Here is a 110,839-nt window from a genome sequence, read left to right as displayed (position 1 = left end):
GGCCAGGGGCGCGGGCAGCTGCGCGGGATCGATCTCCGCCGGCTCGCGGAACACGGTGACGGCCAGCCACCCCGATGCTGCCTGGCCGGCGTCCGCCGGACGGGCGGCCGACGGGTCGACCGCCGACCGGACCTGGCGGACGACGCTCCCGCCGGCGCGGGCGGCCAGTGATGCCACGTTCCCGATCGCGTTGGTCATGCCCGGCCTCCCGCGCCGGCAGGCTGCGGGGCCCGCGCGAACTCCTGGACGATCCGTTCGCAGAACGCCGGGAGGTCGTCCGGCGACCGGCTCGTGGTGATGTTGCCGTCGGTGACGACCTCCTGGTCGACCACCTCGGCCCCGGCGTTGCGCAGGTCGGTGCGGATGCTCGGGAACGAGGTCAACCGCCGGCCGCGGGCGACGTCGGCCTCGACGAAGTTCCACGGGCCGTGGCAGATCGAGGCGACCGGCTTGCCCGACTCGACGAAGTCCCGCACGAACTTCACCGCAGGCGGCTGCATCCGCAGCTGGTCGGGGTTCACCGTGCCGCCGGGGAGCAGCAGCGCGTCGTACTCGTCCACCGACGCCGAGCCGACCAGCCGATCGACTCCGAAGGTGCCGGCGTCCTCCAGGTCGTTGTTCCGCGCCGCGATCTCCCCGTCGTGGATCGACAGCACGTCCGTGCGTGCCCCCGCATTCTCAAGCGCCTGCCGCGGCTGCTCGAGCTCCACCCGCTCGACTCCGTCGGCCGCGAGGATCGCCACCCGTCGTCCGTTCAGTTCGCCGGCCATGTCACGCCCCCGCCATCGCCGGGTGGAGGACGACCTTGGTCCAGCCCTCGTCCCGCTTGTCGAAGTGCTCGTAGGCCTCGGGCGCCCGGTCGAGGGGCAGCTCGTGGCTGACGATGAAGGACGGCTCGGCCTTGCCGCCGGCGATGAGGTCGCGCAGCTGCCGGTTGTACTTCTTGACCGGTGCCTGGCCGCTGCCGACGTGCTGGCCCTTGAACCAGAACATGCCGTAGTCGAAGGCCAGCTTGCCCTGCTTGGCGAGCTCGTCGGCCGCCCCGGGGTCCTGGGGCACGAAGACGCCGACGTTGCCGACCCTCCCGGTGAAGCGCACCGAGGCGACCAGCCGGTTCATCGTCAGGTTGGCCTGCTCCTGGCCGTCGGGCTCGTGCGCCTGGTAGCCCACGCACTCACAGCCGTTGTCGGCGCCCAGCCCCATCGTCTGGTCGAGGACGGCCTGCACGGGATCGACCTTCGAGTCGTCGATGGCGATCGCGCCGATCGACTCCGCCAGCCGCAGCCGGTCGGGGTGCCGGTCGACAACCATCACCTTGCCGGCACCGCGGATGGTGGCCGAGAGGGCGGCCATGAGCCCGACGGGGCCGGCGCCGTAGATGACCGTCTGGTCGCCCGGCTGCACGCCGGCCAGCTCGGTGGCGTGGTACCCCGTCGGGAAGATGTCGGCCAGCATCACGTAGTCGGTCTGGCGCTCCTCCGCGTCCTCCCCCAGCCTCAGGCAGTTGAAGTCACCCCAGGGCACGCGCAGCAGCTCGGCCTGACCGCCGCCGTACGGGCCCATGTCGGCGAAGCCGTACGCGGCGCCGGCCCACTCCTTCTTGGGCTGCGCGGTCAGGCAGTAGTTCGTGAGCTGCTGCTCGCAGTTCTTGCAGTGCCCGCAGGCGATGTTGAACGGCAGGACGACCCAGTCCCCCACCCGGATCTTGTCGACCCCGTCGCCGACCTCGACGACCTGGCCCAGGTTCTCGTGCCCGAACCAGCGTCCGGTCTCGAAGTCGGTCCGGCCCTCGTACATGTGCAGGTCGGAACCGCAGATGTTCGCCGAGGTGATCCGCACCAGCACGTCGGTCGGCCGCTCGATCCGCGCGTCCGGTACGTCCTTGACGCTGACCTGCCGCGGGCCCTCGTACACCACTGCCTTCACACTGCCTCCTCGTCCGCGTGCGTCCTCCGCCCGGGCTCGGGTCGGGACCCGATTGCACCCAGGGCAGTGGTCGGCCGGGTATCGGCAGACATGCCGATCCCGGCTGCCGCGGCTAGCGACGAGGAGCAGGCGAGACCAGGACGCCGGGATCGTCGACGGTCTCCACCAGGTGATCCACGAGGCGCCGGACGGCGGGGCGGGCCGGCCGGCGCCAGACCACCTCGAGGTCGAGGCACAACGGGGGCTCGAGCGGCCGGACGACGATGCCACCGACCTCCATGTGCTCGGCGACCCCCAGGATCCCGGGGGCGATCCCGGTGCCCGCGGCGACCGCCCGCACCATGGCCTCCGGGCTGTTGATGAGGTCGGGCTCGACGACGACCTGCCCCGGCCGCACCCCGCCCGGCAGCAGGTGGTCCACGGTCCGCTGCCAGATGCCGGCGAACGGCGACCACGGGAACATCACCGCGTTCTCCGACCCGAGCTCGGCGACCGGGACCCCGGCGCGTGCGGCGAGCGGGTGCCCCTCGGGCAGGACGATCCCGAACTCGACCGAGCCCAGCACGATCCCGTCGAGGTCGCGGTGCTCGGGCGGCCGGTTCCACACGACCGCGGCGTCGGCCCGCCCCTGCCGGACGGCCTCCACCGCGTCGTCCCCCGGGCTGGACGTGACGACGACCTCGACGCCGGTGATGGCCGCGCCGACGAGCCGCAGCGGGCCGTCGAGGACCCGCTCGGCCATGGTGCAGATCCGCAGGGCGACCTGCTCGCGACGGTCGGGCTCGGCGGATCGCACGTCCTGGCGGGCCCGTTCCACCTCGGCCAGGATCACCCGCGCCCGCTCGGCGAGGACGTGTCCCGCGGGCGTCAACTCGGCCCCGCGCGACGTGCGGTCGAAGAGGGTGACGCGCAGGTCCTGTTCCAGCGCACGGATCTGCTGGGACAGCGACGGAGCGGCGACGTGCAACCGGCGCGCGGCCGTGGCGAAGCGTCCCTCCTCGGCCACGGCGAGGAAGTACCTGAGGCGGCGCAGATCCACGCACCACGCTAGCCCCGGAGGCCGGCTCACGCGGGCGTTAGGCCTGGACTTCCATCCCTGTGGTTCTACGTCATGCCCCGCCGGGTGGAGCGGCCCGTCGTGCGGTATGAGTAGGTCGTCGGGATCTCCCCCTGCCGGTCGCAGCAGCCGATCCGGTCGTGGCAGCCGCAGACCCGCGACCGCTGGATCCCCCGGGGGGGGGCACATGAGTTCGCAGACGACCGGTGAACTGCTGCTGGCCGAGACCGCCGCCGCCGCCGGCCCGGCCGCCGACCGCGCGCACGCGATGCTGGAGGCACTCCGCCACGTCCTCCCCTTCGACGGCGCCTTCCTCGCGTTCGCCGACCCGCTGGGCCGCGGATACCACTCCGTGGCGACCCTCGACCTGGACGGCCCGGTCGTGCAGTTCCTCGCCGGACCCCAGGTGGCACGGGACATCGAGGCCACCGGCACCGATCGGGCGCGCCCGCCGCTGGGCCCCTCGGATCTCCCCTACCCGGTCGACGAGCTGCCGACGTGGGCCGAGTGCCTGCTCCCGTCCGGTCTGTACGAGGGCCTGGGCATGGGTCTGTTCGCGCCCGGAGGGCGGCACGTCGGGCACGTCGCCGTGCTCTCCGGGGACCGTCAGGTCCCCAGCGCGGCGGCACGTCGACGGCTCGCCGGGGTGGCGCCGGTGCTGGCGCGCGGCATCGACCCGATGCACTCGCTGATCACCGCGGCCCGGCTGGTCCGCCACGCCACGGCCGGCGTGGTGCTCTGCGCCGACGGCGGCTGCCAGGCGCTGCCCGGCATGCCGGACGACGCGCTGCTGGTCCCCCGGTCCGCCGTCCTGGCCACCGCGCGCGAGCGGATCGGGGACGGCGAGGTCTATTCGTCGTTCCTCTGGCCGCTGGGGGGTGCGCACGCGCCCGGAGGGCACGTGCGGGTCACCGTCCTCGGGGCGCCCGACGACGTGCCGCCCGCGCTGACCGGCCTGGTGCTGCTGTCGCCGGTGACCGACCTGCACGGGCTGACCCCGCGCGAGCTGGAGGTGCTCGGCCTCCTGGTCGAGGGGTGCTCCAACCAGGACATCGCCCGCACCCTCGTCGTCGCCCCGCGGACCGTCGCCGCCCACCTCGAGCACATCCTCGTGAAGCTGGAGGCACCGACGAGGACCCTGGCCGCGGTTCGTGCGGAGCGCGACGGTGTCTACGTCCCGCTCCCCTCCTGCCGGCGGCCCCGTCACACGTCCGGTGCCGCGACGGGCAGTCCCTAGCTCCGCGGGTGCCGGGCTCAGGTCCGCGGCGCGAGCTCGTACACCGGCCCCAGATCGGGAGGGTCGGTGTCCGGGACCTCGTGCAGGATCTTGGGCTCGGTATGCAGCAGGCGGTGGACGGCGGCCCGCGTCCGGTCGAGGTCCAGCCCCGCACGGCGGGCGACGTCCTGCAGGTGCGGTGCGCCGGTGGCGGTCTCCGCCTCGGCCACGGCCCGGTACACCGTGGCGTCGTCCCCTGACAGCTCCTCGACCCGCATGGTGGTCCTCCCGAACGGCGTCCTCCGGTGTCGTCCCGCGGCGTACCCACCCGACGGGCCGGCACCCGGATCGCACCGGCAGATGGGCAGATCTGCCGATGGCCGGCCCGGCCGGCCTGCCGCAGCGTGGGGGGCACGGACGCGATCGGAGGGGTCATGAGCGAACGAGGACTCGAGGAGACGGGGACCGGAGAGGCCGCCCGGCGCATCGGCCAGGCGCCGACGACGACGGACGTGACCGATCCCGAGCGGTCCTCCCGGAACACCGCCGCCGGCTCGGGCTCGGAACCGGGCGAGGGCCCCGTCCAGCCCGCCGCGGACGAGGGCGTGGACCCCTCGGCCAGCATCGAGCCGCACAACGAGGGGCTGGTCTGAGCGCGGACCGGCGACGACGCCGGCGCGGGCTCGCGCCCCCCGGGAGCGGCCGCGCAGCGCTACTGTCCCGCGCATGGCGACCCGGCGTGCGGTGCTGCTGATCGCCGACATCGGCGGCTACACCGAGTACATGCAGTTCCACCGCAGCATGCTCGGCCACGCGGAGGCGGCGACGCGGCGCCTGCTCGACAAGGTGGTCGGCGCGGCGCGCGGCTTCGAGCTGATCGAGATCGAGGGCGACGCCGCCTTCCTGTCCCGCGACGCCGAGGGGCTGGACGGCGCGGCGACACTGTCCGCCGTCACGCGGGCGGCCGTCGCGATGCACCGGGCCTTCCACGACCAGCGCCGGCTGATCGAGCTCAACATGTGCCCCTGCGGGAGCTGCACGAAGACCAGCGGCCTGAAGCTGAAGTTCGTCGCGCACGTCGGGGACGTCGCGACCCAGACGATCCGCCGCCGGAAGAAGCTCGTCGGCATGGACGTCATCTACGTGCACCGCATGCTCAAGAACCCGGTCACGGTGCCGGAGTACCTCCTGGTCACCGACGACCTGTTCCGCAACGGCGGGGCCGCCTCCGCCGAGCTGGCCATCCACGAGATCGCCCAGGACCTCGAGGGCATCGGACCCGTGCAGACCTTCTACGTCGACGTCGAGGACATCGCCGCACCGCTCGCCCCGGCCTCGGAGCCGTCGTTCCTCGTGCGCATCGGCGCGACCCTCGACATGGTCGGCCGGGGTCTCCCCCACGTGATCCCGCGCCGCCGCGCCCGGTCACTCGCCGCGGGCTGAGGACCCCTCGCGCAGGAGTGACGTGTCCAGTTCCCGCTCCGGCAGGACCTGGACGAAGTACTCGACGCCGAACATCTCCCGGAGGATCGACTCGGGGAACATCGCCGGGTCGATCGGGTACTGCGAGCGGTGCGCGGCCGTGGCGCGGATCTTCGCGCCGACGAAGTCGGTGACGTCGATGCAGGCGCTCACCCGGGCGTCGATCAGGTCGCCGGAGGCGAGGGCCCTGGTCAGCAGCGGTCCGGGTTCGTCCCGGTGCCGGTCGACGGTGATCGGCTCGGAGGCCAGGAACGTCAGGCTGGTGACGTCGTCCAGGGCGACGACGTGCGCGTTGCGCGGCCGGCCGGTGGCGATGCCCGCCTCGCCGATGAACTCCCCGGGCCCGGACCGGTCGACCACGCGCACCTGCCCGTCCTCGCCCTCCCGCCGGATCTCGACCTCGCCGGAGAGGAGGAAGTACATCGACGTCGCCTCCTCGCCCTGCTCGACGAGGTAGGAGCCGGCGGGGAACCACTCGACGCTGACGAAGTCGGCCGCGTACCCGAGCGCCGTCGTCTCGCGGGAGAACACCGACAGGGCGCGGACGAAGTCCTTGGTGCCCTTGAAGCGGGTGGTCAGCTCGACGACCCACCCGGCCAGCCGGTCCCGCAGCAGCATCCGGCTCCGCGGCAGGTGGCAGTGGAACAGCCGGACCGGCGAGGTCTCCCGCCGGGCGAAGCACGCCGCGGTCACCGCCGCGCCCACGGCCACGTGGTCGGGGTGGCTGGAGAAGCCGTCGGGCCCGAACGTGATGACCACGTCGGGGTCGAACTCGTCGAGCAGCTCCGCCGCCAGCTCGAACAGGACCCCCGGATCGATCCGGTGCAGGCCGCCGTCGGGGTGGTCGAGGCACCGCACCGTGGTGAGTCCGAGCTCCTTGCCGGCCGCGTCGAGCTCGCCCTCCCGGACGGCGCACAGCGTGGCGCGGGTGGCGACGGCGGCGTCGCGGATCTGGCCGGCGCCGCCCCGGGTCAGCGAGACCACGCTGACCTCCGCGCCGGCACTCGCGTACTTGGCGAGGGTGCCGCCGGCGCAGACCGTCTCGTCGTCGGGGTGCGCGAAGACGCCCAGCACGCGCGGGGGTCGCGCGTCGGGGGTGCCCGACACCGGGTCGTGCGCCAACCGGATCACCGTCGAATCTCCCGCTCGCTGGTGGGGCCAACGTACGGGGACCGGCCGTGCGTCCGGTACCTCCCGGCGCGTACGCCCGACCACGGCGCTGGTGGGGCGCCTGTCCGGCGTCCGCGCTGTTAGCGTGCGCGCCGTGCCCGGCTCCTACCGCGAGGCGTGGGCATCGGTGACCCGCAACCGCAACCTCCGGTTCGCGCAGCTGTCGTCCCTGTCGGCCTGGACGGGTGAGTTCCTCTTCCTCTCCGCGATGACGGTCTACGCCTTCGACCAGGACGGCGCGGCGGGCGTGGGCCTGGTCGGGTTCCTGCGGGTGCTGCCGGCCACGGTCGCGCTGCCCTGGCTGGGCGCCCTGGCCGACCGCGTCTCGCGCCGGCAGCTGCTGGTGGTCTCCTGCGCGCTGCGGGCGGCCACCGCCGCCGGAGCCGCGGCCGCGGTGGCCTCGCCGGCGGCGGTGTACGCGCTGCTGACCCTGTCCACGGTCTGCCACGCCGCCTACCGGCCGGTGCTGGCCGCCCTCTTCCCGACGCTGTGCACCACGCCGGAGGAGCTGGCCGGGGTCAACGCCGTCCGGGCCATCCTCGACGGAGTGGCCGCGCTCGTCGGTCCGCTGGCCGCGGCCGCGCTGCTCGCGGCGTACGACCCGGCGGTGGCCTTCGCCGCCGTGGCCGTGCTGGCCGCTGTCGCCGGCCTGCTCGCGGCCCGGCTGCGCTTCGAGTCGCCGCGCCCCGCCGCAGACCCCGAGCCGGCCGGCCGGCCGGGTGTGGTCGCCGACGTCGTCGACGGGCTGCGCGAGCTGCGCCGCCGTCCCCGGGCACTGGACGTGATCGTGCTCGGCGGCGCCCAGTGCCTCGTCCGCGGGGCACTGACCGTGCTCGCCGTGGTGGTCGCCGTGGAGGTCACCGACCTGGGCCGGCCCGGCGTCGGGGTCCTCTGGGCGGCGTTCGGGGTCGGCGGGTTCGTCGCGGCGATGGCCTCGATCGGCGCCGCCGGGAGCGCCCGTCTGGGCACCCTGTTCGGGGCCGGCATCGCGATGTGGGGGGTGCCGATCGTCCTCATCGGCCTGGCGACGGGCAGCCCGGTCGCGGTCGGTGCGTTCGCCGTCATCGGCGCCGCCAACGCGATCGTCGACGTCACCGGGTTCACGCTGCTGCAGCGGCTGGTCCCCGACCGGACGCTGGCGCGCGTCCTGGCCCTGACGGAGGCGGTGTTCTCGCTCGCCCTGGCGCTCGGGTCGCTCGTGATCCCCGCCGTCCTCTCCGGGCTCGGCGACACCGGCGCGCTCGTCGCCGTGGGCTGTGTCCTGCCGCTGGCGGTCGGGCTGCGCTGGACGGCGCTCCGGGCGATCGACGCCGACATCGCCGTCCGGAAGGACCGGATCGTGCTGCTGCGCCGGGTCGGCATGTTCCGCCTCCTGCCCGTCCCGGTCATCGAGGGCCTGGCGATGCGGCTGGGCCGGTCGAGCGTCGCGGCGGGCACCGACGTGTTCGCCCAGGGCGACCCGGGCGACCTGTTCTACGTCGTCGGGTCCGGTCGCGTAGCCGTGCTCGACGACGGGCGCGAGATCCGCCGGCTGGGGCCCGGCGACTCCTTCGGCGAGATCGCGCTGCTCCGCTCGGCGCCACGGACGGCGACCGTCCGTGCCGTCGAGGACACCGAGCTGGCCACCCTCGCCGGGCCCGACTTCGTCGCCGCCGTCACCGGCTTCGCGGCCACCTCCGCGACCGCCGAGCAGGTCGTCGGCGGCTATCTCACCGAGGACGGTCAGCGGCAGGCGGAACCGCCACCCGACGCGCCCGGCAGCCCGGACCTCAGGGGGCGATGACGAGCTCCGCGATCAGACCGGCGTCCAGCCGGAAGCGGTAGCGGAGGTCGACGACGCCGCCCGGGAAGTCCCCCTCCAGGCGGTTGGTGACGACCCACTGCCCGTCGTCGCAACGCCCGGCCGAGACGAGGGTCGTGGTGTACGTGAACTGCGCGCCGGCCGTCCACAGGAAGCGGCGGACCTCCTCGGTGCCCCGGTGGGTACTGCCGTCGTCCACGACGACGGCGGTGGGCGTGAAGGCGGCGAGCGCGGCGTCGGTGTCGTGCGCCTCGTGGGCGGCGAGATAGCCGCGGATCACCGCGGGGAGCTGGGCGGGGGTGATGGCGGTCGCTGCGGTCATGGCCCCACCGTGGCGCCTCCCGGCGCGGGAGGGTCAACCGGTGGACCCTCCCCCGGGGGGAGGGTGCATCGTGGCGGGGTGCTGGCCATCGGTGAGTTCTCCCGGCTGACGCACCTCAGCGTGCGCACGCTCCGCCGCTACCACGACGCCCGGCTGCTCGAGCCGGCGATCGTGGACGGCGCCACCGGCTACCGCTACTACAGCGCCGACCAGATCCCGGCCGCCCAGGTGATCCACCGGTTGCGCGAGCTCGACGTGCCGCTGTCCGACGTCCAGCGGATCCTGCGCTCCCCCGACCCCGGCACCCGGGCCGCGCTGGTGGCCGACCACCTGCAGCGGCTGGAATCCGAGCTGGACCGCACGCGGTCCGCGGTCGCGTCGCTGCGCCGGCTGCTGCAGCCTGAGCAGCCGCCGCTGGACGTCGAGCTGCGCGCCGTCCCGGCGGCGACGGTCGCCGCGATCGAGGACGACGTGGCCCTGGACGACGTCCTCGCCTGGTACGCCGGCGCCACGGCCGAGCTCGACGCCGTGGTGGGCGAGCCCACCGGCGTCCCCGGCGGCCTGTACGACAACGCGCTGTTCGAGAGCGGCTCCGGGCACGTCCTCGTGTACCGGCCCACCACCGATCCCCCGCGCAGCGGACGCGTGCACCCGGTGACCCTGCCGGCGGTCGAGCTGGTCGTCACGGCCCACGTCGGAGCGCACGACGACATCGGCGTCACCTACGGCCAGCTGGGCTCCTGGGTCGTCGCCAACGCGCTGGCGGTGGCCGGGCCGGTGCGCGAGACCTACCTGGTCGGCCCGCGCGACACGGCCGACCCGGGCGCCTGGCGGACCGAGATCGGCTGGCCGGTCTTCCGGGTGGCCCCGCCCTGACGACAGCAGCCGGTCCGGTGCCCGGCTGAAGGCCTCCCCAGGACGCGGAGGTGAGGCTAACCTAAGTCGGCCTAACGCCCCCGACCGGAAGACCGCCATGCCCGCGAGCACGACGCCCCAGACCCCGACCACCGCCGGGAGCCCCCGATGACCGCCACCACGGCACCGGTCCTGCCCGTCGTCGAGGTCGACCTCCCGCCGGAGGAGGCCGCCGAGCTCGCCGAGGGCCTGGACCACGTGGGCGACGAGCACGCCGACACCGTGCTCCTGGTCGCCCGGGCGCTGGGCGACCAGCCGGACGCGCGGTCGGTCGAGATCCTGGGCGTGAGCGCCGACGGTCTCCGGCTCGGCGTCTCGGCGGCCGACGGCTCCGTGTGGCCGGTGCAGGTCCCCTTCGCCTCGCCGGCGCGCACGTCCCTGGAGATCTACGGCGCGCTCATGGGGCTGGTCGCCGCGGCGCGTGGGGTGGTCGGCGACAGCGAGCCGCTCACCTCCATCGAGGCCGAGTTCCTCGAGGACCAGGGCATGACGACCGTCGCCGCGACGGTCTCCGCCCGCCGCCTGCTCGCCCCCGGTCTGCTCGAGGTCACCCTCGCGGGGCTCGCGCCGGTGCCGCTGCACGGCGGAGACGAGTACGTCGTCCTCATGCCCGATCCGCCGGACGAGGTGCTCCGCCCCGGTTTCAGCGTCTCCGACCTGGCCGGGGTACCCCTCGAGACCGCGCCCCGGGCCACGTACACGCTGCGCGCCCGTCGCCCCGCGGCCGGCGAGGCCGACGTGTGGCTCGTGCTGCACGGCGACGAGGGCGCGGTGAGCAGCCGCCTGGCCGCCGCCGAGCCGGGCGCGCCGGTGGCCGTGTGGGGCACCCGCCGCAGCTACGACCCGCCGGAGGGCACCCGGACCCAGCTGCTGGTGTGCGACGAGACGGCGCTGGGAGCCGTCGCCGCCGTCGTCGACGGCCTGGCCGACGGCGAGCGGGCGGTCGTCGTGGCCGAGACGGGCGGCGCCGGCATCCGGCCGGCGCTCCCGGAGCGGCCCGGTGTCGAGCTGCGCTGGGTGCACCGGTCCGGAGCGGCGCCGGGGACGACGTCGGCGCTGCTCGACGGCGTGCGGGCGGCACTGGCCGAGTGCCCGGTCCTCGCCGACCTCGACGGGCTGTTCGTGTTCGGCGCCGGGGAGGCCGCCCGCATGCGCGAGCTGCGCACCGCGCTGCGCCGGGAGACCGGCCTCGCCCGCGACCGTGTCCGGCTGACCGGCTACTGGAACGCCGCGCGCTGACGCCGTGGGCAGTCGGACCCCGGGCGCCACGCAGGCGCCCGGGGTCCGTTCGTGGAATGGGGATCAGGACCGGATGAACTCCAGCAGGTCGGCGTTGATCGTCTCCGCCTGCGTGGTCGGCATCCCGTGCGGGAAGCCCGCATAGGTCTTCAGCGTCCCGTTCGGCAGCAGCTCGGCCGAGAGCGGGCCGGAGTCGGCGTAGGGGACGACCTGGTCGTCGTCGCCGTGCATCACGAGCACGGGCACGGTGATCTTCTTCAGGTCCTCGGTGAAGTCGGTCTGGGAGAACGCGACGACACCGTCGTAGTGCGCCTTGGCGCTGCCGGTCATCCCCTGCCGCCACCAGTTCTGGATGATCGCCTCGACCGGCTCAACGCCCGGCCGGTTGAACCCGTAGAACGCCGTGGCGGGCAGCTCCCGGTAGAACGCCGACCGGTTGGTGGCCACCTGCTCCTGGATGCCGTCGAAGACGCTCTTGGGCAGTCCGCCGGGGTTGGCGTCGGTCTGCACCATGATCGGGGGCACCGCGCTGATGAGCACGGCCTTGGCGACCCGGTCCTGGCCGTGCCGGGCGATGTAGTGCGCGACCTCGCCGCCACCGGTCGAGTGGCCGACGTGGACCGCGTCGGAGAGGTCGAGGTGGCTGGTCAGCGCCGCCAGGTCGTCGGCGTAGTGGTCCATGTCGTGTCCGTCGCCGACCTGTGCGGAGCGGCCGTGCCCCCGCCGGTCGTGGGCGATGACCCGGTAGCCGTGCCCGAGGAAGAACAGCATCTGCGCGTCCCAGTCGTCGGACGACAGGGGCCATCCGTGGCTGAAGACGATCGGCTGCCCGGAACCCCAGTCCTTGTAGTAGATCTCGGTGCCGTCGCTGGTCGTGATGGTGCTCATGGTGGGCCTCCGGTGGATCGGACGTTCGTACGTGCAGGGATCTATCAGCGCGAGGTGACACGGAGGTGTCCGTCGCACGGCGGCCACCTGTAGGGGGCCGGCCGGCCGGGCGCAGGTGCGGTCGCCTGAGCTTCCGCTGACGTCGAGCGGCCCTGAATCACCCGCTCCGGAGGACCACTGCGTGCGGGGACCCGACGGAGTGTGAGCAGGCGCGGCGGGAGCTCGCCCGCCGTGCCCGAGCGACGAGGTGGGGGTCCCGTGGAGTCCACGACCAGGTCCGAGCACATCACCGAGGCCTACCTGTACGGCTTCCCGCTGGTGTTCAACCTGCGCCAGGTGACCCGCTACGTCACCGACGGGGTCGGTGCCAACCCGGCCGCGCCGTTCAACACCTTCAGCCACGCACGGACGCTGGCCGGCCCGGCCGACACCTTCGTGACGATCAACAACGACACGCTGTACTCGATGGCGCAGCTGGACCTCTCCGTCGGGCCCGTCGCCCTGCACGTGCCGGACACCGCCGGCCGCTACTACGTGCTGCAGTTCGTCGACGCCTGGACGAACAACTTCGCCTACGTCGGCCACCGCGCGACCGGGACGGCCGAGGGCGACTTCCTCCTCGTCCCGCCCGGCTGGTCGGGCACCGGGCCCGCCGGCGCCACCGTCATCCGCTTCCCGACCACGGTCGCCTCGATCGTCGGGCGCTGGGCGGTCTCCGGCGACGACGACCTCCCTGTGGTGCACGCGCTGCAGGACGCGGCCACCCTCACCCCGCTCGACGCCGCGGCGACGCCGGTGGGGCTCGCCGTCCCCGACCCCGCCGTGCCACCGGAGCTGGGATTCCTGGAGCAGTTCCGCGTGTGGTCGCAGCAGTTCCCGCCGGCTCCGCGGGACGTGGAGCTACAGGCCGGCCTCGCGGACCTGGGCACCACCGCGACCGGTCCGTCGCCCTACCCGGCGCTGCCCTCTCCGGAGCGGGCATCGCTCGCCGCGGGTCTCGCCGCCGGCGAGGCGGCGCTGCACCGGGCGCTCGTGTCCGGCTCCAGTCCGGAGGTCCACGGCTGGAAGCTCACGTTCCACGCCTTCGACTACAACCTCGACTTCTTCGAGGTCGGCGCGCTCGACGACGAGCGGTTCCAGATCGCCGACCCGCGGCTGCGCATCGTGGAACGGGCCGCCGCCGCCCTCGGCGGGCTGTGGGGCAACCACCCCTACGAGGCGGCCTACGTCATGACCTACGTCGACGACCGCGGCGAGCAGCTGACCGGCGAGCGCACGTACACCCTGCGGCTGCACCCGACCCCACCGGTCGGGGCCTTCTGGTCGCTGACGATGTACTCGGTCCCCGACTTCTTCCTCGTCGAGAACCCCATCCACCGCTACTCGATCGGCGACCGCACCCCCGGCGTCGTCCTCGACGACGACGGCGCCCTGACGATCGCGATCAGCTCCGAGCGGCCGGCGGGCGCGAAGGAGGCCGCCAACTGGCTGCCCAGTCCCGCCGGGGACTTCCGGCCGGTCCTGCGCATGTACGAGCCCGACGCCGCCGTCCTGGACGGGGGGTACGAGCTCGCCGCGATCACCCGCGCCTGATCCCGCCGAGCGCCGCGGTCGCCGAGCTGGCGAACAGCGGCCGAGGGCCGCTCACAGCAGGCCGCCCAGCCCCTTGCCCAGGAGCAGGACGCCGATGACCAGCAGCAGGGTGGCCATAACGGCGGCGCTGTGCGTGGTCAGCCAGCCGCGCAGGTGCTCCAGTGGTCCGGCCATCCGCGTGCGGGCCACCGCGTAGCCGACCACCGGGATCGCCACGGTGCTCGCGGCGAGGACGGTGAAGACCACGACCGACCAGACGTCCTGGCCGCCGGAGAGCCCGGCACCGCCGATCGTGGTCCCCGCGGCGACGCACATCAGCAGGTTCTTCGGGTTGACCGCCGACAGCAGGATCCCGAGCCCGAGGGCCTTGACGGCGGTGAACCGGTCGATCGCCGACATCCAGGAGGGCATCGCCGGCTCCTCCCCCGGGGCCGGCCGCCCGCGCCACTGGCCGACGGCGAGCACGAGGAGCAGCACGCCCAGGACGAGCTTGATCCAGGACACCGTCGTGGACGGCTCCGCGTCGCTGCCCTGGTCGAGGGTGCCGGCCAGCAGCAGGAAGACGGTCGTGGCGCCGGCGATGCCGAGCACCCAGCCGACGGCAAACCCGGCGCTGGTGCCGCCCGCCTTCGGCGCCAGCAGCATGAGGATGACCGCGATGATCGGAACGGGCGAGATCGCCACTCCGACCGCGAGCGGCAGGAGTTCGCCGACGACCTGTCCCATGGGTCCGACCCTCGCCTGCGGGCTCGTCGGCGGGCATCGCCCCCGACGGATGAGCCCCCGCCCCTCAGCCGGCGTCGCGGCGCAGCAGCCGCCGCCCGCCGGCGGCCAGGGCGGCGGCCGCCCAGCAGACCTGCAGTGCCAGCGCCCCGCCCGCGGACAGGGAGTCCGGCTCCCGGAGCAGGGTGCGCACCGCGCCCGTCCCCGGCAACCACTCGGCGAGGTCGGCCAGCCACCCCACGTTGAACGACTGCATGAGGAAGGGCAGCACCAGCTGCAGCAGGAAGACCGTCGCCAGGGCACCCGCCGTCGACCGCAGCAGCAGGCCCAGCCCGACGGCGAGCACGGACCCGGCGGCCAGGACGACGGCGATCCGCGCCAGACCGCCGGCCGCCTCGCCGAGGGTCAGCGTGAGGTCCGGGTCGATCCCGAGGGCGAGCAGGTCGGCGACCAGCGCCAGCAGCACCCCGGCGGCGACGGCGACCGCGGCCGGGACGGCGACCCGTGCGGCCAGCAGCACCCCGCGGCGGGGCGTCCACTGCAGCGTCGGCCCGATCGACCCGGTGGCGTACTCCGAGGTGACCGCCAGCAGCACCAGCACCAGCAGCCCGAACTGGCCGAGCAGCACGCCGTACTCGCCGGCGAACGTCGACGCGATCGGATCGGCCGCGGTCGCCGTCCCCTCGGCCTCGTCGGCCGCGGCGATGGCGCCCATCCCGACGATGGTCACGGTCGCGGCCAGCAGGCACCACCACGTCGTCCGCACCGTGCGCAGCCGCACCCACTCGGCGCCCGCAGCGCGCGCGAACACCGCCGCCGTGCCGGGCTCGGCCGGGCGCGGCGGGACCGTCGCGGCGGTCATCGGACGGCCTGCCCGGTCAGCGCGGCGGCCCCGTACTGGACGCTGTCGCCGGTGAGGCCCAGGTAGACCTCCTCCAGCGACGAGGTCTGCTCCGCCAGCCGGTGCACGGCGATCCCGAGCTCGAGCGCGACGTCGCCGACCGTCTCGGCCGGGGCACCCTCGACGAGCAGGTCGCCGTCGTCGGCCGGGTGCACGCGCAGGCCCCGTCGCAGCAGGGCACCGGCCAGGTCGTCGGGGGCCGTCGTCCGCACCCGCACCCGCCGGTTCGCGTGCCGCCCGCCCATCACCTCGGTGATCGGGGCGTCGGCGATCAGCCGGCCGCGGCCGATGATCACCAGGTGGTCGGCGGTCTGCTCCATCTCGCTCATGAGGTGGCTCGACAGCAGGACCGTGCGGCCCTCGTCGGCCAGCCGGCGGACCAGCGCGCGCACCCAGCGGACGCCGTCGAGGTCCAGGCCGTTCATGGGCTCGTCGAACAGCAGCACGGCCGGGTCGCCGAGCAGCGCGGCGGCGACGCCGAGCCGCTGGCGCATGCCGAGCGAGTAGCCCGCGACCCGGCGCTTCGCGGCCGGGCCGAGGCCGACCTGGTCGAGGACGTCGTCCACGTGCCGGGGCGGGAGGCCGGTCGCGCCGGCGGCCACCCGCAGGTGGTCGCGGCCGCTGCGGCCCGGGTGCACCGCCTGCGCGTCGAGCAGCGCGCCCGCCACCCGGAGCGGCTGGCCGAGCCGGGCGAACGGCCGGCCGGCGACCAGCGCCGTGCCCGCGGTCGGCCGGTCCAGGCCGAGCACCATGCGCATCGTGGTGGACTTGCCCGCGCCGTTCGGGCCGAGGAAGCCGGTCACCTTGCCCGGCTGCACGTCGAAGGTCAGGTCGTCGACGGCGCGGACCGTGCCGTACTGCTTGGTGAGCCCCCGCACCTCGATCATGCGGGGCTCCGGAACAGGGATGGGGTCATGGCAGCGAGCCTGTCCGGCGGCGGTGTACCGGCGGATCCCCCCGCGGCGCCGACCTCGCTCCCCCACGCGGGGGAGGCGCGAAGCGCACCCGCGGGGGAATCGCCCGGGCGCCCGGCCCGCCAGGATCGACCCGTGTCCACCTCGACGTTCCCCCGGTCCTCGGCCGAGCTCGCCGACGGGCTGCGCCGGGTGCTCCGGAGCGCCGCGGGTCCGGGCTGGCCCGGACGCCTGCTCTACGCCCTCGCCGGCCTGCCGCTCGGCGCGCTGAGCCTCGCGCTGTACTTCGCGCTGTTCGGTTCGGTCGTCGCCGTCATCTACGGAATCGGCCTGCTGCTGGTGATGCTCGTGCTCGCGACCATCCGCGGGTTCGCCGGGTTCGAACGGGAGCTCGCCCGCACCCTGCTGGGGATCGACATCCCTCCCGGCGAGCGGGTGCGGTCGCTCCCCGGCCGGCTGGTCAAGGTCCGCCGGCTGGTGGCCTCCAGCAGCACGTGGCGCGCCGTCGGCTGGCTCGGTGCGCGGGTGCTGCTGGGCGCGGCCACCCTCGCCGTCGTCTTCTTCGCCACGGTGCTGTGCATCGGGCTCCGCTTCGGCGTCCGCTGGGACGTGCTGAACACCCTTCCCGTGCTCGCGCTGATGGCACTCGTCGTCGTCATCGCGCTGCTGCTGCTCGACCTGGTCGTGCGGGTGGCCGCCGCGGCCGCGCCGCGCCTGCTCGGGCCGGGCGCCGAGCAGCAGATCGCCGCGCTGCAGCACAGCAGCCGCCGGCTGGCCGACCGCAACCGGCTCGCCCGCGACCTGCACGACACCATCGGGCACGCGCTCACCGCGAGCCTGCTGCAGGCCACGGCCGCCCGCCGCACCCTCAGCCCGGCCGACGACCGGCCGCTGCAGCCGGAGTTCGCCCGCCAGGCGCTCCAGCACATCGAGACCAACACCCGCGCCGCGCTGGCCGAGCTCGACCGGGTGCTCACCGTGCTCCGCGCCGAGGACGACGGCCGTGACCCCGCCCCGTTCGCCGCGCCCACCCTCGCCGACCTCGAGGACCTCCTCGCCGGCCTGCGCGACGGCGGTCTCCCGGTCGCGCTCGTCGTCGACGGCGAGGTCGACGACGTCCCGCCTGCCCTGCAGGAGCTCGCCTACCGGGTGGTGCAGGAGGGCACGACGAACGTGCTGCGGCACGCCGGCACCCCGCTGACGGTCGCCCAGGTGCTGCGCGACGACCGCGTGCTCGCCGTCCGCGTCACCAACGAGCGGGCCTCCCAGCTGGACAGCCGCCCCGGCCCCGGGGGCGGGCGCGGCCTGGCCGGGCTGCGTGAGCGCACCGCGGCGCTCGGCGGCTCGCTCGGCGCCGAGCCGACCCCGTCGGGCGGCTTCGAGCTGCTCGTCGTCCTCCCGCTGGCCGGTGCCGCGTGACCCTGCGGCTGGTCCTGGTCGACGACGACGTGCTGGTGCGCTCGGGGCTGCGGGTGATCCTGGAGAGCGAGCCCGACCTGACGGTGGTGGGTGAGGCCGGCACCGGCGGGGAGGCCCTGGAGGTGACCGGCCGGACCGATCCGGACGTCGTCCTCATGGACGTGCGGATGCCCGACATGGACGGCATCGCGGCCACCGCGGCGCTGGTCGCCCGGGACCCGCTGCGGCCCCGGGTGCTCGTGCTGACCACCTTCGAGGACGACGACTACCTGTTCCGCTCGCTGCAGGCCGGGGCGAGCGGGTTCGCGCTCAAGCGGTCGGACCCCGACGAGCTGGTCGACGCCATCCGCGTGGTCGCCCGGGGCACCTCACTGGTGCTGCCCGACCTCACCCGCCGGCTGATCGCCTCGCACGCGCCGTCGCGAGCCCGCGGGGCGGCGGCGCTGCCCGAGCTGACCGGCCGGGAGGCCGACGTGCTGCGCCTGGTCGCCGGCGGCCTGTCCAACGCCGAGATCGCCGCCGAGCTGGTCCTGGCCCGCGAGACCGTGAAGACCCACGTCAGCAGCGTGCTGCTCAAGCTGCGCGCCCGGGACCGCACGCAGGCGGTCATCGCCGCCTACGAGAGCGGCTTCATGACCGCCTGAGCACCTCGGCCGTCACCAGGCGCACACCCCGACGGCACCGACCGCACCGCGCAGGCCGACGCACCCCACGCAGCCGACGCACCCCACGCAGTCCACGCACGCGACGCAGGCCACGCACGCCCGGCAGCCGACGTTGCCCAGGCCGGCGAGGATCCCGGCGCTGCCGACGACGCCCGCGCTCAGCGCGACCCCGGCGCTGCCGACCACCCCGGCGCTCCCGGCCACGCCCGCGCTCAGCCCCACGGCGGCGCCCCCCACCGTGGCCGCACTGCCCACGACCGCCGCGCTGTGGCTGGTGGCGGAGCTGCCCACCACGGCTCCGCTGTGGGCGGTGCCCGCGCTGCCGACGACGGCCTCGCTCGCGACGGTCGCGACGTCGCCCTCCGGTGCCCGTGCACCCGCGGTCGCACGGGGCGGGACGCGTCGCTGGGACATGGCGGTACCTCCTGGGCCGGCGGATCCGGGACGGGCCGCGTGCCGGCCACCCTCGACGGTCGGTCCCGGCGGCGTCAACGGCCGGGCACGCCGACGGGCCCGACCGCATCCTGGAGGGCTCCCCGGCCGGAAGAGGGGGCATCAGGGACGCACGACCGGCCGCCGCACCGCCGGCGGCCCACACGCGCGAGGAGATCGCACCCATGAGCACGACGAACAACGACGCCGCGACCGGCGCCCGGGACATCAAGAGCCACTCGTCCACCAGCTTCGCCGACCTCGGCAAGGAGATGTGGGCCTACCTCACCGGCAAGGGCGCCGCCATCAACTACGAGTTCGTCGACATGACCGTCGAGGTGCCGCGCGAGACCGGCGCGGACGCCCCCCGCGCCGTGTGGAAGCTCAACGGCACGCTGCGCATCACGACCGCCGAGAACGCCAGCCGGGGATGACCGACCCGCGCGGCCCCCTGCACCTGTCCGGCGAGCTCTCGCTGGAGGTGGACGGGGCGGGCGTGCAGGTGCACGCCGACGGCGCGGACCTGCGGATCGTCGCCGACGACGTCGGCGCGTTCGTCGCCTCGGTCCGGGCGGCTGCGACCGCCCGGACCGGGGTGGCGCCGGGCCGGCGTGATCTCGGCGGGCTGGCCGAGACGCTGGCCGCGCACGGGATCACCGCGCACCTGGAGTCCCCCACCCGCCGGGTGGCGGTCGCGGGTGCCGGCGTGGACTCGGCCGCCGGGGCGGTGCTGCTGGGCACCCGGCGGGTGCGTCCGCGCGCCGCGGTCGTGGTGATCGCCGCCCGCCGCGGCCGTCCCCTGCTCGTGGCGGGGGCTGCCGTCGCCCTGCTCGGGACCGCGCTGCTCCGCCGCCGTCACGCCGGAAGACCGGCCGGCGGCTGACACGGGCAGTGTGCGTCCACGGACCGGTCCGGACCCGGAACGGGCAGTGAGCGCACATCGCCCGTGGTCCCTGCAGTCAGCTCGGGAGCACGCGCTCCGCGGCGAGGCGGTCGGCGAACAGCGGCGGCAGGTAGCGCAGCATCAGGGCCGACCAGACGACGTGCGTGATCATCGGGGCCTGGATGCCGCCGGTGATCCGGCGCTGCAGCGCGAAGAGCAGGCCCATCGGGACGCTGGCGAGCACCAGCGCCGGGTTCCGTGTCGCGACGGTCGCCAGCGCGTAGACCGAGGTCGACACGAGCACGGGTCGTTCGGCGCCCGCCGCCGCGTAGAGCGCGCCGCGGAAGAAGACCTCCTCCGCCATGCCGTTGGCCAGGGTGGTGGTGAGCACCAGCGGGGGCGACCCCTGGTCGGCGTAGCTCAGCACCGAACCGATCGCCCGCGCCAGCACCGGGATCCGCCGGGCCACGAGCGCCGCGGCGTAGAAGGCCCCGAAGATGGCGACCCCGGAGACGACCGGCGTGACCACCGGGCGGCGCAGCCGGTCCCCCTGGCCGAACATCCGGCCCAGGTGCAGCGGCCCGGAGGCCAGTCCCCCGGCCACCCAGGTGCCGGCGACCCCGAGGGTCAGCCCGTAGAACCGCGGGGAGCCGGGCGGGGTGGACAGCGACACCCCCAACAGCGAGGCGCCGGTCACCGCCACGGCGCCGGTGACCCGGCGGCGGCGCCGGAAGACCTCGTCGCTCTCCCAGTGGTCGCGCGGCACGCTGCGCAGCAGCGGCCCGGCGACCCGGACGACCGCGCCGCGCAATCTCGCACTCCGGGTCACCGCCGGGCTCCCCGGCTCAGCCAGCCACCGCGCCGCTGCCGGTCCTGGTCGCGGCGGTCCCGCGCCCGTTCCACCAGGGCGGTCATCACCATCTCGTCGTAGTCCATCGGCTCGAAGGGGACGACCGAGCGGATGGCGTCGTCGGTGACCACCACCTCGATGCTCATGGAGTCGATCAGCGAGCGGCCGGTGGTCACGTCGACGTCGGTGACCAGGGCCAGCCAGCGCGAGGACAGCTGCGGGGTCAGCAGCGGCACGGGGACGACGAACAGGTGCCGGTTCTGGATGTCGGCCACCCGGCTGAGCATCTGCAGGTAGGTGAGCACCTCCGGGCCGCCCACCTCGAAGACCCGGCCCTCGGCCTCCGGCGCGTCGAGGACGCCCACCAGGTAGCGGACGACGTCGGCGACGGCGATCGGCTGGGTCCGCGTGTGCACCCACCGGGGCGTGACCATGGCGGGCAGGTGCGCGACGAGCTGGCGGGTCATCTCCCACGACACCCCGCCGTGGCCGACCACGATCCCCGCCCGCAGCACCGTGACCGGCACCCCGGTCTCCCCCAGCAGCCGCTCGACCTCGCGGCGGCTGCGCAGGTGCCGGGAGAGCTGGTCGCCGTCACGCCCCAGGCCGCCGAGGTAGACGATCCGGCCCACCCCGGCCGCGGCGGCGGCCCGGGCGAAGGCGCGCGCCGCGTCGGCGTCCTTGCGCTCGAAGTCCTCGTCGCCCAGGGAGTGCACGAGGTAGTAGGCCGCCGCGCAGCCGGTGAGCGCCGACCGCAGCGAGTCCTCGTCGCCGACGTCGCCGGCGACGGGGGTGCCGGCCCCCTCGTAGCTCTCCGGCCGGCGGGTCATGGCCGCGACCTCGTGGCCGGCCTCCTCGAGGGCGGCGGCCAGCCGGCCGCCCACGAAACCCGATGCGCCGGTGACCAGGACCTTCATGCGACCAGCACTCTCACCGGCCCAGGGTGGCCCGGATCGGCCGCGGGCGCGAATCGCGGCCCGGCCGCGCCGGTCACCCGCGGGGGGTCAGGCCCTGCCGCAGCTCGTCCAGCGCCTGCGCGAGCCCCACCCGCGGCGTCCAGCCCCAGGTCCGCGCGCGGTCGGTCAGCAGCCGGCCGGTCCAGACAGGCTCGTCGGTCCACTCCGGGGCGACGCCCAGCGCGTCGGTCACCGTGCCGAGGTAGTCCCGCCACGTCGCGGGCTCCCCGGCGACGAGGACCGGGGTCGCGCGCCCGGGCACCGGGCCCCGCTCGGGGTCGTCCGCGGTCGCGACGGCACCGGTGGCGACGTCGGCGAGGAAGGCGGCCAGGTCCTCGACGTGCACCCAGGACCAGGTCTGCGCGGGGTTCCCCCGGCGGTCGCCGTCGCCGATCGCCCGCGGCCGCAGCGTGTTCCACACCGACGTCTCGCCAACGCCGATGATGGCCGGCGGCCGGACCAGCACGGTCGTCAGGCCGTCGACCCGCGCCAGTGCGTCGTCGGCGGCGTTCTTGGTGTCGGGGTAGGCGCCGCTGCCGTCGGGCAGCAGGGCGCCGTCCTCCGCGATGTCCCCGACGCCGGCCGAGCGGTCGTAGACCCCCGCCGTCGACACGTGCACGAGCCGGTCGACGCCGGCGTCGCGCGCGGCGCGGGCGAGGACCGTCGTACCCTCGGCGCCCACCCGGAGTTGCTCCTCGCGGGGCGAGCCCATCGGGTGGACCGTCGTGACCACCGCGTCGGCGCCCGCTGCCACCCGGCGGGCGAGCTCGGCGTCGGCGAAGTCGCCGACGACCTCGGTGACCCCGGGTAGCGCGGGCGCGCTGCCGACCCGGCGGACGACGGCGCGCACGGACGCCGACCGCTGCACCAGCGCCCGGCACACCGCGGCACCCACCAGTCCGTTCGCACCGGTCACGACGACGACGGGGGAGGTCGGGGCGGTCATGCCGTCCACCTTGCCCGCGGATCCCGGACGGCGCCCGGCGCGGGCCCCGGAGGAGTAGAACTCCGGCACGCCAGCACGCCGGCCCGGAGGGATCACCGTGGGAGACGTCGTCGGTGCGCTGCTCCCCCTCGCGGCGGTCGTCGCCGTCTCCCCGCTCCCGGTCCTCGCCGCCGTCCTCATGCTGCTCGCGGCGCGCGCGGCCCGCACGGGCCCCGGCTTCCTGGCCGGGTGGGTCGTCGGCATCGCCGGGGTGACCACCGCGGTCCTGCAGCTGTCGGGCCCGCGCCGCGACGGTGGGGGTCCCTCCGCCGCCGCGTGGGCCGCGCTCGTCGTCGGCGCGGCGCTCGTCCTGCTGGGCGTCCGGCGCTGGCGGTCCCGGCCGGGTCCGGGCGAGCCGGCCCCGGTCCCGCGGTGGGCGGCGGCGATCGACCGGTTCACCGCCGTGCGCGCCGGCGCGCTGGGCCTGGCGCTGGCCGCGCTCAACCCCAAGGCGCTCGTCGTCTGCGTCGCCGCCGGCGTGGCCATCGCCGACGGCGACCTCTCGGGCGCCCAGGCCACCTGGTCCGTCGTCGTCTTCACGGCGGTCGCGGCGAGCACGGTGGCGGTGCCGGTGCTGGCCTCCGCGGTCGGGGGCGACCGGGTGGCCGGGCCGCTCCGGGCCCTGCGCGGCTGGTTGACCGCCCACGACGCGGCGGTCACGGCGGGGCTGCTGGTCCTGGTCGGCGGGGTGCTGGTCGCTCAGGGGCTCCGCGGGCTGCGCTGACCGGCCGCCCCGCTCCTCCCGGTCGGATGATGCCCGCGCCGGCGAGGCCCGCCACGATCGCTCTCCAGGACACCGGGCCGAGGACCGGAGGAGCGCAGTCGTGCTGTTCTTCGGGCTGTCCACGTGGGTCCTGGCCCTGGTGCTCGCGGTCACGATGGCCGGCGCGACCGTGCTCGGCCTGGTCGTCGGGCGGATCCTGGCGAGGCGCTCGGACCAGCACCGGGAGCCGCTGGGCGTCCTGCAGGGCGCCCTCGTCGGCTTCATGGGCTTGATCCTGGCGTTCGCGCTGAGCCTGGCCGTGGGCCGCTACGAGAACCGGCGCGCCGACGTCGTCGACGAGGCGAACGCCATCGGCACGACGTACCTGCGCGCCCAGACCCTGTCCGAGCCGTTCCGCTCGCACTCGCTGGCCCTGCTGCGCGTCTACACCGACGTGAGCATCGGCATCGCCGACCACGTGCCCGGCAGCGACGCCCAGCGCGACGACGTGGACGAGAGCTCCGAGATCCAGCGCGGGCTGTGGAGCCTGGCCGCGCAGGCCCTCGACGCCGCCCCCACCGACTCCGCGCCCAGGCTGTACGTCGAGTCGGTCAACGACATGTTCGACGCGCAGACGAGGCGGGTGGCCGGCCTGGGCAACCGTGTGCCGTCCCCCGTCGTGCTGCTGCAGGTGGTCGCGGCGGCCGTGGCGCTCGCCGTCCTGGCGCTGCACCTGGGCACGTACGGCCGGGGCGTGGCGACGGTGCTGGTCGCCGCCGGGCTGGTGACGCTGCTGCTGGTCGTCTCCTTCGACCTGGACCGGCCGACGCGCGGGCTGATCCAGGTGCCCGACGCAGCCCTGTCCGCGGTGGCCGCCACCATGGCCGGGCCCCCCGCGGCCGAGGCACCCCGGCGGCCGTGAGCGGTGCGCCGCCGCCATCCCGGCGGGATGATGTCCCCGGACCGCCGTCGGCCCGAGGATCGCCGCGCGCTGCCGGAGTCAGGGGTCGTGGATGGACACGCAGGGACCACCCGCCGGTGCCGACGCTCCCCAGCCGGACCGGCAGCGGTTCGATCCCGCGCGCGCGCTGCGCACCGCGGAGTCGCGCGGGGAGACCCTCGACCAGGTCCTGGACCGCAACCTCAACGAGCTGCTGCAGGAACTCCGGGTGGCGTTCACCGGGGTCCAGATCATGTTCGCGTTCCTGCTGGGCCTGGCCTTCACGCAGCGTTTCACCGAGCTGGACGGCTTCGGCATCACCGTCTACACCGTCGCGCTGCTGACCACCGCGTCCGCGACGATGGTGCTGCTGGCCCCCGTGTCGTTCCACCGCATCGTCTTCCGTCGCGGGCAGAAGATCGCCCTGGTCGCGGTGGCCGACCGGATGCTCTCGGTGGGGATCGCCCTGCTCGTGCCGGCCATCAGCAGCGCCGTCCTGCTGATCCTGGACGTCGTCCTCGGGCGGTGGCAGGCCATCGTCGGCAGCACCGCCACGGCCCTGATCGGCGTGGTGACCTGGTACGTGCTGCCCCTCAGCATCCGCCGCTCGGGCCACGGGCGGCACCCGCGGTCCGGCCACCCCCGGGGCTGACGGCGCCGATCGTCCTCGGCGGGTGATGCCGCTCCCCTCCCCCGGCCCGACCCTGCACCCACGACATGCGGAGCTCCCCGGCTCGACCCGTCGCCGGCCCCCGCCTCACCTCGGCCGGGCCCGACGGGGTCGTCGACGACGCAGGGAGGGGTCCGTGGACGCATCGCTCATCGTGGTGGTGGTCGTCATCACCGCCTTGATCTTCGACTTCACGAACGGGTTCCACGACACGGCGAACGCGATGGCGACGTCCATCGCGACCGGCGCATTCCGGCCCCGGACCGCCGTGACCATCGCGGCGTGCCTCAACGTCGTCGGCGCCTTCCTGTCCGTCGAGGTGGCCCGCACCATCTCCGGCGGACTGGTGGACGAGGCCCTCATCAGCCCGGTCGTGATCTTCGCCGGCCTCGTCGGGGCGATCCTGTGGAACCTGGTGACCTGGTACCTCGGGCTGCCCTCGAGCTCCTCCCACGCCCTGTTCGGCGGCCTCATCGGGGCGACCTGGGTGGCCGGGGGTGCCGGGGCGATCGACTTCGACGCGGTGCTCAACAAGATCGTCCTGCCGGCCGTCCTCGCGCCCGTGCTCGCCGCGCTCATCGCGCTGACAGCGACGTACCTCGCCTACCGGGTGACCGCCCGGTCCGAGCCCGGCGAGGTCTCGCGCGGCTTCCGGCACGGTCAGCGGATCTCCTCCTCCATGCTCGCCCTCGCCCACGGCACCAACGACGCCCAGAAGACGATGGGCGTCATCACGCTGACCCTCATCACCGCGGGCACCCTCGCACCGGGGTCCGGCCCGCCGTTCTGGGTGGTGCTCACCGCCGGCCTGGCGATCGGACTGGGCACCTACATGGGCGGCTGGCGGATCATCCGGACCCTGGGCACGCGGGTCAGCGACCTCCACTCGACCCAGGGCTTCAGCGCGGAGACCACGAGCACCGCGGTCATCCTCGCCTCCAGCCACCTCGGGCTGCCGCTGTCGACCACGCAGGTGTGCACCGGCTCGATCTTCGGCGCGGGCGCCGGCCGCCGGCTGGCCTCGGTGCACTGGGGTGTCGCGGGGCGGATCGCCCTGGCCTGGGCCTTCACCCTGCCCTCGGCCGCCGTCGTCGGTGCCGCGGCGTCGTGGCTGGCCGCGACCGGGACCGGGGGCGTCGTCGTCGTGGCGGTCGGCGGGATCGCGCTGTCCGCCGGGATCTACGCCGCCTCCCGGCGCGACCAGGTCACCGCCGACAACGTCACCGACCTGCCCCAGCCCCCACCCGCCGACGTCCCGGCCGCTCCCGCCGGCAGCGACGTCGCGGCCTGACCGGAGAGGACGCCGCCATGCACGTGGACTGGGAGACCCTGGGCGCCATCGCCGTCGTCGCGGCCGCCGCCGCCGTGTCCGTCGTCCTGCTCGTGTCCCTCGCGCTCGTCGCGTCGTCGTCGCGGGCCGGGGACCCGGCGGCCGGGGGACGCACCCCCGGCGGTACGGCGGTCGCCGGGCTCTGCCTGCTCGCCGCGGCCCTGCTCGTCGGCTACGGCGTCCACCTGATCATCGCCTGAGTGCGCCCCCGGGCCGCCGCGTGGCGGAGGCCGCCCGCCGCCACGCGGTGGGGCTCATGCCGAACCTGCGCCGGAACCACCGGGAGAACGCGCTCGGCGCGGTGAAGCCGAGCTGCCGGCCGACGTCGGTCAGGGAGAGGCCGGCGTCGGCGAGGTATCGCTCGGCGTTCGTGGCCCGTACGTCGTCGACGATCGACGTGAAGCCCGCGCCGTCGCGCTCGAGCCGCCGGCGCAGCGTGCGCGGCGTCGTGCCCAGGGCGCGCGCGACCTGGCGCATCGAGGCGCGGCCGACCGGCAGGAGCGTCTCGACCAGCTCCCGGACCCGGTCCGGCAGCGCCCGGGCGGGGACCTCGGGGAGCACCCGCATCAACTGCGGGAGGTAGGGCCGCATCAGCGGATCGGCCAGCACGTTGACCGAGGCCAGGTCGCGGGAGCGGAACACCAGACCGGCGAACCCGCAGCCGAACCGGACCCCGGGCCCGAAGAGCCGCCGATGCGTGGCGAGCCGTTCCGGCGCCGGATGCGGGAAGCAGACCTGCTCGGCGTGCCAGCCGTTCCCCCGCAGGTCGCGGACGATCCCGTGGTAGGCCGCCACCGCGAGCTCGAGCGCCTGACGGGTCGGCGCCGGTGCCCCGAACCCCAGCGAGATGCGGAGGGTGGCAAGCCCGGCGGCCTCGGTCAGCTGCACGGACACGGCCTCGTTGTAGCTGCGCTCGTGCCGGATCAGCAGCTCCAGCGCGCTGCGCAGGTCCGGCTCCTCGCGCAGCACCACGCTCAGCGGCCCCAAAGTGGCCAGCCGCCGCCACTCCGACAGCCGGAGGCCGAGGTCCTCGGCGCCCGACGCCACCGCGGAGGTCTCGAGGAGGCGGGCCGCCGCTGCCGCGGGCACCCACCGGTCCGGTGCGTCGAGGTCCGCCGGGTCCAGCCCGGCCGCGGTCACCTGCCGCTCCGCGTCCAGGCCGAGCGAGCGGGCCAGCTGTGCGTAGCCGTCGAGGGCGGCGGAGCGGATGTACGGGATCAGCACCACCCCGGTCCCCATCGGGCAAGCGGACCGACCGCGGCGGTACAGCGGCCGAGCGCGACAGGTGGCACCGTCGCGGTCACCCCCGACACCTCGTACGGAGCCGCCTCGTTGTCCCCGCGCCGCATCTCCCCCGCTCCCGACGCCTGCCCGGGGTCCCGGTGAGCGCCAGCGACCGGGTCACCTGGACCGCCTGCCCGCGGTGCGGCGGGCGCGCCGCCGTGGGCTGGTCGCCGGAGGTCGCCGGGGAGGCCGTCGTCGAGTTCGACTGCACCGGCGGCTGCCCGGTGCCGCTGGACCTCGCCCGCGCGCACCTGCGGCGCCCTCCCGGACCGGCCGGGCCGCGCTGACCGCCGCGCCCGGCGGGGTCATCCGGTCCGGGTGATCGCCCGCCCGGCGGGGAGCTGCACGCCCGGGGCGACCGGCGCGACGGGCAGCGCGGTCAACGCCGCGGCGAGCATCCCGTGCAGTGCCGGATCGCGGCGTTCCAGGGGCAGCGCGCGCAGCAGCAGGGCCGCCGTCCCGAGGCGGTGCTGGGCCGGGCCGAGCCGGTACAGCGGGTCCGTCCACCGCGCGAGGGCGGCGCGCGACCCGGAGCGGGTCACCCGCTCGAGGCGGCGCCGGGCGCGCTCCCGGTAGCGGACCAGGACCGCCGGCTCGCCCGCCGACCCGCACGCCGCGGTGAGCGCGGCCAGCGCGACCGCGGCGCCCCCCACCGGCCCGGCCGGCGGGGCACCGGCCAGCGCGGGGGCGAGCCGGGCGAGGGCGGGGCGACCGGCATCGGTGCTCGCGTCGTTGACCAGACGGGCCACCATGGCCAGCGCCGGGTCGGTGCAGGGCGGTGAGTCACCGAACCGCTCCCCCGCCAGGACCGACACGTACTCCATGAGGCAGGCACCCGCCTCCGGGAACAGGTGCGCGCCGGCCCCCAGCCGGGGCAGGCCGTCGGGCACGTGCGCGACGTCCGGGCCCTCCCCCGTCCGGCCGGGACCTCCGCGAGCGGAACCGAGCTGCGCCATGGCGTTCTCCCCTCTCCGGCCGCCGACGGTAGGGCCGCCGCGCTCCGGCCGGCACCACCCGCAGCGCATGACCTCAGCCCAGGTGCAGCGGCGCCGCGCCGTCGAGCACGTGCTCCACCCAGACCTGCACCGCCGGCTCCATCCGCAGCGCCGGGATCTCGGCGGGCGCCACCCAGGCCACCTCGCAGGTCTCCCGGTGGTCGGCCCGGAGGAAGCCGCCGACCACCCGGGCCCGGTAGACGAGCACGAACTGCTGCCGGACCTCACCGGTCGAGGCGGAGACGACGTGCCCCGGATCGGTGAAGACCCCCGCGAGGCCGGTGACGACCACCTGCAGGCCGGACTCCTCGGCCACCTCGCGGACGGCGGTCTGCAGCGCCGCCTCCCCGACGTCGACCCGGCCCCCTGGCAGCTCCCAGGCGCCGCTGTCGCAACGCCGCACCAGCAGCAGCCGCCCGTCGCCGCTGTGCACCGCGACGAACACCGACGGGACGACGGCGCCGGCGACCGGGGCCGCCGGGTCGTGGAAGTACACCTGCCGCAGAGCTGCCGCGCGGTTGGTCGTCATCACCGTGCCACCTGGTCTCGGGGACTCGGGTGGTCACGGTCCGCCCGCCGGCGGCTGCGGCCATCATCCGGACCGGGTGATCGGCGTCAGCCGAGGTCGGCGACCCCCTCGACGACGAGCCACACGCCGACCAGCGAGGAGATCGCGGCCAGCAGTGCCGCCTGGTGCGCCCGGCCCCAGGCGAGGGGCGCCTCCAGGCGGTCGGGCCGGGGTGCGGTCCCGGTCAGGCAGATGCCGAGGGCGACGATGGCCGGCGAGAACCAGACGAGGTTGTAGACGACCACCTGCAGGACGGCTCCGCCGGCGCCGGCGCCGGTCGCCGTGATCGCGCTCAGCCCGGCCAGGTAGAAGACGCCGGGGAGGTGGGTCAGCACGCCGGCGGTCGCGGCACCCAGCGGTGTCAGGCGGTGGGTCCGCGTGGCCCGCCGTGGCCGGTCCGTCCGGGGCTCGCCCACCCAGCCGAGGGCGCACGCGAGCCCGAGCACCAGCGCCACGGCACCGAGGGCCAGCAGCAGCACCGGGCGCCCGGCGGACACGTCCCGGGGCGACAGCACCCCGCTGACGAAGAGCACCACGCCGGCGCCGACGGTGAGACTGAGCGCCATGCCGGCGGCCAGGTAGCAGGCCAGCAACCGGCGGGGCCGGGCGCCGACCAGCATCGCCCAGACGGCGGCGGCGGTCGTCGGCCGGACGATGCTCACCGCAGCGAGGAGCAGCGCCTGCGTGCTCACGGCGCGGCCGGTGGTCTCGCCGCGGACGTCATGGCGGCATCCTCGGCACGGGGCGGCTCCGGGCGGTCATCCCACGGGGGTGAGGTGGCTGGGGGCCCGGCGCTCCACCGTCCGAGGGTCAGGACCCAGGACCGGAGGCGACCATGCTCGACGACGCAACGGCATCCACGCACAGGGATGCCGATCGCCGGCAGCTCCTGCGCTCGATCGGCACCCCCAACTCGATGCTCGACGAGTTCGACTTCTGGGACGGCCGCTACGAGGGTCGGCGGCTCTTCTCCGAACTGTTGGGCACGTTCCTCCTCGTCCTGGTCGCCGTCGGCGGCGGCCAGGTGAACGCCCGGTTCGGCGGCAGCGCCGTCCCCTACGGCGCCCAGGTCGTCTCCCCCGCGCTCATGGTCGCGGCGGTCATCCTGTTCATGGGCGCGGTCTCCGGGGCGCACCTGAACCCGGCCGTCAGCATCGCGTTCGCGCTGCGGGGGGACTTCCCGTGGAAGCGCGTCCCCGCCTACGTCGTCGCCCAGTTCGTCGGGGCCGTGCTGGCCACGCTGCTGCTGCGGGCCCTCATCGGGGAGCAGGGCGACGCGGGGCTCACCCTCCCCGGCGCCGGCATCTCGACCACCACGGCCCTGCTGTGGGAGGTGGTGCTCACGGCCGGCCTGGTGAGCACCATCCTCGGGGTGTCGTCCGGCGCCCAGCAGCTCGGCCCGATCGCCGCGATCGGCGTCGGCAGCTACATCGCCCTCGCCGGCCTGTGGGGTTCGCCGGTCAGCGGGGCCTCGATGAACCCGGCGCGCTCGCTGGGCCCGGCCCTCGCCCTCGGCGACTGGACGTCCTGGTGGGCCTACCTCCTGGGCCCGGTGCTCGGCGGCATGATCGCCGTCGGCTTCGCCTTCGTGCTCCGCGGCACCGGGGGCGGGCGCAGCGGCCGGGACGCCGCGCAGGGGACGCTGGGCGAGAGGTGGCAGCCCGGCCGGATCGACGGCGGGCCGGCACCGACCGCACCGGCCGCGCCGGCCGCGCCGCCCGCCCCGTCGGACCCGGCCTCCGCTCACGGGCCGGCGTCAGACGGCCGCTGAGCCGGCAGCGGCTCCGTCCGTGGCGGCTCCGTCCGTGGCGGGCGGAGCAGGGGCGGACGGAGCAGGGGCGGACGGAGCCGGGGCGGCGACCGCCCGGCGGGCCCGCCGCCCGGCGCGCGGGGGCTTCGGCTCCCGCGCCAGGCTGCCGGCCAGTGCGGTGGCCCAGCCCGCGGACGGGTCGACGTCGACGAGCAGCGCCTTGGCCAGCAGGGTCAGGGGGATCGCCAGCAGGGCGCCCAGCGGCCCGAGCAGCCAGGCCCAGAAGACCAGCGCGACGAACGTCGTCGTCATCGCCAGGCCGACCGAGTCGCCCACGAAGCGCGGCTGGATCAGGGTCTGGATGACGAAGTTCAGGACGCTGTAGACCGCGATCACCAGCAGCATCTGCCCCACGCCGGAGGTCAGCAGCGCCAGCAGCGCGGGTGGGATGACGCCGATGACGAAGCCGATGTTCGGGACGTAGTTGGTGACGAAGGCCAGCAGCGCCCACAGCAGCGGCAGCGGGACGCCGATGATCGCCAGCGCGGCGCCGTCGAGGACGGCCACGATGAGTCCGAAGACCGTCGTGACGATCAGGTAGCTGCGAGTCCCCTGGGCGAACGAGCGCAGGGCATCGGCGAGCTGGGGGCGGTCGGTGGCCACGGCGGCCAGGCGCCGGTCGATGCCGCCTGCCTCGACGCTGAGGAAGAGCATCAGGCAGAGCAGGAAGACCAGGCCGACGACCAGCCCCGAGAGGTCGGACAGGATCGCCGCGGCGAGGGTCACGATCCGCGCCGGGTCGATGTCGCCGACGGCGTCCTGCAGCTGGCTCGACGACACGCCCAGCCCCTCGAGGCTGGAGGACAGCGAGGCCTTGAGGTCGTCCCCACGGTCGGCGTACTGCGGGATCAGTGCGGCGAGGCGCGCGACGGAGACGACGAAGACCAGCGCGAGGACCACGAGGACACCGGTCACGAGGACCACGAGGACCAGCGTGGTCGCCCAGGCCGGCCACCCCCGCCGGAGCAGCCACGTCTGCACCGGCTTGAGCGCGATCACGATGATGAGCGCGAGGAAGATGGGCCCGACCAGCCAGGCCACCGAGCGGATCCCGGCGAGGACCAGCACGGCCGCTCCCGCGCCGAGCAGGATGATCATCGACCGCGGGAGCGCCGAGCGGCGCGCCTCCGCCGGCCCGGCGCCGGGAGCCGGCCCGGCGCCGGGAGCGGGACCGGGGTCCGTGGGCGGAACCGCCGTTCCGTGGGTCGAACCGTCCACCCGAGGGGTCGTCATGCCGGGACCGTAGGAGCGCGGGACCACCGCCCGGCTCACCCGCCCGTGGTGGTCGCGCGGAGCTCCGGACCCGCCTCGCGAAGGCTCGACCAGGGCCCTTGTGCCCTTTGTCGCTGCTCCGGGACCCGGAAGGGTTGGGAGCTCGGGGCCCGAGAAGAGGGCGGTGGCGGCCGGTGTGGCGGTCGAAGACGACGGTGCCGCGGCTCCCGCACGACCACGTGCCGCGCCCGGCGCTGCTGGACGCCCTGGACCGCGGCGAGGGTCGCGCCCTCACGCTGGTCTCCGCCCCTCCCGGCTACGGCAAGACCCTGGTGCTCGCGGAGTGGGTCCACCGCGGGGGCCCCGCCTGCGCGTGGGTGACCCTGGACGAGCACGACGACGACCCGCGGCACTTCTGGACCTCGGTGCTGGCCGCGCTCTCCACCTGCCCCGCGGTCCCCGCCACCGGCCGGGTGAACGGGCTCGTCGTCCCCCGGACCAGCGTCGGCGTGGACTTCGTGCTGGAACTGCTCGACGCGCTCGCCGACCTCGACGGGCCCGTCCGCCTCGTCCTCGACGACGCCCACCACCTGCGCAGCCCCGAGGTCGTGCACGGCCTGCACCTCCTGCTGCGCCACCGGCCCGCCGGGCTCCGGCTGGTCCTGGCCAGCCGGCTGGACCCGGCGCTGCCGGTTGCCCGGCTGCGGATGGAGCAGCAGCTCTGCGAGGTGCGCAGCGCCCAGCTGGGCTTCTCCCTGGACGAGACGGCCACGCTCGCCCGGGCCTGCGGGCTGCGGCTCACCTGCGCCCAGACCGCGGTGCTGCACGACCGGACGGACGGGTGGGTCGCCGGCATCCGGCTCGCGGCCATGCCGCTGCGGGACGCCCCCGATCCCGACCGCTTCCTCGCCGACCTCTCCGGGGACGACCGCCCCGTGGCCGACTACCTCGCCGGAGAGGTGCTGGCCCACCTGTCCGCCGCCGAGCTCGACCTGCTCCGGCGCACGAGCGTCTCCGACCGGCTGCCCGGGGCGCTGGCCGCCGAGCTGTCGGGCCGGCCGGACGCCGCCGACGTGCTCGGCGCGCTGGAGCGCACGACGGGGCTGGTGGTCTCCACCGGCGAGCACCGCACCGAGTTCCGCGTCCAGGAGCTCACCCGCAGCTACCTCGCCGCCGACCTCTCCCGGCAGGGACCCGGCCTCGCCGACGAACTGCACGGACGGGCCGCCTCCTGGTGGGCCGGGCAGGGGCAGCCGCTCCTGGCGCTGCGGCACGCGGCCGAGGCCGCCGACCCCGCGCTCATGGCGGCGCTGCTGCGTCGCTGGGCGCCCACGCTCGTGGCGCGCGGCGACCACGCCGAGCTCGCCGGAGCGGTCGCCACCCTGGACGGCACCGGTGCGGCCGATGCCTGGCTGCCGGTGGTCTCGGCGCAGCTCGCCGTCGCCGCCGGGGACGTACGGACCGCCCGCGAGCACCTGCGGCGGGCGGCGCAGGTGGCCGCCGAGCACCCCGACGACGCCGACCTCGCCTCGTTCCGGGCCACGACGGAGTGGCTCGCCGGCTGGACCGGGGACCTGTCCCTGCCGGCGACCCCGGTCACCGACCCCGCCCTGGCAGCACTGGTGAGCGCCGGACGCGGCGCGGCGCGGATCCTCTCGAGGGCTCCGTCCGCGGTGGTGCTCGGCGACCTCGAGAGCGCGCTCGCCGTCGCACGCGACCAGCACCTCGGGTTCCTCGAGGTCCAGAGCCTCACCCTCATCGGTACCGCGGCCTGGGTGGCCGGGGACTCCGGGCGGGCCGCCGGGGCAGCGGCGGCAGCGGTCTCCGCGGCCGCCGCCCACGGCTGGCAGGAGTCCTGGTGGACGGGCACCGCGTACTCCGCACTGGCCGCGGCCTGCCTGCTGCGCGCCGCGCCGCAGCACGCCCTGCGCGCGGCCGACGAGGGGCTCCGGATCGACACGGTGCACACCGATCCCGGGATCCGCTTCTCGCTGCGGTGCTCCCGCGGCGGCGCGCTGTTCGACCTGGGCCGCCGGACCGCGGGGCTGGCCGAGCTCCAGGAGGCCCGGGCCGAGGTCGGGCGCACCCGGCTCGCCCTCCCGCAGGTGGCCGCGGGAGCGCTGCTCGAGCACCGGGCGGCGCTCCTGCTGGGCTCCGCCGCTGCCGCGGCGACGTCGGCCGGCCGGCTCGACGCCGAGGGGGCCGGGACGGCGGAGCACGCCCTCACGAGGGCCTGGACGATGGCGGCGGCCGGCTCGGCCGGACCGGCCCGGGCGGCCGTGGCCCCGGTGCTGGACGGCAGCCTCCTCCAGATCCTGCCGACCACGGTCGTGGAGGCGTGGCTGGTAGAGGTCTGGGGCGCCCTGCGGTCCGGCGACCGGCCGACGGCGCGGCGCGGCCTGCAGACCGCTCTCGCGCACGCCGAGCCGCTGGACCTGCTGCGCCCGTTCGCCCTCGCCGGGCAGGGCGTCCGCGCGCTGCTGGTCGACCAGCTCGGCGGTTCCCGGGACCCGGCCGCCTTCGCCTTCCGCTGCCTGTCGGCGCGCCAGCGGGTGCTCCGGGCACCGGGACCGGGTCTCAGCGACCGCGAGCTCGACGTCCTCACCCATCTGGTCGGTCTCGGCAACCTCGGCGAGATCGCCGAGGACATGGCGGTGTCGGTCAACACGATCAAGAGCCACGTGCGGGCGATCTACGGCAAACTCGGGGTGAACACCCGGCGGACCGCCGTGCTCACCGCGCTGGAGCAGGGCCTGCTGTCCTGATCCCTGTGACAACCTGGGCCGAACCCGTCGGCCCGGGCACCTCCGGCCGGCGGATGCCACGTCGGCCACGGGGGACGACCGCCGAGGAGCTCGGATGGGCGGCCCTGCCGCTGCGCCACGGGTACCGGCCGGGAAGACGGCGGTCCCGGAACTACCCGGCGAGTTCACCCCCCGCCGGGCGCTGCGCACGCTATTGGAGGCCGCCTCGGCCGACCAGGTGATCGTGGTCAGCGCCCCGGCAGGCTCCGGCAAGACGCTGCTGCTCGCCGACTGGGTGCGCGAGAGCGACTGGCTCCCGACGGCGTGGGTCTCGCTGGACTCCGACGACGACGATCCCCGCCGGTTGTGGTCGGCCGTCGTGGGTGCCCTGCTCACGCTCCCCCCGGCCGCCGCGGACCCGGCTCTGCTGCGGCTGGCCGGCCGCCTGCCCGGCGCTGCCCCCTCCGACGTCGTGGAGGACCTCGCCGACGCACTCGACGACCTGGCGTCCCCGGTGCGGCTGGTCCTCGACGACGTGCACGAGCTCACCGACCCCGGAGTGCTGGGCGACCTCGCGCGACTGGTGCGCCGCGATCCGTCCGGCGTCTCGCTGGTCGTCGCCGGCCGCACCGACCCGCCGATCTCGGTGCCCCGGCTGCGGCTGGAGGGGCGGCTGTTCGAGGTCCGGGCCGACGCCCTGCGCTTCAGCCGGGACGACGCCGCGGCCCTGCTCGCCGCCTCGGGGCTGGACCTGACCCCGCGGCAGGTGGCCGTGCTGCACGCGCGGACCGACGGCTGGGCGGCCGGACTGCGCCTGGCCGCGCTGGTCCTCTCCCGGACCGACGACGTCGACGCCTTCCTCGCCTCCTTCTCCGGCGACGAGCGCACCGTCGCCGACTACCTCACCGGGGAGATCCTCGACGGCCTGGACCCGGGGACCGGGCGCTTCCTGCGCGCCGTCAGCGTGTGCACGCCGATGCCGGCGGCGCTGGCCGCGGAGCTCACCGGCGAGACCGCGGCGGAGTCGCTGCTGGACGAGGTGCACGCCTCCACCGGACTGGTGGAGAGGACCGCCCGCGGCGACCACCGCATCCACCCGCTGCTGCGCTCGTACCTGGTCGCCGACCTCACCCGGCAGGACCCCCGGCGCGCCCGCGAGCTGCACGCGACCGCGGCCCGGTGGTGGTCGGCCCGGGGCGAACCGGTGCACGCGCTGCGGCACGCCGAGAAGTCCGGGGACCGGGACCTCGTCGCGGAGCTGCTCCGCCGCTCCGGGATCACCCTCCTGCTCGCCGGCGATCTGGGCCCGCTGCGCCGCGCCCTGGCCGCGGTCGGTCCGGACGCCCGCGCGGGCGACCCGTGGCTCGCGCTCACCGCCGCGATCACCCACCTCGACGAGCGCGCCCTCGCACCCGCGGCGGCCGAGCTCGCCGACGCCCGCCGCTCCTGGCCCGATGCCCCCGGGCCGGCCCTGGAGACCCTGCGGGTGAGCGCGGAGCTCCTCGGCGGCGCCCTGGGCCTCCCCGGCCCGTCCCTGCCGCGCCCGCGCAGCGCGGCCGAGGACGTCGATCCGGTCATGGCTGCCCTGTTCAGCCTGAGCCAGGGCGTCGCGGAGCTCAACGCCCCGGCCGGCGCCGACGTCGCACGCGCCGGGGTGCACCTGACCCGGGCCCGCGGCCTCGCCGCGGACCTGGGCCTGGGCTATCTGGAGGTGCAGAGCCTCTCGATGCTCGCCACCCTCGCCACGATGCGCGGCGACCTGCGCGGGATGGCCACCGCCGCCGCCGATGCCGTGGCCGCCGGCACCCGCGACGGCCGGCACCCCTCCGCCTGGACGGCCGGACCGGCCGGGCTGCTGGCCTACGCCGACCTGCTGCGCGGGGCTCCCGCGGCGGCCGCCGCGCGGGCCGAGGCCGCGCTCGACGCCTGGGAGTCGGCTCCGCCGGAGGCGACGTACACCCTGCACGGCGTGCACGGTGCCGCCGTCGCCGACCTGGGACGCCGGACGGAGGGCCTGGTCGAGCTGCGGACCGCCCGGGCCGCCCTCGGCGACGCGCCCGTCCCCCCGACGGTGCTCACCGGGCTGGCGGCGCTGGAGCACCGGGTGACGCTGCTGAACGGCAACCTGGCCGCCGCCGCGCAGGTGGCGGACTGGCTGGCCGGGCGGGTCGGCCCGACCGGGGAGACGTTGCTCCTCCGCGCCTGGGAGGAGGCCGCCGCCGGACGGTACGAGGCGGCCGCAGCCATCGTCGCACCGGTGCTCGAGCCCGGGGCGGTGACGCTCCTGCCCGGGACGACGGTGGAGGCGCACCTCCTCCGGGCAGAGGCCGACCTCCAGCGGGGCGAGCAGGCCGGCGGCCGGGCCGCGCTCGAGACGGCCCTCGCCGAGGCCGAGCCGCTGGACCTCGTCCGCCCGTTCGCACTCGCCGGGCCGCGTACGCGGGAGTTGCTGGCCGGCCAGACCGCCGCCGCCCGCAGGGGCTCGTTCGCCGCGCAGGTGGCCGCCGCCGGCGCGGCCGTCGTCCTGGAGACGCCCGCCCTGCTGAGCGAGCGCGAGCTGGCCGTCCTGGCCCTGCTGCCCTCGCTGCTGAACGCCCGCGAGATCGCCGACGAGTTCACGGTGTCGGTGAACACGGTGAAGAGCCACATCCGGTCCATCTACGCGAAGCTCGGGGTCTCCTCCCGCCGCGAGGCGGTCCGGGCCGCCGCCGACCGCGGCCTGCTGTCGTGACGGTTCACCTGGCCGGGGTGAGGGCGGCCGACGGGCCCTGCTGCGACGCTGGTCCCCACGACGGCGCCGGCCCCGGCGGCCGCGACGGAGGTCGGGATGCCGGATCGACGCTACGAGGTCCGTGTCGCCGGACGGCTGTCCGAGCGGGTGCGGGACGCCTTCACCGAGCTCGATGTGGCGGAGGTGACCGCGGAGACCGTCATCTCCGGTGTGGTCCACGAGGACGAGCAGCTGCACGCGCTGCTGGCGATGGTGCAGTCGCTGGGCCTGCACGTCGTGTCCGTCCAGCAGGTGGCTCCCTGACGTCCGGTGCCGGGCCCTGACCGCGCCCCCGGCGGTCGCGCCCGCGCCGGCCGCGGAACCGGTGCCGCGCTCCCCCGGCCTCCTGCCGGTCGAGCTCACCGAGGCCAAGCTGTTCCGGCCCGGTACCCGCCCCGGCGTCGTCCCGCGCCCGGAGCTGCTGGCCCGGCTCGCCGCCGCCCGGGACGCGCCGACGGTCTCGGTGGTCGCCCCCGCCGGCTACGGGAAGACGACCCTGCTGGCCCTCTGGGCCGCCGCCGACGACCGGCCCTTCGCCTGGCTGTCGCTGGACCGGCACGACGACGACCCGATCGTGCTGCTGACCCACCTCGCCGTCGCCCTGGACCGCGTGGTCCCCCTGCCGCCGGGGGTCTTCTCGGCCCTGCGGACGGCGGGGGTCTCCGTCCCGGCCACGGTCGCCCCCCGGCTCGGCGCGGCCCTGGCTCGGTCGCCCCGGCCGCTCGTCCTGGTTCTCGACGACGTGCACGTGCTCGGCGACGGTCCCTCGCTGGACGCGCTCGTGACGCTGGTGCGGCACCTGCGGGGCACCGTGCAGTTCGCCCTCGTCGGCCGCGGGATGCCCGTGCCGCTGGCCCGCGCACGGGCCGAGGGCCGGGTCGCCGAGATCGGCACCCGGGACCTCGCGTTCACCCAGCAGGGTGCCCGGAGCCTGCTCCGGGCAGCGGGAGCCGACCTCCCCGACCCCCGGGTCGCCGAGCTGACCCGCCGCACCGAGGGCTGGCCCGCGGGGCTCTACCTCGCCGCCCTCGCCGGCACCCGGGACGCCGGCGGCGGGGACGACCGCCTGGCCGCCGAGTACCTGCAGGCCGAGCTCCTGGCCCGGCTACCGGCCCCCGACGTCGACTTCCTGGTCCGGACGTCGGTGCTGGACCGGCTCAGCGGTCCGCTCTGCGACGCTGTGCTGGAGACCACCGGCTCCCGCGCGCGGCTGGCCCGGCTGCAGGCGGCCAACCTCTTCCTCGTCCCGCTCGACGGCGCCGGCGAGGAGTACCGCTACCACGCGCTCTTCCGCGGGCTGCTGCGGTCGCACCTCGATCCCGGCACCGCCCGGGAGCTGCTGCGCCGCGCGGCGGCCGCCTGCCAGGCCGCGGGCCGGCTCGAGGACGCGCTGCACCACGCGCAGGACGCTGGGGACGTCGACCGCATGGCGCAGCTGACCGTCGCGCTCAGCCAGCCCCTGTACGCGGCGGGCCGGTCGGCGACGGCGATGGGCTGGCTGGAGGAGCTCGGGCAGCGCGGTGCGGTCGAGCGGTACCCGGCGGTCGGCGCCATCGGTGCCTACCTGTGCGCCCTGACCGGCCGGCCGGCGGCGGCCGACCGCTGGCTGGACCTCGTCGACCGCCGGGTCGCGCGGGACCCGGCGTCGGTGGACGACGGTGCCGCGATGTGGCTGACCGTGGTCCGCGCGCTCATGTGCCGTTCCGGCATCGAGCAGATGCAGCAGGACGCCGAGGCCGCCTCCCTCCCGGGCGCCGGCTCCGCCGCCGACACCGAGTACCCGGTGCGGCTGTTCCTCGGCGGGGTGGCCCGGATGCTCGGGGGCGACGCCGACGGGGCGGAGGCGCGGTTCGCCGACGCCCTCGAGCTGATCGACGAGACCCGCCGGGCGCCGCTGTTCTGCAGCGTGCTCGCCCACCAGGCCCTGCTCCGGCTGGACCGCGGCGACTGGGCCGGCGCGGAGCCGCTCGTCGCCCGCGCCCTGGCGACGGCCCGGCTGCGGCACACCACGTCCCACGTCACGAACGCGCCGGTCGTCGCCCTGGCGGCCCGGATGGCGGTGCACCGGGGCGACGTCGCCACCGCCCGCGACCACCTCGCCGAGGCGCAGCGGTTGCGCCCGCTGCTCTCCCACGCCGTCCCCTGGGCCGCCGTGGAGGTCCTGCTGCAGATGGCCGAGGTGGCCATCGGGCTGGGCGACCCGCAGGGCGCCCGGCAGTTCGTCCGGGACGCCGAGTCCGTGCTCCGCCGCCGTCCCGGCCTGGGCGTGCTCGGCAGCCGCTCCGAGGAACTGCGTGACCGCCTGGCACGGCTGCCGGTCGCGGAGAGCGCGACGCTGACGGCGGCCGAGTTGCGGCTCCTCCCCCTCCTGCTGACCCACCTGACCCTGACCGGCATCGCCGGCCGGCTGTTCCTCTCCCCGCACACGGTGAAGTCCCAGCTGTCGGCGACCTACCGGAAGCTCGGCGTCCACTCCCGGAGCGAGGCCGTCAGCCGCGCGCGCGACCTCGGGCTGCTCGCCCCCTGACCGCAGAGCGGACATCACCCGATTCGTCCGATGCGGGAGCCGCCCCCGCCCGGCCAGGCTGCCGCCATGGACCTCGGCCCGGTGCACGACCGAGCGCTGCCCGGCGCAGACGGCGACCAGCTGAGGCGCACGCTCGCGTTCGCCGGCTCGTGGACCTCCGACGACGGCCAGGTGAGCATCGAGCACACCCGCGGCGCCACCGGCTACTCCGCGGCCCGCTTCACCGGCTGCTGCCGGATCTGCGCCCGCGCCGGGCTCACGCCCCGCGGTGGTGAGCCGCTCGCCGACCTCGTCGCTGCCGCGCGGTTCCTCGCGGCCCACCACCACGGTGAGGTCGACTGACGGCACCGTCGTCCCCGGTGCCCGATCGCCCGCCCGAGGTGATCCGGCCGCCCGGCCGCCGGCGGATCGTCCTCCCATGACGCAGAGCGAGAGCCCCGTCCGCCTCACCGCGCCCGACGGGACCCTGTCGTGCTGGCGGCCGGGACCGGCCCGGGAAGCCGTGCTCGCCTTCGTCTCCGCCGTCACCGGCCAGGACGGTTCGACGCCGGTGCCCACCGAGAAGCGGGTGGCCGTCTTCGACAACGACGGCACGCTGTGGTGCGAGAAGCCGATGCCCATCCAGCTGGACTTCATCCTCCGGCGACTGGTGCAGATGGCCGGCACCGACCCGGCGCTGCGCGACCGGCAGCCGTGGAAGGCCGCGGTCGAGCAGGACGTCGCGTGGCTGGGGCAGGTCATCACCGACCACTACGCCGGCGACGACCGCGGCGCGCAGGTCATGATGGCCGGCATCCTGGCGGCGTTCGACGGCATGGACGTCGAGGAGTTCCAGGACCGCGCCGACACCTTCCTGCGCACGGTGGCCCACCCCAGCCTCGGCCGCGGGTACCTCGGCTGCACGTACCGCCCGATGGTCGAGCTGCTCGACCTCCTCGCGGCCCACGGGTTCACCTCGTACATCGCCTCGGGCGGTGGCCGGGACTTCGTCCGGCCGGTCAGTGCCGAGCTGTACGGGATCCCGCCGGAGCGCGTGGTCGGCAGCACCCCGACGCTGGCCTACGTCCCGGGCGAGGGCGGCGGCACGATCACGCACACCCCCGCGCCCGACTACCTCGACGACGGCCCGCAGAAGCCGGTCCGGATCTGGAGCCGGGTGGGCCGCCGGCCGCTGCTCGCCGCCGGCAACAGCGACGGGGACGGCGCGATGCTCGACTTCGCCGAGCAGGCCGACGCGCCCTTCCTCCGGCTGCTGCTCCTGCACGACGACGGCGACCGCGAGTTCGCCTACACCGCCGGCTCGGAGAAGGCCCTCGAGCGCGCCGACCAGCAGGGCTGGACGGTGGTCAGCATGAAGGACGACTGGACGACGGTCTTCTGACGCCCTGCCGGTCCTGCCGCCCGCCTGAGGGTCAGCGGCGGACGGACGGGACGCGGTGGGCGGACACGACGACGAGCCCGAGCGTCCGGCACTGCGCCAGGATCCCCAGCATGTGCGACTCGTCGATCACCTCGCCGCGGAGGGTGGCGCCGGCGCCGTCCTCCTGGATGCGCATGTCGCAGAACGCCTCGCGCGCCTGATCGGTGAGCCGGCCGTCCACCCGGAACTCGAACGGCACCGTCGTCATCGCCTGCCCCTCATCCGTCGCTCTGCGGCCGCGCCGCCGTGGGCCACTTCAGTTCGATCTCCACCTCGACCTCGTCCCCGTCGACCTCGATCTCGGCCTCGAGTCGGAGCTGCTCGGGGACGTCCAGTTCGACGGTGCTGTCGGCCAGCCCGATCGTGACCCGTCCCTTGCCGCGGAGCTGCTGGGCGAGGTCCGCGAGGAACTGGGCGGCCTCCTGGCGGCTCATGCCGGCCTTGCGCTCGATCTTGACACCGGACACGGAGTCCTCCGTTCTCGTGGGGATGGGCGCCGGTGTCACTCGCGGGAGAGCATCGCCGCGGCCTCGCGCTCCATGTCGACGTACGGGGTGCCGGAGACGTCGATGGCCACCTTGTGCACCGTGCCGCCGGTGAACGACCAGGGCGCCTCGCCCGGGTAGTCCTCCGTGACCGCCTCCCCGCTGTCCCGGCCGACCGTGAGGCCCTCCCCGGCCAGGGAGAACATGCCCGGCTGGGTGCGGATCTCGCCCTCGCCGACCTTGTGGTCGCCGTGGAAGAGCGACAGCGTGCCGCGGGCGCTGCCGGGGGGCTCCTCACCGGTCTTGGTGAAGCTCGCCGAGAGGATCAGGTTCTCGCCCCGCGGCAGGTCCTCGGTGCCGTCGACCCGCTGCTCCATCACGCCGGCGTAGTTGTTCACGTAGTGCAGCCGCCCGTCCTTCACGTAGAGGGCGTGCCCGCCGAACCGGCTGCCGTGCGCGAACAGCACCCCCTGAGCGCCGCCGTCGGCGAGGTCGACCAGCGCCCCGATGCTGAAGTCCCGGTTGCGGACGTTCACCGCCACGTGTTCCGGGATCTCGGCCGCGCCCGGGTGGTAGACGTACCGGTCACGGGGCGGGATGAGCTGCGGCCTCGGCGTCAGGATGATCTCCAGCGCGGAGCGGTCGTCGAGCGGGAAGGCGTTGTTGGTACCCGCCTCGTAGAACCACAGGCCGATCAGCTCGGCCAGCTTCTCGGGCTCCTGCTGCGCGAGGTCGTGCAGCTCCGACCGGTCCACCTCGACGTGGTACAGCTCCCACACGTCGGACTGGTAGTCGCCCCAGCCGCCCAGCGCCGGGTGCGTGGTGACCGCCTTCCACCCGTCGTGCCAGATCCCGCGGGTGCCCAGCATCGAGTAGAACTGCGTCCGCTTGGTGGTCGCGGCGTCGGCCGAGCCGAAGCTCGAGGACATGCTCACGCCCTGGACCGGGATTTGCGTGACGCCCCGCACCTCGTGCGGCTCCGCGATCCCCAGCGACTCGAGCACCGTCGGGACGAGGTCGATGGCGTGGTGGTACTGGTGCCGGACCTCGCCGCGGGCGGGGAGGCCGGCCGGCCACGAGACGATGCACGGATCGGCGGTGCCCCCGTTGAACGAGTAGCGCTTCCACATCTTGAACGGGGTGTTGAAGGCCATGGCCCAGCCGGTCGGGTAGTGGTTGTACGTCTGCGGCCCGCCGAGCTCGTCGAGCATGGCGAGGTTCGCGGCCAGGTCGTCGGGGATGCCGTTGAAGAACTTGTTCTCGTTGACCGACCCCTCCGGGCCACCCTCGCCGCTGGCCCCGTTGTCGGAGACGACGAACACGAGCGTGTTCTCCAGCTGGTCGATGGACTCCAGGTAGTCGAGCAACCGCCCGATCTGGTCGTCGGCGTGGGAGAGGAAGCCGGCGTAGACCTCGGCCATCCGGGCGAACAGCCGCCGCTCGTCGGCCGACAGGCTGTCCCACGGCTTCGTGTAGTCCAGCGGCGGGAAGGGCTTGCCGTCCGGACCCGTGCGCGTCTCCGGCGTCCCGATCGGGTTGATCGGCGGCAGCTCCGTGTCGGCCGGCACGATGCCCAGCTCCTTCTGGCGGCCCAGGATCTGCTCGCGCGCCGCCTCGTAGCCCATGTCGAAGCGGCCCCGGTAGCGGTCGGCCCACTCGCGCGGGACGTGGTGCGGGGCGTGCGCGGCACCGAGCGCGTAGTAGAGGAACACCGGCCGCTCGGGGGCGATGGTCTTGACGTCGTCGATGAACTGGATGGCCTTGTCGGTGAGGTCCACGCTCAGGTGGTAGCCCTCGGCCGGGGTGCCCGGCGGCTCGACCGGGTGGTTGTCGTGGACCAGGTCGGGATACCACTGGTTGGTCTCCGCGCCGAGGAAGCCGTAAAAACGCTCGAACCCCCGGCCGACCGGCCAGTTCCGCTTCGAGGCGGCGAGGTTCATCTCGTCCTGGGCGCAGAGGTGCCACTTGCCCACCATCGCCGTGCTGACGCCCCGCTCGACCAGCACCTCGGCGATCGTGGCGCACTCCGGCGGCACGTGTCCGTTGCCGTTCGGGAAGCCGGTGGCCGCCTCGGTGATGCAGGCCATGCCGTTCGTCGTGTGGTTGCGCCCGGTCAGCAGGCACGAGCGCGTCGGCGAGCACAGCGCGGTGGTGTGCCACTGCGTGTAGCGCAGGCCCTGGGCGGCGATCCGGTCGATGTTCGGGGTGTCGATGAGCCCGCCGTAGCAGCCCAGCGCACCGAATCCCACGTCGTCGAGCACCACGTAGACGACGTTGGGCGTCCCGGGTGGGGCGACCGGCTGCGCGAACGGCGCCCAGTCCGGCGTCGAGTCGCGGATGTCGAGGTCGACCACACCACGGAACGGTTCGGACATGTCGGCTCCTCAGCTCGGGCGGGTTGTCCCGAGCGTCGGACGGCGCGGCGGCCCCGGCCTCACCTCGACGGGATGAACCCGGTCGGCGGTCATCCGGAACGGGGGGCGCGCGGCGGCTCCGCGGGTGGTGCCCTGGCCATGCCGCTGCCCGCCCGACCACCGGAGACCGACATGGCGTTGACCGAGTACCCCGCCGGAACACCGTTCCCCGGCGTGATCGGCCGGACCACCGACGAGTCCAGCCCCGCCTGGCCGCGGCCCGCCCGGCCGGTACCCGGCTCCCCCAACGTCCTGATCGTCGTCCTCGACGACACCGGGTTCGGCCAGCTGGGCTGCTACGGCAGCCCGATCGCCACCCCCCACATCGACGCGCTCGCCGGGAACGGGCTGCGCTACAGCAACATGCACACGACCGCCCTGTGCTCGCCGAGCCGGTCGTGCATCGTCACCGGGCGCAACCACCACAGCAACGGCATGGCCGCCATCACCGAGCTGGCGTCGGGCTTCCCCGGGTACAACGGCGTGATCCCGTTCGAGAACGGGATGCTCTCGGAGATGCTCCTCGAGCAGGGCTACAACACCTACATGGTCGGCAAGTGGCACCTGACCCCGAGCAACCACGAGACCGCCGCCGGCCCGTACGACCGCTGGCCGCTGGCGCGGGGCTTCCAGCGCTTCTACGGCTTCCTCGGGGGCGACACCAGCCAGTGGTATCCGGAGCTGGTCCACGACAACCACCAGGTGGAGCCGCCGGCCACGCCGGAGGAGGGCTACCACCTGAGCGAGGACCTGGTGGACAGGTCGATGCAGTTCATCGCCGACGCCAAGCAGGTCGATCCGGACAAGCCCTTCTACCTGCACCTGTGCTTCGGGGCTGCGCACGCGCCGCACCACGTCGCCAAGGAGTGGGCCGACCGCTACGCCGGGCAGTTCGACGACGGCTGGGACGCCTACCGGGAGCGGGTCTTCGCCGCCCAGAAGGAGATGGGGATCGTCCCTGCGGACACCGTGCTCTCCCGGCACGACCCGGACGTCCCCGACTGGGACGGCCTGCCCGAGCCGTCGCGCCGGCTGTTCAGCCGCTTCATGGAGGTGTTCGCCGGCTTCCTGAGCCACACCGACGCGCAGATCGGGCGGCTCGTGGACTTCCTCCGGGAGCGCGGCGACCTGGAGAACACCGTCGTCATGGTCGTGTCGGACAACGGCGCCAGCGCCGAGGGCGGGCCGACCGGCACGACCAACGAGGCGCAGTTCTTCAACAACGCCCAGGAGCCCCTGGAGGACAGCCTCGCGCGGATCGACGAGATCGGCGGCCCCACGACCTTCAACCACTACCCCTGGGGCTGGACCTGGGCCGGCAACACGCCGTTCCGGCGGTGGAAGCGGGAGACCTACCGCGGCGGCGCGTCCGATCCCTTCATCGTCAGCTGGCCGGCCGGCATCGCGGCCCGGGGTGAGGTGCGCTCGCAGTACGCCCACATCATCGACATGGTGCCCACCGTCCTCGACGTCCTGGGCATCGAGCCGCCGGCCACGATCCGGGGCGTGACGCAGTCACCCCTGCAGGGCGTGAGCTTCGCGAAGAGCTTCGACGACGCGGCCGCGCCGAGCGACCACCACACCCAGTACTTCGAGATGCTGGGCCACCGGGCGATCTACCACGACGGCTGGCGCGCGGTCTGCCCGTGGCCCGGGCCCTCGTTCGCCGAGGCCGGCATGGGCTTCGGGCAGCCGATCTCGGCCGAGCAGCTGTCCGAGCTCGACGCCCGCGGCTGGGAGCTCTACCACCTCGACGAGGACTTCGCCGAGAACCAGGACGTCGCCGAGGCCCACCGGGACAAGCTGATCGCCCTGATCGCCACCTGGTACGTCGAGGCCGGCCGGTACGGCGTCATGCCCGTCGACGGCAGCGGTCTCCAGCGGATCATCGCCGAGAAGCCGCAGGCGGCCGCCCCGCGAACCAGCTACAGCTACATCCCGGACACCCAGTCCGTCCCCTTCTTCGCCAGCCCGAAGGTGCTCAACCGGCCACACAGCATCACGGCGTCGGTCGACATCCCCGAGGGTGGCGCCGAGGGCGTGCTGCTCTCCCAGGGCGGTGCGCCCGGTGGCTACTCGTTCTTCCTGAAGGACGGCGCGCTGCACTACGTGCACAACTACGTCGGCCGGAGCCTGCACCGCGTCTCCTCACCCGACCCGGTCCCGGCCGGGACGCACGAACTCCGCTTCGAGTTCGAGCCCACGGGTGAGGCGGACCTGGCTGCCGGCCGGGGCGCCCCCGGGCGCCTGCAGCTCTACGTCGACGGGACCCTCGTCGCGGACGCCGAGGCGCCGGTGACGACACCGTTCATCGTCAACCCCGGGGCGCTCACCTGCGGCGCCAACCCGGGCTCCCCCGTGACGCCGGAGTACGCACCCCCGTTCCGGTTCACCGGCACGCTGCACGGCGTGACCGTCGACGTGTCCGGGGACCTCGTGCAGGACAGCGAGAGCGAGATCCGGCTGGCGATGGCCCGGCAGTGAGCCGGTCCCCCGGACGGCCGGTCAGCGGTCGTCCGGGGTGCCCCCTGCGGCGGACAACCGCCCGGCCAGCCAGGCGTCCAGCCCGGCCAGCAGGTCCGCGGCCAACCGGTCCAGCGACCACGACCGCCATCGGCGCTCCTCGAGCAACCGCACGAGGGGCGTGACGCGCGGGTCCCCGCGGTCGGCGGCCTCCACCGCGTGCGGCTGTCCGACCGCCGCCTCCGGCAGGCCCGCGACGAAGGTCAGCACCGCATGGCGGTCGGCGGCGCCGACCACCAGCCGCGCCAGCATCACCGCGGTGAGCCCGCGCCATCCGTAGGGCTCCACCGCGGCCGCGACCGCCGCGGCACGCTCGTCCTCCGGTCTCCCGGCCACGTCGCCATCCCCCTCGCCGGCGTCGTCGGCACGCTCGCGGGCTGGGCGTGACTCCCGGACGGGGGTACCCGAGGCGGCCCGCCGCATGCGCGGCGCCCGCCGCCGGCTACGGGACGAGGGGGACGTCGGCCGCCGGCCGCCCGGCGCCGGCGCGCAGGGCCCGCGCACGGAACCGGCGCGCCCACGGCTCGGGTGCCCGGTCGAGCTCGGCGGCGATGACGGACGACGCGACGACGATCACCGCGATCGCGAGCAGCCACCCCACCAGCGCGAGGGTCACCCCGAACAGCCCGTACCGGAGGCTGTAGCTCTCGAGCAGCCGCGGCATGTAGACGGTCGACACGACCCCGTACGCGCCGGTGCACACGGCCGTGAGGAGGCCGAGCGGGAGCAGCCGGCGCCACTCCAGCCGCCGGTCCAGGAGCAACCAGGGCACCGCCGTCCAGACCAGTGCGCTGGCGATCCCGGAGACGACGACCACCCCCAGGCCCGGCAGCGGGAGCGGCTGGACGAGGTCGCGCGCGAGGTAGAGGACGGCGATCCCGAGCACCAGGGCACCGAGCCCCGCGGCGGCGTGCAGCGTGTGCCCCACCCCCGGCCGCGGGGGCAGGCGCCAGGTCTGCTGGTACAGGTGCTGCATCCGCCGGGTCAGGGAGAGACCGGAGAAGAGCAGCAGCAGGACGCTGAACACGCCGGTCGCGCCGTCGCCGCTGTGCGCGAAGAGCTCCCGCATGGAAGCGGCCGTGTCGCCGGTCAGCCGGAACCGGCCGATGAGGGCGTCGGCGACGACGTCGCCCTGGTCCTCCGGGGCCAGCGCGGCGACCAGCAGCACGAGCGGCACCAGCGCGGTGAAGGCCTGCGAGGCGATGACCAGTGCCCGGTCGATGCCGCGCACCGCGAGGAAGTCCGTCACGCAGCGGCCCGCGAACGTCGTCTCCAGCCGGCGGACGACCGCCGCGATCCCCTGGCGTGTCAGCGTCCCTCCCCCTCCCGGTGCTCAGGGCCGACGGCTCACACGCCGGACTCCGCGGCGATCCGGCCCGAGGCGATGGCCTGGACCAGCGCCCGGTGGTCCCGCTCGTTCTGGTCGGCGTAGGCGGCGGCGAACGTGGCGATCGCCTCGTCGAAGGCTGACCCGCCGCCCAGGTAGGCGGCCAGGGCGATCCGGTCGCCGGACCGGGCGTGGGCGCGGGCGAGGGTCCAGCCGCAGATCTCGCCGTAGGCCAGCATGCCTTCCGGCCGCATCGTCTCGATGACGGCCGACCCCTTCCAGTCGCGCAACTGGCGGACGTAGAAGTCCCGCGTCGCCCCGTCGATGCCCGTCGCCCGCACGAAGCCCAGGAAGATGTCGCTGACGGCCTGCATCAGCCGCTGACCGACGACCACCCGCTGACCCGAGTTGTCGTACGCACTCGCGCCGGCGAACGCCTCGAGCACCGAGGGCCCGGCCTCCTTGGCCTGCAGGAAGAGCGGGTTCGCGCCGTCCTCCAGCAGCAGGATCATCCAGGAGCGCGTGCCCACGCTGCCGACGCCGACCACCTTCCGGGCGATGTCCACCATCCGGTACCGGTCGAGCAGCACCCGGCGCTCGGGCTCGAGCGTCTCCGCGTAGGCCGTGATGACGTGGCGGACCCCGTCCTCCAACGCCCTGGCCTCGGCCGGATCGGCCACCAGGTCCCGCAGCGGGACGACCAGCGGGGGCTCGGCGTTGAGCCGGGCTCCGCCGTCGGAGACCGCGGCGAACCGGGCGAGGGCGCCCATGTTGTCCCGCGTCTGGGCCTTGGCCACGGTCTTCTCGAGGACCTTGCGCTGCTTCGCCCGCAGCGAGGCCGCGGCGAGGGCCTGGATGCGGTCGACGTCCGCGTGCGCGTACCAGACCGTGAGGGCGTCGAGGTCAGCGAACTCCCGCATCGCCCGCCGATAGCCCGCGACCGTGGCGAGCACGATGCGGCGGCGGTCCTTGGCCGGGTAGCCGTTGGAGCGCGCCGCGATCTCCAGGCTGGTGGCCAGCCGCTTGACGTCCCACTCCCAGGGCCCGGGCGTGGTCTCGTCGAAGTCGTTGATGTCGAACACCAGGCGTCGCTCGGGCGAGGCGAACAGGCCGAAGTTGGCCAGGTGGGCGTCCCCGCAGGCCTGCACGACCAGCCCCGACCGGGGCGTGCCCGCCAGGTCGCTCGCCATGGGCAGCGCCGCCCCCCGGAAGAAGGCGAACGCCGAGGACGCCATCCGCCCGTACCGGATCGGCAGCAGCTCGGGGACCCGGGTGAGTCCCTGGCCCTCGAGCAGGCCGATCGGGTCCGGCCGGACCGGGCCCGCCGAGAAGTCGGCATGGCTCTCCCGGGGCACCTCGGCGCGGGCCGCGCGACCACGCGCCACGCGCTGCTCCCGCGTCGCGGGGACGGCCGGCGCGGCAGCCGGGACGGGGGTCGCGGCGCGGCGGCGCCGTGGAGCGGTGCTGGTCGTCATGGGATGTCCCTCGTCGGTGGCCGTTCCCCGTCTCGCCTGCGGACGTTCCACCGCTGGACGGCGGCCGGCATCCTCCGGCGGGGGTGACAGCGGGGCGTGCGAGCACCTCCTGGCGCGCTCATCCACACCGGGCGATCCCCCGACCGGTCCCGCGCCGCGACCGTGGACCCATGCGAGGTCCCAGCACCGGGTCGCCCGCGCGCCGGACGGTGGCCGGCTCGCTGCTGCGCTCCGCCGTCACGGCGGCGGTGCTCCTCGTCCTGTACTACGCGGCACCACTGGACCGGCCGCTCGACGGCCTCACCGGAGTGCTGTTCCTGGCGGCGCTGGCGCTGTTCGGCGTCGTCATGGCCGTCCAGCTGAGGGGCATCATGCGGTCGGCCACCCCGCGGCTGCAGGCCATCCGTGCGGTCGCCGTCGGCCTCCCGATGCTGTGGGTGGTGTTCGCGGCGACGTACTGGATCGTCGACGCCGAGCAGGTCGGGGCCTTCACCGAGCCGCTGGACCGCACCGACGGCCTCTACTTCACGATCACCGTCTTCTCGACGGTCGGTTTCGGTGACATCACGCCGGTGTCGGAGCTGGCGCGGGTGCTGGTCACGGTGCAGATGCTCGTCGGGCTCGTGGCCGTGGGCGTGCTGGCGAAGCTGGTCCTCGGCGCGGTGAAGGTGGCCGTCGCCCGGAAGGACGGCGAGCCGGTTCCGGCGGGGCTGGGCGAGGAGCTCCCGGACGCCCCGTGATCCGTGGGATCAGCCGTGCGCGGGCGGGCGCAGCCTCAGTCGCACCGCGCGTTCGACGAGGATGGGCAGGAAACGCTCGACGGTCGCCCCGGCGAACCGCGCCCGGGCCGCGCCCAGCTCCGTCAGCACGCGCCGCCGGGCCACCTCGTCCCCCCCGGCCTCGTCGAGCAGTCTCGCCTCGAGCCGGGCGAGCTGCTCCCCGACCGGTCGGTTCCCGGAGACCAGGGCCGCGCGAGGCGGGGTGTACGGGATGGCGCTCGACACCTCGACGGTCATGGTCGTCCTCCGGTTCCTCGGCCCCTTGGCCGGGCCCAGCCTCGCGGCCCGCCGGCCCGGCCACGTCATCCGGCCCGGGTGAGGCACGGCCCAGCCGGGCGGAGCAGGGTCGGGCCCCGACGGAGGAGGCGACCATGGTCCAGCAGAGTCCGCCGCCGGCGGGCCCGACCGGCCCGGCCGGGGGCCCCGGCCCCGCGCCGGCCACGAAGTCCGGCCTGAGCGCCGGGGTGGTGTCCACCCTCCTGGGCGGTGGCCTGCTCGTGGTGTTCATCGTGCAGAACCGCAACGACGTGCGGTTCGACTTCCTCTGGTGGGGCTTCACCTGGCCCCTCTGGCTCTACACCATCGTCACGGCGACGCTCGGGGCCGTGGTGTGGATCGGGCTCGGGATCCTGCGCCGGCACCGCCGCCGGGTGGCACGGCGGGCCGCGCGGCGGGACGAGTTCGACGACTGACCGTGCGCGCCGCCCTGGAGACGCATCTCCGCTCCGAGCAGGTGGCCCGGGTGGTCTACGGCTCCATCATCGGGCTGGCGCTGGTGGTGGTCGTCGAGTCCCGTCCCCCCTCCACCGGGGTGCTGATCGGCTGGTTCATCGGCACCGCCGTCGCCGTCGCGCTCGCCGAGGTCTACGCCGAGATCATCGGGATCGAGACCCGGGAGCGGCACCGCGTCACCCGTGCCCAGCTCCGGCACATGGGCGACGACGCCCTCGCGGTCGGGTTCGGCGTCGCCTTCCCCGACGTCTTCTTCCTCCTCGCGGCCCTGAGCGTCCTCGACCTCGACACGGCCTTCACGGTCGCCAAGTGGAGCGGGCTGGGCCTCATCGGCTTCTACAGCTACTGGGCGGCGCGCTTCGCCGGGTCCAGGGTGCTCCGCGCGCTGGTCCAGGCGTCGGTCATGGCGTTGGTGGGCGGCGGGCTGATCGCGCTCAAGGCCTTCCTGCACTAGCCGCCGGGGCGACGACCACACCGCCCGGATGAGGCGTGCACCGGCCCGGGCCCGCCAGCATCGCGGCATGACGCAGCACGCCGACGCCCTGCCCTCCGGTCTGCCCGTGGCGCACTGCTGCGGCGCGCCGAGGTCCCCGGGCGGCACGGACGCGGCAGCGACCGACGACAGCGGCCCGCTCGCGGCGGGAGCGGCGGCGCAGGAGCTGCTCCTCGACCTCCCCGGCGGCACGTTCCGGATGGGCTCGGACGAGGTGCGCTACGCCGCCGACGGCGAGGGACCGGTCCGGCCGGTCTCCGTCGACGGCTTCCGGATCGCCGCCCACACGGTGACCAACGCCGACTTCGACCGCTTCGTGACCGCCACCGGGTACACGACCACGGCCGAGCGCGAGCGCTGGTCGTTCGTCTTCGGCGGCCTGCTGCCCGACGACTTCCCCCCGACCCGCGCCGCCGCGGCCACCCCGTGGTGGCGGCAGGTGTACGGGGCGACCTGGCAGCACCCTGAGGGCCCGCGCTCGGACGTCGACGACCGGGGCGACCACCCGGTCGTGCACGTCTCGTGGGTGGACGCCCGGGCGTTCTGCCGCTGGGCCGGCGGCCGGCTGCCCGCGGAGGCCGAGTGGGAGTACGCCGCCCGCGGTGGCCTGGAGGGCATGCGCTTCCCGTGGGGCGACGAGCTGACCCCCGGCGGGGAGCACCGCATGAACGTGTTCCAGGGCGAGTTCCCCGCCCGCGACACAGGCGACGACGGGCACGTCGGCACGGCGCCGGTCGACGCCTTCGCGCCCAACGGGTTCGGCCTCTACAACACGACCGGCAACGTGTGGGAGTGGTGCGCCGACCGGTTCGCGACGGGGCGGGTGGAGCGGGTCATGCGCGGGGGCTCCTACCTCTGCCACGCGTCCTACTGCGAGCGCTACCGCTGCGCCGCCCGCTCCCCCAACACCCCCGACAGCAGCGCCGGCAACGTCGGTTTCCGCATGGCGGCCGACGCCGGGTGAGGGGGCGCCGGGTCATCCGGCGCAGGCGAGGTGGCCGGCCCGGTCCCTGCCTAGCGTCGGCCCCCCATGAGCTCCCCGAACACGGAGGTCAGACGTGCACCCCGCCCTCGGCGCCCCTCCCCCGCTCCGCTCCCGCGGGCTCCCCGGTGCGGGCCAGCAGGACGACGCCGACGCAGGCGACCACGGCCGCGGGCAGCCAGATCACGGCCCGGCCGGGTTCCAGGTGCTCCCCCAGCAGCAGCCGCGCCGCCGGGACGGCCGCCAGCGGGTCGAGCAGGATCAACGCCGGCAGCGACCAGGCCAGCGATCCGCGCGCGTAGGCCTGCTGGCCACCGATGATCGCGACGCCGGCCACGACCGCCGCCCCCCAGACGGTCACGCCGGCCAGGGCGTGCGCCCAGCCCTCCTCCTGCAGGCTGTGGATGCCGACGGAGATGAGCACGGCGCCGATGCCGGCCGCGATGCCGGCGGCGCTCCCGCAGGCCAGCGCCCCGCGCGGCCCGTGCCCCGCGAAGGTGGCGACCACGACCAGCAGGATCGAGACGCCGACCGCGAGCACGATCGCGAGGACGGCGGGCTCCGGCGGGTCGACGGCCCGGGCCGGCTTCGCGGCGAGCAGGAAGACCGCCAGGCCGCCGGTGGTCAGCGCCACCCCCAGCAGCTCCTTCCGCAGCGGCACCTGCCGGGTCCGGACGGCGCGCATGCCCAGGCCGAACACGAGGGTGACCGCCAGCGTCGGCTGCACCACCGCGACGGGCGCGACCGCCAGCGCGACCACCTGCGAGGCGGTCCCCAGCATCGTGGCGGCCTGGCCGATCATCCAGCGGCGCCGCCGCATCAGCCGGCGCAGGCTCAGCCCCCGGTCGGTGGTGCTGAGCTCGGCCGCCTCGTGCTGGAGCACCGCCCCCACGGCGAAGAGCACCGCCGCCAGCGTGGCGATGGCCATGCCGGCCAGCGGGTTCCCGCCCGGTGCGGCGGCGGCGGTCTCCATGTCTGAACAGCATGCCGGGAATCCGGCCTCCCGCACCCCCGGCGCACGGTTCCGGACCTCCGCCACGCCGTCCACGGTGGACGGCGCACGGGAGCCTGGACCGGGCGTCGGTGCACCTCCAGACTGAACCGCCCGCGCGACAGGAGACCGGCATGGATCTCGGCATCGACCTGGGCACCGCGAACACCGTGGTGAGCGACCCCCGCCGCGGCATAGTCTTCGACGAGCCGAGCGTCATGCTGCTGCCGCAGGGCGCGCGCCGGCCGAAGGTACTCGCCGTCGGCCGGGAGGCGGCCGACCTCCTGGGCCGGGCCCCGTCCCGGTTCCTGTCGGTCCGGCCGCTGCACGACGGCGTGGTCACCGACCTGGAGAGCGCCCGGCTCTACCTGAAGGCGGTCCTGCAGCGGGCCGGCCGGCGGTCGTGGAACCCGGCCCGCGCCGTCATCGGGGTGACCGCCGACTCCACGCCGCTGGAGAACCGCGCCCTGCTCGAGGCGGCCGAGGAGTCGGGCCTGCGGCCGGTGACGGCCCTCGACAACGCGGTCGCCGGAGCGGTGGGCTGCGGCCTGGACCCGCTGGAGCGGCGGGTGCACATGGTCGTCGACGTCGGCGGCGGGACGGCCGAGGCGGTCGCGTTCTGCTACGGCGGGGTGCTCGCCCAGCGGACCGCCAAGGTGGGCGGCGACCAGATGACGGTGGCGGTGGCCCGCTTCCTGCGCGAGCAGCACCAGCTGCACGTCGGGGAGATCGAGGCGGAGCGGGTCAAGATCGCCTCCGCGGGCGTGGACGACGGCCCGCTCGTCGTCCAGGGCCGCGACGGGGTGACCGGCCGGGCCCGGCTGGCGACGGTGCCGGCCGCCGACGTGGCGGCCGCCGTCCGCCCCGTGGTGACCGAGGTGCTCCGGACGCTCATCGCCTGCCTCGACGACCTCCCGCCGCAGGGGCTGGCCGACGTGCTGGCCGAGGGCGTCCTCGTCTTCGGCGGGGGGTCCCTGGTCGCCGGCTTCGCCCAGGAGCTGGAGCGCGAGCTCGGCCTCCCGGTGAAGCTCGCCGAGCAGCCCCTCACCTGCGTGGCCGAGGGCGCCGCCCGGGCGCTGCGCAACCGTCCGCTGCTCGCCGCCTACGGCCGCCACTGACCGTCAGGGCGCCTGCACCGGGCCGGTGCCGAGCACGGCCGCCGCGTTGGCCAGGTAGTAGCGCAGGCCGTCGGAGACGACGGCCGAGGCGCTGTTGGCGCCCGTCCCCGGCCCCTGCACCAGGGCCGTCATCACGATCTCGGGCGCCTCCATCGGCGCCACGGCCGACATCCAGTTGTCGTACTCGTCGTCGGGGAGGCTGCCGTCCTGCGCCGTCCCGGTCTTCGCGCCGACGGTCACCCCGAAGACCGCGGCCCGGCTCCCGGTGCCGCCGGCCACGACCTGGACCATGCCCTCGCGCACCGGTCCCAGGTCGGCGGGGAAGGGCAGCGGGGTCACCACCGGCGCGGGCAGCGCGGTGAAGGCGGCCGACGGGGTCCCGGCATCCGTGCCGACCGCCATCCCGAGGCGCGGCACGACCAGGGTGCCGGTGGACACGGCCGCGGTCCACAGCGCGTTCTGGATCGGCGTGACCTGCAGCTCCCCCTGACCGATCCCGAGGATGACGGTGGAGCCGCCGAACCACGTCCCGCCGTCGGCCTCGACCGAGGCCGGCGTGCCCAGGTAGCCGGCCGACTCGCCGGGCAGGTCGATGCCCGTGCGCCGGCCGACCCCGAGCTGGTGGGCCGTGTCGATCATCGCGTCCGGGCCGAGCGCGACCGCGAGCTTGTAGAAGTAGACGTCGTTGGAGGCGGCGATGGCGTCGACCATGTCCATCGGCCCCATCGGCCGCCAGTTGTGGAAGACGTGCCCGCCGTACAGGTACTCCGCACCCGTGGTCACGACGTCGTCGGCGCCCCAGACCGGGTGCGCCTGGTTGGCGGCGGCGACGACGAGCTTGAACGTCGACCCGGGGGGCACCGCCCCCTGCGTCACGTGCTCGAGCATCGGCGAACCGGGCGCCGTGGCCGCTGCCTGCAGGCCCGCGTTGTCGATCGGCGGCCCGTAGAGGTTGTTGTCGAACGACGGGTAGCTGGCGATGGCGAGGACCTGCCCGGTCCGGGGGTCCATGGCCACGGCCGCGCCGATCCGGTCGGCCGGGTGGGGCTGGGCCCGCACGGCGGCGGCCACGTCGGCGTCCAGCCGGCGCTGCAGGCCCATGTCCAGCGAGAGCCGCAGCGTCGCCCCCGGTACCGGGTCGCGGCGCTCCCCGAGGGTGACCGGCACCCCGCGCGGGTTCACGTAGAGGCACTGCCGCCCGTCGATCCCGCGCAGCACGGCGTCGTACTCCTGCTCCAGCCCGGCGCGGCCGACGACCGCCCCCGCCGGCAGGCCCGGCCAGCGCTCCTCGTCCTCGGGTGTGGCCACGCCCACGAAGCCCAGCACCGGGCCGAGCAGCGCCCCCTGCGGGTACACCCGCCGCGGCTGGGCGACGACGAACACCCCGGGGATGCCGGCCCCCCGGATTGCGTCCCCGACGGCCCGGGGCACGTCGGCCACCGGCAGCGACAGCGTGGTGTCCGCCGCGCCGTCGATCGGCGCGTGCAGCTCCGCGGGCGGCCGGCCGGCCAGCTCCGCGAGGCGGTCGACGTCGGCCGGCCGGGCGCGCAGCAGGGCGGGCACGACGAGCACCCGGTCCACCCCGAGCCCGGCGTCGGCGGCGTCCAGCGCGAGCAGTTCGTCGTGCCGGTCGGTGATCGCGCCACGCGCCGCGGCGAGCGGGAAGCACCGGGTCATCTGGTCGTCGCCCACCACCTGCAGCTCGGCGCCCTCGGTGGTCTGCAGCCGCCAGCCGTAGAGCCCGAAGGACAGCAGCAGCACCGACAGCGCGGCGGCCGCCAGCCGGACCAGCCGCGGCCGCGGGGCGCGCCGGCCGGCCGGCGTCCACAGCCGCCGGCGGGCGCCGTCACGGCGGACGGCGAGCACCACACCGAGCGCGGCCAGGTGCACGACGAGGGCCGTGCCGCCGTAGCTGACCAGCGGGAACGGGACCCCGGCCAGGGGCAGCAGCCCGAGGTTGGCGCCCACGGAGATGACCGTCTCGACGCCGAGCAGGATGGCCAGCCCGCCGGCGACCAGCGACCCGTGCGGCGTGCGCGAGGTCCGGCTGGCGAGCGCGAGCCGCCACACCAGGATGATCGCGGCCAGGACGACGCCGGCACCGGCGACCAGGCCCCACTGGCCGACCAGGCTGGCCAGCGCCAGGTCGGTGTCGCGTTCCGGGAGGTACTGCGAGCGCAGCAGCCGCAGCGGGTCGTCCTGGTTGCCGAAGAGCCCCGCGGAACCGAGCGCGATGTGCGCCTGGCGCACCGCCCAGCCCGAGCCGGTCGGGGACTCGTGCGCGCCGACGAGGAAGCTGCCCAGGCGCGACACCTGGTACGGCCGCAGCAGGCTGATCAGCAGAGGCGCCGTGACGACGGCGGCGGCGGCCAGCGGCGCGAGGAAGCGCATCGGCACGCGCCCGATCACGAGCATGCCCGCGGTGAGCACGATCAGCAGCATCGAGGTGCTCAGGTCCGGCTGCAGGAGGGTGAGCCCGATCGGGACGGCCGCCAGAACCAGGGCGAGGACGAACCGCCGCCAGGCCGGCCGTGCCGAGCCGAGGACGGCGGCCAGCACCAGCAGCAGCGAGAGCTTGGCCAGCTCCGAGGGCTGGAAGGTGACCGGGCCGACCGAGATCCAGCGGGTGGCCCCGTTCGCTGCCAGGCCGACGGCGAGGACCCCGGCGAGCAGGACGACGGCCACGCCGTAGGCGACCCAGGCCAGGACGCCGAGGAACCGCACCCGCACGCGCCAGAACACGGCCAGCGCCAGGATGCCGGCGGCGGCGATGGCCGCCTGCCGGACGGCCAGCTCCCGCTCCCCGATGAGGTACAGGTTGGCCAGACCGAGACCGACCAGCGCCAGCGCGGCGACGACGGCCAGCAGGTCGAAGGCGGCGCTGCGGCGGTCGCGGCGCTGCTGCCGGGTCGCGCGGGCGCGGACGACCGGACGCCGCGGCATGGGCGCGGAGCGGGTCCCCGTCATCTGCACTCCCTCCCGGCGGCGGTCATCCGCCGTCTCCGGACAGGCAGGTGCCGACCAGCACCGGCGGTGAGGCGGCGACCGCCGGGGGGCCCGTGACCGCGAAGACGGCGAGGGCGGGCAGCGCCGGCAGCGCGACGATCCCGACGACGGCGGCGCGGTCGGCGCCGGCCGGGACGGTGAGCGTGCCGCCGGGCGCCAGGGTCACGGCGCCGGTGCAGCGGTCGACCACCGACCAGGTCCAGGGGACCACCTGCTGCTCGGCGCCCGGAACCACGCGGATGAGGAGGCGGACGGTGCACGGCGCACCCGGCTCGCACGCGTCGAGCGCCCGCAGGTCGACCGCGGCGACGGCCCCCGCGGCAGGCGGGGCCGGGGCCGGGACGGGGGGCTCGGCCGGCTCCGGGTCGACGTCCCCCTCCTCCCCGCGTCCGGCGTCCAGGAGCAGGTCGATGTCGGCGGAGATGTCGTCGCGGAGGACCACGACCTCGGCGGCGACGATGCCGGCGAGCACCACGATCGACGCCAGCCAGGCGCCGATCCGCCGTCCGGTCCGGGCGGGTGTGCTCCCCGCCGGCTGGACCTGCGTCGCCGGGCGCGGCGCGGCCGGCCGGCCCGCGACTCCGGCACCCGGGGCGCTGCCGCCCCCCGGCACCCCCGCACCGGCCACCGCCGCCACCGCGCGGACCAGCGCGCCGAGCTCCCCCTGGACCGCCGGCCGGTCGACCGGGGCGGCCGCCGCCCGGACCGTCCGCGCGGCACCCGCGACCCCGGCGGCCGGCAGCTCCGCGACCGCCCGGGAGAGCGCGCCCAGGAGCCGGTCGCCCGCCGGGTCCGCGGCGGGGTCGGGGACGACCGAGGCCGCCAGCACGTCCGCGAGGACCACCCGGACGGGCCGCCCGCCCCGGGCCGCGGCGGTCGCGACCAGCACGCGCCCGTCGGCGGTGACGTGGACCCGGCCGCGGACCCGCTCCTCCTCCGCCCCGCCGTCGGGAACGGGTTGCCGCAGCGCTGCGTCGAGCACCTCCGCGGCGATCTCGAGCGCCTGCGCCGGGGAGAGCCGGGCCAGGGCGAGCAGGCGGGAGAGCTCCACGGGCGGAGTCCCCGGCGGGGTCTCCTGCGGGATCGCCCGCGGGGTCTCCTCGAGGGGCTCGGCGGTCCCCGGCGCGGCCGCTCCGAGCGGCGGCGACTCCTCCGGTTCCCCCCGTCCCGGCTGCCGGGTCGTCAGGTCCGTCACCGACCACCACCCCCGCCCGACCGCTGCTGACCGGGGCTCTCGCCCGCGAGGAGACCCTCCCGATGCTGGCCCCGGCGGAACCGGATGTCACCGGGTTCGGACACGGCCGGTCACGACGTCGCGATCCGGACGAAGTGCCCCCCGGCGTAGCGCCACCGCACGGTGAGCGGCACCGAGGGCCCATCGGCGCGGGTGTCGTCGGTCCCGTAGGCCGACATCACCGCCACGAGCTCGCCGTCGGTGACCGCGAGCCGGTCGGGGACGTAGACCGGCGGGAGCTGGGACTCCTCCCGCAGCGTCCGTGGGCTGGGCACGCCGGCGAGCAGTCGGCCGGTCGAGGTGAAGGCCTGGACCTCCTGCACCACGCCGTTGGACGGCTGGGGCGAGCACTCCAGCAGCACCACGGTGTCGGGCGCGGAGTCGCCGTCGACGTCCCCCTGGGGGGTCGCCAGGACCCGCACGTCGTAGTGCTCGAAGTACGGCGGCCGAGCCGGGTCCGCCGCGACCCGCGCCACCCCGCCGTGCACCGGTGCCGCCAGGCCGCCGGGCACCGTGCCGTCGCAGGTGAGCGTGTACGTGGTGTCCAGCCAGTCGATCTCCGGATCCGCGGCCTCGCCCCCGCTGCGGGCACCGCACCCGGCCACCAGCAGGCCGACCAGCAGGGTCCGGCCGCCGGCACGGGCCGCCCCCCGCTCAGCCACCGGGACCGCCCTCGGCGCCGATGTCGGCCACCGCCCGCACGAACCGGTCGACCGGGCCGGCACGCCACAGCGCGCGCTGCCGGTCGCTGCCGGATCCCTTCCGGAGCCGCGCGGCGAGCAGGGCCGTCACCGCCTCGGCATCGCCGGTGACCTGCAGCTGGGGCGCCAGGACCAGCGGCAGCCGGTCCAGGACCCGGGCCGCCGGGACCCAGCCGCCGTGCCGGGGGTCCAGCACGCGGGCGCGCGTGCCCAGGCGGGCCGCCGCCGACGCCGCGGCCCCCAGCTCCCGGTCGGACGCGACCGGCGCCGGACGGCCGGCCTCCTCGTCGGCGACGGCGCCCATGACGAGGGCCCGGCACAGCCCGGTGAGCAGCACGGAGTCGGCCACGGTGAGGCACTGGTCGGCGATGCGGATCTCGATCGTCGGGTAGCGCGGCGACAGGCGCGCCCAGTAGTAGATCCCGCGCTCGTCGACCGCCGCGTGGCTCTCGACCGCGTCGGCCACCCGCCGGTCGTAGTCGGCCGCGTCGGCGCAGACCGGCGGCGGGCCGAAGGACGGCCAGTTGCGCTGGACGACGAACCGGTGGCTGGACCAGCCGGTGTCGCGACCGCGCCAGAGCGGGCTGTTGCCGCTCATCGCCAGCAGGACGGGCAGCCAGGGCCGCAGCCGGGCGAGCACCGCCGTCCCGAGGTCGCGCGACGCGACCTCGACGTGGACCTGTACGGCGCAGGTGATCTCGTCGCCGTGGACCCCGGTCACGGAGCTCACCAGGCGCCGGTACCGGGGGTCGTCGGTGAGGTCGAGGATCCCCGGCGCGCCGACCGGTGGCGTGCCCGAGGCGACCAGGGAGGCGCCGAGGTCCGCCGCCGCCCGCGCGAGTCCGGACCGGGCCGCCGACAGCTCCCGGCCCACCGCGGCCAGACCCGCGCACACGGGGGTCGCGACCTCCACCTGGCAGCGGGCGAACTCGGTGTGCGCGCCGATCCCGGGCGGGACCGCGGCGAGCACCTCCGGCGCCACGTCGGCGACCCGGCCGTCCGGCCGGAGCAGCAGGTACTCCTCCTCCACCCCCACGGTCGGGACGCCGGCCGCCGGGACGCCGTCGCCGGGCACGGCCGGGCGCCGGGTCAGCCCGGGCGCCGCGGTCAACGGGTGCCCGGCAGGGAGCCGGCCGCCGTCAGCCCGCGCACCTGGGGGACGACCGGCTCGAAGGGGTGCAGCTCCTCCGTCCCGTCCCGCAGGACGACGCAGGTGGACTCGGAGACCTCCCGCCAGGCGCCCCGGAGCCCGCCGAGCGGCTCGGAGACCACCATCCGGGCGTCGTCGGAGAGGCGCTGGAGGACCTCGTTCTCCGGGTACTGCTCGCGCAACGTGGCGACCTCGACGCTGTGGAACAGCGAGCGGGAGCGCCCCTCGCTGGAGTACCGGAAGGCCCAGAGGGTCTCTCCGTCGGTCGTGGCCACGGTCATCTGCACGGGGAAACGCTCACCGTGGCGGCGGCCGATCTCTTCGATCAGGCCGACGGCCCGGGCGACCGCCGACGGCGGGTCCTCCTCCAGGCCGTACGTCAGCGCGAGGTTGAAGAACAGCTCGGAGTCGGTGGTCCCCTCGATGCCGGGGTACAGCTCGGGGGCGACCGCCAGCGCGAGCTCGCGCTTCATGGCGGCGAACCCCGCCAGGTAGCCGTTGTGCATCCACAGCCACCGCCCGTGGCGGAACGGGTGGCAGTTGGTCTGCTGCACGACCGAGCCCGTCGAGGCCCGGACGTGGGCGAAGACCAGCGGCGAGCGGATGTGCCCGGCGAGCTCGAGCAGGTTCCGGTCGTTCCAGGCCGGCTCGGTGCTGCGGAACTGCCCCGGGATCTCCCCCTCGCCGTACCAGCCGAGGCCGAAGCCGTCGCCGTTGGTGGGTTCGGCGCCGAGGCGAGAGCGCAGGCTCTGCACGATCAGCGAGTTCTCCGGCGTGTACAGCAGCTCCCGGACGAGGACCGGTGACCCGGTGTAGGCGATCCAGCGGCACATGTCAGGCCGTCCCGGCGGCTGGGCCGGTCGATCCGGACGGGCGTGGGCTGGTCATGGGGCGCCTCCCGGGGGGTTCGTCGCTGCTGCCCCATCCCAGCCCCGCGGGCGCCCTCCGCCCATCGCCCACGACGGATGAGCTCTGTCGCCCGCCGCCGGAGCGCGGGCGGGCGCCGGCGGCTGCTCCTCCGCGCCGGATGAGGCACCCCCACCGATCAGCGCGGTAGGGAGTGCCATGACCGTCCAGGACCGTCCCGCGGCGCGGCTGTCCGTGCGTCAGGCGGCCTTCATCGGCGTCGGCGCCATGGTGGGCGCCGGCATCTTCGCGCTGCTGGGGGCCGCCGGCGAGGTCGCCGGCGCCGCCGTCTGGATCTCCTTCCTGCTCGCCGGGGCGGTCGCCGTCCTGCAGGGGTACTCGTTCGCCAAGCTGGGCGCCCGCTACCCGTCGGCCGGCGGGCTCCTCGAGTACGTCGTGCGTGGGTACGGCAACGGGCACGTCACCGGCGTCGTCGGCTGGCTGCTGCTGGCCGCCAACGCGATCATCACCGCGATGGTCGCCGTGTCGTTCGGCAGCTACGCGTCCGGGGCCTTCGCGGACGGCGGCGCCGGCTGGACGAAGGGCTTCGCGGTCCTGGTGGTGCTGGCCATGACCGCGCTCAACGTCGTGGGCTCGCGGGCGGTGGCCCGGGCGCAGACCGTGATCGTGGTCGTGGTGGTGGGCATCCTCACCGTCTTCGCGATCGCGACGCTGTCGAACCTCGACCCGTCCCTCCTCGCCTTCTCCGGCTACCCCTCGGTGCGCGACATCGTGTCCAGCGTCGCGCTCACCTTCTTCGCCTTCCTCGGCTTCGGCGTCATCACCTTCACCGCCAAGGACCTCGCCGAGCCGGCCCGCCAACTGCCCCGGGCGGTCTACCTGGCCCTCGGCATCGCGACGGCGGTGTACGTCGCCGTGGCCATCGGGGTCTTCGGCACGCTGACCGTCGACGAGGTGGTCGACTCTGGGGGGACCGCGCTCGCGGTGGCCGCGCAGCCGGTCCTGGGGGACGCCGGCTACTGGCTGATGACCGTCACCGCGCTCTTCGCGACCGCCGGAGCCACCAACTCCGGGCTGTACCCGGCCGCCGGGCTGTGCGAGCACATGGCCGCGTCCGGCCAGTTCCCGCCGGTCCTGGGCCGCCGGGTCCGCGACCGCGCCCCCGCCGGCATCCTGCTGACCGCGGCCGTGGCCATCGTGCTGTCCGCCGGGTTCGCGCTCACCGCCATCGCCTCCATCGGCAGCGCGGTCGCCCTCATCGTCTTCGCGCTGGTGTCGGCCGGGCACCTGCGCATCCGGCGGACGACGGGGGCGAGCACGGCGCTGCTGGTGCTCGCGGTGGGATCCGCCGTCATCGTGCTGGTGACCTTCGCGCTGACCACCCTCGTCGAGGAGCCCGGCACGGCCGTGGCGCTCGCCGCCATCCTGCTCCTGAGCATCGCCCTGGACCTCGGCTGGAAGCGCTCCCGGCGGTCGGCTGGCGGAGTGCCCCTCACTCCCGCGGGGTGAGCCCCTCCGCCCGGACCCACCGGACGATGAGCGGATGGCGAGCGATCCCGCGGCGGCGCCCGCACCCTCCGCACAGACCCCGAGCCGCCTGCTCCCCCTGCTCCTGGCGATGGCGATGTTCGTGCTCGTCGTCGACACGTCGCTGATGAACGTCTCGATCTCAGCCGTCGTCGAGGACCTCGGCACGACCGTCTCCGGCGTGCAGTCCGCCATCGCCCTGGAGGCGCTGGTGTCGGCCGCGTTCATCCTCATCGGCGGCAAGGCCGGCGACCTGTTCGGCCGCAAGCGCGCCTACGTGCTGGGCCTGCTCGCCTACGCCGTCGGGGCCATCGCCATGACGCTGGCCCAGAGCCTGGTGGCGATCATCGTGTTCTGGGCCGTGATCGGCGGGCTCGGGGCCTCGCTGCTCCTGCCGGCCATGCAGTCGCTCATCCACGGCAACTTCGACGGGCCGGCCCGCACCAAGGTGTACGCCCTCGTCGGGGCCGCCGCGGCGATCGCCGCGGCCGTCGGCCCGCTGCTGGGGGGCGTCATCACGACGTTCCTGTCGTGGCGGGTCGGGTTCCTGCTCGAGGCCGTGATCATCGCGATCGTGCTCTCGGGGATCGGGCTGGTCCGCGACGTCGAGTTCACCGGGTCGCGGCACGTGGACGGCGTCGGGTCGGTGCTGTCGGTGCTCGCCATGGGCGGCATCGTGCTGAGCATCCTGGTCTGGCAGGAGGGCGGCGAGTCCGTCCTCGCGCTGATGCTCGTCGGGCTGCTCTCCATGGCCGGCCTGGTCTGGTGGCTGCGGCGGAGCAAGCGCGCCGGCCGGCCGACGCTGCTCGACCCGGATCTCTTCTCCTCGCCCTACTTCCGGCTGGGCGTCTCCCAGCAGCTGCTCCAGCAGATCGCCCTGGGCGGCACGATGATCGTGCTGCCGCTGTACCTGCAGATGGTGCTGGAGTACGACGCCCTGGGTGCCGGCCTGTCCATCGCCCCGCTCTCGCTCAGCATGTTCGCGGTCGCCCTCGTCGCCGGCCGGCAGGCGGGACGCCATCGCCCGGCCGGCATCGTCCGCCTCGGCTTCGCCCTGCTGACGGCGGGGCTGGTCGTGCTCGTCCCGCTGGTCCCCCGCGCGGACTCCGGCTGGTGGCTGACCGTTCCGCTGCTGATCGCCGGATCCGGGCTCGGGATGCTCGTGTCGCAGCTGAACAACTACACGCTGAGCCCCGTCTCCGACGAGCGGGTGAGCGAGGCCGCGGGCGTGAACTCCGCCGCGGGGTCGTTCGGCCTGTCCTTCGGGCTGGCCTTCGCCGGCGCGATCATGCTCGCCGTCCTCTCGGTCGCCTTCACCCGCGGCGCCGAGGACAGCGACGTGCTGTCGGCTCCCGAGAAGGAGCAGGTCTCCCAGGTCCTCGAGGACGACGCCGAGCTGATGAGCACCACCGGCCTGGAGGAGCTGCTGGCCGACCAGCCTCCCGCCACGAGCGCGGAGATCGTCCGGATCAACACCGACGCCCGGCCGCCGGCGCTGCAGATCGCGCTGCTCATCCCCATCGTCGCGGGGCTGCTGGGCCTGGCCAACTCCTTCCGCATGGTCCGGCTGCCCGACCCGGTCCCGGCCGGCTCGACCGAGGGGCTCGCGCTCGGCTGACCAGACGAGGTCGTCGGCGGTGCGCTCGGGAGACGGTCCGACGGGACCCGCGGCCAGCAGCACACGACGACGGTGTCGCCGGGCCGCAGCACGGCTCGGTGATCGGTGCGGGCGACCGCGCCCTAGCGGTGGGTGAGCCCGCGGACGAGGTCAGCACCGGTGTCGGCGGCGACCTCGGTGGCCGAGCGCAGGTAGGGCGCCGACGGACCGCCGGTCGCCTCCCCCACCACCGGCACCGTCGGCTGGGTGGTGACGCGCCGGACGGTCGACGCGCTCATCGGATCTCCATCCCCTCGGTCTGCACCGAGATCCGCGTGCCGCCGTCGCCGTCGAGCATGCTCGTCAGCTGGTCGAGCGAGCCGATGGCGGCCGGCCGGCCGGTGGCCCGGGCGAACTGCGCCGCGGCCTCGACCTTCGGTCCCATCGAGCCGGCCGGGAAGAGGCCGGGATCCAGGGCGTCCGGGTGCACGCGGGACACGGCGCGCTGCCCGGGTGTGCCCCAGTCCAGGTAGACGGCGTCGACGTCGGTGGCGATGACCAGGAGGTCGGCGGCCAGCTCCTGGGCCAGCACCGCGCTGGCCCGGTCCTTGTCGATGACCGCCTCGATGCCGGTCAGTGTGGAGCCGCCGCCCACGTACGCGGTCGGGATGCCGCCGCCGCCCGCCGCGATGACCACGCACCCCTGGGCCAGCAGCCACTCGATGGGGCGGATCTCGACGATCCGCTGTGGCTTCGGCGAGGGGACGACGCGCCGCCACGCGGCGCCGTCCTGCCGGAAGACCCACCCGCGGCGGGCGCCGAGCTCGTCGGCGGTCTCCGCCGGGTAACCGGGGCCGACGAACTTCGTCGGGGCGGCGAACGCGGGGTCCTCGGCGTCGACCACCACCATCGTCACGACCGTGGCCAGCGGCTTGTCCGGCGGGACCAGGTTGCCCAGCTCCTGCTCCACCAGGTAGCCGATCATCCCGTCGGTCTGGGCGCCGAGGACGTCGAAGGGATAGGCCGACACCTCGTCGTAGGCGGCGGCCTGCAGCGCGAGCAGGCCCACCTGCGGGCCGTTGCCGTGCGTGATGACCAGTTCGTGCTCCTGGGCCACCGGCGCCAGGGACTTGCAGGCGACGGCGATGTTGTGCCGCTGCCCGGCGACGGTCATCGGTTCGCCACGGCGCTGCAGCGCGTTGCCGCCCAGCGCGACGACGATCCTCACGGCGCTCAGTCGCCGATCGTGGCGACCATGACCGCCTTGATCGTGTGCAGACGGTTCTCGGCCTGCTCGAAGGCGATGTTGGCCGGGGACCGGAAGACCTGGTCGGTCACCTCGAGTCCGTCGCTGATCCCGGTGAGGTCGGCGACCTTCCGCCCGACGACGGTCTTCGTGTCGTGGAACGCCGGCAGGCAGTGCATGAAGCGCACCCGCGGGTCGCCGGTGAGCTCGAGCGCCCGCGCGTTCACCTGGTACGGGAGCAGCTCGTCGACACGGGTCTTCCACACGTCGTCGGGCTCACCCATAGACACCCAGACGTCGGTGTGCACGAACGCCGCCCCGGGGAGCGCCTCGGCGGGGTCGGCGGTCAGCGTGATCCGCGCACCGGACTCCTCGGCGCGCTCGCGGGCGAGGTCCTGCACGTCCTTGTCCGGCCAGAGCGCCTCCGGGGCGCAGATCCGCACGTCGGCGCCCAGGATCGCGCCGGTCACCAGGAGCGAGCGGCCCATGTTGAACCGGCCGTCGCCCATGAAGCAGTAGGCCAGCTCGTGCGGCCGCTTCCCCGAGTGCTCGGCCATGGTCAGGAAGTCGGCGAGCATCTGGGTCGGGTGCCACTCGTCGGTGAGCCCGTTGTAGACCGGGACGCCGGACGCGGCGGCGAGCTCCTCGACGGTGGCCTGCGCCTTGCCCCGGAACTCGATCGCGTCGAACATCCGGGCCAGCACCGAGCCGGTGTCGGCGGCGGACTCCTTGTGCCCGATCTGCGAGGACTGCGGGTCCAGGTAGGTGACGTGACCGCCCTGGTCGTGGGCGGCGACCTCGAAGGCGCACCGGGTGCGGGTCGAGGTCTTCTCGAAGATCAGCGCGACGTCCCGGCCGCGCATCCGCTGCCGTTCGATGCCCGTCGCCTTGGCCCGCTTGAGGTCGTGGGACAGGTCCAGCAGGAACTGCAGCTCGGCGGCGGTGAAGTCCGCCTCCTTGAGGAAGTCGCGGCCACGCAGGTTCAGTGCCATGTCGGTGTCCGTCCGTGGGAGGGCGTCAGGCGACGGCCGCGGCGACGCCGCCGACCGGGTCGCGCTGGATGGGGCAGGACATGCAGCGCGGGCCGCCCCGGCCGCGGCCGAGCTCCTCGCCGGCGATCGTCACGATCTCGATGCCGTTCTTGCGCAGGAAGGTGTTCGTGGTCGTGTTCCGCTCGTAGCCGAAGACCACCCCGGGGGCGACGGCGAGGAAGTTGTTCCCGTCGTCCCACTGCTCCCGCTGCGCGCCGAGCAGGTCGATCGGCGTCCGCATCACGCGCACCTTGTCGACGCCGAGGGCCTCGGCCACCACCGGCCACAGCTCCGCGTTCTCGGTGACCTGGTAGTCGCCGCCGGTGCCCTGCGGGGTCAGGGTGAACGACCGCAGCGACGGCGGCAGCATGGGGTACACGCTGAATGCGTCCCGGTCGATCATCGTCATCGCGGTGTCCAGGTGCATGAACGACCGGGTCTTCGGCAGCTCGACGGCGATCACCTTCGTGACCCGGCCGTGCCGGAAGTACTCGCGGGCGAGGAACTCCAGCCCCTGCGGGCTGGTCCGCTCCCCCATCCCGACCATCACCGCGCCGTTGCCGATGACGAGGATGTCCCCGCCCTCGCAGTTGGCCGGGTCGTGGTTCAACTCGTCGTTGCCGTAGTAGAAGTGCGGCGGGTCGGCAGTGAACATCGGGTGGAAGTTCCAGACCAGCCGGGAGTTGATCGTCTCCCGCTTGCGGGCGGGCTTGCTCATCGGGTTCACCGACAGCCCGTCGTAGACCCACGCCGAGTTGTCCCGCTGGAACAGGTGGTTGGGCAGCGGCGGCAGGAGGAAGTCGTCGTCGTCCAGGTACTCGAGGAACAGGCTCGACGTCTTCGGCAGGTCCAGCTCGTGCTTCAGGACGCCGCCGACCAACACCTCGGCGAGCCGGTCGGCCGGGGCCTGCGCGACCAGTTCGTCCAGCGGCGCGTCGAGCGCGGGGCCGAACCGGGTCGCATTGGTCAGCTGGTCCTGGAGGAACTCGCGGGCGCCGGGCTGCCCGAGCGCCTCCACGAGCAGGTCGTGGAAGAGGTGGACGCGGACGCCCTTCTGCCGCAGCTTCTCGACGAACGCGTCGTGCTCCTCGCGGGCCCGCTGGGCCCACATCACGTCGTCGAACAGCAGGTCGTCGACGTTCTGCGGCGTGAGCCGGGTCAGCTCGAGGCCCGGGCGGTGCACGATCACCTGGTGGAGCCGGCCGACCTCGGAGTCGACGGACAGCGGCATGGCAGCACTCCTTCTCGGCACGTCAGGCGCGCCAGGCGGGAACAGGCGGCGGCTCCGACATCGAGTGCCGGTGCCTGAGGTAGATCGGGATGCCGGCGGCGAACGCACCACCCGCGAAGATGAAGGGCAGGTACTCCTTCCAGGTGCTCTCCTCGCCGGTGTTGCGCGAGTACCAGATGAAGAGCACGGAGAAGACCAGCCCGACGGCGGCGATGCCGACGTCACGGACGAAGCGCGGCGTGTGCAGCTCCCGGTGGTCGACCAGCCGCCACTTGATCTGCGCCAGCGCGGAGAACGCGTAGGGGATCGCGGCGGTGATGCCGCTCATGTACACGAGGGTGTTGAACACCGTGATCCCGACCGAGCCGGCGTAGGACATGATCATGAAGACCGACGCCAGCGCCGTGGAGGCGATGATTCCGACGGCAGGGACGCCGCGGCCGTTCAGCCGGCCGAAAGCGTGCGGGAACAGCCCGTCCTTGGCCGCCGCCAGCGGCATCTCGGCGCAGATCATCGTCCAGCCGTTGAGCGCACCGAACCCGGAGACGACCACCAGAGCCGACATCACGTAGCCGGCCCACGTCCCACCGACCATCTCATTGACCGCGGTCGCGAAGGGCGCGGTCGACTCCGACAGCGAGGCGGCGGAGACGATGCCGAAGACCGCCGTCAGCGAGAGCAGATAGACGACGGCGGTACCGAGGGTGCCGAAGATCGTGGCGCGCCCGACGTTCTTGTCGGGGTCGCGCACCTTCGCCGCGGCCACCGCCGCGCACTCCACGCCGAGGTAGCTGAAGAGGCACAGGGCCATGGCCCCCCCGATCGCGCCGACGGCACTGTCACCGCTGGTGTTCCAGACCTCGAAGTTGGCGCTGTCGATGTAGAAGAGACCGACGGTCGACATGAAGACCAGCGGGATGAACTTGAGGATCGACGTCCACAGCTGCACGGCGCCCATCGCCCCGACGCCACGCAGGTTGATTGCCGCGGGCAGCCACAGACCGACGAGGGCCAGGGCGATCGAGAAGAGCTTGTTCTGGTCCTCGTTGACGAACTCCTCGACGTAGAGCACCCACCCCACGACGATCGCCGCGTTCCCGGACCACGCGGTGATCCAGTAGAGCCAGGCGTTGGAGAAGCCGGCCATGTTCCCGAAGGCGGCGCGGGCGTAGGCGTAGGGCCCGCCGTCCGCGGGGAGCCGACGGCTCAGCGAGGCGAACATGACGGCCAAGGCCAACGCGCCGACCGTGGTCAGCGCCATCGCGATCAGGCTGATCGGGCCGTAACCGGCCAGGGAGGCCGGCAGGTTGAAGATCCCGACCCCGATGATGCTGCCGACGATGAGCGCCGTGGCGGCGCCGGGCCCGAGGGTCCCGCGGGGCTCCTCCTCGACCGGCGGGGGGCCGGTCGGCTTGGCGGACGCGGTGCTCATGCGGCGCTCCTCTCGCGGGGCCTGCTGGCCGCCATTGCACGGGAAGCGCGCGTCCGGGGGCCTCCTCCGCCCGGGATGAGATGGCACCAGGGGCACGCGGACGTGGCGGTCGCGCTGCGGAAACCGGCCCGGGGGGTCAGGTCCGCTGCACGAGGGCCGGGCCGTCCCCGGCCTCGGGCTCCGGTTCGTCGGAGTTCCCGGCCGAGAGCCCGAGGACGACGATCAGAGACGTCTCGATCAGCAGTCCCACGATGCACACCAGGGCCCAGAGCATGTGCCACCTCGCACGGGGAGCGTTCCGGACGTCATCGTCAGCGCCCCACCGGCGATCCACCTCACCCGTACCGAGTGACGCCCACCTGCGGCGACAGCGGCACCGTGGCAGGAGCCCCGGGTTCCCGGCCCGGACCCGACCGAGGAGACCGCCATGCCCGACCTCGCATCGTCCCGCCCGCACAGCGATCCACGCCCGGGACACCTCCGCGGCAGCGAGAGCCCGACGTCGCGCTGGGCGGTCTGGGCCGTCTTCGCCGCCTCGATGATGATCCTGGTCGGCTCGCTGCAGGCCATGCAGGGTCTGGTCGCGATCTTCGACGACGACTACTACCGGGTGCCCTCCAGCGGCCTGGTGCTGGACCTCGGCGACACCGCCTGGGGCTGGACGCACCTGCTGCTCGGCGTCCTCATCGTCGTGAGCGGGCTCGGCGTGCTCTCCGGCAACGTCGCCGCCCGCGCGGTCGGGGTCGCCCTGGCCGCCCTGAGCATCCTGGTCAACATCGTCTACCTGCCGGCCCTGCCCCTGTGGGGTGTCGTCGCGATCACCGTCGACGTCCTGGTGATCTACGCGCTCACCGTGCACGGCGGCGAGCTCCGCGGGCACTGACCCGAGCCCGGCCGGGACGGCGACCCGGCGGCGGTCACTCCCCCGGCAGCACGTGCCGGTCCAGGCGCAGCCGGTTCAGCGCGTGCCGCAGGGCGGGAGAGGCACCCTCCAGGGACATCCGGCGCCGGTGCTCCACGGCCCGGCGGTAGGAGCCGGCGATCACCCGCAGGCCAGCGTGGTCGGCCACCTCGACGTCCGTGACGTCGACGGTCCACACCTGCTGGTCGCTGCGGAGCAGTGCCGAGATGCCGGCCCGCAGCAGGTGCGCGGTGCCGGCGTCCAGCCGGCCGCCGGCCGTGAGCCGGCCCGTGCCCAGGTCCACGTGCACGACGAAGGAGCCGGGACCGGCGGCGGGCGAGGGCCTCGGCCGGCCGGCCGTCGGCACCGCGCGCCGGGTCAGCACGACGCATCCGGGAGCACCGCCGCCTGCGCGAGGCACCGGCCTCGCCAGCCGGACGCACCACGGACCCGGGGGCCCTCTGTCGCCCGGCTGGCGAGGTGGCGACAGTCTGGAACAGGACTCGCCGGTCCGCCGGTCAGGAGCACGGGTCCCCGTCGGGCTCGCGCAGGAGCCCGCGGTCCCGCGCCGTCGCGACCGCCGCGCGGCGGTCGGGGACGTCGAGCTTCCGCTGCACCCGGCGGAGGCGGGTGCGCGCCGTGTTGCCGGAGACGCCCAGCGCCGTCGCGATGCCGGCCGTGGACGCGCCGTCGGCGAGATGGGCGAGGAGCTCGAGGTCGCGCGGCCCGAGGTTCGCCGTCCCCGGGGGCAGGTGACCCTCCGGGACGGCGGACGGCTCGGCCATGCACCCTCCTGGGTCGCCTCCCGGGGTGTTCCGATCGGACCCCGGCCCCGTGCCGTCACGTTAAGCAGATCTCCTCCGACGGGGCTTTACCGATCCGGCCCCCGTCCTTGCCCTTTCGCGCAGCACGGCGAGGTCAGGGACCGTCGGGTGAGAGGCGCCAGGCGAGCAGGCCGAAGAGCACGCCGAGGGCGTTGGTGGCCCAGTGCGCCCCGGCACTGGCGAGCACGCTGTCGCTGCGCCGCCGGAGCTCGCCGAAGACGAGCCCGCCGGCCGTCGTGAGAGCCAGGACCCCGACGACGGCGAGCGCGCCGCCGGGACCGCGCACCGCGGGGATCAGGTGCCAGAAGCCGAACAGCACCGAGGTGGTGGCGAGCACCTGCCAGGGCCGGCAGTGCCGGGAGAGCGCCCCCCAGAGGACGGAGCGGAACGCGATCTCCTCGAGCACCACGGTGCCGAGCGGGATGGCCACGAATGCCAGGTGCAGCGCGTCGGGCAGTGGCACGTGGTACTCCTCGTCCTGGAACGCCCCCCGGGACAGCGGGACGAGGACGCCGACGACGTAGGCGCCCGCGACGACGCCGATGACCCCGAGCGCCCACCGCGCGCCCCGGCCGAGCCGGTCGCGGGCCAGCCCGAGCTGCGCCCAGCTCAGGCCGGCCAGCCGTGCCGCGGCGAGCAGTCCCGCCCCCTCCAGCGCGCGGACCCACCACGGGGGGTGCACGGCGTGGTCGACGACGTTGACGACCGCGAGCGCGACCACCACCGCTCCGGAGAAGGCCCGGTAGCGGGTGCGCGCGACGGCGGAGGTGGTCACCTCAGCGGTCGGTGATGAGCTGCCGCAGCCGCTCGGTGTCGGCCGCGGTCCAGTCCGGCGGCTGCGCGACCTCGGCCCAGCCGTCGACGTAGTCCGCCTCGTACCGGTGCCCGTGCCCGTCGGGGACGTCGACGGCGAACACCAGGTCCGCGGTGACCTGCCAGAAGGTCACGAGCGGGATCCACACCATGTCGGGCGAGACGTCGGGGCCCCGCTCGCCGCGCAGCCAGTCGGGGTGGTGCAGGGCCAGCTGCGGCGACCACCACACGATCGGGTCCGACGCGTTCTGCAGGTAGACGACCCGCGGCGCCACCCAGGGACCCGGCGGGGCCTGCAGGTCGGCGGCCTCGTCGGCGAAGCGGACGGTCTGCCCGTCCTCGTAGACCGGCAGCCACTCGGGCGTGCCCTCGTCGCGGTCGGCGACGATGGTGCGCCACAGCTCGTTGAAGTTCGGCGGGCCGGCCCAGAGGACGCCGCTGGTGCGGTTCGCGATGTCGGCCAGGCCGCTGAAGGCCGCCTCCCCACCGAAGGTGCCCAGGCTCTCCCCGAAGACGTACAGCTGCGGCCGGTCGTCGGGCGGTAGCTGGGACCACACGCCGTACACCGCGTCGAACAGCGCCCGGCCGGCGTCACGTGCCTTCGCCTGGTCGACGAGGAACGACAGCCAGCTGGGCAGGTAGGAGTACTGCATCGCCACCATGGCGGTGTCGCCGTTGAACTCGTACTCGAGGGAGTCGCTGGCCGCGGGGTCCACCCAGCCGGTCCCCGTGGTCGTCACCACCACGAGGACCGCCCGGTCGAAGCCGCCGGCCCGCTGCAGGTCGCGCACCGCCAGGTCCGCGCGCTCCCGGGCGTCGTCCCCTCCCGAGGCGAGGCCGGCGTAGGCCCGGACCGGCTGCAGCGCCGGCCGGCCGGAGAACTCGGTCAGCTCCTCCGGGGTCGGGCCCTTGCCGACGAAGTTCCGCCCCTGGAGGCCGAGCTCGTCCCACGGCACGAGGGAGTCGGGGCTCCCCGAACGCTCGGACGCGGTCGGCTCGACGGCGCCGTTCTCGGTGCCGTCGTCCTTGAGGCTGAACGCCGAGTTGGCCGCGTCGACCAGCCCCTGGAAGAGCACGCCGTTGAGCACGAACAGCACGAGCACGGTCACCGCGAGCGCACCGAGCGGCCGGGCGACGCGCTTGGGCAGGAACCGGCCGAGGAGCCGGACGAGCCCGCGGCCCAGCCAGCGGACACCCCGGCCGATCCCCACGAGGGCTGCGAAGAACAGCACCGCGACCACTACGACGCCGACGGAGGAGAAGCCCGCCGGGGGCTCCAGGCCCATCAGCTCGTGGATCTGCCGCTGCCAGCGCGCGCCGAGGACCAGCATCACGACCGCGAGGACCGGGCCGGCGACGGCGAGGACCTGCCAGGCGCGGCGGCGGAACCCGGCGGACATGCGGCCCTCGGTGACCTCGCCGACGAACCAGGCGATCGCCACCCCGATGCCGTAGCCCATGGCCGCGGTGATGCCGGTGACCAGCCCCTGGAGCAGCCAGCCTCGCGGGAGCAGGGACGGCGTCAGCGCGCTGCACCCGAAGAGCAGCGCGCCGACCGTGCCGCTCCAGGTGTAGCGCGGCAGCCAGCGCGTCCACCCCCGGCGGGGCGGACTCGGCGCCTCGGGGGGTGGCGCGGGCGCGGCCTCCTCGGGAGCGGGGTCCGCCGCCGTGGAGGTCACCGTCGACTCCGTGGTCATGCCCAGCTCCGCTCGTCGGTCCCCCGGACGCTAGGAGTCCTCCGCACCCCCCGGACTCCCCTCGGCGGGATGAGCCGCGCCGCCTGTGCGCGCTCCACGATGCGGGCCATGCGGAGACAGCTGTCCGGACGGACCCGCCGCGATCCCGGGGCGCCGCCCCCCAGCCGGGCGCCCGACGTCGGGCTGGTGGTGGCCGCCGCGACGGCGCCCGGGACCTTCGCCCCCTCCCTCTCCGCGCGCAGCGCGGTGGACCAGGGGCTGGTGACCGGGCTGACCACCGGCCTGCACTACCTGCTGTCCGTCGGCGCGCAGGAGGTGCTGGAGGGGACGGCGCGGTTCCTCACCGCGGGGACGGCCTCGCGGTCGGTGGTGCGCACCCTCGCCGTCGACGCGGCGGCCGTTCCGCTCGGGCTCGCGGCGCTGCGCCTGCTGCCGCCGCGGGCCGACGACCCCGTCCGCGGGCTCCTCCGGCAGGCCGCGTGGCGGCTCGGGGCGACCGGGCTCAACGGTGCGGTGCTGGGCGCGGCGCAGCGGGGCGCGGAGGCCCTGGACGACCGCCTGCGGTTCGGCGGGCGCCTGGCCGCCGTCCCGCTGGCCGTGCCGGTCGGCCTCGGCGTGGCCTACGTGCTGGACCGGGTGCGGGCCGGCCGGGAGGCCGACGCCGGGGGGGACGGGAGTGCGGACGGTGCCACCCCGGCGGCGCCGCGGCTGGGCTCGGTCGGCGTCGCGGTCGGCGTGGTCGGGGGGCTGGCCGCCGTCGCCTACGGCGAGCACGCGCTCGCGGGCCTCGCCGCCCGCCGGCTGGCGGCGGTGCTGCCCGGGTCGGTCCCGTTCTGGCGGCTGGTGGGCCACGCCGGCGCCCTCGCCGCGCTGGAGGCCGGGGCCGCCTGGGTGTGGCAGCGGGCGATGCGGAAGATCGAGGCCACCACGTCGGCCGAGGTCGCCGTCTTCGAGGCGGACGAGGCGCAGCGGTGGGTGCCACCGACGGTCAGCGGCGGCCCGGGCAGCCTCGTCTCCTGGGACGGGATGGGCCGCGACGGCCGGTTGCACGCCCTGGCGGTCGTCCGCGCGCGGCCGCTGGCCGACCCCCCGCCCGGTGTCCCGGACCTGTCGATCGAGACGGTCATGGGCGAGCCGGCGCGGGCCGAGCCGGTACAGGTCTACGTCGGGCTGGACAACGGAGCGACGCCGCGCGAGCGGGTGGAGCTCGCGCTCGCCGAGCTGGAGCGGACCGGCGCCCTGGACCGGTCGCTGCTCGTGCTCGTCTCGCCGACGGGCACCGGGTACGTGAACTACGTCGCCACCGCCGCCCTGCAGTACCTCGCCCTCGGCGACGTCGCGACGGTGGCGCTGCAGTACTCGAAACGGCCGTCGCCGCTGTCGCTGGGCATGGTCCGGGGCGCCCGCGAGCAGAACCGCATGCTGTGGCTGCGCGTCCTGCGGGAGCTCCGCGACCGGCCCGGGCCACGCCCGCGGGTGGCGGTCTTCGGCGAGAGCCTCGGCGCGCACACCAGCCAGGACGTGTTCCTGCACTGGGGCACGCTCGGCCTCGACGCGATGGGCATCGACCGGGCGCTGTGGATCGGTACGCCGCACGGGAGCGGCTGGATGCGCCAGGTCACCGGCAGCGACCGGCTCGACGTCGAGCGGGACGCCGTCGCCGTCGTCAACGACTCCGCCCAGCTCGCCGACGTCGTCGCTGCCCGCGGCAGCACGCCGCGGTTCGTGCTGCTGAGCCACGACAACGACGGCGTGACGAAGTTCGGGCCCGACCTGCTGTGGTACCCGCCGGACTGGCTGGGCCCCTCCCGGCCGCGCCACGAGCCGGGCCCGGCCGGCAGCAGCCCGCGCGGCATCCCGCCGGCGATGCGGTGGCGGCCGGTGACCTCGTTCTTCCAGGGCCTGATCGACATGAAGAACGCCCAGGTCGCCGGCCCCTTCGGGGCGTTCCAGCACGACTACCGCGCGGACCTCCCCCGCTTCCTCTCCGAGGTGATCGGGCTGCCGGCGACGCCGGAGCAGCTGACCCGCATCGAGGAGACGCTCCGGGTGCGGGAGAGCGTGCGGGAGAAGCTGTTCGCCGTCGTCCCCGGCGCCGTGGACTGACCGGGGCCGACGGGGGCCCGGCGACCATGCGGAAGGGGTGAGGGCGGCGCCCCCGGAACCGCCTAGCGTCCGCCGCGAGCCCCTCCGCAGGACCCGCCCGCTCGTCGCCAGGAGGCCCGACCGATGGACGTCAGCGCCCCGATCACCCTCGCCGTCGCGGGCTACCGCAGCCCGGCCCGGGCGGAGGCGGACTACGACGCGGTGTGGCGCGCCCGCGGCGAGCCGCCCTTCTCCCACACCTGCCTGGCGATCGTGCTGCAGGACCGCGCGGGCACCTCCCGGATCGAGCGCACCGACAACACCGCCGGAGCGCTGGCGTGGGGCGACGCCGTGCTCGGCGCCGCGCTGTCGGTCCTCCTGCCCCGCATCGGTCCCGGGTCGCCGGTGATCGGCGACCGCGACGGGCAGGAGGCGTTCATCGGCCACTTCCGCCGGCACATCGACGTGACCGAGCTCGTGTCGGCGGCGCTGCTGCTCGACGACAGCGCCGTCGGCCTCGTCGTCGTCGTGCTCAACCGCAGGCCCGACGAGGTGCTGCCGCTGCTGTCCCACGCCGGCGAGGCCATCGCGACCGGGACGTCGTGGGCGGGGCTGGAGGACGACCTGGGCCACGACCTGGTCCGGGCGGTCGCCGGCCGGGTGCCCTCGCTGACCTGATGCGACGCGCAGTGCACGGGGTGCGGTGCGGTGGCCGCGAGGACGGTCGCCCCCGCCGTCGAGCAGAGGAGGCACCCCCCATGCGACCCCGCATCCGGGCGACCGCGCTCACCGGCTACCCGCAGCTGTCCGCGTCCGTGGGACTGGACCCGGACCGTCTCGCGGCGGAGGCCGGCCTGGACCCCGCCGACGTCGGCGCCCCCGGCCGGTGGATCCCCGCCGCCGCCGCCGCGCGGTTGCTCGAGCTGTCCGCACAGCGGTCCGGCTGCGCGGAGTTCGGCCTGCGCCTGGGCGCCGTCCGGCAGCTCGGCATGCTGGGTCCGCTGAGCGTGGTGCTCCGCGACGAGCCCACCCTCGGCGCGGCGCTGCGGCTGCTGATCCGCTACGCCCCGAGCTACGACGAGTCCGTGCACATGCGCCTGGCCGTCCGCCGGGACCTGACGAGGCTCGACCTGTGGCTCGACCTCGGCGAGCCGGCTCCCACGACCCAGCTGACCGACCTCGTCCTCGGGTCGGTGCTGGCGCACGTCCGCGCCCTCGTGGGCGCCCGGTGGCTCCCGGGCTCCGTCTCCTTCACCCACGGACCGCCCGGCGACCCCGGCCCGTACCGGCTGCTGTGCGGGCCGCGGGTGCGGTTCGCGGCGGAGTCGACCGCGCTCGCCTTCCCGACCCCTCAGCTGGAGAGCCCCGTGATCACCTCCGACCCGTCCCTGCGTCCCTACACCCGGATGTTCCTGCGCGAGATCGCCTCCTCGGGAGCCGGGACCGCCGCCGCCCGGACGACGGAGGCCGTCGAGCTGCTCCTCCCCCTCGGGCGGTGCTCCGTGCAGGAGGTGGCCCGGCAGCTCGGACTCCCCCCGCGCGAGCTCCAGCGCCGGCTCGCCGAGGAGGACTGCAGCTACTCCGCGGTCGTCGACTCCGTGCGGGCGCACACCGCCGTCCGCCACCTGGAGAACGGCCGGCGGTCGCTGACCGAGATCTCGCAGCTGCTCGGGTTCGAGGCGCCCAGCGCCTTCTCCCGGTGGTTCGCCCAGCACTTCGGCAGCAGTCCGAGCGCCTGGCGCAGCACGGCCCGCGGGACACCCGCGCCCGCCGGCACCGCGGACGCCGGGAGCCGGCCGTGACCCCGTCGGCGCGCGACCGGTGGACGGCGCGCGCGGCCCTCGTCCTGCCCGTGCTCGTCGTCGTCCTGCTGCTGGTCACCGCCGGCCGGCGGGGCGTCTGGATGGTGCTGTTGACCGCCGCGGTCGCCGTCGTCGTCCTGGCCGCCGGCTTCTGGTTCCTGCGGGAGCGGGGAGCGCTGCGCCTGCTCGCCCTGGCCGTCGTCGTGGCCGCCCCGCTGGCCCTGCTCGTGCTCTTCGCCACCAGGCACCTGCTCTGGGTGGCGATCGTGGCCGCGGTGCTGCTGTTCGCCGCGGTGGCCGCCGGGCGGACGGCGCTGCGGCCCGATCCCGCCGAGTGGACGCTGCCGGTCCGCGAGGTGACGCCCGCCCAGCGCCCGTTCGTGATCATGAACCCGCTCTCCGGTGGGGGCAAGGTCGGCCGGTTCGACCTCCAGCGGCGGGCCGAGGAGCTCGGCGCCGAGGTGGCGCTGCTCGATCGGCCGGGCACCGACGTGCAGCAGCTCGCCCGCGACGCCCTCGCCCGCGGCGCGGACCTGCTGGGCGTGGCCGGGGGTGACGGCACGCAGGCGCTGGTGGCGCAGGTGGCCGCCGACGCCGACGTGCCGTTCGTCGTCATCAGTGCCGGCACGCGCAACCACTTCGCGCTCGACCTCGGTCTCGACCGGGAGGACCCGGCCCGCGGGCTCGTGGCGCTGCGCGACGGCGTGGAGGCCCGGGTGGACCTGGGCGAGGTCAACGGACGGCCGTTCGTGAACAACGCGTCCTTCGGCGCGTACGCCGAGATCGTCGAGAGCCCCGCCTACCGCGACGACAAGCGCGGCACCACGCTCGACACGTTGCCCGACCTGCTGCGCGGGCGGCGGGGTGCCCACCTGGTCGCCGACGTGGGCGACGGGACGCCGGTCGAGGGCCCGCAGGCGCTGCTGGTGAGCAACGACCCCTACGAGGCGGCCGACCTGGCCGGACTGGGCCGGCGGTCCCGCCTGGACCGGGGGGTGCTGGGCGTGGTCGCGCTCCGCGTGGACTCGGCGCGCCAGGCCGTCGCGCTGCTGGGCTCCCGGCACGAGCGGGGGCTGCGCCGGGCCGAGACCCTGGAGGTCGTCGTGACCGCCGACCGGGACGAGATCCCGGTCGGGATCGACGGCGAGACGGTGCAGCTGTCGACCCCGGTGCGGTGCACGAGCCGGCCCGGCGCGCTGCGGGTGCGCCTGCCCCGGGACCGCCCGGGCATCCGGCCACCGCGCGGCCGGTTGGACGCGACGGCGCTGTGGGCGCTGGCGGTGGGCCGGTCCCCCGTCCGCCCGTCCTCCGCAGTCCCCGCCTAGACGACCTCGGGCCGGCCGGGCTCGGCGACGGCGACGGCCGGCCCCGGCGTCCACTCGGCGGAGGTCTGCGCGCGGAACTCCGCGACGGCGGCCTCCACGGTCGGGAAGAGGTGCCGGGGCTCGATCTTCGCGGTCAGCCCGTACCCGTCGATCTTGCGGCGCACCGGGTCCTTCATCTCGGCGAAGACCAGGGCCTGCCCCCGCTCGTCGAGCGTGCGGTCGAGCTGGAACAGCACGTCGGCGGCGGTGGTGTCGACGTCGGTGATCGGCTCGGCCGCGACGACGATCCAGTGCGGCGGCGGGTCCTGCCGCGAGAGGGCGACGACCTCGTCCCGGAACGTCTTGGCGTTGGCGAAGATGAGCGGGGCGTCGAAGCGGTAGATGACCAGCCCGGGCAGGGTCTGCGCCGCCGGATAGGACCGGACGTCGTGGTACCCCGGCAGCTCGTCGACCTGGCCGAGCGTCGTCTGGTACGGCCGCCAGGCGCGGCGGAAGACGTTGAGGATGGACAGGCCGACGGCGATCCCGATGCCCGGGAGCACGCCGAGCAGGGCGACGCCGGCGAACGCCGCCAGGGCCAGCGAGAACTCGACCCGGCGCTGCTTCCACAGGCGGACCATGCCGGACACGTCGGCCAGCGAGAGCGACGCGGTGATGACGACGGCGGCCAGCGCGGGCTGCGGCAGGTTCCGGAAGAGCCCGGGGATCGCCACGATGAGCAGCACGATCAGCGCCGCACCGGTCAGCCCGGTCAGCTGGGTCCGCGCCCCCGCCCGCTCGGCCACCGCGGTCCGCGAGGCGCTGGTGCTCACCGGGAAGCCCTGGAACAGCCCCGCCGCCAGGTTGGCCGTACCGATGCCGATCATCTCCGCGTTGCCGCGCACCTCCTGCCCGGTGCGCTCGGCGAAGGCGGTCGAGGTCGAGATGGTGTCGGCCAGCGACACGACGGCGATCGCCAGCGCGCCGGCGGCCAGCGGCGCGACGTCCGACCACGGCACGGTGGGGATCGTGAGCGGCGGGAACCCCTGCGGCAGCGTCCCGATGAGGCTCACCCCGTGGTCGCCCAGGTCGGCGACGCTGCTGACCACGATGGCCAGCACCACCATGACCAGGACCGCCGGCACCTTCGGCAGCCAGCGTTGCAGCACGAGGATCAGCACGATGCCGCCCAGCCCCACGGCCGCCGCCGCGGGCACGACCAGGTCGTCGGCCAGACCGCGGCCGAACTCGACGACCTCCTCGATCAGCCCGTCGGCGTCGGTCGAGAACCCGAGCAGCTTGGGCAGCTGGCCGATCAGGATCGTGACGGCCAGGCCGTTCATGTAGCCGATCATGGTCGGCTTGGAGATCAGCTCGGCGATGAAGCCGAGCTTGGCCACCCCGGCCACCAGCATGATCACCGCGACCATGACCGCCAGCAGGGAGGCCAGCGCCACCGCCCGCTCGGGATCCCCGTCCGCGGCGACCAGCGGGAGGATCGTCGCGGCGATCATCGGCCCGAGCGAGGAGTCCGGCCCGAGCACGAGGATGCGGGACGGGCCGACCAGCGCGTACCCGAGCAGGCACATGATCGAGGTGTACAGGCCGGTGATGGGCGGCAGCCCGGCCAGCTCGGCGTAGGCCATGCCCTGCGGCACCAGCAGCGTGGTCAGCACCAGACCGGCGGTCAGGTCCTTGAGCAGCCACGCCCGGCGGTAGGTCGCCAGCATCCGGAACCCCGGCGGGACGAGGGTCACGCGCACCTCCTGGCGTCGGGCACCCGGCGTCCCAGCCTCACCGTCGGGCCGGCCCCGGTACCTCATCCCCGGTGGATGACGGCTCCCGGCCACCCCCGGCGGCCCGCCCGTACCGCGCCGCCAGGGGCGAGGCGCTGACCCCGTGGACGACGACGCTGAGCAGGACCGTCGCGGCGACGACGGCGACCGCGTCGTCCGCGTCCGGCCCCAGGTCCTCGAGCGCCAGCAGCGCGAACACCAGCGACGCGAGCCCGCGCGGGCCGAACCAGCCGACGAAGAGCACCGACCGGAGGTCCATGGTCGTCCCGAGGCAGGCCAGCGCGACCGGGACCATGCGGACCACGGTGAGGCTGGCGACCGCGTACAGCAGCGTCGCCCAGTCGGCGTGGTCCACCAGGACGGGGACCGCCACCGCGCCGAAGGCGAGCCACACCAGGAGCCCGACCAGTTCCCCCGCCTGCTCGGTGAAGCCCACTTCCGCGGGACCGCGCCGGCCGGCGGTCCGGCCGAACGCCAGCCCGGCGCAGAAGGCGGCGACGAACCCGTTGCCGGAGGCCACGAGGGCCGCCGCGTAGGCGGCGGCGGCCAGCCCCAGCACGGCGATGCCGGCGACCCCCTCGTCGGTCCAGCCGCGGCGCTGGGACTCCCGCAGGACCCAGCCACCGGCGGCGCCGACGGCGGCGCCCACCACGGCCCCGATCGCGAGCTCGAGGAGCGCCTCTCCCAGGCCGGGGGCGTCGGCCAGGCCCTCGGCGGAGGCGGCCCCGGCGAGTGCGACGACCACCACCGGGGTGACGATGCCGTCGTTGAGGCCGCTCTCCACGGTGATCAGCCGGCGGATGCGGACGGGCACCGCCGGATCGGTCACGACCGAGACCCCCAGCGCGGCGTCGGTGGGGGCCAGCGAGGCGGCGACCAGCAGGGCCAGCCACCCGCCCAGCCCCGGCAGCAGCCAGGTCGCGAGGGCCCAGCCGGCCAGCACGGTCAGCGGCAGCCCGATGCCGAGCAGCCGGGCGCACCGCCCGGCGTCGGCACGGAGGTCGTGCAGCGGGACGCGGGCGGCGTCGGAGAACAGCACCCACACCAGGGCGGTCTCCACGAGCGGCCGGAGGGCCTCGGGCTCGGTGTCCCCGCTGACCGCCCCGCTGACGGCCAGCAGGACGCCGACCAGCACGAAGGCGATCGGCCCGGTCACGTCGGCGCGGCCCAGCCGGGCCGACACCGCCGACCACAGGAAGACCGCCGCCGCGACGACGAGCAGCCCGGTCGTGCCCATGCGGACCCCCACTCACCGCCGGCGGGAACGGCCCGGGGCCCGGCCGACGACGTCAGCCGGGCCCCGGGGTGGTGCAGGAGATCAGGCGGTGGGCAGCGGCGCGTCCTCCTCGGCGAAGACCTCGCGGAGCTTGTCCTCCTGCTCGGTGCTCAGGTTGCTCTCGACCAGCACGATGTCCTGGCCGTCGAACGCGTCCTTCACCTTGTCGACGACGGCCCCGGTGGACAGCAGGAACAGCGCCGACGTCCCGGGCTGGATCTCCGCGCGCATCCGCTTGATGAACGCGTCGTCGATGCCGACGTCGGTCATGCTGCCCATCAGCGCGCCCATGCCCGCGCCGATGGCGAGGCCCAGCAGCGGGATGAAGAAGATCAGCCCGAACAGCATCCCCCAGAAGGCCCCGCCCAGCGCCCCGGCTCCGGTCATCCCGCGCAGCTGCTGGGTCTTGGGCTTCTTGCGCCCCTCCTCCCACGACACGGTGGCGGCGTCGTGGACCTGGATGAGTTCCTTCCGCTGCAGGTCCTCGAGCGTCTGCACGGCGGTCTGTGCCCCCTCCGCGGTGGGGAACTTCCAGACGGTCAGGGTGGCCATGGTGCTTCTCCTCGGGATCGTCGGACGCCGGCCGGGTGGTCCGGCGCCCTCGGGCTGGAGCGCTGCCACGACTGCGCGGCGGCGACGTCCCCGAGGTTGCCGCCGGGCCTCGGGGAGGTGCCTCATCCGCCGGGGATGACGTGGGCGCCCCCGCGCTCGGCGACCGTCGGCCCATGAGTCGGCCGACCCCGCCCCGGGCCGTCGACGTCCCGCCCCGGCGGGTGCTCCTGCGCGGAGCCGGCCGGACGCTGCTGTCGACCGCGGCGGTCCTCGTCGTCTACGCCGCGGTGCCCGTCGCCGACTTCACCGTCCGCACGATCGTCGGCCTCGCGCTGGGTATCGGCGTCGTCGCGGTGCTGGTCGTGTGGCAGGTGCGGGCGATCCTGCGGGCCCGGACCCCGGCGCTGCGGGCCGTGGAGGCGCTGGCCCTGTCACTGCCCCTGTTCCTGGTGGTGTTCGCGCAGGTCTACGTGGTGCTCTCGGCCAGCGAGCCGGCCGCGTTCACCGAGCCGATGACCCGGGTCGACGCCCTGTACTTCGTGGTCACCGTGTTCGCCTCGGTGGGGTTCGGCGACATCGCGCCGGTCAGCCAGCTGGCACGGGTGCTCACGACGGTCCAGATGATCCTGGACCTGCTGGTGATCGGCCTGGTGCTGAGGATCGTCGTGGCCGCCGTCGGCCGGCGCCGGGCCGAGCAGCCCGGGACACCGGCGGACGTCGGCTGACCGGTCGGGCCGGGCTCACACCCCCATCAACCGGCTCTTCTCCCGGTCGAACTCCGCGTCGGTCAGGACGCCGCTGTCGTGCGCCGCACCGAGCCGCACCAGGAGATCCAGCCGGTCGTTGAGGGCCGAGATCGCCGCAGGGGTGAGCGGGTCGGCCGAGAGCGCGTGCGGCGCTCCCGCGTCGGAGTCGCCGTTCGGCGCCGGGCGGGCGACGGGCAGGGCCGGGAACGTCCCCGCGCCGTCGGTGGCGAGGGCCGGGAGCGGTCCGGTCGCCGGCTCCTCCACCGGCGCCTGGTCACGCAGCCAGTCCAGCGCCCACAGGTAGGCGGCCACCAGCGCGACGACCCAGATGAGCACCGAGAGCGTCGGGTCCGGCCACAGGAGCAGGAGCAGCGCACCCAGGGCGATGCCCGTCCAGCGCGCGGGGCTGTGGTGGGCGCGCACCGCCGTGCCCAGACCGGCGGCGCGGGCGTGCAGGTCGAGGCTGTCGACGAAGGCGCGGGTGCCCACCGCCACGCGGCGCGGCCACGACTCCTCGGGCACGTCTGCCGCCGCCACGGTCGCTCCCCCGGGTGCACCGTCGACCGCCGGAGCCGCGGCGGCCGCCGCCGCGCGGCGGGCCTCCAGCTGACGCCGCGCCGCGCCGGCGGCGTGCCGCATCCCGGCGACCAGCCCGAGCCGCCCCCACACGAGCGTGAGGACGACGACGAGCAGCGCGAACCCGACCAGCCACAGCGTCCACATCCGCAGGCTGCCGGCGATCGAATCGTAGATCGCGCCGACGGCGTCCCGGTTGTCGGGCTTCGCGGCGACGATGATGCGGCCCCGGGCGATCCGCAGCGTGATCAGGACGAGGCAGGCCAGCACCGCGGTCGTGATGCCCCAGGCGCGCAGGGTGCCCCGCCGCCGCCGGGAGGTCCCCAGCGCACCGGCCAGCGCGGCGACGGCGACGAGCCCGAACCACCACCAGACCGACTTCAGCAGGTCGACCGCGTCGTAGACCTGGGGGGTCTTCTCCGGGGACAGCAGGGTGACGCCGACGTCGTCGGGCAAGAGCTCGAGGACCTGGCCGGCGAGGCCGTCGCGCAGCGAGTCGGGCACGCGGTCCTTCGCCTGGCCGAGGGTGAACTCCAAGGACTCACCCGCGACCAGCTGGTCGTGCACCGAGGTGATCGCCGCCGTGGCGAGCGGGCGGAACGGGTCGTCGGCGAGCAGCCGAGTCACCCCCGCCACGATCAGGGACCGGACGCCGGTCTCGACCGTGCCCCGGAAGCGCTGCAGGCCGTCGGGCAGGGCGTCGACGCCGTCCTCGATCGCCTGCTGGACCTCGGCGTTGGTCATGACGGTGTCGGTGACCCGCTCGGTGATCCGGGCCTCGACCTCCTGCAGGTCGACGATCTCCTGCACGTTGGACACGAAGACCCCGGTGTTGATGACGTTGCGCCGGGTCCAGAGGGACGTGCTGGCCAGCACCAGGGTGACGGCGCTGATCAGGACGAGCAGGCCGGCGAGGAATCTGCGCATGGTCGGGCCTCCAAGGGCGGACACGGGCCCGGTCGCCCGGCGGACAGGCGCCCAGCCTGGCGAGGATCGGTTCCCGGACCCATCACCCCGGCCGGATGAGGTGCCGGCCCGACCACCGGCCCACGGTCGCCGTATGACCGCGAGTGCCCGCCCCGAGACCGCCATCGCCGAGCACGGGATCATCGGCGACCTGCAGACCGCCGCCCTCGTCACCACCGACGGGTCGGTCGACTGGTTCTGCTGGCCGCGCTTCGACTCCCCCAGCGTCTTCGGCGCCCTGCTCGACGACGACCGCGGCGGGCACTTCCGCATCCGCCCGGCGGGGATCGACTACACCTCCAAGCAGATGTACCTGCCCGACACCGCCGTCCTCGTCACGCGGTTCTTCACCGCCGACGGCATGGGGCAGGTCATGGACTTCATGCCGCCCACGGGCGAGGTCGCCACCGACACCCACCGGCTGGTGCGGATGGTGCAGTGCGTGCGCGGGAGCATGGACTTCGAGATCGACGTCGCCCCCCGGTTCGACTACGGCCGGCAGGCGCACGAGACGAAGGTGCACGAGAACGGCGTCGTCTTCACCGCCGGCGACTCGGCACTCGCCCTGCACGTCGTCCGCGAACCCGGCGACGGGCGCAAGGCGCGCGTCTCGGTCGACGCCGACGACGGCGACGTGCACGCCTCCCTGGCGCTGGTCGCGGGTGAGGTCCGCGGGCTGGTGCTCGAGTCGGCGGAGAGCGGGACGCCGCGGGAGATCCGGGTCGAGGAGATCAGCGGCCTGCTCGACGAGACCGTCGGGTACTGGCGGTCCTGGGTGGCCGGGTCCACCTACACCGGGCGGTGGCGCGAGGCGGTCCAGCGGTCTGCGATCACGCTCAAGCTCATGACCTACGCGCCCACCGGCGGGCTGGTGGCCGCCCCCACCGCCGCCCTCCCCGAGCAGATCGGCGGGGAGCGGAACTGGGACTACCGCTACACCTGGATCCGCGACGCGTCCTTCTCGGTGCACGCGCTGCTGCGGCTGGGGATGACCGAGGAGGCCGGCCGGTTCGCCGGCTGGCTCGGCGACCGGGTCCGCGAGCGGACCGGCAGCGACAGCGGACCGCTCAACATCATGTACCGCATCGACGGGTCCTCCGACCTCCAGGAGGACACCCTCGACCACTGGTCGGGCTACCGCGGCTCGACCCCGGTGCACATCGGCAACGGCGCGGCCGAGCAGCTGCAGCTGGACATCTACGGCGAGGCGCTGGACAGCCTCTTCGCGGCGGTGCAGGCGGGGCTCCCCCTCCCCTACCAGGGCTGGACGCAGCTGTGCGGTGTCCTGGACTGGCTGGTCGAGAACTGGGACCAGCCCGACGAGGGCATCTGGGAGACCCGCGGCGGCCGGCAGGCGTTCACCTACGGGCGCGTCATGTGCTGGGTGGCCTTCGACCGCGGCATCCGCCTGGCCACCGCGCACGGGCGCCCGGCGGCCCTGGACCGCTGGACCGCGGCGCGCGACGCGGTCTACCGGCAGGTCATGGACCGCGGCTTCCACGAGTCGAGACAGGCCTTCGTGCAGCACTACGACACCGACGTGCTGGACGCCGCCCTGCTGCGGATGCCCACCGTCGGCTTCGTGGACGGCCGCGACCCGCGCTGGGCGTCGACGCTGCGGGCGATGGACGACGAGCTCGTCACCGACAGCCTCGTCTACCGCTACGACCCCGAGGCCTCTCCCGACGGGTTGCGCGGCTCCGAGGGCACGTTCTCGCTGTGCACCTTCGCCTACGTGGACGCGCTCACGCGGGCCGGGCGGGCCGACGACGCCCGCACCGCCTTCGAGAAGATGCTGACCTACGGCAACCACGTGGGCCTGTACTCCGAGGAGATCGCCCTCACCGGGGAGCAGATCGGCAACTTCCCGCAGGCCTTCACCCACCTGGCCCTCATCGACGCGGCGGTCACCCTCGACAGCGCGCTCGACGGCCGGCCCCCGCGCTGACCCGCCCTCGTCCGCGGCGGGTGACGCCGGGGCCTCCCCGACTGCCGACGCTGGGGCCGTCCGCGAAGCGCCCCGCAGGAGGAAGCCATGACCCAGACCGCACCGCACACCCTGGACCGCATCGCCGCAGGTGACACGCCTGTCCTCGACACGATCCTCGCCATGCAGGTCGACGCCCTCGAACGGTCCGGCCTGGACCCGCAGACCTACGTGCTGGTGCGGCTGGCCGCGCTCGTCGCGATGGACGGACCGCCGGTCTCCTACGCGGTCACCATCGCCGCCGCCGCGGACGCCGGCGTGACGATGGAGCAGGCGCAGTCGGTGCTCGTGGCGCTCGCCCCCCTGGTCGGCACGGCGCGGGTGACGTCGGCCGCCGGCGGCATCGTGCGCGCCTTCCTGGGCGCGGCCGCGCTGGCCGAGTCCGACGTGCCGGAGCTCCGCGCGCCCTGACGACCGCCCATCGCCGGTGCCGGGGCGCGCGGGACCGACCGCGCCCCGGCACCGGTCTGTCCGCCCCCCACCACCGCACCAGGGAGCCCGCCATGATCCGGACCGGCGCATGACCGGGACCGCCGCCCCCAGGTCGCGGGCCGCGGCCCGCACGCTCGTCCTCCCGCTGGCCCTCGCCCAGTTCATCGCGAGCTACGCCGCGTCCAACATGAACGTGGCGATCAGCACGATCGCCGACGACCTCGACACCGATGTCGCGGGGATCCAGACCACCATCACGCTGTTCACGCTGACGATGGCGGCGCTGATGATCCCCGGGAGCAAGCTGACCGACATCTGGGGCCGCCGCCGCTGCTTCGTCATCGGCCTGACGATCTACGGGGCCGGGGCCCTGCTCGCTGCCGTGGCGCCCGGCCTCGGCCTGCTGACCGTCGGGTACTCCCTGTTCCAGGGTGTCGGGTCGGCCCTGCTCATCCCGCCGATCTACATCCTGGTCACCGTCCTGTTCTCCGACATGCGCGAGCGCGCCAAGTGGTTCGGCGTCGTGAGCGCGGCGGCCGGGCTGGGCAGCGCCGCGGGCCCGCTGATCGGGGGGCTGATCACCAGCGCCGTCAGCTGGCGCGCCTCGTTCCTCCTGCAGGTGCTGGTCGTGGCCGCGATCGCCGTGATGGCCCGGCGGATCGACGACCCGCCGCTGACCGGGCCCCGGCCGGCGTTCGACGGGGTCGGCGCCGTGCTGTCGGCGGCCGGCCTCTTCTTCCTCGTCTTCGGGGTGCTCCAGTCCGGCACCTACGGCTGGGGCGCGGCGAAGCAGGCGTTCACCGTCCTCGGCGTGGAGCTGATCCCGGAGGGCGGGATCTCCCCGGTCTGGTTCCTCTCCGGCATCGGGGTCGTCGTCCTCGTCGTCTTCGCGCTGCACGTGCGGCGGCGGGAGGCGCACGGCCGCACGCCGCTGGTCTCCCCGCAGCTCGTGCGCAACCGGACCTCGAACCTGGGGCTGGGCACCCAGACGGCGCAGTGGCTCGTCCTCCAGGGCTCCTTCTTCGTCATCTCGGTGTTCCTGCAGCAGGAGCGGGGGTTCTCGGCCATCCAGACGGGGCTGATGCTGCTGCCTGCCACGGTGGGGATCCTGGCGTCGTCGGCGATGGCCCAGCGCATGGCCAGCCGGCACCCCCAGCGGCTGCTCATCCGCGCCGGGTTCACGCTGACGCTGGTCGGCCTGGGGCTGCTGCTCGCGCTCGCGCGGGTGGACTCGGCGATCTGGACGTTCTGGCCGGGGCTCCTGGTGATGGGCTTCGGCATCGGCGCGATGCTCACCGCGTCGGTGAACGTGGTGCAGTCCGCGTGGCCGGAGGAGACCCAGGGCGACATCTCCGGGGTCTCCCGCAGCGTGTCGAACCTCGGGTCCTCGCTGGGCGTCGCGATCGCCGGATCGGTCCTGGTGGGTGCGGCGGAGCGGGGTGGCCCGCCGTTCGCCACGGCACTCGTGGTGGTCATGGCCTTCGCCGCGCTCGGCTGGGTCGCCGCCCTCCTGCTCCCGAAGGCCCCCGCTGCGGAGGGCTCGGGACCGGCCGGGCCGTGAGGCCGGCCGGGGCGTGAGGCCGGCCCGGTCAGCCGGCCGGGGCGACCGGGCCGGCGGACCCGCTCCATGGCGGGTCCGCCGGCTCCAGCGGCTCCCCGTCGGTGGTGGAGCGCACCTCGATCAGGTCCAGGCCCAGGGTGCGCAGGCGCTGCAGCATGCCGTGCAGGCCCGGCTGGTCGGTCGGCTCCGTGCGCAGGATCGTGAGCGCCGGCTCCTCGCCGAGGTCGACCGCACCGATCTCCTCGAGGATCTCCGGCGGGACCGGGCCGCGGACCCGCAGTTCGTACACCTGGTGTCGCATGGGGCGAACTCCTCGTCGTCCGCGGGCCGGTCGGCTCGCACCGACCCTGCGCCGTCCCGGCGCCCGGCACGTCCTCCGCACCGGATGACCCCGCCCGTCCACCCGCACGTCGCCGGGTGTTCGCGGTCGACATCGGTGCAGGTCATCCCGCCCGGAGGATGGGCAGCGGCCCTCGGCACACGACGCTGGACGCGACACCCGCCCGTACCCGGAGGCCCCCATGACGATCCTCGCTGCCGACGACTACCCCCTCGCGAACCTGTTCTGGACGTTCCTCGCCTTCTTCGCCCTGATGATCTACTTCTGGTTGCTGATCACGGTCTTCACCGACCTGTTCCGCCGCGATCTCTCCTGGGTGGCCAAGACCGCCTGGATCGTCCTGCTGATCGTGCTGCCGATGATCGGCGCGCTGGCCTACCTGATCACCCAGGGCCGCGGCATGGCCGACCGGGAGCAGGCCCGCGCCCGCGCCGCCCAGGAGCACGCCGACGCCTACATCCGCTCCGTGGCCGCACCGGGAGCCAGTGACGTCGACCGGCTCGCCCGGGCCAAGGACCTGCTCGACCGGGGTGCCATCAGCCAGGACGAGTTCGACCAGCTGAAGCGCCGGGTCCTGGTCTGAGGGACCGGGTCCGGCGTCCCTCCGGGGACGCCGGACCGATCGCTCCACGACGACGGGAGTGCGCGTCATGGACCGTGTCCCGTGCGGCCCCGTCCGGCGGGTGATCCGTCGCTTCACCCTCGGGTCCGGAGAGCTCAAACGACCGACGGACCGCGTCCAGATGGTGGCGCGGTTCGTCGTCGTGCTCGCCGTCGTCCTGGCCCCGCTCCCGGCGGCCGTCGCGGTGGGGACGACGACCGCGCGCCTCCAGGCCCAGGCCACCCAGCAGGCCGCCGAGCGACACCGCGCCGACGCCGTCCTGCTCGACGCCGCCGACACCGCGACCGGCAGCACCACCGCCGACACCGTGTCCGGCACCACCTCGGGGGCGGGGGCCGCGGTCGTCGTGGCCGTGCGGGCCACCTGGCGGACCGCCGCGGGCGCGGCGCGGGAGGGGACGGTCCTCGCCGCGCCCGGCACGCCCGCGGGGGCGGTGGTGCAGATCTGGCTGGGGCCGGCGGGCACCCCGGTCGCTCCGCCGCTCACCCGGGGCGAGGTCGCCGGCATGGCCACGATCGCCGGGGTCCTCGTGCTGATGGGCCTGCCGCTCGCGGCCTGGGCCCTCTACGCCGCCCTGGTGGTGGCGCTGGACGCGCACCGCGCCCGGGGGTGGGCCCAGGAGTGGGCCGCCGTGGAGCCGCGCTGGGGCACCCGCCTGACGTGACGCCGGCGGGACCGGGCAGGTCGTCCCGGACGCGACGACGGCCGGCCCCCCTCGGGAGGGCCGGCCGTCGACGGGGCTGTCAGCGGTAGTCGTCCTTGAGCTCACGCCCGTGCACGACGATCGCGAAGATCACGATGACGTCCAGCACGATGATGATCGTCGACCACACGGGGTACGCCGAGATGAACGCCAGGTTCACCAGTGCGCTGAGGAAGGCGACCCCGACACCGAGGATCCGGGCCGCCATGTTGCCCGCGAGGAGGCCGACGCCGCCGAGCACCGCGACGATGCCGATCACGAGGTGGACCCAGCCCCAGAGGTTGTAGTCCACGTCGACGACGAGGCCGTTCTCCCGGACGAGGTAGAAGCCGTCGTCGAAGAGGGCGACGAGCGCCTGGATGATCTGGAACCCGCCCATCAGCATGAGCATCACGGCGGCGAAGAAGATCCACCCGACCCAGCCTGTGGTGCGGTCCTCGGTGTACGCGCCCTGCGTCCTGCTGTGCGAGGTCTCCGTCATGTCGCGGCCTCCTTGTCTTCGCCTCGCTCGACCCTCCCCGGACGGCGGGCCTGGCACACGAGGCCATGGCTCCTGGCACGTGAAGCGTCCGCCGGACGACGGCCGCGTCACCTCACCCCGGGCGCATGACCCGGCGGTTCACCGGAGCTGCAGACCGTCGACCTGCACGGTGACCCGGGTGCCTTCCTCGCCGGCCAGGATCGCGGCCAGCTGCGCGAGCGAGCCGATGACCGCGGACCGGCCGGAGGTCCGGGCGAACTGCGCGGCGGCCTCGATCTTGGGCCGCATCGACCCGGCCGGGAAGCTGGCGGCGTCCAAGGCGTCGGGATGGGCGCAGGCGATCGCCTGCTGGTGCGGCGTCCCCCAGTCCAGGTAGACCGCGTCCACGTCGCCGGCCAAGAGCAGCAGGTCCGCCCCCAGGTCCTGGGCCAGCACAGCGCTGGCGCGGTCCTTGTCCACGACCGCCTCCGCGCCGACGGTCGTGCGGACGCCGCGCGGGCTCATGGTCGGCATCCCGCCGCCGCCGGCGCAGATCACCACGCAGCCGCGGGCGAGCAGCCACTCGACCGGGCGGGTCTGCACGATCCGCCGCGGCTGGGGAGCGGGCACCACCCGCCGCCACGCGTCCCCGTCCTGGCGGAACACCCAGCCGCGTTCCCGGGCGATCCGGCGCGCCCGGCCCGCCCGGTGCCCCGGACCGACGAACGCCGTCGGGTCGGCGAACGCCGGGTCGTCCGGGTCGACCTCCGACGTCGTGAGGACGGTGACCACCGGCGCCTCGGCGGGCAGCAGGTTGCCCAGCTCCTGCTCGATCAGGTAGTCGATCGCCCACTCCGACTGCGCGTCGAGGCCGTCGACGGTGTGCGCGGCGGCCGCGTCGTGCAGCGGCGCCTGCAACGACAGCTGCCCAGCCTGCGGCCCGGCGCCGTGCGAGATCACCAGCTCGTGCGCCTCGGCCACCGGCGCGAGGGCCGCGCACGCGGCCGCCACGGCCGCGCGCCGGCTCTCCACCGTCAGGGGCTGACCCGGCCGCCGGAGGGCGGTGCCCCCGAGCGCGACGACGATCCTCACGGCCCGGGCGACGCGGTCTGCGGGGTCATGGCAGGTCGGCCGGCCGGCGGATCGCCCGCGTCAGGAGTTGAGGATCCGGCTCTTCTGGAGCTCGAACTCGGCGTCGTCGAGCACCCCGGAGTCGCGGAGCTGACCCAGCTCGCGCAGCTGGGCGAGCTTGGTGTTGGTGTCCGTCCCGACCGGAGCGGCCGGGGCCGCCGGAGCCGCCGGCGGCGGCGCCGCCTGGGGCGCCTGCTCTTCGCTCTTCGCCGCCCACCGGCCGGCCTGGCGCCGGGAGACGCGGTTGGAGACGGCGGTGGCCGTCCCGGCGATGGCGGCGGTCCGTGCGATCCCGCGGAGGAGGGGCATGTCGGCTCCTGTGTCGATCGTGTGGCGGTCAGGCCCCGGCCGGGACCCGAGAGGAGATGCCGCCGGGAATGAACGCGGCGGCCGTGATGAGCAGGCCGAAGACGGTGATCTGGGCGCCGAGGACGAGGCAGAGCACGAGCACCGTCGCCTCGGGCCAGGCGAGGGCGGCGATCCCGAACAGCACCCCGAAGGCACCGGCGAGCGCCAGCCAGCCCCAGTTGTGGACCTCGTGCCGCATGGCCACCGCCAGGGCGATCCGGCCGACCCCGTGCGCGAGCAGGGACAGGCCGGTGATCAGCGCGATGGCCCACAGGGTGGCGTCCGGCCAGGCGATGGCGAGCAGACCGCCGACCACGAGCACGGCGCCGAGCACGGCCGACACCCACCGCAGCCGGGTGTCCCACCCGACCGCGATCTCGAGCAGCCCGCCGACGATGAAGGCCAGCCCCACCAGCAGGGCGAGGGACTTCGCCGCCGCCACCGGGTTGAACAGCAGGACGACGCCGAGGACGACCGTGGCCAGGCCCAGGACCGCCACGGCGATCCGGATGCCGGTGTGCTTCGACGCGGGAGAGCCGGCGTAGGGGTTGGACACCGAGGCGGTCATCGGGCTTCCTCTCGAGCGGGTGGGCGCGGGTGGGCGCGCGGAGGGGACATCACTTCTCCAGCTCGCCCCCGTGCACGACGACGGCGTGGATCACGACCACGTCGAGCGCGATCACGACGAGCGACCAGACCGGCCGTGCCGGGAGGAAGGCGAGGCTGGCGATGGCGCTGAAGGTCGCGAGCACCACGGCTGCGCCGCGGGCGACCATGTTGCCCGCGAGCAGCCCGACGCCGATGAGCACGGCGAGCGTGCCGACCAGCAGGTGCATCACGCCCCAGACGGTGTAGTCCACGGGGACGGCCAGTCCGTCGGACCCGACCGCGTAGGACCCGTCGTCGAAGAGCGCGACCAGCCCCTGCACCGCCTGGAGGACGCCGACCAGGATCAGCAGGACGGCGGCGAAGACGATCCACCCGGTCCAGGCGTTCCAGCCCCCGCTCCGGGACGGGCCCGCCGCAGCGGGGTCGACCCGGTCCTGCTGGGAGGCGCCCGCGGCGCTGCCGGTGCTGCCGGTCATCCGTGCACCTCCTCGCCCGTGGGTGTCCTGGGGGAACGGTCTCCGGCCGGGGGGAGGCGGGTCGTCATCCCGCGGGGACGATCCTGACCGGCCGGGTGCTCACGCGCCGCGCCCGTCGGACGCCTGCCCGCGCGGTGCCCGGGGCAGCCCCGGCACCGCGGCGGTCAGGAACGGCCCGACGAGGGCTGTGCGGTCCCGGCCGGCGGTCGCGACCACGAGGGCACGCCCGTCCTCGGCGGTCAGCTGGAGCGCCACGGCGTGCAGGCCCAGTCCGCGGGTGGTGAAGGGCTCGAGCTCCTCGATCGACGCGTCGCGGGCCACGGAGGCGCACACCGGGGTGACGCCCATCCGGAGGGCCCCCGACTGGACCAGCAGGACGTCCCGGACCCACACCGCGCGGGTCCGGCGGACCCGCCAGTCGGCCGGCCGGCGGCGCCAGCGGACGGCGGGGCCGAGGCGGCACCGGAACGAGCCCGGCAGCCGCCGGAAGCGCCACCGGGCGCGCACCGACAGCACGGAGAGCACCAGGGCGACGGCGCCGACACAGACGGCGCTCACCTGCAGCGCGTTCACGGTCCGGTGTCCTCGCGTGCGGTGTCCTCGCGTGCGGTGTCCCGCGGCGGAGGGGGACCGCACCGGCGGGCGTCCAGGACGGCGACGTCGCACTCCAGGAGCCGCTGCACCACCGCCGGGAGGTCGACGGCGTCGTCGGCGTCCCGGATCACGGCCAGCCGGCGGACCGGTGCGCGCGGGACGACGGCCTGCTCGGCGACCTGCCCGAAGCTGGCGGTGAGCGCGGGCGCCATGCGGGTGCGGATGCGGAGCTCGTACCGGTAGAGGGGGCCCTGGCCGGGCCGCGGGCGCGGGCGGGGATCGCTCATCGGAGATCACCTCGGATCGGGGTGCGCCGTCGGCCGGGTCTACCCGGCCGCCTCCTCCGCCTCCAGGGCGTCGAGGGCCGCGACCAGCTCGGAGACCGGGACGTGCCCGGTCGCGGCGACGTAGCCACCGGCCCGGCGGATCGCGGCCACGAACGGTGCGGCCCACACGTTCTCGTAGACCAGCACGCCGGCGGAGGTCCCCGGGTCGAGCGCGACGGCCGCCTCCTCCAGGTCCTCCTGGCGCAGCACACCGGACGCCGCCCCGTCGAAGAGGGCGGCGTCCAGGGCCTGCATCCGCTCGAGGTCCACCTGGCTGAGGATCGTCATCCGGCCGTCCTCCTCCTTGCGGATGAAGGCGAGGTCCAGGATGCGCACGATGCCCCGGTCGACCAGGTCGATGAGGAGCGGGAAGGCCTCACCGCGCAGCTGGTCGTTCTCGAAACCGACGACGAAGTAGTCGATCGGGCCCATCTGGTCGAGCACGGCGGCCGAGTCGAGCTGGCTGGTCATGGAGATCTCCCGGGGAGGTTCGGCGGGCGGGGCCGGGGTGCGGCACGTGGACGTCTGTCGACCGTGGCCCCGTGCCCCGCCGTCCCACGTCATCCGGTACGGGTGATCGCCCCTGCGGGCCCGCTCAGATGACCCCCAGCTCGCGCGCGCGGCGGACCGCCTGGTTGCGGCGGGTCGCCGACAGCTTGCGCAGGATGCTGCGGATGTGCGTGCGCACGGTGTTCACCGAGATGAACATCGTCGCCGCGATCTCCGTGGTCGACAGCATCTCGGCGAGGTGCACGAGCACCTCCCGCTCGCGCTCGCTGAGGTCCTGGACCGGGGGCGCCGGCCGCGCCGGTCCGGGAGCCGCCCCGGCTCCGCGGACGGGCCGGTCGGGGGGCGTGAGGCTCAGCCACTCCGCATGACCACGCAGGTCCGGGTGGGTGCGCAGCAGCCGCCGGGCCTGGAGCGGGGCGTCGAGGAAGGGCCACCGCAGGGTCTCCCGCGCGGCCGCGTCCAGCGCCCGGGACAGCTCGCCCACGGCCGCGGGGACGGCGCCGGCCTCCAGGTGCTGGCAGGCCCGGACCACGCCGCTCTGGACCGCGACGATCGGCGACCCGTCGCGCGCGCCCAGCGGCTCGCGCCGTGGCACCGCCACCGCGGCGGAGTGGTCGAGCAGCGCGGTGGTGGCCCGCCACCGCACGGTCCACCCGGTGTCGTCGTCCGCGGCGTCCAGCACGGCGGTCGCCTCCACGAGACGGCCCCGGGCGAGCGCGATCCGCACGGCCTCGGTCAGCACCTCCTCGCGGATCCACCGCGGCAGGCCGGCATCGAGGACGTGGGGCCGCAGGACGTCCTCGGCGGCGGCGTACTCGTGCCGCACGCGGAGCAGGCAGCTGTCCACCACCGCCAGGAGCGGCGCGGTGAACCGCTCGTCCAGGGACCCCGCCGTCTGCGCGGCGGCACGGTCGGCGCACTCGCGGGCCGCCTCCAGCTCGAAGCGGCCCAGGTGCACCCACGCACGGGCGACCGCCACGGCCGGGCACGGACTGCCCTCGGCGCCGGGCCCGTCGGCCCACCCGGCGGCGGCGTCACGCGCCAGCCGCTCGGCCCGCGACAACCGCCCGGCCAGGGCCTCGAGGAGGGCGAGGTAGGCCACCGGCCAGCCCCGCAGCGGCCGCGACCCGGCCGCGTTCGCCGCCACGGCGGCCGCCCCGAGGTCGGCGAGGAGCACGGGGGTCGGCCGGTCGGAGGCGAGGGTGCGCAGGAAACGGGCCGTCGAGAGGACCGCGGTCATGTCGCGCCGCTCGGCGTCCCGCTCCCGGGGCAGCGCGGCGACGAGGTCGTCGGCGGCGCCGGGGGCGTCCGGCGGCAGGTCGGTCGCCCCCCGGAACGCCGCCCCGGCCACCGACACCACCGCCGCGGTGGCCCGCAGCGCCAGCCCGTTCGCCGGGTCGCCGGCGGCCTCGGTGGCGATCGCGAGGTCCGCCGGCGTGGGCAGGCCGCCGGTGGACAGCGCGGTGGCGGCACGCACGACGACGGCGTCGGGGGCGGCCAGGTCGGCCGGGAGGGCGGCCAGGTCCGGCAGCGCCGCATCGGACCGGTGGGCCAGCGCGTGCCCGATCAGCAGGTCCTCGACGAGGAGGTGCGTGGCCAGCGACCAGTCCCGCGCCGCCACGGCGTGGTGGACCGCCGCCGGCCCGGCACCCGCGGCGTCGTACCAGGCCGCACAGACCCGGTGCAGCCGCGTCACCTCGGTGGGGTGGGCGTAGGCGAGCTGGGCGCGGAGCATCTCCCGGAAGAGCGCGTGGATCCGGAATCCCCCCGGTGCACCGGGTGAGTGCTCGACGAAGGCGTTGGTGGAGGCGAGCGCCGCGAGCACCCGGCGGCCGTTGGGCCGGCCGCCCAGCCGGTCGACCAGGTCCGGCCAGAGCTCGTCGGTCACGCTGACGCGCAGCAGGAACCGGCGCACCCCGGCGGGCTGGTCGCGGAGGACCTCCTCGAACAGGTACTGCGCCACGCTGCCGTCGTCCTGGACCAGCGCCGCGACGAGCTCCTCGGGGGCCATCCCCCGCTTCAGCGGCGCGACGGCGAGCCGGAGGCCGACCGCCCATCCCTCGGTCAGCTCGGCCAGCCGCGCGGCGACGTCCGGGGTCGCCGGCACACCGGCGGCGGCGAGCAGGTCGGCGGTCTCGGTGGGGGTGAAGGCCAGGTCGGCGGAGCGGATCTCGGCCAGCACGCCGGCCAGCCGGTAGGTGTGCAGGGGCAGTTGCGGGTCCGAGCGCGCGCACAGGACCAGGCGCAGCCGGGCACCGGCATTGCGGATCAGCAGGTCTATCGCGCCGGTGATCTGCCGGTCCACCAGGTGGTCGGCGTTGTCGACGACCAGGACCACCGGCCGGCTCTGCGCCATCAGCGCAGCCGCCAGGTGGGGGACGAACGACGCCGGGAGCGACTGCCCGGGCACCGGGCGGCCGAGACCGCCCAGGTCCGCCCCTGCCCGGGCGAGCGCCTCCACCGCGTAGCTCCAGAAGGTGCCCGGGTCGTCGTCGAAGCCGTCGAGGGTCAGCCAGCCGACGTCCCGGTGCTCGGGCCGGGCGTCCCGCCAGGACGCGGCGAGGGCGGTCTTGCCGGCCCCTGCCGGGCCGCTGATCAGCGTGAGCGGCGCCTGCTCCACGGCCGAGGTGAGCGCCGCCAGCAGCCGCGGCCGCCGGCGGGTCGGGGTGGCCACGAGGGCGGGCTCGAGCTTCCCGGACAGCAGGTCGGACCAGCCGCTGGGTTCCGGAGCTCCCGGCTGCGGGCCCCTCGGCCGGGGGACTCCTGGCTGAGGGGTGAGGGACACGGGCTGGGCAGGCATTGCTCGCCTCCGACGTCGGTGGTGCGCTGGCCGTCGGCGGGGTGCCACCGACGGTCCGGTCGATCCGCCCGCTGCCGACGAGACTGGCCCCCACCCGGGGGACGGGTGAGGGTCCTCGTGCCCTGCCGCGGAGCCGTAGGTCACGGGGAAGGCGACCAGGGGCATCGTCTTGCGCGGACGACCCGGCGGTATCACCCGTCGAGGATGAGGAGGCCCCGGCCCCTCCCGGTCGACCATGGCGTCCCCAGGAGCGGGAGGACCCATGAGCCGGACGACGATCCCGGTGCCCGACGTCGTCGGCGACACCGTCGCCGCCATGGTCGCGGTCGTGTCGGTCTCCGCGGTGGTCGCCCGCCTGGTCACCGAGAACGCCGCCCGGGCCGCCCGGATCGCGCTCTCCCGCCAGTCGCACGTCCCCCGCCTGCGGCCGGCGCTGGCCCGGGGGGCGCACACCGCCGCCACCGACGTCCGGACGCTCGGCGCACGCCGCCTGGGCCCGCTGGTCGACGCGCTGCTCCCCCGGGTCGCCGCCGGGGTCATGTCCCGCCTCGACGTGGCCGGGCTGGTGGAGCGGTACGTCGACATCGACCGGATCGCCGGCCGGCTCGACGTGGACGCCGTGGCCGCGCGGCTGGACGTCGACGCCGTGGCCGCCCGCCTCGACGTGGACCGCGTCGTGGACCGCGTCGACATCGACGCGATCGCCGCCGGGCTGGACCTGAACACCCTGGTGGAGAAGGTCGACATCCGCCGGGTGATCGACCGGGTCGACCTGGACGAGATCGTGGCCCGGGTCGACATCGGGCGCGTGGTCGAACGGCTCGACCTCGACGGCATCGTCGCCCGGGTCGACATCGACCGCATCGCCGCCCGGCTCGACCTCGACCCGGTCATCGCCCGCGCCAACGTCGTCGAGATCGCCCGCTACGTGATCGCCGAGATCGACCTGCCGGCGATCATCCGGTCCTCCACCGCGTCGGTGTCCACCGAGGTGGCCCGCGGCGCCCGCGACCAGGGCGCCGACGCCGACCGGGCGGTCGAGCGGATGGTCGACCGGTTGCTGCTGCGCCGGCACGGGCGCCACGACGCCGATCCGGGGGACGCGCCATGACCCGCACCGAACCGCGGCCGGACCTGGGCGCGCCGTCCCCGGATGCCCCCCTCCCCCCGGATCCGCCGGCACCCGCCGGGGACGCCCGCTTCCCCTGGCGCGCCGTCCCCGATCCGGCGCCGGTCGTGCCCTCGGCCCGGGCGACCGCGCACGGCCGCCCGGCCGGCGTCGTCACGCGCGCGGCGGCGAACGTCGTGGACGTGGCCCTCGTGCTGCTCGTCCTCACGCTGGGCTACGCGGGCTGGGCCGGGTTCCGGCTGCTGCTGGACCCGACGGCCTTCCGGCTGTCCGCGCCGGAGTACGAGTGGGTCGTCCTGGCGGTCGGGATCGGCCTCGTCCTGTACTGGACCGTGACCTGGGCGGGGCCGGGGCGCACCCACGGCGACCAGTTCATGGGCCTGCGGGTGGTGAGTCGCGGCGGCGCCCGGCTGCACCCGTTGCACGCGGCCGCGCGCGCGGTCCTGTGCGTCCTGTTCCTCCCCGGCCTCTTCTGGGTGCTGGTCAGCCGACGCAACCTGTCCGTGCAGGACGTCGTGCTGCGGACCGCGGTCGTCTACGACTGAGTCCGCACGAGGCCCATCTCCCACGAGGCCCATCTCCCACGAGTACCACGCGTCCCGAAAGTCCCTGGCCACGGCCGTCGGCGGTCAATAGCGTCGCCCGAGCCGACGGGCCACCCTCGATCCCCAGGAGTCCTCCCGTGAGTTCGTCCCCGCACGCCGCAACGCCCGAGCCCGCCGGCGAGGCCCCCGCCCTCCCCGCCGCCCGGGGCCGCGGGCTGACCAAGGTCTTCGGCGAGGGCGACACCCGCGTCGTGGCCCTCGACTCCATCGACGTCGACTTCGAGCGCGGCCGGTTCACCGCGATCATGGGGCCGTCCGGGTCGGGCAAGTCGACGCTGATGCACTGCATGGCGGGGCTGGACTCGGTCAGCGAGGGCTCGGCCTTCATCGGCGAGACCGACCTCAGCTCGCTCGACGACAAGAAGCTGACGGTGCTGCGCCGCGACCAGGTCGGCTTCGTGTTCCAGGCGTTCAACCTGCTCCCCACGCTGACCGCCCTGGAGAACATCACGCTGCCGATGGACATCGCCGGCCGCAAGCCCGACCAGGCGTGGCTGGACGTCGTCATCGACACCGTCGGCCTGCGGCCGCGGCTGGCGCACCGCCCGAGCGAGCTCTCCGGCGGGCAGCAGCAGCGGGTGGCCTGCGCCCGCGCGCTGGCCGGCCGCCCGGAGATCGTCTTCGCCGACGAGCCGACCGGGAACCTGGACTCGCGCAGCGGCGCCGACGTCCTCGGCTTCCTCCGCCAGTCGGTGCACGACATGGGGCAGACGGTCGTCATGGTCACCCACGACCCCCTGGCCGCCGGCTATGCCGACCGGGTCCTGTTCCTGGCCGACGGCCGGATCGTCGACGAGATGCTCGCGCCGACCGCCGACCGGGTCCTGGAGCGCATGAAGGCCTTCGACCCCGAGACCTCGGCGGCGGGGACGCACTGACATGTGGCGCACCACCTGGCGGAACCTGCTCGCGCACAAGGTGCGCCTGCTGCTCTCCGGTCTGGCGATCGTGCTCGGCGTGGCCTTCGTCGGCGGGACCCTGATCTTCACCGACACCCTCAGCAAGACCTTCAACGACCTGTTCACCAGCACCTCGGCCGACGTCAACGTCGCCCGCGCCGCCGCGTTCGAGCAGGGGCTCGACGGCACCGGCGCCGGCGGCGCCACCAGCTACGTCCCGGCCGGGGTCGTCGACGAGATCGCCGACGTCGAGGGGGTCGCCGCCGTCGAGGGCTACGTGCAGGCCGAGGGCGTCTACATCCTCGACCGCGACGGCGACGTGCTCGACACCGGCGGCGCGCCGGGCCTGGGCATCAACTGGAACACCGAGCCCTCGGTGTCGCCCAACACGCTCGTCGACGGCCGCGCGCCGGAGGGCCCCGGCGAGGTGGCGATCGACACCAACGCCGCCGAGGAGACCGGCTACCAGATCGGCGACACCATCCCGCTGCTCACGCCCGGGCCGCGGATCGAGGCCGAGCTCGTGGGCACCTTCCGGTTCGGCGACTCCGGCGGCCTGGCCGGCGCGACGCTCACGGCGTTCGACACCGGGACCGCGCAGGAGCTGCTGACCGAGCCCGGGCAGTTCAGCGGCATCGGGGTCGCGGCCGCGGCCGGCGTGGACGACGACGAGCTCGCCGCGCGGGTGGCCGCCGCGATCGGGGACGACTACGACGTCAAGACCGCTCAGGAGCAGGCCGACAGCCTGGCCTCGGACTTCGGCGAGGCCCTGTCGTTCTTCAACGTCTTCCTGCTCGTCTTCGCCGGCGTCGCGCTGTTCGTCGGCGGGTTCATCATCGTGAACACCTTCTCGATGCTGGTCGCCCAGCGCACCCGCGAGCTGGCGCTGCTGCGGGCCCTCGGTGCCAGCCGCGCCCAGGTGACCCGCTCGGTGCTGGCCGAGGCGCTCGCGATGGGCGTGGTCGGCTCGACCGTGGGCCTCGCCGCCGGCTACGGGATCGCCGCCGGTCTGCGCGCGCTGTTCGGCTCGTTCGGGCTGACGCTCGACGGCAGCCTGGTCTTCGCGCTGGACACCGTGCTGTGGTGCTACGCGATCGGCATCGTCGTCACGGTGGTCGCCGCCTACGTGCCGGCCCGGCGGGCCGCCCGGACGCCCCCGGTCGCCGCGATGCGCGACGACGTGGTGACCTCCGAGCGCGGCCTGCGCCGCCGCACGGTCCTCGGCACGGTGCTGACCGTCCTCGGCGCCGCGGCGCTGGTCGGCGGCACCCTCACCGACGACGGCGGGAACGCTGCCTCCCTGGTCGGGCTCGGCGCGCTCCTGCTCATCCTCGGCGCGACGGCCCTGAGCCCGGTGCTGGCCCGGCCGTTCCTGCGGGTCGTCGGCGGGGTGCTCCCCCGGGTCTGGGGGACGACGGGGCGGCTCGCCCGCGAGAACGCCGTCCGCAACCCGCGGCGCACCGCCGCCACCGCCTCGGCCCTGATGATCGGCCTCGCGCTCGTGAGCGCGTTCAGTGTCATCGGGGCGTCGACGAACAAGAGCGTGGACGCGCTCATCACCGGCTCGGTGCGGTCGCAGTTCGTCGTCTCCAGCGCCGTCGGCCTGCCGTTCAGTCCCGACGTCGCCGCCGCCGTGTCCGGCACCGACGGCGTCGAGGACGTGACGCAGATGCGCTTCGGCCAGGTCCAGCTGGACGGCGACACCAGCTTCGTCACCGGGATCGACCCGGCCGGCCTGGGCCGCAGCATCGACCTGACCTTCGTGGACGGGTCGGCCGAGGGCCTGTCCGGCGACGGCCTCGTCGTGGACGAGGGGACCGCGGAGAGCCACGGCTGGTCGGTCGGCGACCCGGTCCAGGCGCTGAGCGTCGACGGGCGGGAGCGCGAACTCACCGTCGGCGGCATCTTCGAGTCCAACCAGGTGGTGGGCTCCACGCTGGTCTCCCTGGACACCCACGCCGCGCTGGGCGGGACCGACCAGGACCGCTTCCTGTACGTGGACCTGGCCGGCGGGACGTCGCCGGACGAGGTCCGGCCGGCGCTGGAGGAGGCGCTCGCGCCGTACCCGGTCGTGGACCTCAAGGACCAGGGCGAGTTCCGGGACGAGCAGAAGGGCCAGGTCGACCAGCTCCTCCTGCTGATCAACGCCATGCTGGTGCTGTCGGTGATCATCGCGGCGCTCGGCATCGTCAACACCCTCGCGATGTCGGTGATCGAGCGGACCCGCGAGATCGGGCTGCTGCGCGCCGTGGGTCTCGGCCGTGGCCAGCTGCGCCGGATGGTGCGGCTGGAGGCGGTCGCGATCTCGATCTACGGCGCGGTGCTCGGGCTGGTGCTCGGCACCCTCTTCGGCGTGGCGCTCAGCCGTGCGCTGTCCGAGGAGGGCATCAGCGAGCTCGCCGTCCCGGTCGGCCGGATGGCGATCTTCCTGCTCGTCGCCGCGCTGATCGGTGTGCTGGCCGCCGTCGGCCCGGCCCGCCGGGCGGCGAAGCTCAAGGTGCTGGACGCCATCGCCCGGGCCTGATCCTCGGCCGCCACTCCCCTCCCCGGCGGAGCGTTGTCCCTGGACCGGCCATCCCGACCACGGGTGTGGCCGGTTCCGGGACAACGCTGACTGTTGTCTCAGCCGGCCGCCCTCGTGACCGGCTCCACGAGGGTGGTGGAACCGTCGTCCCAGACCACCAGACCGGAGCGGCCCGGCCGGGTCTCCAGCCACCGCGCCGCCTCGGGACCGCGCGCGTAGGCCGCCGTCGCGTCGATGTCGGCCCAGGTCAGCGAGCCGGCGACCACCGTCACCGACGCGACGGCCTCCGGCGGCCGGCCGGTGCGGCCGTCCACGACGTGCGCGCCCCGGTGGGTCGCGCCCGAGGTGGCCACGGCGCCGGTGAGCACCGGGACGACGGCCAGCACCCGCCGCGGGTCGGCCGGGTCCTCGATCCCGATCCGCCACGGTGCGCCGTCCGGGTCGACGGTGCGGCAGGTCATGTCGCCGCCGGCCGACAGGCACCAGTCGGTGTCCGGCAGCTCGGCCAGCGCCGCGGACGCCCGCTCGACGGCCCACCCCTTGACCACACCCGTGGGGTCCAGCCGCACGCGACCGTCGGCACCCGGGCGGCGGACGGAGAACGCCCCGCCCGAGGCCCGTTCCGCCTCGGCACCGAGGTCGAGCACCTCCGCGACCTCGACCGGGCAGTCCTCGACCCCGATCTCGCCGCGGGCCAGCCGGGAGACGTAGGAGTCCGGCCGGTAGGTGCTGAACACCCGGTCGGCCTCGCGCAGGACGGCCAGCGCCCCCGCCCACGCATCCCGGGCGAGCGCGTCGTCGCTGTGCTCGCCGCGCAGCGCCAGGCTCACCGGCATGCCCATCAGGTGCTCGACGCGGCGGGAGATCGGCCGCGGGGTGGCGGTCACAGCCCGGCCTGGTCGAGCGCACTCTGCAACGAGTCGAGGTAACCGTTGCTGGTCACCGTCGCCCCGCTGACCATGTCGATGCCCGCGCCCTGGGCGGCGAGCGTCTCGCGCACCAGGATCGGCAGGGCCCGGGCGTTGATCTGCTGGTCCCTGCCGTTCCCGTCCGGGTACCGGACGACCGAGACGTCGGTGATGGTGCCGTCCTGCACGGTCAGCTGGACCTGCACGGGCCCCCACCGCGTCGAGGCCGCGTCGCCGGTCACGGTGACCGGGTCCGCTCCCCCGCCCGACGTCGCCGAGCCCGACGAGCCCGACGACGACGACCCCGACGACCCCGACCCCGACGACGCCGTCCCCGTGACCGGCTCGACCACCGAGGAGTCGCTCGTCGCCGACATCCGCGACGAGGTGGAGGTGGAGTAGCCGAAGACCAGCACCAGCACGGTCAGCGTGCTCATGACCCAGAGGACGATGCGCCGCATCCCACTCACCACCCGAAGCTCTCGACGTGACAACGATCGGTGGGCAGGCCGGCGTCGGCACACGACCGGCGGACGGCATCGGCCCAGGGGTCGGGCCCGCAGACGTAGACGTCCCGGTCGGCGAGGTCCGGCACCCAGTGCGTCAGCAGCGCGGCATCGGGGGCACGGCTGCCGACGTCGGGCAGCCACGACCCCGTCGTCCGCCGGTGCCCCGGCAGCCAGAGCACCTGCAGCCCCCGCTGCGCCGCCAGGGACTCCAGCTCGTGCCGGAACAGCGGGTCCCCCGAGTAGCGGTGCAGCAGCACGGCGTCGCCGGGCGCGTAGTCCAGACCCTCGGCGAGCGCGCGCAGCGGGGTGATGCCGATGCCGGCCCCGATCAGCGCCACCCGCGGCCGGGTCCGCGCCCGAGGGGACAGCCGGCCGTGCGGCCCCTCCACGAGCACGCGGGTGCCGGGGCGCAGGTACTGCAGCTCCGCGGTCCCGTCCCCGACGACCTCCACGGTGATCCGCAGGTCCCGGCCGTTCGGCGCTGCCGACAGCGAGTAGGGGTGCGACCGGGACCAGCCGTGGCCGGAGAGGAAGCGGAAGCCGTAGAACTGCCCGGCCTCGCCGGGCACCCGGCCGGCCCGCCCGGACATGTACACGCTCACGACGTCGGCGGACTCGGCGACGACGGCGGTGACCCGCAGACCCGCCCGCGCCGTCCGCCACAGCGGCAGCGCGACCCGCCAGACGAGCACCGCACCGGCCGCGGCGCCGTAGAGCCCCCACCAGAAGACGGTGCGGCCGAGGGAGCCGACGAAGTCCTGCCCCGTCCACAGCTGGTGCGGCAGGGCCAGGCCCACGCCCAGGTAGGCGTACAGGTGCAGCAGGTGCCACGACTCGTAGCGCAGCCGGCGCCGCGCCGCGCGCACGCTCGTCACGACCACCAGCACCAGGCAGGCGGTTCCCGCGACGGCCAGCAGCATCCCCGGGTAGTGGGCGGTCAGGTCCCACAGCGTCGCCGGCGTCCGGCGCAGCTCGCCGGCGGCGTAGCCCCACGTGATGAGGACGGCGTGGGCAACCACCAGGTCGAACGAGGTGAAGCCCACCCAGCGGTGGATGCGGGCGAGCCGGTCCTGGCCGTACGCGCGCTCGAGCACCGGGACCCGCGCCATGAGCAGCACCTGCACGAGCAGCAGGAACGCGGCCAGCAGGCCGGTGAGCCGGCCGGTGGACTCCAGTCCGGAGGACCAGCTCCCGAGCTCCTGGACGCCACCCCCGGTGGTCCACCAGTACGTGACGAGCAGCACCCCGGCCCACAGGACGACGGCCCCGCCGAGCCGGACCACCCCGTCGGTCCGCGCACGGGTCCCCGGCACGGTGGCGGGCACACGTCCGGGAGCGGGCGGGGCGAGGGCGGTCATCTGCGGCCGTCCGACCGGTATCGGTGCTCCACGTCGTCCTCCTGAGGGGCGGGGAGCACCACTCTCGCGGCGCCGCCTCCGCCGTTCCCGCGAGCTGACTGTGAGTCGGCTGGGAGCGGTCAGCGGAGTGCGGCCAGCGCGGCGTCCGAGGCGGCGAGCGCCGCCCGGTCGAACGTGGCGCCGCTGGCGAGCAGCTCGTCCGCGCCGGTGCGCTCGGCGAGCTGCTCGAGACGGCGGCGCACCGTCGCGGGACTCCCGGCGGTCACGGCGGCGAGGCCGCGCTCCACGCGGTCGGCGTCCTGGTCGTCCCAGCGCCGGCCGCGGATGGCCGGTACCGGCTCCAGGACGTCGAAGACCCCGGTGCGCCGCGAGCGGACCATCGCCCACACCTCGGGCAGCGCCAGCTCCCGCGCCTCGGAGTCGGTGTCGGCCACCAGCACGTCGAGGGACACGGTGACGTGCGGCCGGCTGCCCCGGTGCGGCCGGAAGTCCCGGCGGTAGGCCGCGAGCACGTCCTCGAGCTCCGGCGCGGAGAGCACCGGCCCGCCGAGCACGACCGGGAGGCCCAGCCGGGCGGCCACCTCGGTCCCCCGGCCGGTGGCCAGGACGAACAGCGGGACCGCGCCGTCGGCCGCCGGCCGCGCGGTGACCGGTGCGGTCGACTCCAGGTAGGCGCGCAGCTCGGCGACGTCGTCGGCGAAGGTGTCCGGCTCCTGACCCGACCGGCGCAGCGCGCGGCGCACCGGCGGGGTGAAGCCCAGGGAGCGCCCGAGGCCGAGGTCGATCCGGTCGGGGTACAGCCCGGCCAGCATCAGGAACTGCTCGGCGACCACGAGCGGCTGGTGGTTGGGCAGCATCACCCCGCCCGAGCCGAGCCGGATGCCCGCCGTCCGCGCGCCGATCGCCGCGAGCAGGACCGCCGGCGACCCGGACGCGATGCCCGGGACGCCGTGGTGCTCGGCCACCCAGAAGCGCTCGTACCCCAGCCGCTCGGCGGCGACGGCCCGCTCCACCGTGTGCCTCAGCGCCGCCCCCTCCGGGGAGCCCGCGCGGGTGCGGGAGCGGTCGAGCAGCGAGAGCCTCACCCCGCAGGCAACCCGCGATGCGCCGTCGGCCTTCCGGGGTGCGCTGCGCGGCAGCGGCCGGCGCTCCCTAGGCTCGGTGCTCCACCAGCCCTCGGATGGGAGACCCATGCCCGTCGTCTCGAGCCTGTCGACGACGCCCGTGAAGGGCACCGCGCTGCACTCCCCCGCCGGCGTGACGCTCACCCGGGACGGCGTGGCCGACAACCGGCGCTTCCACCTCGTCGACGGCCGCGGCCGGCTGTTCAACGGCAAGCACCACGGTCCGCTGGTGCGGATCCGCGCGGAGTACGACGACGGCCGGCTCACCCTGCGACTCCCGGACCGGGAGCCGGTGACCGGGACGGCGACCGAGCTGGGCGAGGCCGTGGTCACCGACTTTTACGGGCGGCCGGTCCCCGGGCACCTGGTCGAGGGCCCGTTCTCGGCGGCGCTCGGCGAGTTCGTCGGGGAGCCGGTCTCGCTGGTCGCCCCCGACGTCGCCGGTGCCGCCGTCGACGTCCACCCCGTGACGCTGGTGTCCGCGGCGACCGTGGCGCACCTGCGCAGCGTCACCCCCGGCGGCGAGGCGCTGGACGCCCGGCGGTTCCGGATGCTCGTCGAGGTCGACGGCGTCGGCGTGCACGAGGAGGACTCGTGGGTGGGCCGGCGGGTCCGCCTCGGCGGGGCGACCGTCCGGGTCGTGGGGCCGGTCCCCCGCTGCGTCGTCACCAACGAGAACCCCGACACCGGGGTCGTCGACTTCAACACGCTGAGGTCGATCGTCCGGTACCGCGGCGAGCTCGAGTCCCAGCTCGGCACCCCGGTGGCCCACCTGCCCGACGGCGGCAAGGTCGTGTTCGGCCTCTACGCCACCGTCGAGGAACCCGGCGACATCGCCGCCGGCGACGACGTCGAGCCGCTGGAGGGCTGAGGGTCAGGCCGCCTCGCGGGCCTCCAGCGCGTCGGTCAGCATCGCGACCAGGGCCTCGAGCTGGACGTCGGCGGAGGAGAAGACCTCCTCGTCGGAGCCGTCGAGCGCCCGGGCGGCGAGGCCGGCCTTGCTGTCGATCAGCTCGGCGATCCGGGAGTCGATGGTCTGCGCGGCGAGGATGCGCCAGGCCGTCACCGGCTCGGTCTGCCCGATGCGGTGGCTGCGGTCGATGGCCTGGGTCTGCTCGGCGTCGGTCCAGGAGAGCTCGGCGAGCACGATGTTGGACGCCACCTGCAGGTTCAGCCCCACACCGGCGGAGGTGAGCGAGCAGACGGCGACCGCGACCTCCCGGTCGTTGACGAAGGCGTCGATGTTGCGCTGGCGCACCGTGGGCGTCTGCTCGCCGCGGATCGAGGAGTACCGGATCCCCAGCTTGGTGAAGGTCTCCTCGGCGGTGTCCATGACGTCGATGTGCTTGGCGAAGAACACGACCTTGCCGGCGCTGCGGGCCAGTTGCGCCGCGTAGTCGGCGGCGAGGCCGGCCTTCGCCTGACCGATCCGCCGCATCATGCTGAAGACGTTTTCGCCCGTCGTCTTCGTGCTCGTGTCCTTGAGCTCCCAGCCGGCCACCCGGCGGACCAGCTCGCGGTCGATGCCGACGACGTCGTCGGACGACGCCCGCGCCGCGAGCGCGCTCTCGTACCGGGAGACCAGCCGCCGCGACAGCTCGCGCTCGGCGGCCCGGATCGACCGGCCGGCCTTGTCGTCGAGCTCGACCGGGAGGTCGGCGATGCGGCGGGCGGGGATGTCGGCGGCGACGTCGACCTTGCGGCGGCGGACGATGCCGGTGTCGATCACGCACTGCCGCGCGGCCGGGTAGAAGGCCGGGTCCGCGGGCGTCAGGCCGGTGTCCTCCAGCCGCTCCATCAGCCCACCCAGCGGCTTGGAGTCGTCGATCCAGCCGAGGAACTGCCAGATGGCCCGGAAGTCGTCGATGTCGTTGATCAGCGGCGTGCCGGTGAGCGCCATGAGCAGCGGGCGCGGGGCGCGGGCCCGGATCCGCTCGGAGAGCTCGAGCACGTGCTGGCTGCGCTGGGAGGTCCGGTTCTTGATGAAGTGCGCCTCGTCCACGACCATCCCGCGGAAGCCGAAGGTGCCGATCCAGCCCACGTGCCGGTCCAGCACCTCGTAGTTGACGATCACGATGTCGGCGAACGCGTCGATCGTCTCGCCGTTGCCCTGGATCACCGTCGCCGGGCGGTGCGGCACCCAGCGGCCCGCCTCCCGCGCCCAGTTGGTCTTGACCACGTTCGGCACGACCACGAGCAGCGGGTAGGCCTGCGCCACCTCGGCCGCGAGCAGCGACTGGGCCGTCTTGCCCAGACCCGGCTCGTCGGCGAGCAGGAAGGTGCGGTGCCCGGCCGCGGCCGCCGCGACCAGCTGCGCCTGGTGCGGCATGAGCTCCAGGCCCGGCGGCAGGATCCGCGGCGACGGCTCCGGCAGCGCCATGCAGGCGGGCGCTCCGCCGCCGGCGCGCTCGAAGGAGTTGAACAGCGGCTCGAGCAGCTCCCAGCCGGCGAGGCGGCGCGGCCGCACCGGCGCGGGGCGGGCGGCGGAGAAGTCGGGGGCCAGGAAGGGGTTGGCCAGCTGCCGGGAGACGACCGACTGGGGCACGACCCGGCGCTCCGGGACGGCGGGTGCCGCCGGCGCCTCCGGCTCGGGGACCTCCTCGATGACCGGCTCGACCCCACCGGCGCGCAGCATGTCCCGGGCCAGGGCCCGTGCCGCGTCGGAGACGACGGCGTCCTCGGACAGCAGCGCCAGCAGGCCCGCCTCGCGGACGGCGGTGGTGGCCAGGATCGTGGCGATGCCGTCCAGGCGCTTGAGCTGCTCGGTCCGGCGGGCGTCGCTGCCCGACCCGTCGGCCCGGACCCGCGCGCGCTCCTCCCGGAGCATGAGCGCGATCGCCTGGAACTTCGTGCGCACCTCGGGTGTCACGCGGCCACGCTGGGCGGCCGCCTCCACCTCGCGGACCGCGCGCGCGAGCACCGAGCCGACGTCGGTCGGCTGGCGGTCGCGCCGCTGGTTCCGCGGGGCCGCACGGCGAGCGCCCGTCGGGCGCTGCCCAGGTCGGGCCACGTACTCCTCCTTCGAACTGCCGGGCGGCGACCGCGGCGACGTGCCGCGGCCTTTCCTCCCGTCGGGACATGACGTCCCGCTCCTGCGCCCCGGGTACGGGACGACGGCCGGCCACCAGGTACCGCGACCCGGCGACCCGGCCCACCCCCCGGAGGGACCGGACCCGGAGTCGGCGCCGACTCCGCCGCTGCGGCGCCGTGCTCGGGAGCCTGTTTCCGACAACGCGTGCACGGGTGCACGACTTCCGCCGTCGGAGCGGCGTACCCGCAGAGGATGCCCTGATGGTGGCAGCCGTATGCACCATCATGTCGCACCCCATCCACGACACGACCCCCCCTGCCACTCGGCAGAGGGGGTCGTGTCGTCCTGGACGCCCGGAGAGAGAGCTCAGCGGGCGCGCTGACGCAGGTCGTACAGCCGGCGCCACTCGTGCTTGGAGCGGATCTCGGTGTCCACGTCGGGGCTCAGCGCGCGCAGGGCGCCGACCGTGGCGTCCTCCTTGGCGATGTGCGTGAACGGGTCGAGGCCGAAGAAGCGGGTGGTGTTCTGCCAGAGGATCTGGTGCATCTCGTCGTCGGGGACCCCGGCGCCGGCCATCTCGGCGTGCACGTACTCCGGGGCGTTGGGCCAGATGGCGTCGGAGTGGGGGTAGTCGCACTCCCACGCGATGATGTCGACGCCGATGTCGTGGCGGACCTTGAGCGCGGTCGGGTCGGTGACGTAGCAGGCCAGCGAGTGCTCCTTGAAGATCTCGCTGGGCAGCTTGCCCTTGAAGTCGTGGCCGAGCCAGCGCTGGTTGGTGTAGTGCCGGTCGCAGCGGTCCAGGTAGAACGGGATCCAGCCGATGCCGGCCTCGGACCAGGCGATCTTCAGGTCCGGGTACTT

General features: G+C 75.1%; 111 protein-coding genes (1 of these 111 cut by a window edge). 48 read left to right on the top strand and 63 right to left on the bottom strand.

What is annotated here, in order from left to right; genetic code table 11:
• From N555_RS0114760 to N555_RS0114745, 4 genes are all read right to left on the bottom strand, one after another.
• Window positions 1-198 carry the 5' end (the start) of a hypothetical protein gene (locus tag N555_RS0114760; RefSeq protein WP_029432267.1) on the bottom strand. It extends 288 nt beyond the left edge of the window, so the window shows 198 of its 486 coding nt (coding positions 1-198); the start codon lies at window positions 196-198; the stop codon falls past the left edge of the window.
• Window positions 195-770: a type 1 glutamine amidotransferase domain-containing protein gene (locus tag N555_RS0114755; protein ID WP_029432266.1), complete on the bottom strand. Its 576-nt coding sequence runs from the start codon at window positions 768-770 to the stop codon at window positions 195-197. The genes N555_RS0114760 and N555_RS0114755 overlap by 4 nt, the downstream gene beginning before the upstream one ends.
• Before the next feature lies 1 nt (window position 771).
• On the bottom strand, window positions 772-1,926 hold the full coding sequence (locus tag N555_RS0114750) for a glutathione-independent formaldehyde dehydrogenase (RefSeq protein ID WP_029432265.1): 1,155 nt from the start codon (window positions 1,924-1,926) through the stop codon (window positions 772-774).
• A gap of 112 nt (window positions 1,927-2,038) precedes the next feature.
• Window positions 2,039-2,965, bottom strand: coding sequence for a LysR family transcriptional regulator (locus tag N555_RS0114745; protein ID WP_197029033.1), 927 nt, complete (start codon window positions 2,963-2,965; stop codon window positions 2,039-2,041).
• Between the two features lie 205 nt (window positions 2,966-3,170).
• Between N555_RS0114745 and N555_RS0114740 the strand changes: the two genes are divergently transcribed.
• On the top strand, window positions 3,171-4,220 hold the full coding sequence (locus N555_RS0114740; RefSeq protein WP_051684096.1) for a helix-turn-helix transcriptional regulator: 1,050 nt from the start codon (window positions 3,171-3,173) through the stop codon (window positions 4,218-4,220).
• Window positions 4,221-4,237: 17 nt separating this feature from the next.
• Here N555_RS0114740 and N555_RS0114735 read toward each other — a convergent pair whose 3' ends face one another.
• Window positions 4,238-4,477, bottom strand: a complete 240-nt coding sequence (locus N555_RS0114735; protein ID WP_029432262.1) for a hypothetical protein — start codon at window positions 4,475-4,477, stop codon at window positions 4,238-4,240.
• A 156-nt stretch (window positions 4,478-4,633) separates the two neighbouring features.
• Between N555_RS0114735 and N555_RS0114730 the strand changes: the two genes are divergently transcribed.
• Both N555_RS0114730 and N555_RS0114725 read left to right on the top strand, forming a co-directional pair.
• Entirely contained in the window at window positions 4,634-4,852 is a 219-nt protein-coding gene (locus N555_RS0114730; protein WP_156036377.1) for a hypothetical protein, read from the top strand.
• Window positions 4,853-4,925: 73 nt separating this feature from the next.
• Window positions 4,926-5,642, top strand: coding sequence for a DUF2652 domain-containing protein (locus N555_RS0114725; protein ID WP_029432260.1), 717 nt, complete (start codon window positions 4,926-4,928; stop codon window positions 5,640-5,642).
• Here N555_RS0114725 and N555_RS26935 read toward each other — a convergent pair.
• Window positions 5,625-6,803: a PIG-L family deacetylase gene (locus N555_RS26935; protein WP_197029032.1), complete on the bottom strand. Its 1,179-nt coding sequence runs from the start codon at window positions 6,801-6,803 to the stop codon at window positions 5,625-5,627. The genes N555_RS0114725 and N555_RS26935 overlap by 18 nt on opposite strands.
• A 142-nt stretch (window positions 6,804-6,945) precedes the next feature.
• On the opposite strand from N555_RS26935, the gene N555_RS0114715 reads away from it, so the two are divergent.
• Window positions 6,946-8,634, top strand: a complete 1,689-nt coding sequence (locus tag N555_RS0114715) for a cyclic nucleotide-binding domain-containing protein (protein ID WP_156036376.1) — start codon at window positions 6,946-6,948, stop codon at window positions 8,632-8,634.
• On the opposite strand, the gene N555_RS0114710 is transcribed toward N555_RS0114715, so the two are convergent.
• Window positions 8,621-8,974 carry a nuclear transport factor 2 family protein gene (locus N555_RS0114710; RefSeq protein ID WP_029432257.1) on the bottom strand — a complete coding sequence of 118 codons (354 nt, stop codon included), beginning with the start codon at window positions 8,972-8,974 and terminating at the stop codon, window positions 8,621-8,623. The two genes, N555_RS0114715 and N555_RS0114710, sit on opposite strands and share 14 nt — an antisense overlap.
• Window positions 8,975-9,052: 78 nt before the next feature.
• On the opposite strand from N555_RS0114710, the gene N555_RS0114705 reads away from it, so the two are divergent.
• Window positions 9,053-9,850 carry a MerR family transcriptional regulator gene (locus tag N555_RS0114705; RefSeq protein WP_029432256.1) on the top strand — a complete coding sequence of 266 codons (798 nt, stop codon included), beginning with the start codon at window positions 9,053-9,055 and terminating at the stop codon, window positions 9,848-9,850.
• 147 nt (window positions 9,851-9,997) lie between these two features.
• On the top strand, window positions 9,998-11,128 hold the full coding sequence (locus N555_RS26930; protein ID WP_051684094.1) for a siderophore-interacting protein: 1,131 nt from the start codon (window positions 9,998-10,000) through the stop codon (window positions 11,126-11,128).
• A 63-nt stretch (window positions 11,129-11,191) separates the two neighbouring features.
• Here the strand turns inward: N555_RS26930 and N555_RS0114695 are convergent, their stop codons facing one another.
• A complete protein-coding gene (locus N555_RS0114695) occupies window positions 11,192-12,016 on the bottom strand; it encodes an alpha/beta fold hydrolase (protein ID WP_029432254.1) in 825 nt (274 codons plus the stop codon).
• 258 nt (window positions 12,017-12,274) lie between these two features.
• On the opposite strand from N555_RS0114695, the gene N555_RS0114690 reads away from it, so the two are divergent.
• The gene (locus N555_RS0114690) at window positions 12,275-13,609 is read left to right on the top strand and encodes a DUF1254 domain-containing protein (RefSeq protein WP_029432253.1); all 1,335 of its coding nucleotides are present in this window, start codon (window positions 12,275-12,277) and stop codon (window positions 13,607-13,609) included.
• A 51-nt stretch (window positions 13,610-13,660) separates the two neighbouring features.
• On the opposite strand, the gene N555_RS0114685 is transcribed toward N555_RS0114690, so the two are convergent.
• From N555_RS0114685 to N555_RS0114675, 3 genes are all read right to left on the bottom strand, one after another.
• Window positions 13,661-14,335 carry a GAP family protein gene (locus N555_RS0114685; RefSeq protein WP_029432252.1) on the bottom strand — a complete coding sequence of 225 codons (675 nt, stop codon included), beginning with the start codon at window positions 14,333-14,335 and terminating at the stop codon, window positions 13,661-13,663.
• A gap of 64 nt (window positions 14,336-14,399) precedes the next feature.
• Window positions 14,400-15,194 carry a hypothetical protein gene (locus tag N555_RS0114680; protein WP_029432251.1) on the bottom strand — a complete coding sequence of 265 codons (795 nt, stop codon included), beginning with the start codon at window positions 15,192-15,194 and terminating at the stop codon, window positions 14,400-14,402.
• Entirely contained in the window at window positions 15,191-16,120 is a 930-nt protein-coding gene (locus N555_RS0114675) for an ABC transporter ATP-binding protein (protein ID WP_029432250.1), read from the bottom strand. Before N555_RS0114675 ends, N555_RS0114680 begins: the two co-directional genes overlap by 4 nt.
• A gap of 162 nt (window positions 16,121-16,282) precedes the next feature.
• On the opposite strand from N555_RS0114675, the gene N555_RS26925 reads away from it, so the two are divergent.
• Window positions 16,283-17,566: a sensor histidine kinase gene (locus N555_RS26925; RefSeq protein ID WP_051684093.1), complete on the top strand. Its 1,284-nt coding sequence runs from the start codon at window positions 16,283-16,285 to the stop codon at window positions 17,564-17,566.
• Entirely contained in the window at window positions 17,563-18,210 is a 648-nt protein-coding gene (locus N555_RS0114665) for a response regulator (protein ID WP_029432248.1), read from the top strand. The genes N555_RS26925 and N555_RS0114665 overlap by 4 nt, the downstream gene beginning before the upstream one ends.
• A gap of 12 nt (window positions 18,211-18,222) precedes the next feature.
• On the opposite strand, the gene N555_RS0114660 is transcribed toward N555_RS0114665, so the two are convergent.
• A complete protein-coding gene (locus N555_RS0114660; protein WP_029432247.1) occupies window positions 18,223-18,645 on the bottom strand; it encodes a hypothetical protein in 423 nt (140 codons plus the stop codon).
• Between the two features lie 203 nt (window positions 18,646-18,848).
• On the opposite strand from N555_RS0114660, the gene N555_RS0114655 reads away from it, so the two are divergent.
• Both N555_RS0114655 and N555_RS0114650 read left to right on the top strand, forming a co-directional pair.
• On the top strand, window positions 18,849-19,097 hold the full coding sequence (locus N555_RS0114655) for a hypothetical protein (RefSeq protein WP_029432246.1): 249 nt from the start codon (window positions 18,849-18,851) through the stop codon (window positions 19,095-19,097).
• Window positions 19,094-19,546 (top strand): hypothetical protein, encoded by a 453-nt coding sequence (locus N555_RS0114650; RefSeq protein WP_029432245.1) that lies wholly within the window; start codon window positions 19,094-19,096, stop codon window positions 19,544-19,546. The genes N555_RS0114655 and N555_RS0114650 overlap by 4 nt, the downstream gene beginning before the upstream one ends.
• A gap of 76 nt (window positions 19,547-19,622) precedes the next feature.
• On the opposite strand, the gene N555_RS0114645 is transcribed toward N555_RS0114650, so the two are convergent.
• From N555_RS0114645 to N555_RS0114635, 3 genes are all read right to left on the bottom strand, one after another.
• Window positions 19,623-20,375, bottom strand: coding sequence for a CPBP family intramembrane glutamic endopeptidase (locus N555_RS0114645; protein WP_197029030.1), 753 nt, complete (start codon window positions 20,373-20,375; stop codon window positions 19,623-19,625).
• Entirely contained in the window at window positions 20,372-21,313 is a 942-nt protein-coding gene (locus N555_RS0114640) for an NAD(P)H-binding protein (RefSeq protein ID WP_029432243.1), read from the bottom strand. The genes N555_RS0114645 and N555_RS0114640 overlap by 4 nt, the downstream gene beginning before the upstream one ends.
• A 73-nt stretch (window positions 21,314-21,386) precedes the next feature.
• The gene (locus N555_RS0114635) at window positions 21,387-22,298 is read right to left on the bottom strand and encodes an NAD-dependent epimerase/dehydratase family protein (RefSeq protein ID WP_029432242.1); all 912 of its coding nucleotides are present in this window, start codon (window positions 22,296-22,298) and stop codon (window positions 21,387-21,389) included.
• Window positions 22,299-22,395: 97 nt separating this feature from the next.
• On the opposite strand from N555_RS0114635, the gene N555_RS0114630 reads away from it, so the two are divergent.
• The 5 genes from N555_RS0114630 to N555_RS0114610 all read left to right on the top strand — a co-directional run bounded on the left by N555_RS0114630 (window position 22,396) and on the right by N555_RS0114610 (window position 26,180).
• Complete coding sequence (locus N555_RS0114630; RefSeq protein WP_029432241.1) at window positions 22,396-23,061, top strand: GAP family protein; 666 nt, start codon at window positions 22,396-22,398, stop codon at window positions 23,059-23,061.
• Between the two features lie 100 nt (window positions 23,062-23,161).
• Window positions 23,162-23,962: a bestrophin-like domain gene (locus tag N555_RS0114625; protein WP_029432240.1), complete on the top strand. Its 801-nt coding sequence runs from the start codon at window positions 23,162-23,164 to the stop codon at window positions 23,960-23,962.
• Between the two features lie 91 nt (window positions 23,963-24,053).
• Window positions 24,054-24,632, top strand: a complete 579-nt coding sequence (locus N555_RS0114620) for a DUF6328 family protein (protein WP_051684092.1) — start codon at window positions 24,054-24,056, stop codon at window positions 24,630-24,632.
• Window positions 24,633-24,786: 154 nt separating this feature from the next.
• Window positions 24,787-25,941 (top strand): inorganic phosphate transporter, encoded by a 1,155-nt coding sequence (locus tag N555_RS0114615; protein ID WP_029432238.1) that lies wholly within the window; start codon window positions 24,787-24,789, stop codon window positions 25,939-25,941.
• A gap of 17 nt (window positions 25,942-25,958) precedes the next feature.
• Window positions 25,959-26,180, top strand: a complete 222-nt coding sequence (locus tag N555_RS0114610; protein WP_029432237.1) for a hypothetical protein — start codon at window positions 25,959-25,961, stop codon at window positions 26,178-26,180.
• Here the strand turns inward: N555_RS0114610 and N555_RS0114605 are convergent.
• Window positions 26,170-27,219: an AraC family transcriptional regulator gene (locus N555_RS0114605; protein ID WP_029432236.1), complete on the bottom strand. Its 1,050-nt coding sequence runs from the start codon at window positions 27,217-27,219 to the stop codon at window positions 26,170-26,172. The two genes, N555_RS0114610 and N555_RS0114605, sit on opposite strands and share 11 nt — an antisense overlap.
• A 143-nt stretch (window positions 27,220-27,362) precedes the next feature.
• On the opposite strand from N555_RS0114605, the gene N555_RS0114600 reads away from it, so the two are divergent.
• Complete coding sequence (locus N555_RS0114600) at window positions 27,363-27,551, top strand: hypothetical protein (protein WP_029432235.1); 189 nt, start codon at window positions 27,363-27,365, stop codon at window positions 27,549-27,551.
• A gap of 18 nt (window positions 27,552-27,569) precedes the next feature.
• On the opposite strand, the gene N555_RS26920 is transcribed toward N555_RS0114600, so the two are convergent.
• The 3 genes from N555_RS26920 to N555_RS0114585 form a co-directional block, all read right to left on the bottom strand.
• The gene (locus N555_RS26920; RefSeq protein ID WP_051684091.1) at window positions 27,570-28,220 is read right to left on the bottom strand and encodes a hypothetical protein; all 651 of its coding nucleotides are present in this window, start codon (window positions 28,218-28,220) and stop codon (window positions 27,570-27,572) included.
• A 73-nt stretch (window positions 28,221-28,293) separates the two neighbouring features.
• Window positions 28,294-28,788: an NUDIX hydrolase gene (locus N555_RS0114590; protein ID WP_156036375.1), complete on the bottom strand. Its 495-nt coding sequence runs from the start codon at window positions 28,786-28,788 to the stop codon at window positions 28,294-28,296.
• 86 nt (window positions 28,789-28,874) lie between these two features.
• Entirely contained in the window at window positions 28,875-29,519 is a 645-nt protein-coding gene (locus tag N555_RS0114585) for a GAP family protein (RefSeq protein WP_029432232.1), read from the bottom strand.
• A 143-nt stretch (window positions 29,520-29,662) separates the two neighbouring features.
• Here N555_RS0114585 and N555_RS0114580 point away from each other — a divergent pair, with 143 nt between their 5' ends.
• Window positions 29,663-30,598: an MIP/aquaporin family protein gene (locus N555_RS0114580; protein WP_051684090.1), complete on the top strand. Its 936-nt coding sequence runs from the start codon at window positions 29,663-29,665 to the stop codon at window positions 30,596-30,598.
• Here the strand turns inward: N555_RS0114580 and N555_RS0114575 are convergent.
• Window positions 30,584-31,870, bottom strand: a complete 1,287-nt coding sequence (locus tag N555_RS0114575) for an AI-2E family transporter (RefSeq protein WP_081866279.1) — start codon at window positions 31,868-31,870, stop codon at window positions 30,584-30,586. The two genes, N555_RS0114580 and N555_RS0114575, sit on opposite strands and share 15 nt — an antisense overlap.
• Before the next feature lie 173 nt (window positions 31,871-32,043).
• On the opposite strand from N555_RS0114575, the gene N555_RS0114570 reads away from it, so the two are divergent.
• The 6 genes from N555_RS0114570 to N555_RS0114545 all read left to right on the top strand — a co-directional run bounded on the left by N555_RS0114570 (window position 32,044) and on the right by N555_RS0114545 (window position 41,271).
• Complete coding sequence (locus N555_RS0114570; RefSeq protein WP_029432229.1) at window positions 32,044-34,614, top strand: helix-turn-helix transcriptional regulator; 2,571 nt, start codon at window positions 32,044-32,046, stop codon at window positions 34,612-34,614.
• Between the two features lie 94 nt (window positions 34,615-34,708).
• Entirely contained in the window at window positions 34,709-37,324 is a 2,616-nt protein-coding gene (locus N555_RS0114565; RefSeq protein WP_156036374.1) for a LuxR C-terminal-related transcriptional regulator, read from the top strand.
• Between the two features lie 96 nt (window positions 37,325-37,420).
• Window positions 37,421-37,627 (top strand): hypothetical protein, encoded by a 207-nt coding sequence (locus tag N555_RS0114560; protein ID WP_029432227.1) that lies wholly within the window; start codon window positions 37,421-37,423, stop codon window positions 37,625-37,627.
• A 61-nt stretch (window positions 37,628-37,688) separates the two neighbouring features.
• The gene (locus tag N555_RS28760; protein ID WP_029432226.1) at window positions 37,689-39,890 is read left to right on the top strand and encodes a LuxR C-terminal-related transcriptional regulator; all 2,202 of its coding nucleotides are present in this window, start codon (window positions 37,689-37,691) and stop codon (window positions 39,888-39,890) included.
• A 66-nt stretch (window positions 39,891-39,956) separates the two neighbouring features.
• On the top strand, window positions 39,957-40,232 hold the full coding sequence (locus N555_RS0114550) for a hypothetical protein (protein WP_029432225.1): 276 nt from the start codon (window positions 39,957-39,959) through the stop codon (window positions 40,230-40,232).
• A 76-nt stretch (window positions 40,233-40,308) separates the two neighbouring features.
• Window positions 40,309-41,271 (top strand): HAD family hydrolase, encoded by a 963-nt coding sequence (locus N555_RS0114545; protein WP_081866239.1) that lies wholly within the window; start codon window positions 40,309-40,311, stop codon window positions 41,269-41,271.
• Window positions 41,272-41,302: 31 nt separating this feature from the next.
• On the opposite strand, the gene N555_RS0114540 is transcribed toward N555_RS0114545, so the two are convergent.
• Genes N555_RS0114540 through N555_RS0114530 form a run of 3 tightly spaced genes read right to left on the bottom strand, consistent with a single transcriptional unit; the run spans window position 41,303 to window position 44,170 of the window.
• Window positions 41,303-41,518 (bottom strand): hypothetical protein, encoded by a 216-nt coding sequence (locus N555_RS0114540; protein WP_029432223.1) that lies wholly within the window; start codon window positions 41,516-41,518, stop codon window positions 41,303-41,305.
• Between the two features lie 10 nt (window positions 41,519-41,528).
• Window positions 41,529-41,777, bottom strand: a complete 249-nt coding sequence (locus N555_RS0114535) for an amphi-Trp domain-containing protein (RefSeq protein WP_051684089.1) — start codon at window positions 41,775-41,777, stop codon at window positions 41,529-41,531.
• Window positions 41,778-41,812: 35 nt separating this feature from the next.
• Entirely contained in the window at window positions 41,813-44,170 is a 2,358-nt protein-coding gene (locus N555_RS0114530) for an arylsulfatase (RefSeq protein ID WP_029432221.1), read from the bottom strand.
• A gap of 171 nt (window positions 44,171-44,341) precedes the next feature.
• Between N555_RS0114530 and N555_RS0114525 the strand changes: the two genes are divergently transcribed.
• Window positions 44,342-46,693, top strand: a complete 2,352-nt coding sequence (locus N555_RS0114525) for an arylsulfatase (RefSeq protein WP_029432220.1) — start codon at window positions 44,342-44,344, stop codon at window positions 46,691-46,693.
• 21 nt (window positions 46,694-46,714) lie between these two features.
• Here the strand turns inward: N555_RS0114525 and N555_RS0114520 are convergent, their stop codons facing one another.
• From N555_RS0114520 to N555_RS0114510, 3 genes are all read right to left on the bottom strand, one after another.
• On the bottom strand, window positions 46,715-47,068 hold the full coding sequence (locus N555_RS0114520; RefSeq protein ID WP_029432219.1) for a hypothetical protein: 354 nt from the start codon (window positions 47,066-47,068) through the stop codon (window positions 46,715-46,717).
• A gap of 106 nt (window positions 47,069-47,174) precedes the next feature.
• Window positions 47,175-47,981 carry a YhjD/YihY/BrkB family envelope integrity protein gene (locus N555_RS0114515; protein ID WP_029432218.1) on the bottom strand — a complete coding sequence of 269 codons (807 nt, stop codon included), beginning with the start codon at window positions 47,979-47,981 and terminating at the stop codon, window positions 47,175-47,177.
• 98 nt (window positions 47,982-48,079) lie between these two features.
• Window positions 48,080-49,534 carry a DUF2252 domain-containing protein gene (locus N555_RS0114510; protein WP_029432217.1) on the bottom strand — a complete coding sequence of 485 codons (1,455 nt, stop codon included), beginning with the start codon at window positions 49,532-49,534 and terminating at the stop codon, window positions 48,080-48,082.
• 170 nt (window positions 49,535-49,704) lie between these two features.
• On the opposite strand from N555_RS0114510, the gene N555_RS0114505 reads away from it, so the two are divergent.
• On the top strand, window positions 49,705-50,274 hold the full coding sequence (locus N555_RS0114505; RefSeq protein WP_051684088.1) for a potassium channel family protein: 570 nt from the start codon (window positions 49,705-49,707) through the stop codon (window positions 50,272-50,274).
• A 9-nt stretch (window positions 50,275-50,283) separates the two neighbouring features.
• On the opposite strand, the gene N555_RS0114500 is transcribed toward N555_RS0114505, so the two are convergent.
• A complete protein-coding gene (locus tag N555_RS0114500; protein WP_029432215.1) occupies window positions 50,284-50,550 on the bottom strand; it encodes a three-helix bundle dimerization domain-containing protein in 267 nt (88 codons plus the stop codon).
• 134 nt (window positions 50,551-50,684) lie between these two features.
• Here N555_RS0114500 and N555_RS26915 point away from each other — a divergent pair, with 134 nt between their 5' ends.
• The 3 genes from N555_RS26915 (at window position 50,685) to N555_RS0114480 (ending at window position 52,502) form a co-directional block, all read left to right on the top strand.
• Window positions 50,685-51,005: a lipopolysaccharide assembly protein LapA domain-containing protein gene (locus N555_RS26915; RefSeq protein WP_029432214.1), complete on the top strand. Its 321-nt coding sequence runs from the start codon at window positions 50,685-50,687 to the stop codon at window positions 51,003-51,005.
• A 2-nt stretch (window positions 51,006-51,007) separates the two neighbouring features.
• Window positions 51,008-51,499 (top strand): hypothetical protein, encoded by a 492-nt coding sequence (locus tag N555_RS0114485; protein ID WP_029432213.1) that lies wholly within the window; start codon window positions 51,008-51,010, stop codon window positions 51,497-51,499.
• Between the two features lie 67 nt (window positions 51,500-51,566).
• Window positions 51,567-52,502, top strand: a complete 936-nt coding sequence (locus tag N555_RS0114480; protein WP_081866237.1) for a formylglycine-generating enzyme family protein — start codon at window positions 51,567-51,569, stop codon at window positions 52,500-52,502.
• An 88-nt stretch (window positions 52,503-52,590) separates the two neighbouring features.
• Here N555_RS0114480 and N555_RS0114475 read toward each other — a convergent pair whose 3' ends face one another.
• Window positions 52,591-53,493, bottom strand: a complete 903-nt coding sequence (locus N555_RS0114475) for a DMT family transporter (protein WP_051684087.1) — start codon at window positions 53,491-53,493, stop codon at window positions 52,591-52,593.
• A 152-nt stretch (window positions 53,494-53,645) separates the two neighbouring features.
• On the opposite strand from N555_RS0114475, the gene N555_RS0114470 reads away from it, so the two are divergent.
• Window positions 53,646-54,629 (top strand): rod shape-determining protein, encoded by a 984-nt coding sequence (locus N555_RS0114470; protein WP_029432210.1) that lies wholly within the window; start codon window positions 53,646-53,648, stop codon window positions 54,627-54,629.
• A gap of 3 nt (window positions 54,630-54,632) precedes the next feature.
• Here N555_RS0114470 and N555_RS0114465 read toward each other — a convergent pair whose 3' ends face one another.
• From N555_RS0114465 to N555_RS0114445, 5 genes are all read right to left on the bottom strand, one after another.
• Complete coding sequence (locus tag N555_RS0114465; protein ID WP_051684141.1) at window positions 54,633-57,596, bottom strand: FtsW/RodA/SpoVE family cell cycle protein; 2,964 nt, start codon at window positions 57,594-57,596, stop codon at window positions 54,633-54,635.
• A gap of 22 nt (window positions 57,597-57,618) precedes the next feature.
• Window positions 57,619-58,830, bottom strand: coding sequence for a hypothetical protein (locus N555_RS0114460; protein ID WP_029432208.1), 1,212 nt, complete (start codon window positions 58,828-58,830; stop codon window positions 57,619-57,621).
• Between the two features lie 110 nt (window positions 58,831-58,940).
• Window positions 58,941-59,531 (bottom strand): hypothetical protein, encoded by a 591-nt coding sequence (locus tag N555_RS0114455; protein ID WP_029432207.1) that lies wholly within the window; start codon window positions 59,529-59,531, stop codon window positions 58,941-58,943.
• Window positions 59,524-60,681 carry a carboxylate-amine ligase gene (locus N555_RS0114450; RefSeq protein ID WP_051684086.1) on the bottom strand — a complete coding sequence of 386 codons (1,158 nt, stop codon included), beginning with the start codon at window positions 60,679-60,681 and terminating at the stop codon, window positions 59,524-59,526. Before N555_RS0114450 ends, N555_RS0114455 begins: the two co-directional genes overlap by 8 nt.
• Window positions 60,678-61,553 (bottom strand): class II glutamine amidotransferase, encoded by an 876-nt coding sequence (locus tag N555_RS0114445; protein WP_051684085.1) that lies wholly within the window; start codon window positions 61,551-61,553, stop codon window positions 60,678-60,680. Before N555_RS0114445 ends, N555_RS0114450 begins: the two co-directional genes overlap by 4 nt.
• A gap of 232 nt (window positions 61,554-61,785) precedes the next feature.
• On the opposite strand from N555_RS0114445, the gene N555_RS0114440 reads away from it, so the two are divergent.
• Together N555_RS0114440 and N555_RS0114435 are read left to right on the top strand one after the other, a co-directional pair.
• Window positions 61,786-63,096 carry an APC family permease gene (locus N555_RS0114440; protein ID WP_029432204.1) on the top strand — a complete coding sequence of 437 codons (1,311 nt, stop codon included), beginning with the start codon at window positions 61,786-61,788 and terminating at the stop codon, window positions 63,094-63,096.
• 34 nt (window positions 63,097-63,130) lie between these two features.
• On the top strand, window positions 63,131-64,732 hold the full coding sequence (locus tag N555_RS0114435; RefSeq protein WP_029432203.1) for an MFS transporter: 1,602 nt from the start codon (window positions 63,131-63,133) through the stop codon (window positions 64,730-64,732).
• Between the two features lie 122 nt (window positions 64,733-64,854).
• On the opposite strand, the gene N555_RS27965 is transcribed toward N555_RS0114435, so the two are convergent.
• The 6 genes from N555_RS27965 to N555_RS27960 form a co-directional block, all read right to left on the bottom strand.
• Window positions 64,855-65,010, bottom strand: a complete 156-nt coding sequence (locus N555_RS27965; RefSeq protein WP_156036373.1) for a hypothetical protein — start codon at window positions 65,008-65,010, stop codon at window positions 64,855-64,857.
• Entirely contained in the window at window positions 65,007-65,939 is a 933-nt protein-coding gene (arcC, locus tag N555_RS0114425; protein ID WP_029432202.1) for a carbamate kinase, read from the bottom strand. Before arcC ends, N555_RS27965 begins: the two co-directional genes overlap by 4 nt.
• A 5-nt stretch (window positions 65,940-65,944) precedes the next feature.
• Window positions 65,945-66,949, bottom strand: coding sequence for an ornithine carbamoyltransferase (gene argF / locus N555_RS0114420; RefSeq protein WP_029432201.1), 1,005 nt, complete (start codon window positions 66,947-66,949; stop codon window positions 65,945-65,947).
• A gap of 25 nt (window positions 66,950-66,974) precedes the next feature.
• Window positions 66,975-68,219, bottom strand: coding sequence for an arginine deiminase (locus N555_RS0114415; protein ID WP_029432200.1), 1,245 nt, complete (start codon window positions 68,217-68,219; stop codon window positions 66,975-66,977).
• A gap of 22 nt (window positions 68,220-68,241) precedes the next feature.
• Window positions 68,242-69,651, bottom strand: coding sequence for an amino acid permease (locus tag N555_RS0114410; RefSeq protein WP_029432199.1), 1,410 nt, complete (start codon window positions 69,649-69,651; stop codon window positions 68,242-68,244).
• Between the two features lie 136 nt (window positions 69,652-69,787).
• Complete coding sequence (locus tag N555_RS27960; protein ID WP_156036372.1) at window positions 69,788-69,925, bottom strand: hypothetical protein; 138 nt, start codon at window positions 69,923-69,925, stop codon at window positions 69,788-69,790.
• A 153-nt stretch (window positions 69,926-70,078) separates the two neighbouring features.
• Here N555_RS27960 and N555_RS0114400 point away from each other — a divergent pair, with 153 nt between their 5' ends.
• The gene (locus tag N555_RS0114400; protein WP_029432198.1) at window positions 70,079-70,534 is read left to right on the top strand and encodes a DUF7144 family membrane protein; all 456 of its coding nucleotides are present in this window, start codon (window positions 70,079-70,081) and stop codon (window positions 70,532-70,534) included.
• 34 nt (window positions 70,535-70,568) lie between these two features.
• Here N555_RS0114400 and N555_RS0114395 read toward each other — a convergent pair whose 3' ends face one another.
• From N555_RS0114395 to N555_RS0114380, 4 genes are all read right to left on the bottom strand, one after another.
• Window positions 70,569-70,937 (bottom strand): STAS domain-containing protein, encoded by a 369-nt coding sequence (locus N555_RS0114395; RefSeq protein ID WP_029432197.1) that lies wholly within the window; start codon window positions 70,935-70,937, stop codon window positions 70,569-70,571.
• Between the two features lie 133 nt (window positions 70,938-71,070).
• Window positions 71,071-71,337 (bottom strand): response regulator transcription factor, encoded by a 267-nt coding sequence (locus N555_RS0114390; RefSeq protein ID WP_029432196.1) that lies wholly within the window; start codon window positions 71,335-71,337, stop codon window positions 71,071-71,073.
• Between the two features lie 133 nt (window positions 71,338-71,470).
• Entirely contained in the window at window positions 71,471-72,151 is a 681-nt protein-coding gene (locus N555_RS0114385) for a CPBP family intramembrane glutamic endopeptidase (protein ID WP_034510698.1), read from the bottom strand.
• Window position 72,152: 1 nt separating this feature from the next.
• The gene (locus N555_RS0114380; protein WP_197029029.1) at window positions 72,153-73,886 is read right to left on the bottom strand and encodes an alpha/beta hydrolase; all 1,734 of its coding nucleotides are present in this window, start codon (window positions 73,884-73,886) and stop codon (window positions 72,153-72,155) included.
• A gap of 108 nt (window positions 73,887-73,994) precedes the next feature.
• On the opposite strand from N555_RS0114380, the gene N555_RS0114375 reads away from it, so the two are divergent.
• The 4 genes from N555_RS0114375 (at window position 73,995) to N555_RS0114360 (ending at window position 79,098) form a co-directional block, all read left to right on the top strand.
• Complete coding sequence (locus N555_RS0114375; protein ID WP_156036371.1) at window positions 73,995-75,992, top strand: alpha/beta-hydrolase family protein; 1,998 nt, start codon at window positions 73,995-73,997, stop codon at window positions 75,990-75,992.
• Window positions 75,993-76,115: 123 nt separating this feature from the next.
• Entirely contained in the window at window positions 76,116-76,649 is a 534-nt protein-coding gene (locus N555_RS0114370; RefSeq protein ID WP_029432192.1) for a hypothetical protein, read from the top strand.
• 80 nt (window positions 76,650-76,729) lie between these two features.
• Complete coding sequence (locus tag N555_RS0114365; RefSeq protein WP_051684084.1) at window positions 76,730-77,773, top strand: AraC family transcriptional regulator; 1,044 nt, start codon at window positions 76,730-76,732, stop codon at window positions 77,771-77,773.
• A complete protein-coding gene (locus N555_RS0114360) occupies window positions 77,770-79,098 on the top strand; it encodes a diacylglycerol/lipid kinase family protein (RefSeq protein ID WP_029432190.1) in 1,329 nt (442 codons plus the stop codon). Before N555_RS0114365 ends, N555_RS0114360 begins: the two co-directional genes overlap by 4 nt.
• Here the strand turns inward: N555_RS0114360 and N555_RS0114355 are convergent.
• The 3 genes from N555_RS0114355 to N555_RS0114345 all read right to left on the bottom strand — a co-directional run bounded on the left by N555_RS0114355 (window position 79,095) and on the right by N555_RS0114345 (window position 82,701).
• Window positions 79,095-80,834, bottom strand: a complete 1,740-nt coding sequence (locus N555_RS0114355) for a SulP family inorganic anion transporter (RefSeq protein WP_051684083.1) — start codon at window positions 80,832-80,834, stop codon at window positions 79,095-79,097. The genes N555_RS0114360 and N555_RS0114355 overlap by 4 nt on opposite strands.
• A 37-nt stretch (window positions 80,835-80,871) precedes the next feature.
• Window positions 80,872-82,110, bottom strand: coding sequence for a cation:proton antiporter domain-containing protein (locus tag N555_RS0114350; protein WP_051684082.1), 1,239 nt, complete (start codon window positions 82,108-82,110; stop codon window positions 80,872-80,874).
• An 81-nt stretch (window positions 82,111-82,191) separates the two neighbouring features.
• A complete protein-coding gene (locus N555_RS0114345; protein ID WP_029432187.1) occupies window positions 82,192-82,701 on the bottom strand; it encodes a DUF1269 domain-containing protein in 510 nt (169 codons plus the stop codon).
• A gap of 173 nt (window positions 82,702-82,874) precedes the next feature.
• On the opposite strand from N555_RS0114345, the gene N555_RS0114340 reads away from it, so the two are divergent.
• Entirely contained in the window at window positions 82,875-83,426 is a 552-nt protein-coding gene (locus N555_RS0114340) for a potassium channel family protein (RefSeq protein WP_081866233.1), read from the top strand.
• Window positions 83,427-83,441: 15 nt separating this feature from the next.
• On the opposite strand, the gene N555_RS0114335 is transcribed toward N555_RS0114340, so the two are convergent.
• Window positions 83,442-84,950, bottom strand: a complete 1,509-nt coding sequence (locus tag N555_RS0114335) for an SHOCT domain-containing protein (RefSeq protein ID WP_029432185.1) — start codon at window positions 84,948-84,950, stop codon at window positions 83,442-83,444.
• 133 nt (window positions 84,951-85,083) lie between these two features.
• Here N555_RS0114335 and N555_RS0114330 point away from each other — a divergent pair, with 133 nt between their 5' ends.
• The 3 genes from N555_RS0114330 to N555_RS0114320 all read left to right on the top strand — a co-directional run bounded on the left by N555_RS0114330 (window position 85,084) and on the right by N555_RS0114320 (window position 88,969).
• Complete coding sequence (locus N555_RS0114330; RefSeq protein ID WP_029432184.1) at window positions 85,084-86,937, top strand: glycoside hydrolase family 15 protein; 1,854 nt, start codon at window positions 85,084-85,086, stop codon at window positions 86,935-86,937.
• Between the two features lie 87 nt (window positions 86,938-87,024).
• Window positions 87,025-87,387, top strand: coding sequence for a carboxymuconolactone decarboxylase family protein (locus N555_RS0114325; protein WP_029432183.1), 363 nt, complete (start codon window positions 87,025-87,027; stop codon window positions 87,385-87,387).
• A 109-nt stretch (window positions 87,388-87,496) separates the two neighbouring features.
• On the top strand, window positions 87,497-88,969 hold the full coding sequence (locus N555_RS0114320; protein WP_029432182.1) for an MFS transporter: 1,473 nt from the start codon (window positions 87,497-87,499) through the stop codon (window positions 88,967-88,969).
• A 28-nt stretch (window positions 88,970-88,997) separates the two neighbouring features.
• Here N555_RS0114320 and N555_RS0114315 read toward each other — a convergent pair whose 3' ends face one another.
• The gene (locus tag N555_RS0114315) at window positions 88,998-89,270 is read right to left on the bottom strand and encodes a hypothetical protein (protein WP_029432181.1); all 273 of its coding nucleotides are present in this window, start codon (window positions 89,268-89,270) and stop codon (window positions 88,998-89,000) included.
• 220 nt (window positions 89,271-89,490) lie between these two features.
• Here N555_RS0114315 and N555_RS0114310 point away from each other — a divergent pair, with 220 nt between their 5' ends.
• Both N555_RS0114310 and N555_RS25995 read left to right on the top strand, forming a co-directional pair.
• Window positions 89,491-89,892: an SHOCT domain-containing protein gene (locus N555_RS0114310; protein ID WP_029432180.1), complete on the top strand. Its 402-nt coding sequence runs from the start codon at window positions 89,491-89,493 to the stop codon at window positions 89,890-89,892.
• A 67-nt stretch (window positions 89,893-89,959) separates the two neighbouring features.
• Window positions 89,960-90,595, top strand: a complete 636-nt coding sequence (locus tag N555_RS25995) for an Rv1733c family protein (protein ID WP_156036370.1) — start codon at window positions 89,960-89,962, stop codon at window positions 90,593-90,595.
• A gap of 79 nt (window positions 90,596-90,674) precedes the next feature.
• Here the strand turns inward: N555_RS25995 and N555_RS0114300 are convergent, their stop codons facing one another.
• The 9 genes from N555_RS0114300 to N555_RS0114260 form a co-directional block, all read right to left on the bottom strand.
• Window positions 90,675-91,115: a DUF7144 family membrane protein gene (locus N555_RS0114300; RefSeq protein WP_029432178.1), complete on the bottom strand. Its 441-nt coding sequence runs from the start codon at window positions 91,113-91,115 to the stop codon at window positions 90,675-90,677.
• A gap of 138 nt (window positions 91,116-91,253) precedes the next feature.
• On the bottom strand, window positions 91,254-92,186 hold the full coding sequence (locus N555_RS0114295) for a carbamate kinase (protein WP_029432177.1): 933 nt from the start codon (window positions 92,184-92,186) through the stop codon (window positions 91,254-91,256).
• A 60-nt stretch (window positions 92,187-92,246) separates the two neighbouring features.
• Entirely contained in the window at window positions 92,247-92,534 is a 288-nt protein-coding gene (locus N555_RS0114290; protein WP_029432176.1) for an SHOCT domain-containing protein, read from the bottom strand.
• Between the two features lie 28 nt (window positions 92,535-92,562).
• Window positions 92,563-93,141, bottom strand: coding sequence for an HdeD family acid-resistance protein (locus N555_RS0114285; RefSeq protein WP_029432175.1), 579 nt, complete (start codon window positions 93,139-93,141; stop codon window positions 92,563-92,565).
• Between the two features lie 49 nt (window positions 93,142-93,190).
• Window positions 93,191-93,658, bottom strand: a complete 468-nt coding sequence (locus N555_RS0114280) for a DUF7144 family membrane protein (protein WP_029432174.1) — start codon at window positions 93,656-93,658, stop codon at window positions 93,191-93,193.
• A gap of 99 nt (window positions 93,659-93,757) precedes the next feature.
• A complete protein-coding gene (locus N555_RS0114275; RefSeq protein WP_029432173.1) occupies window positions 93,758-94,231 on the bottom strand; it encodes a hypothetical protein in 474 nt (157 codons plus the stop codon).
• Window positions 94,228-94,539, bottom strand: a complete 312-nt coding sequence (locus tag N555_RS0114270; protein WP_029432172.1) for a hypothetical protein — start codon at window positions 94,537-94,539, stop codon at window positions 94,228-94,230. Before N555_RS0114270 ends, N555_RS0114275 begins: the two co-directional genes overlap by 4 nt.
• A 39-nt stretch (window positions 94,540-94,578) precedes the next feature.
• Entirely contained in the window at window positions 94,579-95,049 is a 471-nt protein-coding gene (locus N555_RS0114265) for a DUF6325 family protein (RefSeq protein WP_197029028.1), read from the bottom strand.
• 124 nt (window positions 95,050-95,173) lie between these two features.
• Complete coding sequence (locus N555_RS0114260) at window positions 95,174-97,762, bottom strand: LuxR C-terminal-related transcriptional regulator (RefSeq protein WP_029432170.1); 2,589 nt, start codon at window positions 97,760-97,762, stop codon at window positions 95,174-95,176.
• 388 nt (window positions 97,763-98,150) lie between these two features.
• Between N555_RS0114260 and N555_RS27475 the strand changes: the two genes are divergently transcribed.
• From N555_RS27475 to N555_RS0114240, 4 genes are all read left to right on the top strand, one after another.
• A complete protein-coding gene (locus N555_RS27475; RefSeq protein WP_051684080.1) occupies window positions 98,151-98,999 on the top strand; it encodes a hypothetical protein in 849 nt (282 codons plus the stop codon).
• Window positions 98,996-99,562 (top strand): RDD family protein, encoded by a 567-nt coding sequence (locus N555_RS0114250; RefSeq protein WP_081866230.1) that lies wholly within the window; start codon window positions 98,996-98,998, stop codon window positions 99,560-99,562. Before N555_RS27475 ends, N555_RS0114250 begins: the two co-directional genes overlap by 4 nt.
• 137 nt (window positions 99,563-99,699) lie before the next feature.
• A complete protein-coding gene (locus tag N555_RS0114245; RefSeq protein ID WP_029432167.1) occupies window positions 99,700-100,500 on the top strand; it encodes an ABC transporter ATP-binding protein in 801 nt (266 codons plus the stop codon).
• A 1-nt stretch (window position 100,501) separates the two neighbouring features.
• Window positions 100,502-103,045, top strand: a complete 2,544-nt coding sequence (locus tag N555_RS0114240) for an ABC transporter permease (protein WP_029432166.1) — start codon at window positions 100,502-100,504, stop codon at window positions 103,043-103,045.
• 98 nt (window positions 103,046-103,143) lie between these two features.
• On the opposite strand, the gene N555_RS0114235 is transcribed toward N555_RS0114240, so the two are convergent.
• From N555_RS0114235 to N555_RS0114220, 4 genes are all read right to left on the bottom strand, one after another.
• Window positions 103,144-103,932, bottom strand: a complete 789-nt coding sequence (locus N555_RS0114235; protein WP_034510689.1) for an FAD:protein FMN transferase — start codon at window positions 103,930-103,932, stop codon at window positions 103,144-103,146.
• Entirely contained in the window at window positions 103,929-104,414 is a 486-nt protein-coding gene (locus N555_RS0114230) for an FMN-binding protein (RefSeq protein ID WP_029432164.1), read from the bottom strand. The genes N555_RS0114235 and N555_RS0114230 overlap by 4 nt, the downstream gene beginning before the upstream one ends.
• Before the next feature lie 5 nt (window positions 104,415-104,419).
• Window positions 104,420-105,820 (bottom strand): ferredoxin reductase family protein, encoded by a 1,401-nt coding sequence (locus N555_RS0114225; RefSeq protein ID WP_029432163.1) that lies wholly within the window; start codon window positions 105,818-105,820, stop codon window positions 104,420-104,422.
• 119 nt (window positions 105,821-105,939) lie between these two features.
• A complete protein-coding gene (locus tag N555_RS0114220; protein ID WP_029432162.1) occupies window positions 105,940-106,905 on the bottom strand; it encodes an MsnO8 family LLM class oxidoreductase in 966 nt (321 codons plus the stop codon).
• Between the two features lie 106 nt (window positions 106,906-107,011).
• Between N555_RS0114220 and N555_RS0114215 the strand changes: the two genes are divergently transcribed.
• Window positions 107,012-107,815, top strand: a complete 804-nt coding sequence (locus N555_RS0114215; RefSeq protein ID WP_029432161.1) for an MOSC domain-containing protein — start codon at window positions 107,012-107,014, stop codon at window positions 107,813-107,815.
• 3 nt (window positions 107,816-107,818) lie between these two features.
• Here N555_RS0114215 and N555_RS0114210 read toward each other — a convergent pair whose 3' ends face one another.
• Window positions 107,819-109,954, bottom strand: a complete 2,136-nt coding sequence (locus N555_RS0114210) for a DEAD/DEAH box helicase (protein ID WP_029432160.1) — start codon at window positions 109,952-109,954, stop codon at window positions 107,819-107,821.
• 387 nt (window positions 109,955-110,341) lie between these two features.
• Window positions 110,342-110,839 (bottom strand): amidohydrolase family protein (locus N555_RS0114205; protein ID WP_029432159.1); only part of this gene is annotated, 498 nt, incomplete at its 5' end.

Source organism: Blastococcus sp. URHD0036 (genome assembly GCF_000701365.1).
Classification (GTDB): Bacteria; Actinomycetota; Actinomycetes; order Mycobacteriales; family Geodermatophilaceae; genus Trujillonella.
This window is presented reverse-complemented; position numbering and strand designations above follow the sequence as displayed.

Excerpts from the sequence above, each read along its gene's own strand:
- N555_RS0114755 (WP_029432266.1), bottom strand. The coding sequence starts at position 770 with ATGGCCGGCGAACTGAACGGACGACGGGTGGCGATCCTCGCGGCCGAC.
- N555_RS0114740 (WP_051684096.1), top strand. The coding sequence starts at position 3,171 with ATGAGTTCGCAGACGACCGGTGAACTGCTGCTGGCCGAGACCGCCGCC.
- N555_RS0114735 (WP_029432262.1), bottom strand. The coding sequence starts at position 4,477 with ATGCGGGTCGAGGAGCTGTCAGGGGACGACGCCACGGTGTACCGGGCC.
- N555_RS0114730 (WP_156036377.1), top strand. The coding sequence starts at position 4,634 with ATGAGCGAACGAGGACTCGAGGAGACGGGGACCGGAGAGGCCGCCCGG.
- N555_RS0114725 (WP_029432260.1), top strand. The coding sequence starts at position 4,926 with ATGGCGACCCGGCGTGCGGTGCTGCTGATCGCCGACATCGGCGGCTAC.
- N555_RS0114710 (WP_029432257.1), bottom strand. The coding sequence starts at position 8,974 with ATGACCGCAGCGACCGCCATCACCCCCGCCCAGCTCCCCGCGGTGATC.
- N555_RS26930 (WP_051684094.1), top strand. The coding sequence starts at position 9,998 with ATGACCGCCACCACGGCACCGGTCCTGCCCGTCGTCGAGGTCGACCTC.
- N555_RS0114695 (WP_029432254.1), bottom strand. The coding sequence starts at position 12,016 with ATGAGCACCATCACGACCAGCGACGGCACCGAGATCTACTACAAGGAC.
- N555_RS0114685 (WP_029432252.1), bottom strand. The coding sequence starts at position 14,335 with ATGGGACAGGTCGTCGGCGAACTCCTGCCGCTCGCGGTCGGAGTGGCG.
- N555_RS0114680 (WP_029432251.1), bottom strand. The coding sequence starts at position 15,194 with ATGACCGCCGCGACGGTCCCGCCGCGCCCGGCCGAGCCCGGCACGGCG.
- N555_RS0114675 (WP_029432250.1), bottom strand. The coding sequence starts at position 16,120 with ATGATCGAGGTGCGGGGGCTCACCAAGCAGTACGGCACGGTCCGCGCC.
- N555_RS0114660 (WP_029432247.1), bottom strand. The coding sequence starts at position 18,645 with ATGTCCCAGCGACGCGTCCCGCCCCGTGCGACCGCGGGTGCACGGGCA.
- N555_RS0114655 (WP_029432246.1), top strand. The coding sequence starts at position 18,849 with ATGAGCACGACGAACAACGACGCCGCGACCGGCGCCCGGGACATCAAG.
- N555_RS0114650 (WP_029432245.1), top strand. The coding sequence starts at position 19,094 with ATGACCGACCCGCGCGGCCCCCTGCACCTGTCCGGCGAGCTCTCGCTG.
- N555_RS0114640 (WP_029432243.1), bottom strand. The coding sequence starts at position 21,313 with ATGAAGGTCCTGGTCACCGGCGCATCGGGTTTCGTGGGCGGCCGGCTG.
- N555_RS0114635 (WP_029432242.1), bottom strand. The coding sequence starts at position 22,298 with ATGACCGCCCCGACCTCCCCCGTCGTCGTCGTGACCGGTGCGAACGGA.
- N555_RS0114620 (WP_051684092.1), top strand. The coding sequence starts at position 24,054 with ATGGACACGCAGGGACCACCCGCCGGTGCCGACGCTCCCCAGCCGGAC.
- N555_RS0114610 (WP_029432237.1), top strand. The coding sequence starts at position 25,959 with ATGCACGTGGACTGGGAGACCCTGGGCGCCATCGCCGTCGTCGCGGCC.
- N555_RS0114605 (WP_029432236.1), bottom strand. The coding sequence starts at position 27,219 with ATGGGGACCGGGGTGGTGCTGATCCCGTACATCCGCTCCGCCGCCCTC.
- N555_RS26920 (WP_051684091.1), bottom strand. The coding sequence starts at position 28,220 with ATGGCGCAGCTCGGTTCCGCTCGCGGAGGTCCCGGCCGGACGGGGGAG.
- N555_RS0114590 (WP_156036375.1), bottom strand. The coding sequence starts at position 28,788 with ATGACGACCAACCGCGCGGCAGCTCTGCGGCAGGTGTACTTCCACGAC.
- N555_RS0114580 (WP_051684090.1), top strand. The coding sequence starts at position 29,663 with ATGCTCGACGACGCAACGGCATCCACGCACAGGGATGCCGATCGCCGG.
- N555_RS0114575 (WP_081866279.1), bottom strand. The coding sequence starts at position 31,870 with ATGACGACCCCTCGGGTGGACGGTTCGACCCACGGAACGGCGGTTCCG.
- N555_RS0114565 (WP_156036374.1), top strand. The coding sequence starts at position 34,709 with ATGGGCGGCCCTGCCGCTGCGCCACGGGTACCGGCCGGGAAGACGGCG.
- N555_RS0114560 (WP_029432227.1), top strand. The coding sequence starts at position 37,421 with ATGCCGGATCGACGCTACGAGGTCCGTGTCGCCGGACGGCTGTCCGAG.
- N555_RS0114550 (WP_029432225.1), top strand. The coding sequence starts at position 39,957 with ATGGACCTCGGCCCGGTGCACGACCGAGCGCTGCCCGGCGCAGACGGC.
- N555_RS0114545 (WP_081866239.1), top strand. The coding sequence starts at position 40,309 with ATGACGCAGAGCGAGAGCCCCGTCCGCCTCACCGCGCCCGACGGGACC.
- N555_RS0114540 (WP_029432223.1), bottom strand. The coding sequence starts at position 41,518 with ATGACGACGGTGCCGTTCGAGTTCCGGGTGGACGGCCGGCTCACCGAT.
- N555_RS0114530 (WP_029432221.1), bottom strand. The coding sequence starts at position 44,170 with ATGTCCGAACCGTTCCGTGGTGTGGTCGACCTCGACATCCGCGACTCG.
- N555_RS0114525 (WP_029432220.1), top strand. The coding sequence starts at position 44,342 with ATGGCGTTGACCGAGTACCCCGCCGGAACACCGTTCCCCGGCGTGATC.
- N555_RS0114510 (WP_029432217.1), bottom strand. The coding sequence starts at position 49,534 with ATGACGACCAGCACCGCTCCACGGCGCCGCCGCGCCGCGACCCCCGTC.
- N555_RS0114505 (WP_051684088.1), top strand. The coding sequence starts at position 49,705 with ATGCGAGGTCCCAGCACCGGGTCGCCCGCGCGCCGGACGGTGGCCGGC.
- N555_RS0114500 (WP_029432215.1), bottom strand. The coding sequence starts at position 50,550 with ATGACCGTCGAGGTGTCGAGCGCCATCCCGTACACCCCGCCTCGCGCG.
- N555_RS26915 (WP_029432214.1), top strand. The coding sequence starts at position 50,685 with ATGGTCCAGCAGAGTCCGCCGCCGGCGGGCCCGACCGGCCCGGCCGGG.
- N555_RS0114480 (WP_081866237.1), top strand. The coding sequence starts at position 51,567 with ATGACGCAGCACGCCGACGCCCTGCCCTCCGGTCTGCCCGTGGCGCAC.
- N555_RS0114475 (WP_051684087.1), bottom strand. The coding sequence starts at position 53,493 with ATGGAGACCGCCGCCGCCGCACCGGGCGGGAACCCGCTGGCCGGCATG.
- N555_RS0114470 (WP_029432210.1), top strand. The coding sequence starts at position 53,646 with ATGGATCTCGGCATCGACCTGGGCACCGCGAACACCGTGGTGAGCGAC.
- N555_RS0114465 (WP_051684141.1), bottom strand. The coding sequence starts at position 57,596 with ATGACGGGGACCCGCTCCGCGCCCATGCCGCGGCGTCCGGTCGTCCGC.
- N555_RS0114445 (WP_051684085.1), bottom strand. The coding sequence starts at position 61,553 with ATGTGCCGCTGGATCGCCTACACCGGGTCACCGGTCCTCGTCCGGGAG.
- N555_RS0114440 (WP_029432204.1), top strand. The coding sequence starts at position 61,786 with ATGACCGTCCAGGACCGTCCCGCGGCGCGGCTGTCCGTGCGTCAGGCG.
- N555_RS0114435 (WP_029432203.1), top strand. The coding sequence starts at position 63,131 with ATGGCGAGCGATCCCGCGGCGGCGCCCGCACCCTCCGCACAGACCCCG.
- N555_RS27965 (WP_156036373.1), bottom strand. The coding sequence starts at position 65,010 with ATGAGCGCGTCGACCGTCCGGCGCGTCACCACCCAGCCGACGGTGCCG.
- argF (WP_029432201.1), bottom strand. The coding sequence starts at position 66,949 with ATGGCACTGAACCTGCGTGGCCGCGACTTCCTCAAGGAGGCGGACTTC.
- N555_RS0114415 (WP_029432200.1), bottom strand. The coding sequence starts at position 68,219 with ATGCCGCTGTCCGTCGACTCCGAGGTCGGCCGGCTCCACCAGGTGATC.
- N555_RS0114410 (WP_029432199.1), bottom strand. The coding sequence starts at position 69,651 with ATGAGCACCGCGTCCGCCAAGCCGACCGGCCCCCCGCCGGTCGAGGAG.
- N555_RS27960 (WP_156036372.1), bottom strand. The coding sequence starts at position 69,925 with ATGCTCTGGGCCCTGGTGTGCATCGTGGGACTGCTGATCGAGACGTCT.
- N555_RS0114400 (WP_029432198.1), top strand. The coding sequence starts at position 70,079 with ATGCCCGACCTCGCATCGTCCCGCCCGCACAGCGATCCACGCCCGGGA.
- N555_RS0114390 (WP_029432196.1), bottom strand. The coding sequence starts at position 71,337 with ATGGCCGAGCCGTCCGCCGTCCCGGAGGGTCACCTGCCCCCGGGGACG.
- N555_RS0114380 (WP_197029029.1), bottom strand. The coding sequence starts at position 73,886 with ATGACCACGGAGTCGACGGTGACCTCCACGGCGGCGGACCCCGCTCCC.
- N555_RS0114375 (WP_156036371.1), top strand. The coding sequence starts at position 73,995 with ATGCGGAGACAGCTGTCCGGACGGACCCGCCGCGATCCCGGGGCGCCG.
- N555_RS0114370 (WP_029432192.1), top strand. The coding sequence starts at position 76,116 with ATGGACGTCAGCGCCCCGATCACCCTCGCCGTCGCGGGCTACCGCAGC.
- N555_RS0114365 (WP_051684084.1), top strand. The coding sequence starts at position 76,730 with ATGCGACCCCGCATCCGGGCGACCGCGCTCACCGGCTACCCGCAGCTG.
- N555_RS0114350 (WP_051684082.1), bottom strand. The coding sequence starts at position 82,110 with ATGGGCACGACCGGGCTGCTCGTCGTCGCGGCGGCGGTCTTCCTGTGG.
- N555_RS0114345 (WP_029432187.1), bottom strand. The coding sequence starts at position 82,701 with ATGGCCACCCTGACCGTCTGGAAGTTCCCCACCGCGGAGGGGGCACAG.
- N555_RS0114340 (WP_081866233.1), top strand. The coding sequence starts at position 82,875 with ATGAGTCGGCCGACCCCGCCCCGGGCCGTCGACGTCCCGCCCCGGCGG.
- N555_RS0114335 (WP_029432185.1), bottom strand. The coding sequence starts at position 84,950 with ATGCGCAGATTCCTCGCCGGCCTGCTCGTCCTGATCAGCGCCGTCACC.
- N555_RS0114330 (WP_029432184.1), top strand. The coding sequence starts at position 85,084 with ATGACCGCGAGTGCCCGCCCCGAGACCGCCATCGCCGAGCACGGGATC.
- N555_RS0114325 (WP_029432183.1), top strand. The coding sequence starts at position 87,025 with ATGACCCAGACCGCACCGCACACCCTGGACCGCATCGCCGCAGGTGAC.
- N555_RS0114320 (WP_029432182.1), top strand. The coding sequence starts at position 87,497 with ATGACCGGGACCGCCGCCCCCAGGTCGCGGGCCGCGGCCCGCACGCTC.
- N555_RS0114315 (WP_029432181.1), bottom strand. The coding sequence starts at position 89,270 with ATGCGACACCAGGTGTACGAACTGCGGGTCCGCGGCCCGGTCCCGCCG.
- N555_RS0114310 (WP_029432180.1), top strand. The coding sequence starts at position 89,491 with ATGACGATCCTCGCTGCCGACGACTACCCCCTCGCGAACCTGTTCTGG.
- N555_RS25995 (WP_156036370.1), top strand. The coding sequence starts at position 89,960 with ATGGACCGTGTCCCGTGCGGCCCCGTCCGGCGGGTGATCCGTCGCTTC.
- N555_RS0114300 (WP_029432178.1), bottom strand. The coding sequence starts at position 91,115 with ATGACGGAGACCTCGCACAGCAGGACGCAGGGCGCGTACACCGAGGAC.
- N555_RS0114290 (WP_029432176.1), bottom strand. The coding sequence starts at position 92,534 with ATGCCCCTCCTCCGCGGGATCGCACGGACCGCCGCCATCGCCGGGACG.
- N555_RS0114285 (WP_029432175.1), bottom strand. The coding sequence starts at position 93,141 with ATGACCGCCTCGGTGTCCAACCCCTACGCCGGCTCTCCCGCGTCGAAG.
- N555_RS0114280 (WP_029432174.1), bottom strand. The coding sequence starts at position 93,658 with ATGACCGGCAGCACCGGCAGCGCCGCGGGCGCCTCCCAGCAGGACCGG.
- N555_RS0114270 (WP_029432172.1), bottom strand. The coding sequence starts at position 94,539 with ATGAGCGATCCCCGCCCGCGCCCGCGGCCCGGCCAGGGCCCCCTCTAC.
- N555_RS0114265 (WP_197029028.1), bottom strand. The coding sequence starts at position 95,049 with ATGACCAGCCAGCTCGACTCGGCCGCCGTGCTCGACCAGATGGGCCCG.
- N555_RS27475 (WP_051684080.1), top strand. The coding sequence starts at position 98,151 with ATGAGCCGGACGACGATCCCGGTGCCCGACGTCGTCGGCGACACCGTC.
- N555_RS0114250 (WP_081866230.1), top strand. The coding sequence starts at position 98,996 with ATGACCCGCACCGAACCGCGGCCGGACCTGGGCGCGCCGTCCCCGGAT.
- N555_RS0114240 (WP_029432166.1), top strand. The coding sequence starts at position 100,502 with ATGTGGCGCACCACCTGGCGGAACCTGCTCGCGCACAAGGTGCGCCTG.
- N555_RS0114230 (WP_029432164.1), bottom strand. The coding sequence starts at position 104,414 with ATGCGGCGCATCGTCCTCTGGGTCATGAGCACGCTGACCGTGCTGGTG.
- N555_RS0114225 (WP_029432163.1), bottom strand. The coding sequence starts at position 105,820 with ATGACCGCCCTCGCCCCGCCCGCTCCCGGACGTGTGCCCGCCACCGTG.
- N555_RS0114215 (WP_029432161.1), top strand. The coding sequence starts at position 107,012 with ATGCCCGTCGTCTCGAGCCTGTCGACGACGCCCGTGAAGGGCACCGCG.